The organism is Pseudomonas marginalis (assembly GCF_008692035.1).
GTDB lineage: Bacteria > Pseudomonadota > Gammaproteobacteria > Pseudomonadales > Pseudomonadaceae > Aquipseudomonas > Aquipseudomonas marginalis.
Genome location: NZ_VTFG01000003.1, coordinates 1 through 115,343 on the forward strand (window position 1 = coordinate 1; position 115,343 = coordinate 115,343).

Here is a 115,343-nt window from a genome sequence, read left to right on the forward strand (position 1 = left end):
AGCGCGGGGCAAGCCCGCTCACCACAGGTATGGTGTTCGCTCTTAACTACCCCTGGGGAATCTATTGCGTCCTGCGTTAATAGACCTGCGGCACGATGATTTCCACCGGCGTCGGATTGCGCGAGTAGTCCTCCTGCCTGACCCGCTGCGGCAGCTCGATCACCGGCAGTTCCACTTCCTCATAAGGCATCTGCCCGAGCAGGTGGTGGATGCAGTTGAGGCGGGCTTTCTTTTTGTCGTCGGCCTGCACCACCCACCATGGCGCTTCGGCGATGTGGGTGCGCTCGAGCATGACTTCCTTGGCCTTGGTGTACGCCTCCCAGCGCCGGCGCGACTCCAGGTCCATGGGGCTGAGTTTCCACTGTTTGAGCGGATCGTGAATGCGGCTGAGAAAGCGCAGGTGCTGTTCCTGGTCGGAAATGGAGAACCAGTATTTGATCAACTGGATGCCGGAGCGGGCGAGCATGCGTTCGAACTCCGGCACGGTGCGGAAGAACTCTTCGTACTGGTCTTCGTTGCAAAAGCCCATGACTTGTTCGACGCCGGCGCGGTTGTACCAGCTGCGGTCGAACAGCACGATTTCACCGGCGGCCGGCAGGTGCGAGACATACCGCTGGAAGTACCACTGCGTCTGTTCGCGGTCGTTGGGCGCGGGCAGGGCGGCGACGCGGCAGACCCGCGGGTTGAGGCGCTGGGTAATGCGCTTGATCACACCGCCTTTGCCGGCGGCATCGCGCCCCTCGAACAGGATCACCACCTTGGCGCCGGTCTTGACCACCCAGCTTTGCAGCTTCACCAGTTCACCTTGCAGGCGGAACAGTTCGCTGAAGTAAATCCTGCGCGCGGCCTTCTCGGGGCTTTCCTCGACGTGCTCGTCGAACAGTGCGTTGAGATCGTGCCCGTCTTCGGATAATTCCAGTTCCAGCTCTTCGTCACTGTGATCCAGCAGCTCTCGGTGGATGCGCTGGATCAAGGCGTCGTCTACTGCAGGCATGGGAGGCACTCGCGTCGTGGGGGAGATGGCAAAGTCTTAGTCGCATTTTGTTACCAACCAATTACATCGAAATACGTGGCTGTGGCGGAAAGACCGGACGAAATAGCGGTTTGCCACCCAATTTTCATAAAAGCGTAACAAAGCTGCTGCAAAGTTCCGGGAGCCCGTAATCACAAGGATTTCCCTGAATGAAACGTCTGATGAAGTCAGCTGCACTCGCCGTTGCGGTTTCTCTAAGTGCCACCTCGGTATTTGCTGCCGAGAACGTCCGTCTGACAGGTTCTGGCGCCAGTTTCCCAGCGCCGATCTACCTCACCTGGTTCAAGGATTTCAGCAAGAAGACCGAAGGCGTCACGGTTGACTACCAGTCCAAAGGCAGTGGCGCGGGTGTACAGGACTTCCTGAACAAAACCGTGGACTTCGCCGCCAGTGACTCGGCCATGAAGGACGAAGACATCGCCAAGGTCGCCGAAGGCGTGCAGTTGCTGCCGATGACCGCAGGCGAAATCGTCCTGGCGTTCAACCTGCCGGGCAATCCTAAAGAACTTAAGTTGCCACGGGATGTGTACTCCAACATCTTCCTGGGCAAGATCACCAAGTGGAACGATCCGCAGATCGTCGCCGCCAACCCTGGCCTGAAACTGCCGGACATGCCGATCACCGTGGTCGTGCGTGCAGACTCCAGCGGCACCACTGCCGTATTCACCAAGCACTTGGCGGCCATCAACCCGCAGTTCCAGAAGGACTTGGGTGAAGGCAACACCGTCAACTGGCCAGCCAGCGACAAATTCATCAAGTCGCCTAAGAACGATGGTGTGACCGCCACCGTACGCCAGACCCCAGGCGCGATTGGCTACATCGAATACGGTTTCGCCAAGCTGGCCAAGGTTGACTTTGCCCAGCTGCAGAACAAGGCCGGCAAGTACGTGGTACCTAACGCCGAAAGCGGTGCCGAAGCCCTGGCAGCGGTGAAAATGCCGGAAAGCCTGGTGGCCTGGCTGCCGGACCCGGACGGCGCCAAGTCCTACCCGATCACGTCCTACACCTGGATGATCTTCCGCAAGGACAACGGCAACCCGGCCAAGGCCAAGGCCATGCGTGAAATGGTCGAGTACAGCCTGACCGAAGGGCAGAAAATCGCCGATTCGATGGGCTATATCCCGCTGCCGAAGTCGGTGGTCGATCAGGTTCGTAAAGCGTCCGCCAACATCCAGTAACGCTTGTGAGGCCTCTCTCGGCGGGCGCTGTCAGCCCGGCCGGGAGGGTTACCCCCCTGTTCCGGAATCAGCCAATGAACACACCGTTTGTCGTACCGGGTAACCCGGATTCTGCCTGCCAGCCACCTTCTGCGAAGGATTTCCTGGTTGACCGCACCTTCCGTGCGCTTGCACGAATAGGCGTGGTTCTGGTGCTGGCGTTGGTGTTTGCCCTGGTGTTCGAAGTCGGGCGCAAGGCCCTTCCAGGCATGGAAAAGCACGGCTTTGACGTGCTGCTGGGCAGCGTCTGGGATGTCAACCAAGGCAAGTACGGCATTCTGCCGGCCATCTGGGGCACGCTCTACAGTGCCTTTATCGCGTTGCTGATCGCAGGTGTTTTCGGCGTCAGCATGGCGATTTTCCTCACCCAGGATTTTTTGCCGGCGAAGCTGGCGGCGGTGTTTCGTACCATCGTCGAACTGCTCGCGGCCATCCCCAGCGTCGTTTACGGCCTGTGGGGCATTTACGTGGTCATCCCGGCAATTCGGCCGTTGACCGCATGGTTGAACACTGAACTTGGCTGGATCCCCTTTTTCGGCACGTCCCTGAGCGGCCCTGGGTTGCTCCCGGCGGCGCTGGTACTGGCCATCATGATTCTGCCGACCATCGCCGCCGTGTCGCAGGATGCGCTCACCGCCGTGCCGATGAAAACCAAGCAAGCCGCCTACGGCATGGGGACCACCCACTGGGAAGCGATTCTCAAGGTGATGGTGCCGTCCGCCGCCACCGGCATCTTCGGTTCCCTGGTGCTGGGCCTGGGCCGCGCACTCGGTGAAACCATGGCCCTGGCCATGCTGGTGGGCAACGCCAACAACATCTCGCTGTCGTTGTTCGCCCCGGCCAACACCCTGGCGGCCTTGCTGGCGCTGAACTTCCCCGAAGCCGGGCCGAACGAGATCGAAGTATTGATGTACGCCGCACTGGTGCTGATGTTGATCACGCTGATCGTCAACATCTTCGGCTCCATGATCATGATGTACGCCCAACGGGGTAATAAGTGATGACTGACCTCACTGCTGCAACTGACCTGACGTCCCCCGCAGGCGCAATGCCCAGCCTCCAGCGCCGGTTCGAAGGCCGTGCCCTGCGCAGCCTGGTGTTGACCACCCTGGTCTGGGCGGGCGCGCTGCTGGCCAGCGTACCGCTGATTTCCGTGCTCTACATGCTCATCACCCGCGGCGGTGCGCGCCTGAGCCTTGAAGTGTTCACCGAGCTGCCGCCCACCGGTTTCGAGACCGGCGGCGGTTTCGGCAACGCGATGGCCGGTACCTTCGTGATGGTCGGCATTGCCGCTGCCATCGCCGTGCCGGTCGGCATCATGGCGGCAATCTTCCTCGCCGAACTGGGCCCGGACAGCAAGCTGGCGAACGCCGCGCGTTTTGCCGCGAAGATGCTCACCGGCCTGCCTTCCATCCTGGCCGGTGTATTCGCCTACGCCCTGGTGGTGATGACCACCGGCACCTACTCGGCCCCGGCCGGTGGCGTGGCACTGGCGGTGCTGATGCTGCCGATCGTGGTGCTGACGGCTGAAGAGTCGATGCGCATGGTGCCCAAGATCATGAAGGACGCCGCCTACGGCATGGGTTGCACCCGCTCCCAGGTGATCTGGAAAATCGTCCTGCCCACCGGCCTGCCGGCAATCCTCACCGGCGTGATGCTCGCCGTGGCCCGCGCCGCCGGCGAAACCGCGCCGCTGTTGTTTACCGCGCTGTTCAGCAACTACTGGATCTACCACGACGGCAGCCTGGCGGTGATGAACCCGACGGCCTCCCTGGCCGTGCTGATCTACAACTTCTCCGGCATGCCCTTCGACAACCAGCTTGAACTCGCATGGGCGGCGTCGCTGGTACTGGTAATGATCGTGCTGGTCGTGAATATCGTGAGCCGTATCTTCGGCAAGCCAAAGTATTGAAAACGGGAGCATCTGAATCTTGAACGTATCAACTGCGCAAATAGCCGCTCCGTTTGTCACCCAGGCGCCTGTGGTCATGGACTGCAAGCTGGACAAGATCTTCTACGGCAACTTCATGGCCGTGCGTGACAGCCATGTGCCGATCGAAAAGAACAAGATCACCGGCTTCATCGGCCCTTCCGGCTGCGGTAAAAGTACCGTGCTGCGTAGCCTCAACCGCATGAACGACCTGGTCAAGGGCTTCCGTTTCGAGGGCCATGTGCACTTCCTCGGCCAGGACGTCTACGGCAAGGGCGTGGACCCGGTGGTCGTGCGCCGCTACATCGGCATGGTATTCCAGCAGCCGAACCCGTTCTCGATGAGCATCTTCGACAACGTCGCCTTCGGCCTGCGCCTGAACCGCTACAAAGGCGACCTGGGCGACCGCGTCAAGCACGCCCTGCAAGGCGCCGCGCTGTGGGATGAGGTCAAGGACAAGCTCAAGGTCAGCGGCCTGTCGCTGTCCGGTGGCCAGCAGCAACGCCTGTGCATCGCCCGTGCCATCGCCACCGAACCGGAAGTGCTGTTGCTCGATGAGCCGTGCTCGGCGCTTGACCCGATCGCCACCCGCCGGGTCGAGGAGCTGATGGTCGAGCTGAAGAAGGACTACACCATCGCCCTGGTGACCCACAACATGCAGCAGGCCATCCGCGTGGCCGACACCACGGCGTTTTTCTCGGTGGATATTTCCCAGGGCACGCGCACCGGCTACCTGGTGGAGATGGGCCCGACGGCGCAGATCTTCGAGAACCCGCGTGAACAAATGACCGGGGACTACATCAGCGGCAAGTTCAGCTGATGCCCCTGCGGGAGCTGGGATGCTCCCGTATTTTCAACTGCTTATGGGAATGCCGATGCCTGCAACACGACGCCTTGATTTGCCCGCGATTGAACGCGCACTGCGTGAGGTGCAACAGCGCTTTGCCGAGCTCAGCCGGGACTTTACCGAGCCGCGCGACCCGTTGACCGACGAAGTGCTGCACAACGTGCTTGAAGGCTACGCGCTGATTGACGACTATGTCGCGCGGGGCGTCGACCTGTTCGACCTGCAGCAGCTGGACCTGATGCTGGAGATCAACGCCACCGTGCTCTGTGGCAGCGACCCGGCACGGCGCCTGGAATACGCCCACCACCTGGCGGCGACCGAAGAACACTTCTTCAACAATGTCGAAGGTGGCATCAAGGACTTGTACAACTGGTACTGCGCGTATCGCAGTGAATCAGTCTGGAAGCGCGCCGCCGGGGTGTATGTACGCATCCTCAGCAAGCCGCAGCTGTTCATTGAAGGCAACAACCGCAGCGGTTCGCTGATCGTCAGCTATTTGCTGATGCGTGCAGGCCTGCCGCCGTTCGTGCTGACGCTGGAGAACGCCGAGGGCTACTTCAACCCTTCGTCGGTGATCCGCAACTCAGCCAAACATGGAGTCAAGGCGTTGTACGAATTGCCCAAGATCAAGAAAAAATACGCCGCCTTCCTGGAAGAACAGGCGCCGGATCCGCACAAGTTTTTTCTCAAGGACCCGCGCCCGCCCGTTTTTCAAGGAGGCCATTGATGAGTGGTTCTCCCCTATTCGCCAGGGCAGGGCGGGTCCTCCAGCGCATCCTGCCGATGCAGCAGCGCCCGCGTATCCGTATTTCCTTCGATATCGACGACACCCTGGCCTGCCAGCTGCACCACTGCGACGTCGAGCCGAGCCGGCTGCCGGCCTGCGTGCACCGTTGGCTGGGTGAGCCCTTGCGGATCGGCACGCGTTCCCTGACCCGTGAGCTACGTCGCCAGGGCTGCAGCATCTGGGTCTACACCTCGTCCGGTCGCACGCCGTCGTATATCCGCCGCTGGCTGATGCTCTACGGCATCCGCGTCGACGGCGTGGTCAACAGCGTGCTGCACAACCATGCCCTGACGGCACGCGGGCTGTCGAACGCACCCTCGAAATTCCCCCCGGCCTTCGACATCGACCTGCATGTGGATGACTCCGAAGGCGTGCGCAGTGAAGGCCATGACCACGGTTTTCGCGTGGTAGTGGTGGACCCTCAGGACGAAAACTGGGCGCAGCGGGTGTTGGAGGCCGTAGCGCAGGTCCAGGCTCAGTTGGCCTGGCAGCAGCCGCTCCGGTACAAAAAGACAACACGGCAGCGCGCGGAGGTTTTTTCTTCCTGAGGCGCTGTGAAAACCCAGAAAAGCCACTCGGACGAGTGGTTTTTTTGTCTTGCCGCAGCGCCCCGAGCGGCCTCAGTCGGAGCGCGCAGACTCCATGCCGCGCCGAATCCGCATCAGGTCCTGATACGCCTCGGTGCGCTTGGCATCCGCCACCTGTTTCGCCTCGGTAAAGCGCAGCCAGTCACCGGCATCGGCCAGGCTGCTGCCTATGATGGCGTAGGCCTGTGTTTCCAGGCGGTCGGCCTCGTAGAACAGTTCGGTGTTTGTGGCCAGCTCTGCTTCCCAGCCGGTTTGTTTCGACGCTTCACGCCTATTCGCTGCCATGGCCTTCACCCCAAGGTCGTCATGTGCGAGCGAAGAGTGCAGGGGCCTGGTCGAGGCCGCCGGGTTCGTAGCTCGCGTAGGAGCGACACAAGCCGTTCTCGTGTCTGATAGGTCCTTCAATGTTGATGGATAAACGTGGGGGTTCGTTCAAATTAGTTCGGGGGCGGGCCGCACGCTCGGCTCGATCTATGTGATACCGGCAGCAGGTCTGGTGCTGGTACTGGGCGTCTACCGGTTTAGCTCCGAAGGCGGTGCACTGATCAATGTGATCGGCAACGGCGTGGCCACCCTGTTCATTGCCCGCTGGGATGGGGCGCTGGACCGTTAGCCACTCAAGCGGGAGTTGGGGTAGGTCGCAGAAAGCCTTGGTCAATCGGCCGGTTTGGCTGTGCCCAGCACGCGATTCAACTCGCCAGCGACAGCGATGAGTTGTTGTTCCAGTGCTTCAACTTCAGAGAGGCTAATGCCATTGTTGATAACTTGCAGGGTTTTAGCCCGCTTCTTTGGGGCGGGCGCCAGATTGTGTGCTTGTTGCGAAATCAACGCCTGACGCAACAGATTGTTGATCACGGTTTGATAGCCCGTACCGGCGCTTTCTGCGCGTTCACGGGCGGCATCGATAACCGCATCGTCAAGCATGATGGTGATGCGGGTCTTGCCCTTGTTGCTGGCGACAGCACCGCGTTTGCTGTGGGTGAAATCGTATTCGTCTTTCATTGTTCAAGCCTCCAGATAACGGCGCCGTTCATTTTTTGATGCGAGCCTGGCGCTGATAACGCGTACGAAATTCGGATCGCGGTAAGTGTATGTCACTACCAAAATTCGTCCCCTCGCGTCAGTGCCCATGGTCACCCAGCGCTCTTCATCGTGATCGTGGTCTTGTATCGTCAGGGCGATCTCATCGTTGAACACCGGCTCTGCCTCCGCCAGGCTTATGCCCTTGTGCTTCTGCTGATTGGCGATGTTTTTTGCCTCATCGTATTGAATCCTGAACGTCTTCATTATGCATACTTTATATGTATGAAAAAGCGGTTGAAGGAACCGTCAGTCAGGAAGATGGCCCGCCATAAATAGCGGTAGTGTGAATTTGCCATGTTCCGCTCGGTCAGTTGGGTCTCGATCTTGCTGAGGTTGCCAACATATTTCCGTGCGTAATGGTTAATCCGTTACGTAGAAGGATTCTGTTTTGATTGTCGGAAGAGGCGAGCTTGAACAGGTGAGTAATCGGACAGATCAACGTTCGCGGGGCCGGATCAATACTAAGTTTGTTCACATCAACCCTTATTCCCCGGCATGCTCATTTCACTGACCACGCCGGGGAAAAGATCAGGACAGCGACTTTTAACGCATATGCAAAATAATCGGACTGCTGCTGGCCGGGTCGGTATGCCCGCGCAGCTTGGCGACTGCCTTGGCGTCGATCGCCTCCCCGTGGTTGCCCCAGGTGCTGCGCACGTAGGTCAGTACCTGGGCGATTTCCGCATCGGACAGTTGCTCACGAAACGCCGGCATGCGGTAGGCGTCCGGTACGCCGGCGGCGACTACCCGCTGTGAGCCGTTGAGGGTGATGTTGATCGCCGAGGCGCTTTCCCTGGCCAATGCCGAGGTGGCGCCGGCCAGGGGGGGCATCCATTCGGGCTGGCCCTTGCCGTCAAGGCCATGGCAGGAGGCGCAGCGGGTCGCGTAGGTGTGGGCACCGGGGACGTCCTGGCGTGTATCGGCGGCTACGTACTGCCAGGGCGTGCCGTCACGCTGTGGGTCGCCGGGCAGTGACTTGAGGTAACGGGCGATGGCGGCCAGGTCGGCGTCTTCCATGAACTGCGTGGAGTTGTTGAAGGCTTCGGTCATCGAGCCGTAGACCACCGCATGGGCGTTGCGCCCGGTCTTGAGGAATTGCACGATCTGCGCCTCGCTCCAGCGCCCCAGGCCGGTGTTGGGGTCCTGGCGCAGGCTCGGTGCGTACCAGCCGTCGAGCAGGGCGCCGGCGAGGAACGGCTTGCCGGACTCGTCCAGGGCTTTTTCGTTGAAGGCCAGGCCGCGCGGCGTGTGGCAGCTGCCGCAGTGGCCAGGGCCCTGGACGATGTAGGCGCCACGGTTCCATCGCGCGTCCTGGTTGGGTTTGGCCGCGTAAGTGGCGGTCGGCGCGAAGAGGCCGTTCCACAGGGCAATGGGCCAGCGCAGATTGAGCGGCCAGGGAATATCGCTGGGGATGTTGGGCTCGCTGGCCGGCTGTACGCCTTGCATGAAGAACGCATACATCGCGCGGATATCGTCGTCGCTGAGCTTGGCGTAAGACGGGTAGGGCATCGCCGGGTAGAGCCGCCGCCCGCCCGGTGCTACGCCGTGGCGCACTGCACGGTCGAAGTCGGCGAGGCTGTAGGTGCCGATGCCGTGGGTGCGGTCCGGGGTGATGTTGGTGGCGTGAATGGCGCCCAGCGGCGTGGCCATTTCCAGGCCCCCGGCGAAGGGCGCCTTGCCCGGCAGGCTGTGGCAGGCGACGCAGTCACTGAGGCGGGCGACATATTCGCCGCGACTGACCTGTGCGGGGTCGACGCTGGCGGCCTGTTCCTGCGCGAACGGGGTGGCGGGCTGGCGGGTGACATACCAGGCCAGCAGGCCGGCGGCGACCAGGCAGGGCAGCACCAGCCAGCCTGCGGTTCTTGCGAATCGACGGTTGTTCATGGGCGGTCTCGCTCGGTTAGCTGAAGGTGTGTCGGCTTAATGGCAGGCTGCGAACACGCTGGCCGGTCAACTGCGCTACCGCATTGACCACGGCTGGCGCCACAGCGGGGAGCGGAGGCTCACCGATGCCACCCATCTTCTCGCCACTCTCGACAATCTTCACGTGTACCTGCGCCATCCGTGAGGGCGGCAGGATCGGGTAAAGGTCGTAATTGCGTGCCCGTGGCTTACCGTCCACGTACACCGCTTCCTCCAGCAATGTCTGCGATAAGCCCAAGGCCACCGCGCCATTGACCTGGGCTTGCACAATCGCCGGGTTGACGATGCTGCCGGGGTCGATGGCTTCCCAGATGTGGTGCACCTTGACCTGGCCGTTTTCAAGCGACACTTCGGCGATCACCGCCGCGTGGGAGCCGAACGGCGAGGCCATGGCCACGCCGCGTGCGCGCCGGGTGCCGTCTTCGGCGGTGTAGGGGCCACGCTTCCAGCCACCGGACAACTCGCCCACGGCCTTGAGCAGGGTGGTCAGCCGTGGGTTGTCGCGCAGCAGGTGCAGGCGCAGCTCATAGGGATCGCGGCCGCCTTTGTCCGCCAGCTCATCAAGGAACGCTTCGTAGAAGAAGTCATTCAGCGAATTGCCCACCGAACGCCAGTAGCCGAGCATGGCCGGGCCCTTGACGTAGATCTGCGCGATGCGTTTGTTGGGGATGGCGTAGCTCTTGCCCGACAACCCTTCAAGGGCGGTGGGGTCGAGTTTTTCGCCCTGCTTGCCGGCGATGGCCTCGGTAGGGCCTTCGGTGGCGCTCACCGCTTCGATCGCCACCGGCAGGCCGTCGGCGTCCAGCGCGGCGCGGAACTTGACCACCGCCACCGGGCGCAACACGTCGCGCAGGAACTCTTCCTCACGGCTCCAGATCAGCTTGACCGGACGACCCACCGCCTTGGCCAATGCAATCGCCTGGGGGTAGGGGCTGGCCGAGTCATACAGGAAGTGCCGGCCGAAAAAACCGCCCAGCAGCGGCGAGTGCAGGGTCACCTGCGCGGGGTCGAGCCCGGCGCGCTTGGCGATGTCGGCGCGGAAAAGATCGGGTGCCTGGTTGGGCAGCCAGATCTCCAACGAACCGTCGGGGTTGAAGCGCGCCAGGGCTGACGGTGGCTCCAGTTGCCCATGGTTGAGGTATTGGTTGTGGTAGGTGGCCTCGACCTGGGTCTTGGCGTTTTTCAACGCGCCGGCCACATCGCCTTCGTTCTCGTCGTCACGGGCCGGGCCTTGCTGGGCCGCGAGGAAATCGCGAAAGCCGTCGCTGGAAAAATCAGCGGGCATGCCGCGCACTTTTGAGTCGGCCGTCGGTTCCTGCCAGTCGACCTGGATCGCCTCCACCGCACGCTTGGCGTGCCACCAGCGTTCGGCCACCACGGCCACCGCGCCGGGCAGCACGTGCACGGAGTGCACGCCTTTCATGGCTTCGACCTGGGATTGATTGCGCAGGCTGCCCACGGTCATGCCCAGGCGCGGCGCGTGCTGCACGGCGGCGTGGAGCATGCCGTCGACCTTGATGTCGATGCTGTACTGCGCCTTGCCGGTGGATTTGTCATAGGCATCCAGGCGCTTGACCGGTTTGCCGATCCAGCGGAACTGGCTCGGGTCGCGCAGGGTGATGCCGGCCGGGTCGGGCACCGGCATGTCCAGGGCGCGGCCGGCCAACTCGCCGTACCCCAGGGAACGGCCGGAGGCGGCGTGCACCACGCGGCCGGGTTGGGTGGTCAGTTGGGCCACCGGCACACCAAGCTGCTCGGCGCCGGCCTGCAACAGCATGGCGCGGGCGAGGGCGCCCAGGCGGCGCATGACCGGGTAGCTCATGCGCACCGACATGCTGCCGCCGGTGATGCGCATGCCGTTCTCCATCACCACATAGGCCTCACCGGGTGGCGCGGCTTCGACGATAAAGGTGGCGGGGTCGGCATCCAGCTCTTCGCCGACGATCTGCGCCATGGCGGTGTGGGTACCTTGGCCGCCTTCCATAAAGGGGCTGAGCAGGCGCACCGTACCGTCCGGGCGAATCTCCAGGAACGCCGGTACCTGGGTGCCGCGTTCTGCGGCGGCAGCGGCCTGCACCCGGGCCGAACCCAGTGGCAGGCCAAAACCGATGACCAGTGCACCCACCGCCGTGCTGGCGAGGAAGCGTCGACGCGACAGGTTGATCGGCTCGCCCAGGGTGAGGCCGGGGATGACGGATGGCGTGTTCATCAGGCGCTCTCCTTCCCGGCGGCCAGGTCATGCATGGCGGCATGGATGGCGTTGTAGGTGCCGCAGCGGCACAGGTTGACCATGGCCGCGTCGATTTGCGCAGTGGTCGGCGCGGGGCTGTGCTTGAGCAGCGCGGTGGCTGCCACCACCTGCCCGGACTGGCAGTAACCGCATTGCGCCACCTGATGCTCGACCCAGGCACTGACCACCCGCTTGCCCACTTCATCAGCTTCGATGGCCTCGATGGTGGTGATCTCACGCCCGACCACCCCGGCCACCGGCGTGACGCACGAACGCACGACATTGCCGTCCACCAGCACCGAGCAGGCGCCGCATTGGGCCAGGCCACAGCCGTACTTGGTGCCGGTCAGCCCGAGGTCATCGCGGATCACCCACAGCAGCGGCGTGTCGGCGTCGGCGTCGACCTGATAGGTCTTTTGATTGATGCGTAATTCCATGGCTGGCTCACCTGCTGATCATCGGTCGGGATAGCGTGTTTCTTATAAGAAAGGCGATGGGCGCCCATTGTCGAACTCTAGATCAGGGCACAAGGGCCATCTATGAAAAAACCGAACATTCGGAGGATCAGGCAAGTATTCGAGAGGATTGAGTCAGTCAGGCAGGTGCTCGATCAACACAGGGGCCGGCAGCCGATTGGTTTGTGAGGGTTTATTGATCTGGGTCAGTACAACCCCCTATTGGCTCCAGATGACCGTCCGAGAGCGGTAGCGCCGTTTTCATGGGTGATATTATGGCGCCACTATCTTGGCGTGACAGGCGCCAGTCTGATCCATGGACATGAGGCTTTAGGGAAATGCTTAAGAACGCTCCGCTGCGTCTGAAACTGTTGTTGATTCTGCTGCTGCCCATGCTCGGGTTCCTGACCCTGGCCGGCGTGTTTGTGGTGGACAATTACAAAACGCTGCGCGACATGAACACCACGGTGATGGCCAGCGCCACCGCCCAGAAGTTGAGCCAGTTGATTACCACCTTGCAGCGTGAGCGTGGTGCCAGTGGCGTGTTCCTCGGCAGTGGCGGCAAGTCCATGGGCGAGCGGATGGTGCAGATGCGCAGGGATTCCAGCGCGGCCGTCGAGGTGGTGCGCGGTTTGTCCACCTCCGGCGGTGCGAACCTGGACAACGTCCTGCGGGCCCTGGACCAGTTGCCGGCGATGCGTGGGCAGGTCGACAAGCTGAGTATCAACAGCACCGAATCCGGCGCGCGGTATACCGAGATCATTCAAGTGCTGACCGGTTACACCCATTCCCTGGAAGCGAGCGTCAACAACGCGACCATCGTCTACGCCCTGGGGGCCCTGAATCAATTTATCGAAATGAAAGAGCGGGCCGGGCGCGAGCGCGTGGTGCTGGGCCTGGTCTTCAGCCAGGGGCATTTCGATGAGGCGCTGTTGTCGCGCTTCAGCCGCAACCTGGGCGAGTTCGGCGCCTATTACGATGCGTTCCGGCGCAAGGCGCCCGCGGCCTCGCTGGCGCAGTTCGATACGCAAATGCAACAACCTGCCGCCGTCGAAGTCGGCAAGTTGCAGCGCCTGGCGTTTGAGGTGCCGATGGGGCAGGCGCTGGGGATCAAACCCGAAGCCTGGTTTGAAACCTCTACCCAACGCATTGACCTGATGAGCCAAGTGGAGGAAGCCCTGGGCCAAAGTGTCAGCAGCCTGGCGATGCACGAGCGGGATGACGCCCGCCGCGCCCTGTGGCTGACCGTTGGCGCGGTGATCGTGTCCCTGCTGGCGGTGGCGGTGTTGTCCTGGCTGATCATCCGCATGATCGATTCGGCGGTGCGCGACCTCAACCGCGTGCTCAATGACCTGGCAGAGCGCGATCTCAGCGCGCGGGCGACTTATGAAAGCAAGGATGAATTCGGTCAGATCTCGCGCAACCTCAACCGCATGGCGCAAGAGATCAGTGGCGTGGTGCAGGAAATCGGCAACGCCACCGCGCAGGTTGCAACGGCGGCGGAGGAGTCTTCCACGGTGACGATGCAGACCAGCCAGAGCGTCGAGCAACAGCGTCAAAGCACCGAACTGGTGGCCACGGCGATCAACCAGATGAGCGCCACCGTGCGCGAGGTGGCGCACAGCACCAACGATGCGGCGCAGCTGTCGCAGCGGGTCAATACCAGCACCACCCAAGGACGCACCGAGATCGAAGGCACCATCACCCTGATCCGCCAGCTCTCGGGGCAGGCCGAGGACACCGCGCTGATCATTGGCGAACTCAAGCAGGAAAGCGATGGGATTTCCTCCGTGCTCGACGTCATTCGCGGCATTGCCGAGCAAACCAACCTGCTGGCCTTGAACGCGGCCATCGAAGCGGCGCGGGCGGGGGATCATGGGCGCGGATTTGCCGTGGTGGCGTCCGAGGTGCGGGTACTTGCGCAGAAGACCCAGGAGTCCACCGGGAACATTCAGCAGATGATCAGCAACCTGCAAAGTGGTTCGGATCGGGCGAGCTCGTCCATGCAGGAGACGTTGGGCAAGGCCCAGGACGGCGCGCGCAAGGTCGAACGTGCAGGTGAATTGTTGTTGGAGATCGCCGAAGGCGTGGCCAGTATCAGTGATCGCAACCTGCAGATTGCTTCGGCGGCCGAAGAGCAGAGTGCGGTTTCAGAAGACATCAACCGTAACGTCAACGAGATCAACGACCTGGTCATCCAGGTCAGTGCCGGCGCCGAGCAAACCGCAATCACCAGCCAGGAACTGGCGCGTTTGGCCGAGCACCAGCAGCGGCTGGTCAATCGGTTCAAGGTGGCGTGAGGCGAGGGCGGCCTGCTCCGATGGCGGAGGGTCAGTCGACCTCTACAGTGACTGACACTCCGCTATCGGGAGCAAGCCCCCTGCCACAGTTGTTTGGTGGCGATGGGTGGATGGCAGCAAGGCCTTGATGTCGTCCAAGCCTGCTCCTGCAGTCAGTCCGCCCAGCCGTCACGCACCGCACTGCGAATCCCCTCCAGCAACATCGCGAACGCCGGGTTGTCATTGTTCTCGCGCCAGATCAGGTGCAGTTCACTTTGCGCGCCTTCGCCCAGGTCGATATCGCGAAACACCACGTTCTTGAACACCACGCTGCTGGCGCAACGCGGTACCAGCGCCAAGCCCATGCCGGCGTTGACCAGGGCCAGGATGGTCAGGGACGAGCCCAGCCACTGCACATATTCGGGGGCGACCCGGGCCGAGCGCAGCAGGCCGGTGAGCAGTTCGTTGAACGGCGGGTAGGCCGCATGGGCATACATCAGGAACGGCTGGGCGTCGAGGTCGTGGACGCTGACGCTGTCGGCACTGGCCAGTCGATGGCTGCTCGGCACCGCCAGCACGAAGGGCTCGCGCACCAGGCATTCGGTGGCATAACCGGGTTCCAGCAGGGGCGCGCGGACGATGCCCAGGTCGATGCGCCGCGCACGCAGGGCTTCGTATTGCTGGTAGGTGTTCATCTCCGAGAGGTCGATCCTGACCTGGGGCTGCTTGAGCCGTGCCTCGGCAATGACCCTGGGCAAAAACTCATACACCGCGCTGCCGACGAAGCTGATATTCACCGTGCCGATATCGCCCTCGGCAAACCGCCGGGCGGTCACGGCTGCCTGCTGGGCGCGCTCCAGCAGGTTCTGGGCCTCGATGAAAAATGCGCGCCCGGCGGCGGTGAGGGCGACGCTGCGGGTGGTGCGGGTAAACAGCTCTACGCCCAGATGATGTTCGAGCAATTGGATCTGCCGGCTGAGGGGCGGCTGGGTCATGTTCAGGCGTTCGGCGGCGCGGCGAAAATTCAGCTCGGTGGCCACGGTGGTGAAGCAGCGCAGTTGTGTCAGTTCGAACATTGATCTAATCCAGGTATCAATCGAATGCCAAGTTAGATTAGACGGGAACAATCTCCGGCGTCCATCATCGGTGCGTCCCTAAAAAAACAATGAGTGGGAGTTGCCCTTGGATACCGTCCAGAATCCGCCCGACCCGAGCGTGCTCGCCCGCGCAGCCGCCAAGGTCAAGCGCCATGTGCTGCCGTTGTTCGTGGTGATGTTCATCGTCAATTACATCGACCGGGTCAATATCGGCTTTGTGCGCAGCCATATGGAGACCGACCTGGGCATTGGCGCCGCCGCCTATGGCCTGGGTGCCGGGTTGTTTTTCATCGGTTACGCGATCTTCGAAGTGCCGTCCAACCTGCTGCTGCAGCGCTACGGCGCACGGGCCTGGTTGACGCGCATCATGTTCACCTGGGGCGCGGCCGCGATGGCCATGGCCTTTGTCAAAGGCGAAACCAGTTTCTATATCCTGCGCTTCGTGCTCGGCGCGGCCGAAGCCGGTTTTTTCCCCGGCATCATCTACTACTTCACCCAATGGCTGCCGGCCGCCGAGCGCGGCAAGGCGATGGCGATTTTCCTCAGCGGTTCGGCCATCGCCTCGGTGATTTCCGGGCCGGTGTCGGGGGCGTTGCTCAACGTCAGCGGCTTGAGCCTGCATGGCTGGCAGTGGATGTTCCTGATCGAGGGCTTTGCCTCCATCCTGTTGTGCGGGTTTGTGTGGTTCTGGTTGCAGTCTCATCCCCATCAGGCCAAGTGGCTCAGCGCCGAAGAAAAGCAAGCACTGGTGACGGCCATCGCGCTTGAGCAAACGGCCCGCGAAGCCAACCGGAGCGTGCGGCCGTCGATGTTCAAGCTGCTGGCCGACAAACAGATCGCGCTGTTCTGCTTTATCTACTTTTCCATCGCCCTGACCATCTACGGCGCCACGTTCTGGCTGCCGAGCATGATCAAGAAAATGGGCAACCTGGGCGACTTCCAGGTGGGGTTGTTCAACTCGATCCCGTGGTTGATTTCCATCGTCGCCATGTATGGGTTCGCCGCCCTGGCGAGCAAGTGGAAACACCAGCAGGCGTGGGTGGCGCTGATGCTGGTGATCGCCGCCGTCGGCATGCTCATGTCCACCACCGGCGGGCCGGTGTTTGCGTTTGTCGCCATCTGTTTTGCCGCGATTGGCTTCAAGGCCGCCTCGGCGCTGTTCTGGCCGATCCCCCAGGGTTACCTGGATGCGCGCATCGCCGCGGCGGTGATCGCCTTGATCAATTCGGTCGGCAACCTCGGCGGTTTTGTTGCACCCACCACCTTCGGCCTGCTGGAGCAGACCACCGGTTCGATTGAAGGCGGACTGTATGGCCTGGCCGCGACCTCGCTGGTGGCCGCGGTGGTGGTGTTCTTTGCGCGCACCGCACCACGGCCCGGTGTGCCGCCCACCCCCAAACCGACTACTCATCATCACGCCTTGCGTCCAGGCCCACAGGGAGCCGCCTCTTGAAAATCGTCCGCGTCACCGTCACCCCCATCGCGTTTCGCGACCCGCCGCTGCTCAACGCCAGCGGTATTCACGAAGCCTTCGCGCTGCGCTCGATCATCGAAATCGAGAGCGACACCGGCTACATCGGCCTTGGCGAGAGCTACGGCGATGCCCCGGCGCTGGCGATCCAGCAACAGGTCAAGGACCAACTGATCGGCCTCGATCCGTTCAACCTCAACCAACTGCGCGTCATCGTGCAGGCCACCGTGGCGGCGCACAAACCCGCGAGCATTGCCGGCGCCGAACTGGCCCCCGGTTCCCATGCGAGCAAGGCAGTGAGCAATGCCTATTCGGCGTTTGAGGTGGCGTTTCTCGACCTGCAGGCGCACTCATTGAATGTGCCGCTGGTGGACCTGCTGGGCGGCGCGATCCGCGACCGGATCCCGTTCAGCGCCTACCTGTTCTTCAAGTATGCCGAGCACATCGACTCGCCCTATAAACCCGACAGTTGGGGCGAAGCCCTCAACGAAGTACAGATCGTCGCCCAGGCGCGGCGGATGATCGACACCTATGGCTTCAAAAGCATCAAGCTCAAGGCCGGTGCGCTGGACCCTGAGCATGAAGTGGCGTGCATCAAGGCCTTGAAAAAGGCCTTCCCCGGTGTGCCGCTGCGCATCGATCCGAATGGCAATTGGTCCCTGGAAACCTCGATCCGCATGGCCGAACTGCTCGGCGATGACCTGCAGTATTACGAAGACCCGACCCCCGGCCTGGAAGGCATGGCCGAGCTGCACACACGCACCGGCTTGCCCCTGGCGACCAACATGGTGGTCACCGATTTTGACGAGTTCCGCCGCAGCGTGGCCCTGGACAGCGTGCAGATCGTGCTCGCCGACCATCATTACTGGGGCGGCCTGCGCGACACCCAGGTATTGGCGAAGATGTGCCAGACCTTTGGCCTGGGCGTGTCGATGCACTCCAACTCACACCTGGGCATCAGCCTGATGGCCATGGCCCACGTGGCCGCGTCGGTGCCCAACCTCGACTACGCCTGTGACACCCACTACCCCTGGCAAGAACCGGACGAAGAAGTGATCAAGGGCGGCAAACTGCCGATTGTCGACGGCTGCGTGAAGATCACCCGCGCACCGGGGCTGGGCCTGGAACTGGACCCTGACCAACTGGGCAAGCTGCATGACCAATACCTCAGCTGCGGCATTCGCCAGCGCGACGACGTGAAGCAGATGCAGCGCTATCAACCGGATTGGAAGACCGTCAAACCGCGTTTCTGAAGCTGGTCGCTTCGTTTTGCCCGGTGGAGCCTTTAGCGGCCGCCGGGCTTTTTTTCAGCTGAAATCTTCCTCGAAGTGTTCCTGTTCACCCCGTGTATCACTCTGGCGTCGCACCACCTCCATCTGTCGCAACTCCACCCGGCGGATTTTGCCGGAAATGGTCTTGGGCAATTCGCTGACAAACTCGATCCGCCGCACCCGCTTGTAGGGCGCCAGATGCTCGCGGGCGAACTCAAGGATGTGGCGTGCCAGCTCGGCACTGCCCGGGGCGTCATGGGCCAGGATCAGGAACGCCTTGGGCACCGCCAGGCGCAACGGATCGGGGCTGGGCACCACGGCCACTTCCATCACCGCCGGGTGTTCGATCAGCGCGCTTTCCAGCTCGAAGGGGCTGATGCGGTAGTCGGAGGCCTTGAACACGTCGTCGGCGCGCCCCACGAAGGTGATGTAGCCGTCGGCGTCGATCTGCGCGGTGTCGCCGGTGCGGTAGTAACCGTCGCGCATCACCTCGGCGGTTTTCTCCGGGCTGTCTTCGTAGCCGAGCATCAGGCCCAGTGGGCGTATATCCAGGGGCAGGGCGACTTCACCCTCGGTGCCCGGCACGCCGTCGGCGTCCAGCAGGGCCACCTGGTAGCCCGGCAACGGGCGGCCCATGGAGCCTGGCTTGAGCAACTGGCCCGGGGTGTTGCCGACCAGGGCGGTGGTTTCCGATTGGCCGAAGCCGTCGCGCAGCGGCAGGCCCCAGGCCTGTTGGATCTGCTCGATGATCTCCGGGTTCAGCGGTTCACCGGCGCCCACCAGTTCGCGCAGGTTCAGGCGCGATTTGTAGCTGGCCAGGTCTTCCTGGATCAGCATGCGCCACACCGTGGGCGGGGCGCACAGGCTGGTCACCCTGTACTTTTCCAGCGCGCCGAGCAATGCCTGGGCACTGAACCGCGCGACGTTATGGATAAAGATGCAGGCGCCGGCATTCCACGGTGCGAACAGGCAGCTCCAGGCATGCTTGGCCCAGCCCGGCGAGGAGATGTTCAGGTGCAGGTCGCCGGGTTGCAGGCCGATCCAGTACATGGTCGACAGATGGCCGACCGGATAGCTCTGGTGGCTGTGCAGCACCATCTTCGGTTTTGAGGTGGTGCCGGAGGTGAAATACAGCAGCATCGGGTCCGTGGCCAAGGTACGGCCCTCGACCTCGAACCGCTCGGGGTATTCGAAGGCGGCGCTGTGCGCGACCCAGCCAGTCGGCGCCGCTCCCACGCAGACGCGGCTGCAACCTTCGCCCAGGCCCTCGAACTTGCCGACATGCGCCGCACCGACCACCAGGTGGCGGACCTGGCCCCGCTCGATGCGGTCGTGCAGGTCGACGGGGTTGAGCAGGGCGGTGGCGGGGATCACCACGGCGCCGAGCTTGAAGGCCGCCAGCATGGTTTCCCACAGCGCCACATCGTTGCCGAGCATCAGCAGCACGCGCTCGCCACGCTTCACGCCGAGGGCGCGCAGGTGGTTGGCCACCTGGTTGGAACGCGCGGCCAGTTGCTGGAAGCTGTAGCGCTGCTCGCTGCCGTCCTCTTCGACGATCCACAGCGCGTCGGCGGCATTGCCCTCGGCGATGGCATCGAAGTAGTCCAGGGCCCAATTGAATTCGCTCAGCTGTGGCCAACGAAAATCCCGGGCGGCGGTGGCGTAGTCGGTGCGGTGCGCGAGCAGGAAATCCCGGGCAGCCAGGAAGGACTGGGTCATGGTCGGTGTCCTTAATTATTGTTGTGGGGACTGGCCCTTCGGGTGCACCGAGAGGCTGGACCGAGTATAGGCACGCATAAATAAGAGCAAAACGCTCAAAAACACCGGAGCGTTGTGCAAAAAAGTCATGGGCGATAAGGGCTGGCGAGGAGTGATTGACGGGTGATACGTAAAAGTCCAGTATGGAATTATAAGTACAAAATACCCGCTCCAGCTTTTTCTTCACGCTTGCCAAAACCAATAACAACTCGCGAGACACGACCATGAAGAAACTCTCCCTCATCACCGCCATGGCCTTGGGCCTGATCGCCTCCAGCCAGCTGCTGGCCGCCGAGAAAACCCTGCGTATCGGCATCGAAGCGGCTTACCCGCCGTTTGCGTCCAAGACCGAAGAGGGCAAGATCGTCGGCTTCGACTACGACATCGGCAATGCGCTGTGCGCGCAGATGAAGGTCAAGTGTGTGTGGGTCGAAGGTGAATTCGACGGCCTGATTCCTTCCCTCAAGGTGAAGAAAATCGACATGGCGTTGTCGTCCATGACCATCAATGACGATCGCAAGAAGTCGGTGGATTTCTCCCACAAGTACTACTTCACCTCGTCGCGCCTGGTGATGAAGGACGGTGCCGTGGTGGACGACCAGTACGCCAGCCTCAAGGGCAAGACCGTGGGTGTGCAGCGCGCCACCACCACCGACCGTTACGCCACCGAGGTGTTCGAACCCAAGGGCATCAACGTCAAGCGCTACAGCAATAACGAAGAGATCTACATGGACCTGGCGGCAGGCCGGCTGGATGCGATCTTTGCCGACACCATTCCCTTGAATGACTTTTTGCAGATGCCTCGGGGCAAGGGCTACGGGTTTGTCGGCCCGGAACTCAAGGACCCGAAATACGTGGGCGAGGGCGCCGGGATCGCGGTGCGCAAGGGCAATACCGCACTGGTCAGCGAACTGAACAGCGCCATCGACGGCATTCGCGCCAGTGGGGAATACCAGAAGATTTCACAGCAGTACTTCAAGGCCGATATCTACGGCGATTGAGCGTCCTGCGCGGGCAAAATGTGGTGGGAGAGGGCAAGCCCCCTCCCACATTTGATCAGCCCTTGAGTTCCTTCAAGTGCTTGTAGACCGTGGCCCGCCCCATGCCCAGCACATTGGCCACATAGTTCGAGGCGCTCTTGCCCTTGAACGCGCCTTCGGCATGCAGCGCCAGTACCAACTCGCGCTTGTGGTCACGGGTGAGCAGGTTCAGGCTCAGTTGGCGCTCGCGCATCCAGGCATGCAGGAACGTGTTGATGCGCTCCTGCCAGTCATCGCGAAACAGCGAGTCCGGTTGCGGGATCAGCTTGCTCGGCGACAGGAACAGGTCCAGCGCGGCCTTGGCGTTTTCGAACAGTGAGATATTCAGGTTGATGCACAGCACTGCCAGCCGGCGACCTGTGTGGTCATGCAGCACGGTGCTCAGGCTGCGGATTTTCTGGCCATCCCAATTGAGCTTTTCGTAGGGGCCGATATTCACGTCGCTGACGTCGGCGCTGAGCATGTCCTCCAGCGCCGAGTCGTCGCCAATGCCCCGTTTGGACAGGTTATTGGCGATGTAATCGACTTTTTGCGTGCGCAGGTCATGCAGCACCACTTCGGCGTGGGGGAAGAACAGCGTGGCGATTGCATCGGCAATCGCACGGAAATTCTGCAGGACTTTTTCGTGTTCGGCGCTGTTCATCAATGGGGCTCCAGGCGGGCGAGGGAGAGCATACCAGCGTCGAGGGCGAACCGTGTCAGTGCCTCCGGCAACGCTTCACCGCGCACCAGCGCTGCACTGGCCTGGCCCATGGCGGGCGATGTCTGGATCCCATAACCGCCTTGCGCCGCCACCCAGAACAGGCCGGGTACCAGCGGGTCGAAGCCGCTGAGCAAATCACCATCGTGCACAAAGCTGCGCAGGCCGGCCCAGGTGCGCGTCGGGCGGCGGATGCTCAGGGTGGTGGCTTCTTCGATCTGGTAGATGCCCATGGCGATGTCCAGCTCTTCGGGCTGTACATCCTGGGGCTCCACCGGGTCGGCATTCGCCGGCGAGCCGAGGAACATGCCGGCGTCGGGCTTCATGTAGAAGGCTTCGTCGAGGGCCACCAGCATCGGCCAGGCATGGCTGTCCACGCCTTCGGGGCCGGCGAAGATAAATGCCGAGCGCCGCTTGGGTTGCAGGCCGATGGACGCGGCGCCCGCCAGCCCGCCGATATGATCGGCCCAGGCGCCGGCGGCGTTGATGATGATCGGCGCGGTGTAGGTCCCGTCCTGGGTGCTTACGTGCCAGAGGCCCGCGCTGTCACGGCTCAAGCCCAGCACGTGGCTGTCGGTGCGCACTTCGCCCTGATTGCGTCGGATACCGCGCAGATAGCCCTGGTGCAGGGCGTCGGTGTCGATGTCGCTGGCGGTCGGGTCATACAGCGCGCCATGGACTTTTTCCCGGCGCAGGATCGGCAGGCGCGCGCAGGCTTCATCCGCCGTGAGCCGTTCGACCTGGGGCACCGTGGCCTTGGCGCTCAGGTACTGGGCCTGCAATTCGGCAGCGTCGCCGTTGAAGTCCACGGTCATTTCGCCGCGCGGCGTCAGCAGCGGGTGCTCGCAGAAACCCGGCGGCGGGTTATCGAAAAACGCGCGGCTGGCCTGGGTCAACGCCCGCACCTGCGGGGTGCCATACGCCGCCGTGTAGAGCGCCGCCGAGCGTCCGGTGGAGTGATAGGCCGGGTGGGATTCACGCTCCAGCACCAGCACCTTGGCATGCTGCGACAACCAGAAACCCGTGGACGCGCCGGCAATGCCGCCGCCGATGATGATGAAGTCGGCGTGGCTCATAACAGTCTCCATAGGGCATTGGCCAGGGCGATGTCTTCCAGGCCCAGGCCGATGGAACGGAAAAATACGTGGCGGTCATAGGGCGGGCGCTGTACCTGCTCACTGAGCAGTTCGGGCAGGTCGCCGACGATCGCGTTTTTGTCCCAGCCGTGCTGTTCAGCGGCGATCAGCATCTCGCCGGCCGAGCCGGGGGTGGTCTGGCGATAGTCGCAGAACACCTGCATGGCGTTGAGGCTCTGGGGCGGCACTTCATGGGCACGCGGGGCGTTGGTGCTGATCGAGGTGATCAGCGCCGGCTTGCTCAAGCGCGACGGGTCGATCACCGGGCCGGCCGATGAGGTGCACAGCAGGATCACATCGGCGTCGGCCACCGCCGCATCGCAGCTGTCGGCGACGCTCAAGCGTGGATCCAGGCGTTTGATGGCGTCGGTATTGGCAGTGGCCAGGCTGGGCGAAAACACACTGATGCTCTGCCAGTCCCGCAGGTTTTTCACGTAGTGCAGATGCGCCTGGGCCACCTTGCCGTTGCCGATGATCGCCAGGCGCCGTGCTGCCTGCGGGGCCAACGCCTCCACCGCCAGCGCAGTGGTCGCGGCGGTGCGCGCGGTGGTCAACTCGGCGGCATCGCACAGCAACAGGGGCTCGCCGGTTTGCATCGACATCAACAGCGTCCAGGCCGTTACCAGCGGCCCTTGCTCGCGCACGATATACGGCGAGGTCTTGACCCCGTACACCCCCTCTGCAGCCAGCACGCCCAGGTAATTGATGAAGTCGCCCGCGCCGTGGGGGAACGCCACTAACTGCTGCGCCGGTTGCACCGCATGCCCGGCGGCCAGGGCGCGGAACAGCGTGAGCAGGATCTGCGGTACATCGACTTGGGCGAGCAATTCGCGGGCCTGGGCTTGGTTGATGACAAAAGGGGGGCTGGACATGGAGAACTTCCAAATTAAACTAATTTGTCCATTATGGACTTTTAGTTTTATTGGGCAACCACTGGGCGCAAAAAATCTGCAGACCTTCTCCCCTCCGTTAGAAGCAACGGTGGTCAGTTTGTCACTGAGCTCACCTTGGCGACCACGGCCCCGCGAGTTTCGACCCATCCTCCTCCAAGCACTTTGTAGAAGGTCACCAGGTTTGTCAGGCGCGACAACTGCGTGCCGATCAGGTCCTGTTGCGCGGTGTAGAGCGAACGTTGCGAGTCCAATACCGTGAGGTAACTGTCGATCCCCTGACTGAAGCGTGCCTGTGACAGCCGATAGCTTCTGGCGGTCGCATCTACCAGCGCTTGCTGTGCATCAAGCTGGCGCCCCAGTGTGCCGCGTTGCGCGAGCGCATCGCTGACTTCGCGAAACGCCGTTTGAATCGCCTTCTCGTAGTCCGCTACATAGATGTCTCGATCCGCTGTGGCGCTGGCCAGGTTGGCTTGGTTGGTACCGCCATCGAAGATCGGCAGCGAGAGTTGCGGCGCGAAACTCCAGGTTCCCGAACCGCCTTTGAACATGTTCGACAAACTCGCGCTTGAAGTCCCCGCCGAAGCCGTGAGGGTAATGCTTGGGTAAAACGCCGCACGGGCGGCGCCGATGTAGGCATTGGCGGCCTTCAGGTCGCGCTCGGCCTTGAGTATGTCGGGGCGGCGTTGCAGAAGGTCCGAGGTCAAGCCGGGCGGGATGTTGGCCAAAGGGCTCGCTTCGGCTGTCGAGCGTTCGGGCAGGGTCTTGGGCAGCAGCACGGCTGGCAGATCGGCACCGACTACCAGGCGCAATGCGTTCAGGTCCTCGGCGACTTGAGCGGTATATTTTTCCACATCGACGCGTGCCGTTTCGACGCTGGTCTGTGCCTGGCTCAGGGTGAGGGCGGAAGATGAACCCAGGTCGAACATGCGCTGGTCGAGTGCGTAGCTGTCTTGCTGGCTGGTGAGCGTATCGTGCGCCAGCTTGAGTCGGTCCTGGTCGGACGCCAGTGTGAGGTAGTCCGTGGCGACTTCCGCGATCAGGCTGATTTGAGTGCTTCGGCGATTCTCAGCCGTGGAGAAGTATTGCTCGAGTGCCTGCGCGCTGAGGCTGCGCAAGCGACCAAACAGGTCCAGCTCGTAGGCACTGAAGCCCAGCGTCGCGCTGTAGCTGTGCGTGACCATGGCCTGGCCCGTCTGGGATTGATCGGCCGGTGTGCGGCTGGCGCTGGAGCTGCCGCTGGCATCGACGCTGGGAAATAACGCCGCGTCTTGAACGCGGTAGGTGGCGCGAGCCTTTTCGATATTGAGCACCGCCACCCTCAGATCGCGGTTGTTGGCCAGGGCCAGCTCGATGACCTTTTGCAGGGACGGGTCGGTGAACACATCGCGCCAGCCCAGGTCAGCGACCGGCACGGTGGGCACTACGCCCTGGTCTTCGGGAAACGTCGCCGGGACGGGCGAGGGTGGAGGCTGGTAGGCCGGCATCAGGCTGCAACCGCTCAACAGAGCCCCCACTACCAGTACAGAACGTGTAAACCGTTGCATATCAGAGACCTTGTGCAGGGGCTGGTTGGGCAGGGGATTGCGTGGATGTCGGCGCAACGGTTTTTGGGTTGAACAGGCGCATCACCAGTACAAAAAACAGTGGAACAAAGACAATCGCCAGGAGCGTGCCGGAGAGCATGCCGCCGATCACTGCGCTGCCCAACGCGTGCTGTGCACCAGCACCCGCGCCGCTGCCCAATACCATCGGTAACACGCCAAGAATGAATGCCAGGGACGTCATGAGTACCGGACGCAAGCGCATGCGCGCGGCTTCGAGTGCTGAATCCACCAGGCTCTGACCGCCGGCGTAGAGGTCTTTGGCGAACTCCACGATCAGGATGGCGTTTTTCGAGGCGAGGCCAATGGTGGTCAATATCCCGACCTGGAAGTACACGTCGTTCATTTTCCACGTCAGGATTGCGCCGACCAGGGCCCCCAGCACCCCCAGCGGTACTACCAGCACCACTGACAATGGAATCGCCCAGCTCTCATACAGTGCGGCCAGGCACAGGAACACGAACAGGATCGACAGGCTGTACAGCAAGCCGGTCTGGCCGGTCGAGGCTTTTTCCTGGCGCGACAGGCCAGTCCATTCGTAGCCGATGCCGGTCGGCAACTTGGCAACGGCGTCTTGCACGATCGCCAGTGCTTCGCCGCTGGACGCGGCTCCAGGCATGGCCATGCCCAATATCTCTACGGACGGGACGCCGTTATAGCGTTCAAGCCGTGGCGACCCCGAGGCCCACACCGCCTTTGAAAAGGCAGAGAAGGGCACCATGCCGCTGTCACTGTTGCGGATGTACCAGCGATTGATGTCATCGGGGAGCATGCGGTAGGTGGCATCCGCCTGCAGCATGACCTTTTTGACCCGGCCCTTGTCGATGAAGTCATTGACGTAACTGCTGCCCCAGGCAGCCGAGAAGTTGTCATTGATATCGGCGATCGACACACCCAGTGCCTGGGCCTTGTCCGGGTCAATCTCGAGCTGCAGTTCAGGCGCGTCTTCCTGGCCGTTGGGCCGCACCGCCACCAGGCGCTTGTCTTTTGCGAGCTCGGCGAGCAGTTGGTTACGCGCACTCATCAAGGCTGCGTGGCCAAGGTTGGCGCGGTCTTGCAGCATCAGGTCGAAGCCGGTGGCATTGCCCAACTCCGCCACGGCCGGCGGGGCGAACGCAAATACCCGTGCGTCCCTGAGCGTCGAAAAGTAAGCCATGGCTTTGCTGGACACACCAGACACACTGAGCGCGTCACCCTTGCGCTCATCCCAGGGCCTGAGTTTGACGAACGCCAGGCCGGTGTTCTGGCCACTGCCGGCAAAGCTGAAGCCGGACACTGTGAACACGCCGGAGACCGCATCTTTCTGATCGACCAGGAAGTGTTGCTCGACCTGATGAATGACTTCATCGGTACGCGCGCCTGTCGCACCGGGTGGCAATTGCACCAGTACGAACAGGGTGCCCTGGTCTTCATCGGGCAGGAAGCCGACCGGCAACTTCATGAAGCCGAAGACCACCGCGCCCAGCACCACGGCGTACACCAGCATGTACCGCCAACCCTTGCCCACTATGTGGCGCACGATGCCTTGGTAGCCAAGGTTGCCTCGGTCAAACGAACGGTTGAACCAGCCGAAGAAACCGGTGGTAGCAGCGCCATGGCCTTGCTCAATGGGTTTGAGTAACGTTGCGCACAGGGCGGGTGTGAGCACCAGCGCTACCAGTACCGACAGCGTCATGGCCGAGACGATGGTGATGGAAAACTGTCGGTAGATCACGCCGCTGGAACCACTGAAAAACGCCATCGGCACAAATACGGCGGCCAGCACCAGGGCGACGCCCACCAAGGCTCCGGTGATCTGGCCCATTGACTTGCGAGTGGCCTCCTTCGGCGATAGCCCTTCCTGGGCCATGATCCGTTCGACGTTTTCCACCACGACAATGGCATCGTCCACCAGCAAACCGATGGCCAGTACCATGGCAAACATGGTCAGCGTATTGATCGTGAAACCGAACGTCGCGAGCACGCCGAAGGTGCCGAGCAGCACCACAGGTACAGCTATCGTCGGAATCAGCGTGGCCCTGAAGTTTTGCAGGAACAGGTACATCACCAGGAAAACCAGTGCCACGGCTTCAACCAGGGTACGTACGACCTCCTCGATCGAAATACGCACGAAGGGCGTGGTGTCATAGGGCTTTTGCACGGCCATGCCGGGCGGGAAGAATTGCTCAAGCTCTGCTACCCGGGCGTCTATCGCCTTGACGGTGTCCAGGGCGTTGGCACCCGCGGCGAGCTTGATAGCCAGGCCCGCAGCGGGTTTGGCGTTGTAACGTCCGGCACTGGTGTAGCTTTCACTGCCCAGTTCTATGCGCGCAACGTCACGCAGGCGCACCTGAGAGCCATCAGTCTGGGTGCGCAGCAGGATGTCCTCGAATTCTTTCGCCGTTCTCAGGCGGGTCTGCGAGGTGATCGTCGCGTTGATCTGCTGGTTGCTGGTAGCGGGGAGGGCGCCCAACTGCCCGGCGGAGACCTGGACGTTCTGCGCCTGGATCGCGGTTTTCACATCGGTTGGCGTAAGGCTGAAGTTGGCCAACTGGTCGGGGTTGAGCCAGATGCGCATGGCGTACTGTGAGCCAAACAGCGTGGTGTCGCCCACCCCTTCAACCCGACTGATCGCATCCTGCACGTTGGCGGCCACGTAGTCCGAGAGGTCGGAGCCGCTCATGCTGCCGTCCTCGGAAGTAAACGCCAGGACATTGAGGAAGTTCGTCGCTGACTTTGTCACCGTCAGGCCCTGGTTCTGCACCTCTTGCGGCAACAGCGGTGTTGCCAGCGCGAGCTTGTTCTGAACCTGCACCTGCGCGGTATCGGGGTTGGTGCCGTTCTCGAACGTGAGTGTGATGGTGGCCGAACCGGAGGACTCACTGGTGGATGACATGTAGCTCAACCGGTCCAGCCCCTTCATCTTCTGCTCGATGATCTGGGTGACCGTGTCTTCCAGTGTCTTGGCCGACGCGCCGGGATAGGTGGCAGTAATTGCCACGGCGGGAGGCGCGATATCCGGGTACTGCGCGATCGGCAGCGTGAGGATCGAAAGGATGCCGGCCAGCATCACGAGAATAGCCAGCACCCATGCGAACACCGGGCGATCAATAAAAAAACGTGCCATGAGTAGCTCTCTCGCAGGTCAGTTTGACGCGGTGGCCTTGATGGCTGGCGCAGGGGGGGCAACGTGGGAGGCGTCGTCAGTCGGTTTGGTTACCCACGGTGTGACATTCACCTCCAGGCCCGGCGCGGCGTTTTGCTGGCCGTCGACTACAAGCTGGTCCCCCGGCTCAAGTCCGGCCTGCACCAACCACTGATCGCCTACTGCCCGCTCGGTCTGTAGTGGTCGACGCTGCAGTTTTTTCTCGCTGTCGACGACATAGGCGAACGGCTTGCCCGCACCATCCCTGGAGACCGCTTGCTGGGGCACCAACAGGGCGTTTTCCTTGACGGCCTCCTGCAGTATCGCGCGCACATACATGCCGGGCAGCAGGTCGCCGTCGGGGTTGGGAAATACCGCCCGCAAGGTGATCGTGCCGGTGTTCTGGTCCACGGTGACATCCGAGAATTCCAGGGTGCCCTCGTGCGGATAAGCGCTGCCATCTTCAAGCAGCAATTGCACCTTGGCCGAGTTGGCGCCGCTCTTTTGCAGTTCGCCTCGGGCCATCGCGTGTTTGAGTTGCAGCAGCGCGGTGCTGGATTGGGAGAGGTCGACGTACAGGGGATCCAGCTGTTGGACCGTCGCCAGTTCCGTGGTCTGGCTGGCGGTAACCAGTGTGCCGGGGGTGACGCTCGACTTGCCGATGCGCCCGGAGATCGGTGAATCCACGCGGGCGTAAGACAGATTGATACGGCTGCTTTCAACGTCAGCCTTGGCTGATGCTACCTGGGCTTCGTCCTCGCCGAGGGAGGCGCTTGCGTCATCGTAGTCCTGTTGGCTGACCGCCTGGATGGCCAGCAATTGCTTATAGCGTTCGGCCTTGAGCCGCGCAGTCTTGAGGGTTGCTTGCGCTTTGGCGAGCGCTGCTAGATTGCTGTCGTGGGTGGCCTTGTAGGTGGCCGGGTCGATTTGATACAGCGCCTGGCCTGCAGTGACATCGCTGCCTTCCTTGAACAGGCGAGTCTTGATGATCCCGGCAACTTGCGGGCGTACCTGCGCGACCAGGTACGCTGAGGTGCGGCCGGGGAGTTGTGTCGTCAGCGCCAGATGCCGGGGTTGCACGGTGATCACCCCCACGGTCGGTTTGCCCTGTGCGGGCGGAGGACCACCCGGCGGCTTGCCGCAGGCGGTGAGAAAGCAAGCAGCAGTACAGGCTGCGAAGAAGCTTAAGAAGTAAGTCAGGGGCGGGCGCAAGGCATTCTCCAGGGCGGGAAGGAGGAAGCGGATTAGTTATTTAAATACCGTACCGTACGGTAATGTATTGAGGTAAATTTGCGCCGTCAACCGGGATGAACGCCCCTGGGGTATCATCCGGGCGTTTGTGGAAGCAGTGGAGCAAGGGTTATGCGAGTCAAGACTGAAGCCAAACGCGAGTCCATCGTCGAGGCTGCAGCGCAGGTTTTTCTGGAGTTCGGCTTTGATGGTGCGTCCATGACGCAGATCGCCACGCGAGTGGGCGGATCAAAGGGGACGTTGTACGGGTACTTCAGCAGTAAGGAGGAGTTGTTTGTCGAGGTCATGCATGGCATGGCCAAGCGTTTCCTGGAGCCCATCTTCGAAGCGTTGCAGAAGGACCATGATGACTTGCGGCATGCATTGCAGCAGTTCGGCGAGCGCACCCTGGCCGTGTTGTGCCTGGAAGCTTCCATTCAGGCACGCCGCGCGATCATCGCGCAGTCGGGTCGCAGTGACATCGGCTTGCGGTTCTACGAGCGGGGCCCGAAAAAAGGCATGCGCGAAGTGGCCAGTTTCCTGACGCGCCGGATCGAGGCGGGCCAGCTCAGGCCGTGCGACCCGGAGGTCGCAGCCTGCCACCTGATGGCACTGTTGGATTCGGAGACCGTCACTCCTTGTCTGTTGGGCGTCAACCGCAAGCCTTCGACCGCCCATATACGAGCAGCGGTAAGTCGTGCGCTGGATACCTTTCTGGCGGGCTATGCGCTCGGGCCTCACAGCGTTGTCCCCTAGGGAAACGCGGCCTGGCTCATTGGGCGGCGCTGGCCGTTTCACGGTAGAGCCTGGGCGGCATGCCGAATGCTGCCTTGAAATGGCGACTGAAGTGAGCGCTGCTGCCATAGCCCCAGGCGTAAGCAATGTCGGTGAGCGAGCGATGGCTGAGGTCACGGTTGCGTAGGTCTTGCGCGCAGCGCGCCACGCGGCGTTGCCAGATGTACTCGCTGACACTGCAACCGAATTCGTCCTGGAATGCCCGATGCAGACTGCGCACGGAGCAGTGTTCGGCAAACGCGATGCGCTCGATGCTCAGGTCGCGGTCGGCCAGGTGAAGTTCGATATAGCGCTTGAGGCGGTTCTGCTTGTAGTGACGGAAGTCGTGTTCGAGCTTCTTCTCCTCCTGCTTGTTGCCCAGCGCATTGTTCAAAAGCCCGACGATACTGTCGCCGATCAGCGCCGCCGACTGGCTGTTCAGCAGCGGATATTGGCTGTAGGCGTCAACGATAAGGTGCATCAACATCCGCCCAAGCCCGTTGCGTGCGCTGATATGCAGGTCGTCAGCGTCCAGTGCCTGCCCGGCGCCTTCGTTGAACAACAGGATGAAGTGCTCACAGCCTTGTGGGCTGCTGACGTTGAATGGTTGGGCGCAGTCAACCACCAGCAACTCGTCGGGCGCCAAGGCGTTGCTGTGCTTGCCTTGCTGGAAATGACTGACGCCGGCGGTTTGCAGAATCAACATGCGTGACGTATCGGGTGCCTCGACTGCTTTGCTCAGGTGACGGGAGTAGCGGTGCGCGCTGGCGGTCATGCGGCAAAAACGCAGTTTTCCAAGATCGCCGTATTCCAGGCGGCCCTGGAAATCGGCATCGTGCAAAGGTTCGATGTAGGTGGACTCGAGGCGCTTGATGTACTCCGGCGTGCGGCCGAGGTTGTCACTCATAAACTCCTTCCACTTCATCAGGCGGTCGGAGCGCATCACTTGATCGGTAGAAACGCAGGCTAGATTGCTCATGGTTCGCCTCTTTTTATTGTTATGGGGTGGGCCACACCGGGTGGGCCCACCCTGTTTCCTAGAAGGGGTAGTGGTGGCTCCCGGCTTGCCAGGTCACCCAGTGCGCACGGGTGAATTCATCCAGGGCATAGTGACCGTTGAAGCGTCCCAGCCCGGAGTTCTTTTCGCCGCCGAACGGGGCATTGGGCTGGTCGTCCACAGTGATGTCGTTAATGTGCGTCATCCCAGCCACGATGCCACGGGAAAAATTCAGCGCGCGGGCCATATCTTTACTGAACACGGCGCTGGACAGCCCATATTCGCTGGCGTTGGCCAGGGTCAGGGCATGTGCCTCATTGTCGGCGATCAATATTGGCAGCAAGGGCCCGAAGGTTTCATCGTGCGCCAGTTCGTGGTCGAAAGGGACATCCCCGTATACATGGGGCGGCAGCACCAGCCCGGACGCCGGGCCACCGTGCAGTTTCTTCAGGCTCGCGCTGTCGGCGGCATTGACCTTGCGCAGCAGGCCGTCCAACTGGCTGCGGTTGATCACCGGGCCAATCACTGTATCGGCGAGGTTAGGGTTGCCGGTTTTCAAGTTGCGCACGCGCTCCACCACCAACGCGCTGAAGTCGGCGTAGAGCGAACGGTCCACAATCACCCGATTGACGCTCATGCAGATCTGGCCCTGATGCAGGAAGCGTCCGACCACTGCTGCATGCGCGGCAAGGTCGATATCCGCATCATCGAGCACCACCAGCGGCGCGTTGCCGCCAAGCTCCAGGGCGACCCGCTTGATGTGCTGGCCGCCGGTGGCGATGCGCCCGACATTGCGCCCGACATCGGTAGACCCGGTAAATGAGATCAGGCTGGGAACGGGGTGCCCCACAAAGGCATCGCCGATTTCCGAGCCGGCGCCGACCACTACATTGAGCGTGCCCTCGGGAAAACCCGCTTCTTCGAACAGGTGCGCAATCAGCAGGCCGCCGGTCACGGCCGTGTCGCTGGCCGGTTTAAGGACCACCGTATTGCCCAGTGCCAACGCCGGAACCACCGAACGCATGCTCAAGTACAGGGGGAAGTTCCAGGGGCTGATGACCCCAATCACCCCGAGCGGCTCACGGAACACGAAGCTTTGTTCGCCGGGCTTGTAGCTGCTCAGGATGCGCCCCTCCACCTGCATGGGCAGCGCAATGCATTCACGCACCAGGTTCAGGGTGAATTGCCACTCCATGGTCGCCTTGATACGGGTACTGCCGGACTCGCGAATCAGCCAGTCGATGATCTCTTCGCGGCGTTGCTGGATGACGTGAGCGAGCTTTTCCAGCTGGGCGCCCCGTGTGGTTGGATGCAACTGCGCCCACGGGGTTTGTGCGCGTTGTGCTGCTGCGTAGGCCGCGTCGAGGTCGGCAACGCTGGCCAGGGGCATTTCGAGCAATGTCTCGCCGTTGAAAGGATTGCGATCGTCCAGCCGTGCTGAGGAACGACCGGTGTGCCAGGTGCCGTCGATGAACTGGTCGCCATTGAGGGCGTAAGGGGTTGGGCGTTGGGCAGTCATGGTTTTACCTTTGGGTCAGTGGGGCACGTGGTTTCAGAGCGAGACGGGCTCAGGTTCTGATCCACGCGCGGCCCCAGGAATTGAGGGTGTGTTCTTCTTGCGGCCAAGTGCCAGGAGGGTCGCTCGCTTCGGTGATTTGCAGCTCCGCCGAGAACTCCAGCCGGTTGCGATCGGCATCCACCACCATGAAGAACAGGTTGTCGCCCGGCCCATGACGACCGGGGCCAAAGAAAATGCTGATGCGCTCCTTGGCAAAGCGATCACCCCAGTCTCGAATGTCATTCCATTCATTGGTTTCGTAACAGTGATGATCCCACTCGTTTTTCGAGCCGCGGAAGAACGCCAGCGAATGGTGCTCATCGTCCGAACGCAGGAAGCACACCATCAACAGGCCGCTCTGTTGGTCGACCACGCTGTCGGACACCGTGAAGCCAACGGTGTTGACGTAGAACTCAATCATCGCTTCCAGCTCGGTGGTCTGGAACACCACATGCTGCAGGCGGCCGGGCATGCCGGGTGGGGTGGCATGGGTGTGTGCCTGGGATACGCCAAAAATCGTCTGGCGACCTTGAGGATCGCGTATTGCAAAGGCGCCCGGGGCGAGCAGTGGCGAGCTGATGTCTTCGGTGGTGCAGTTGCGCTCGCGCAGGCGGCGGTACAGCATGGCGAGTTTCTCTGGGCATGCCAGGTCATACGCCGCCGCCAGCAGGCCGCTGTGCTCGGCCGGGGAGAGCAGCATGGCGCGATTAGGTCCCCTGAGTAGCCAGTGGCCGTCGGCTTGAGGCTGGCCCTGCATGTCCATCATGCGTTGATAGAAGTCGATCTGCCGTTGCGGGTCTTTGCTCGCCAGGTGCAAGTAGCACAGGCGAGCCGGGGTGGACGTTTGCAATGTGTTCATACGCACCTCTCGAGCGTAACGGGCGTTGTGATGGACGGTCGGGGCGTGCGATCGCCCGCGGGCACGGCACCCAGCAAGGACTGCAAGGCCTCGGCAGTGATTGTCTCGGTGGCGCTGTGGAAAATCGCGGCGATGTAGCGATCAGGCCGCAGCAGGAAGAAGCTGGCGCTGGCGCCGAGCAATGCCTCGAGCGCCCCGGCGTGATCGTGCAATACCGTGCAGCCCGGCAGGGCAGGCGGCTTGCTGACGGAACCTGGCAGGACCAGAATCCGCTTCACCTCCAAGTGCGCCCAGAGCGGGTGTTGCAATTGATCCAGGCGTTCGCGATGAGGGTCTCCGTATTGGACCAGGGCGAAACCTGCACCGATGTAATCGTCGAGCAGGCGTTCAGTGCCCTGGCTGTCGGTGAGGCTGGGCTGGGGGAACATCTGCCCGCTGCGCACGCCGCCCGCGGCACCGGCGGTGAGCACCAGGCCTTGGCGCAGCCGTGGTTTTGGCTTGAAGCGCATCTGCAGGAAGTAGTCACGCAGCGGCGGTACCCGCCCGATCAGCGAGAATGCACCACTGATCAATCGCGCCCGCAGCACGGTAGCGGGCGCCATCACCACCCCGAGGTTCAGCGCGAGCTTGATCAATGCCCACGCGTGATCGCGGCGCTCGCTTTCGTAGGTGAGCAAAACGGCCGGGGCCATTTTCCCGGTCAGTACGCCGATCAGTTTCCAGGCCAGGTTATGGGCATCGCGCACGCCGCTGTTCATGCCTTGTCCGGCATAGGGCGGCGTGAGGTGTGCCGCGTCACCGGCGAGCAACACACGGTTGACTTGCCAGCGTTCGGCGATGCGGGCGTGAAAGGTGTACACGGTTTTACGCACGATGGAGAGCGGTGCATCGCCCTTGAACGGGCGTAGCAAAGCTTGCAATCGCGCTTGGCTGAGCATCTGCGCGTCGCTTTCGCCGTCCTTGAGCATGAACTCGAAGCGCCGCGTGCGATGCGGGCCGGGGACCTCGACGATCGGGCGGCGCGCATCGCAGTACACGCGGGTTTGCCAGAACGGGTCATCGTCCTGATCGGTGTCCACCACCAGCCAGCGCGAGGCGAAGCTGGAGCCGACCATATTGATCCCAAGCTGTTTACGCACCGGGCTGCGCCCACCATCACAGGCGATCAGGTAGTCGGCCTGCACTTCCAGCAGTTCCTTGTTGGCGTCCACGACCAGCGCGCGCACGCCGTGCTCGTCCTGGGTGAACTCCAGCAGTTCGTGGCTGAAGCGTGCAGTCAGGCAAGCGAAACGCTGCAGGCCGGCCCTCAACGTGCTTTCGAACAGCGGTTGGCGGAACGCATTGCGCTTGGGAAAACCGTATAGCTTGCCGCTGGGTTCGACCTTGCCGAAGCACCGCCCGCCAGGGCGCGTAAAATAATGCACGCCATAGCCGGCCACCACGTCCGCCAGCACCGCCTGGCTCAAGCCCATGGCCTGCATGGTGCGCAACGACTCATCATCGATCGAGACCGCGCGAGGCTCGGTGACGGTGCCCGGTTTGCTGTCGATAATCCAGGCATCCACGCCGGCCTGGCCCAGCAGGTTGGCCAGGGTCAGCCCGGTAGGGCCGGCACCGACGATCAGGACACGGGTATTGATACTGTTCAGGGTTGTCATTGTTGTTCCCCTACGACTGCATCAGTCCAATGGCTTGGAGGATGGGTTGGCGCTGTGGGTCAGCGCGAGCATGTGCCGCGAGAGGGTGTGGGCCAGCGCGACCATCTGCTCACCCTGTTCCTGCTCCAGCGCCTTGTGCCGCTCGGCTGCCGGGCGCACGCAACTGAGGCTGCCCACCACCTTGCCGTCGCCGTCGAATATCGGTGCGGCCAGGCCGTACACGCCGGGGTCGACTTCGCCTGCACTGGCCACATAGCCCTGGCGCCGCAAGCGTTGCAGCGAGCGGCGGAAGTCTTCCCAGGTGGCGCCCAGGTTGCTGGCGCGCACCTCGTCAGGGTGCTCGAGAAACAGCTGGCTGTGCTGGCGGGCGTTCATGTGCGCAAGGATGGCTTTTGAGGTCGCGCCCATGAACAACGGCCGTGGCGAACCACGGGAATAGCTGACGGTGCTGGCCAATTCACCGCACTGGTGAACACACACCACTTGGTCCTTGAACAACCGGCAGATCAGCCAGACTTGTTGCTCACTCCAGCCTGGCAGGTTGGCCTCCAGCTGCTGAGCGGCGCGTACCAGCGGGTCGCTGAGCCGCAGTTGACGGTCCCAGGTAATGATCCTGGCTCCCAGTGCATAGCGCCCGGCCTCGACCTGGAACAACAGATTGGTCTCGGCCAGTTCACGCACGTAGCGGTAGGCGGTGGAGCGGGTAAACCCCAGCGCGCTGACCATGTCGTCGACCGCCCAGATCGGCTGCGCCTCGGTAAACAGATCCAGCACGCGCAGCATGCGCTCCAGGCTGGAACCCTTGGTGTCGCGCTCTGGTGGTTGGGATGATTCATCGATCAGGGTCATGGTTTATTGCTCGTCGACGATGGTGTTACGCAGGGTGCCGATGCGCGAGATCTCCACTTCCACCACATCACCGGGCTGCATCCACACCGGCGGCTCGCGGAAGGCTCCAACCCCGCCGGTTGTGCCGCTGACAATCACGTCACCGGGGGCGAGTTCGGTAAAGGTGGAGCAGTATTCGATCAGTGCGCCGACGTCGAAGATCATGTCGCGCGTGGACGTGTGCTGCATGACCTCGCCGTTGAGCCGGGTGGTCAATTCGAGGTTCTGCGGGTCGCTGATTTCGTCACGGGTGACCAGCCACGGGCCAAACCCGCCGGTGCTCGGGAAGTTCTTGCCGGGGACGAATTGAAGGGTGTGCTTTTGCCAATCGCGCACGCTGCCATCGTTGTAGCAGGCGTAGCCGGCGACGTAATCGAGGGCGTCGGCTTTGCGGATGTGGCGCGCGGTCTTGCCAATGATGATGGCGAGTTCGCCCTCGAAATCCAGCTTGTGCGAGACCGTCGGCCGCACGATGGGTTGCAGGTGAGCGGTCTGGCTGTCGGCAAATCGCGTGAAAATCATTGGGTAAACCGGCATGTCACGCCCGGTTTCGCGCACGTGGGTCGCGTAGTTGATGCCGATGCACAGCACCTTGCCGGGGTTTGGAATGACCGGCAGCAGCGTCACGCCGGCCAGTGCCCGGCGCGGCAGGCTCGACACCTGCTCATCGCTCACCGACCCCAGGCGCCCGAGGGCAAGCGCCTGCTTGAGATCCGCGCCGAGGGTATTTTTCATCGATTCCAGATCAGCCACCTGGTCGCCTTCGACGATGCCATAGGTGGGACGGCCTTCAACGGTGAAGCTTGCAAGTTTCATTCGATAGTCCTTGTTGGCGAGGGAGGCGTGGACAGAATTTCACTCTATTCGCGCTTAAAAATCCTGTAAAGCGGGATTTTTCTTAAATCCCAAATTGCAGGAAAAATGTATATTTTTTGCCTTCGCGCAGCCGCGTGCCTGCCTTCGGGAGCAGGCCATTCGGTGTGCTGGCGGTCGGGTCTAGCCCAGGGTTATCCCTGTGCCCAGCAGCCGTGCAGGGACATGCGCATCCGTAACGGAACCTTGATCCGCGCAATGGGCCCGCTGGCCATGTCTCGCGAATCCAGGATCACCAGTTCGCTGCGCGCCTGGTCCAGCACATTCAGCAGTGCGACCACGTAACCGTCGGCCTCTTCGGCATCCGCGGAACGAGGGATGAATATGGGCTCCTGGAAGCAACTGTTGTCCCCTGGGAACCAGGCGTCGGTGCTGCCCGTCTTGAGGTTCAGATGGGCCAACTGGTTGAAAAACTGAAAGGGCATGGGTCCGTTTGCGGGGTTGTAGGGCAGTGTCGGATCAAAAGCGAGCACAAAGCCGTGTTCGTACGGGCGACCCAGATAGCGCTCATCGCAGCGGGGAAACTCACACATGTAGTCGGTCAACGGTTGCGGCTCGACGTCATCCCGCGCGTCGTTCAGATCAAACGTCCAGCGCATCAGGCTCGAAGGCAGGTCCTCGGGGGCGGGCACCGCACCGTCCGCCTGGGGGAAGAAATAAAACACGTTGCCGCCAGTAACCGGCATGTCCACGTACACTTTGCCGTCTTGATCGAAGGCATTGAGGGTGTGGCCTTGAAAGCTGTCCTTGGGTCCTTTGAACCAGCGGATAGCCTGCGCGTTGCCATTGCGCGGCAGCACGGCAAACAACTGCGGCAGATCAGGTTGCCACTGAAAATGCGGCCCGCCGTTTTTCATGCGTTCTACATCGACGGTCAGCGGAATCAGTGGGAACACGACGTAGTGCTCGGTGACCGCAAAGTCATGCACCATCGCCGCATAAGGTGCCTGGAACCAGATCTCTTTGAGCAGATTGCCGTCGGGTGAGAGTTCGAAATACGCCATATCCGGCGTGCCGTCACCTTTGGCTTCATAACTGAAGGCCAGCAGGTTGCCGGTGACGGGGTCGATCTTGGGGTGGGCGGTAAAGGTCGCCGACTTGATTTGCCCGGCAAAATCCCATTCGCCCAGGGTTTCCAGGGTTTGCAGGTCCATGGCCCAGGGCAGGGCGTCCTCCTTGAGTGCGAGCAGCCTACCGTTGTGAGGGATCACCGACGTATTGGCGGTGGTGTTGTTTTTGGCCGCCAGTGGGTCATTGGTGTACGCGTTTCGATAGACGCCATTGAGGGAGCGGCCTTCACGGCGCTGCGCGAGCAAGCGATCGGTCTTCACGTAGCGTCGCCGCAGGGACACCTTGCCGTCAGCAAAATAGAAACCGCTGACTATCCCGTCACCGTTGAAAAACATATCGCTGCCCAGCATGGGCGGATATTGCGGGTCGGGGGCCACCTGATAGAAGACGCCTAGGATGGACGCGGGAAGGGTGCCTTCGACCTCAAGGTCCAGCACCTCGGCTTCGACACGACTGGGGCTATACAGCGCCCCGGAGAATTCAGGGGTTTGCGGGAATCGGGTACTCATGGCTACGACCTCATGTGCGCAGTATTTATTTATCGAGCAGGCCGGCGGGCAGCGCAGGCGCGTCGGGTGTTGAAGGGCCGGACGCGCGGCGAAAACGGGCAACCATCCAGCAGGATATGACCAGGGCGACGATATACGCCGAGGCCGCCAGCCAGCCGACCGCACGGAAGTGTCCGCCACCGACGACCAGGGCCGCGCCAAACGGGCCGAGGCCCTGGCCCACGAAGATCGCAGCATTGCCCAGGCCTGCGAGTCGGCCGCTCGCGTCCAACTCGGCCGCCATCGAGAGCAGGTAGGGAAGGCTGAAGAACCAGACCATATGGATCAGGCATGCCGTGGTGGCGAACGCCATGGGGCTGTCGCCGTAGACCATGATCAGCGTGGCCATCACCGCCGTGCCGAACCCCAGCAACTGCGGAAACAGCAGCCCCAGGCGTCGCCCGATAAGGCCCGCCAGCGCAGCACCGAGTGCCCCGGCAAGAATACTGCCACCCAGGATGGCGCCGATCTGCTGGGGCTCCAGGCCGATACTTTTGCCGATGCGCTCCTGATACACCCACAGCGCAGAATGGCCAAAAAACAACAGCGCAAACAGCCCGATCAACAAGAGTGACGTCAGGCCGAACGGCTGGGCCAGCCGCGCCGGCGCACCGTCGGCGGGGGTGTACTGCGCAGGCACGCGCCCGCAGCCGAGCAGGGCCAAGGCACTGGCGCCGGCCAGCAGGTAAAACGCGCCGTTGACGCCAAAGGCCATGAGCACCGCTGGCATCGAGGTCACCAGCAACATGCCCCAGAACAGATTGCCGATATTGATCACCGCGAACGTCGCGTCCTTGGCTGTGCGCAGTGCCGCCGAGGCATACACTACCGCCATCACCGCGCCGCCGATGGCGCCAGAGACGATGCGGCACAGCAGCAGCGATGTTTCGCTGTGGAACCGGGTACTCGCCAGATTGGCGCAGACCAGCACCAGCAAGGCGAGCTGCGCCACCCAGCGGCGATTGACGCGGGTCATCAACAGGGCAAACACCCCGCAGGTGAGCGCCATGGCAATCAGTTCGCCTGCGAAAATCCTACCGATGGCATTGAGCGGGATACCGAGCTGATCGATAAAAGCCCCGCCCAGAATCGGTTGAATCTGCAAGGTGCCAAGGGACGTGACCATCATCAGGCAAATAGCCGCCAGGGATGTTTTGCTGTCGATGCCAGCGGATGCATTCATGAATGCAGTACCTCTATAGGGTGAGCGAGCGCTTGTCGGTCAGAAGGTGTGGGCGTAACGAACCTGCACGGCATAGTCCTGCCGGGAGCGGTTCTCGACACCGGTTTCCTTGTAAGTGTTGAGCCAGAAGCCTTGGCCTTCACTGATTTTCCAGAACATGCCGGGGCCTATGCCCAGCACTTTTTCCCGCGAGTCGCTCAGCCGGTCGCCGTTGATCTGGTCGTCGGTGATCTGCCGGAAGTAATAGCCGTTGATCCCCACCGACACGTTGGGGATGACTTCATAGGACGCCGTGAAGTTGGCCCAGGCCGACTGCCCGGCGCGGCTGTCGCTCACCGGTTTGCCCTCGAAGGAATCCTGCGAACTGCTGGCCGGGTCGCGGTTCTTGAAGTTGTACAGGTAATGCAGGCGCCAACTGACTTCCCAGCGCGGTGCCGGCATCCAGGTTGCGGCCCAGTAGGGGTTCAGGGAGTAATAGTTCGACCCTGGGTTGAGGTCTTTGTGTTTGTCGTATTTACCGGTCGGCAGGATCGTGTCAAAGGCCACCCGCTGCACGAACACCGGGCGCCCGTGCGCATCGACGATAGGATCGAATTGGATCTGCGGCCCGACGGTGACATCGCCAAGCCCCGTGGCGTTGTCTTGCAGCGCCGGCCCATTACTGCCAAAGGTGGCATCCAGTGACACGACGGGTACCAGCAAGCTCCAGCCCAGGTGCGCGCCGCCGCCAATGGTGTCGGGCGAGTAGTAGCTGAGCTGGTTGATCAGCGTGATCACGTTGATTTTGGGATTGTCGAAGGCGCCGTTGGCCTTGCCGCTGTTGGTCCTGAGACTGCTGGCGGTGCTGAACTTCAAGTAGGTGAGATGGGACAGGCCGGGCGGCCCGGCAAAACCATCGTAGAAACTGGTGCCGCCGAGGTTGATGCCACTGGGCTCGGTCACCGAGGGCGCTGGCGGCCCATCGGCGGCGAATACAATTGACGAGGCGAAGCTGAGCACCAGGCACGCTGGCAAGTATTTGAGTGGGCTCATTGACGTGGCTCTATTATTGGAATTGTGAGCAGAGGGAACTCCCTCGCACAATCACCCTAAGCCAAACCCCGCCGGCGTACTTGCGCGGTACCGCCAGAGTTGACTGATAGCGCCACGGGGCTCGTTTTAACGCCGGCGCTGTCAACCCTCGTAGCGAAACCCACCCGACAACTTGCCCTTCAAATACCCCACCAACGCACTCACCGACTTCGGCACATGGGGCGAATATGGCCGAATCAGGTAGATCTCATCGGCAAACGCGCCCTTGAGTGTCCAGCCCTTGAGCACCTGTACCAGCTTGCCGCTGGCCAGCGCAGCGTGGGCGCTGAAGTCCGGGAGCAGGGCGATGCCCAAGTGGTTGAGCGCCGAATCACGCAGGGCTTCGCTGTTGTTGGTGGCGAAGCTGCCGGCGATGGGCACGGTGAGGCGTTCGACCTTTTTGCTGCCACGCTCGAAGGTCCAGGCGGGCTGGTCGGTGCCGCGCGGGTAGAACAGGCAGTTGTGCGCCGACAGGTCGCCGGGTTCGCGGGGTTCGCCGTGGCGTTGCAGGTAATCGCGGCTGGCGACCAGCACCGAACCGGTGTCGCACAGCTTCCAGGCCACATGGGTTTCCGGCACCTGGAAGCCGTGGCGCACGGCGAGGTCGTAGCCCTCGGCCGCCAGCGAACTCAGGGCATCCGAGACATCCAGCTGGATACGCACCTGCGGGTACTGCTGCAGGAATTCCGCCAAGTGCGGCACCAGCTGTTGCCGGGCGAATGCCACGGGGGCGGTCAAGCGCACCAGGCCACGAATCTCCCCGGCGGAATCGCGCACCGACGAGAAGCTGCGCGCGATTTGCTCATAGGCACCGCGCACTTCACGGGTCAGCGACAACCCGGCATCGGTCAAGCGCACGCTGCGCGTGGTGCGGGTCACCAGCCGTGTGCCGGTGGCTTTCTCGAGGTCGGAAATGCGCTGGCTGACCGCGGATTTACTCACCCCCAGGCGCGCAGCGGCGGCGGTGTAGGTGCCGTGTTCCTCCAGCACTGAGAGCCAGTGAATGTGGGTCCACAGCCCTTCGATCTCGGATTTTTCCATGGGTTTATTGTTCGCTTGTGAGGACAATCAGTTCTTGATTCTGCTCTGGTTTGGAACAAACCGAAAGCCTATCGTGTGTCCCAACGCAACCCACCTGGATCGACTGCCATGACTACAACCATCGAGCACTACATCAACGACCAGCGCGTCAGCCGCGATGATCGCTATCAGGACGTCTACAACCCGGCCACCGGCGAAGTGACCGGCCGCGTTGCCCTGGCCAGCAGCCAGACCGTGTCAGAAGCCGTCGCCGCTGCCCAGGCCGCTTTTGCCGGTTGGGCCGACACCCCGCCTATCCGTCGCGCCCGCGTGCTGTTCGAATACCTGCACCTGCTGCGTGAGCGCAAGGACGACCTGGCGCGCATCATCGTCGCCGAACACGGCAAGGTCTTCACCGATGCCCAGGGCGAAGTCGACCGTGGCATCGACATTCTCGAATTCGCCTGCGGCATCCCCAACCTGCTCAAGGGCGAGCATTCCGACCAGGTCTCCCGTGGCATGGACAACTGGACGATGCGCCAGCCGCTGGGTGTCGTGGCCGGCGTCACGCCGTTCAACTTCCCGGTGATGGTGCCGATGTGGATGTACCCGATCGCCATTGCGGCGGGCAACACCTTCATCCTCAAGCCAAGCCCGACCGATCCAAGTGCTTCGCTGTTCATGGCTGAACTGCTGCGTGAAGCCGGCCTGCCCAAAGGCGTGTTCAACGTGGTGCAGGGCGACAAGGAATCGGTGGACGCGCTGATCGCGCACCCGGACGTCAAGGCTGTGAGCTTTGTCGGCTCCACGCCGATTGCCCAGTACATCTACGAAACCGGTGCGCGCAACGGCAAGCGTGTGCAAGGCCTGGGCGGCGCGAAGAACCATATGGTGGTGATGCCGGACGCGGATATCGAAAAAACCGTCGACGCCTTGATGGGCGCCGCCTACGGCAGTGCCGGCGAACGCTGCATGGCCATCTCCGTCGCGGTACTGGTCGGCGATGTCGGTGACAAAGTCATCGCCGCCCTGACCGAACGCGCCAGGCACCTGCGCATCACCGACGGCCGCGACCTCAAGGCCGAGATGGGCCCGATTGTGTCCCGCGCCGCACTGGAGCGCATCAGCGGCTACATCGAACAAGGCGTGCAGGCCGGCGCGCAATTGCTGCTCGACGGGCGTGACTATGTACCCACCGAGGCTGGCCTGGAAAACGGTTTCTGGCTCGGCGCGACCCTGTTCGACCACGTGACCCAGGAGATGAGCATCTACCGCGAAGAAATTTTCGGCCCGGTACTGGCCTGCGTGCGCGTGAATGACTTCGCCGAGGCGGTGAAGCTGGTCAACGACCACGAATTCGGCAACGGCGTCAGCTGCTTTACCCGCGACGGCAACATTGCCCGCGAGTTTGCCCGGCGTATCGAAGTGGGCATGGTCGGCATCAACGTGCCGATCCCGGTGCCGATGGCCTGGCACGGGTTTGGTGGCTGGAAGAAGAGCCTGTTCGGCGACATGCATGCCTACGGCACTGAGGGTGTGCGCTTCTACACCAAGCAGAAATCGATCATGCAGCGCTGGTCGGAGAGCATCGAGCAGGGCGCGGAGTTTGCGATGCCGGTGTCCAAATAACGCTTGGCACCGCAGGGCAAAGGTGGGAGGGGGCAGGCTCCCTCCCACTTTTGGTTGTTTTTCACTTGAGGGTTGACGGCCAGGCGAATGACGAATACTGTACATAAACACAGTGTTTAAGCGCTGATCAACCAGGATGGCAACATCAGCCACGCCAAACACTGTGTGCAAGTTAATGGATTAACTTAATGCGCAGGCTCGTTATACCGAGCCGTTTTTATTGATAGAGAGGGAACTCATGTCCTATCCAGAAAGCAAACTCACCGGCTTAACCGGTTTCGCCCTCGCGGCAAAAGTCACCGGTGGCTGGTCCGGCCCTGTGGTCAGCATTACTACCCTGGATCAACTCAAGGCCAATATCGGCGACACCACGCCTCGGGTATTGGTGATCAACAGTAATATCTCGGCGTCGAGCCTGACCAAAGTCAACTTGGGCGCCAACAAGACCCTGATCGGTTCGTTCCAGAACCGCACGTTGGAGAATATTCACCTGCGTGCAACCGCGCAGTCGCAGAACATCATTCTGCAGAATATTATCTTCAAGCATTCGGCGAGCATTAAGGCCAATGACGATATTCAGGTCTACCTGAACTACGGCAGCAAGTACTGGATTGATCATTGCTCCTTTGTCGGTCACAGCTGGTCAACCACTGACGGCAGTGAAGATAAACTGCTGTATATCGGTGAAAAAGCCGATTATGCCACCATCAGCAACTGCTTCTTTGGCAGCCACAAGTACGGGCTGATCTTCGGTCACCCGGCGGATGATAATAAGGCAGAGTTCAACGGTTATCCGCGCCTGACGTTGTGTCATAACCGCTTCGACAATATGGAAGTGCGCGCACCCGGCTTGATGCGCTACGGTTACTTCCATGTGTACAACAACTACATCAATAACTTCCACCTCGGTTTTACCCTGGCGCAGAACGCCAATATCCTGTCTGAAAGTAACTATTTTGGCGAAGGCAGCCAGAATAAAGGCATGTTGGATGACAAAGGCACCGGGACGTTCACTGATATAAACAGTGTGCCGCCGATCACCAACCAGAAGTCGCCCAAAGCACAATGGACGGCCAGTTCCAACTACGCCTATACCTTGAAGACCGCGACGCAAGCCAAGGACTTCACCCAGAAGAATGCCGGTGCCCAGGCTGCGGCGCTGGTATTCGGTAGTTGAGTAGCTAGCTTTCTATTGAGCTGTCATTTATTGCAAGTGCCACTGTATTTATATCAAGGATATAAATACAGTGATGGCCTTTGTAATCTAAATAATTCTTCATGTTGCGATAAGCAAGTGCCCATGTTAAACCTTGGGGCGCACTTGCAGGGCCAACTATCTCTTGCTCTTTCAGTCAGTATTAAGTTGCTGGCTGCCAGGTGCTATTTAATCTTCGCTTGTCACTTAAGCGTCAGCAAAAGGACATCATCATGAAACATGCGAATCACACACCCACTCGCTGGACACGGGCCGATGCGCTGAAAGTTAATGAAAATGACCCGACGACGACACAGCCGTTAGTGAGTCCTGACTTTCCTGTCATGAGTGACACGGTCTTTATCTGGGACACCATGCCCTTGCGTGAACTGGATGGCACGGTGGTATCGGTGGATGGCTGGTCGGTGATCTTCACCCTGACCGCCGATCGTCGCCCCCATGATCCACAATTCATCAATGCCGATGGCCGCTACGACATCAAGCGCGATTGGGAAGACCGTCATGGTCATGCGCGGATCTGCTACTGGTATTCGCGCACCGGCAAGGACTGGATCTTCGGCGGCCGTGTCATGGCCGAAGGGGTTTCGCCGACCACCCGTGAATGGGCGGGCACGCCGATCCTGTTGAATAACAACGGTGACATCGACCTGTACTACACCTGCGTCACGCCGGGTGCCACGATTGCCAAAGTCCGAGGCCAGGTCATTACGTCGGACACCGGTGTCACCCTCCAGGGCTTTGATCAGGTCAAGTCGTTGTTCGACGCCGACGGCACCTATTATCAAACCGAAGCCCAGAATGCGACCTGGAACTTTCGCGATCCCAGCCCCTTTATCGATCCCGTCGATGGCAAGTTGTACATGGTGTTCGAAGGCAATGTCGCCGGTGAGCGCGGCACTCACGAAGTGGGCCCGAACGAGCTGGGCCTGGTGCCGCCGGGGCACGAGGACGTGGGCGGTGCCCGCTACCAGGTGGGCTGCATCGGCATCGCCGTGGCCAAGGACCTCAACGGTGACGAGTGGGAAATCCTGCCGCCACTGGTCACGGCCGTCGGCGTGAACGACCAGACCGAACGGCCGCACTATGTGTTCCAGGACAACAAGTACTACCTGTTCACCATCAGCCACAAGTTCACCTATGCCGATGGCGTGACGGGGCCGGATGGCGTCTATGGGTTCGTCAGCGATCATCTGTTCGGGCCCTATACGCCGATGAACGCGTCCGGGCTGGTCCTCGGCAATCCGCCGTCGCAACCGTTCCAGACGTATTCCCACTGCGTGATGCCCAACGGCCTGGTGACGTCGTTTATCGACAGCGTGCCCACCACCGGCGATGACTATCGCATCGGCGGCACCGAGGCGCCGACGGTCAGGATCGTGTTGAAGGGCGATCGTTCGTTTGTGCAGGAGGCTTATGACTATGGCTATATTCCGGCGATGCGGGATGTGGTGTTGAGCCAGTGACCGCAATGCAAAACCCAGCCTGATTTCATCAGGTAGGTGGGAGGGGGCTTGCCCCCTCCCACTTTTTTTTGACCGCATTTCAGCCTGCCTTCAAGGCTCAAGTCCTCGCCCACCTGGCCGATACAGGCACTAGCAGCACGAGTGATCCCGAACTCGTAGGTGCACGCCTGGTCGTCGCTCAGGTCAACGAATAAAAATCAAAAGGGGTGGCCATGACCATATTGCAGCGTGTGATCGGCGGGTTTGCGGTGTTGGTGCTGTTACTGCTAGTCATGGCGGGGATCAGTTATCAGAACACCCAGTCCATCAGCAGTCGCTTGAACATTATCACCGGCGAGTCGGCACCCTTGAGCCGGGCCGCCAGTGAGCTATACGTGCACATTCTGCGCGCCAACCAGGCGTTGCTGGCCCTTCAGATCAGCACCGACCCCAAGCAGATCGAGGACGGCAAGCGACCGTTCACCGAGAGCATCGCCCAGTTCAATCAATTGCTCGACAGCACCGTTGCCTATACGGGCGAGCATGAGGCGCTGCGGGCGAACCTGGCGCAGCAGCGCCAACAGGTCGCGGCCTACGCCGAACAGGCGCAGGCGCTGATGGCGTCCCACGTGCAACACGTGCAGCAATTGGCGCTGACCCGGCAACTGCAAGGCTACAGCAGTGCACAGGCGATACAGCTGACCAGCTATCTGCGCGATTACATTGCCCATGCACGCAGTGTCGGCGAACCGCAACAGGTGGCCGCAGCGGAAAAGCTGCTGTTGGAAGTCAACAAATCCTACGATGGCTTCGCGGCTCATACCGTCACGCCGGCCATTGATAAATTACAGCGTGTGCTCAATCTCCAGGACGAAGTGATCAGCACCCGGGCCCAGGCCCTGGCGGCGATTGACCCCAGGGTCGGGCGGATTGCCGGCGTCATGGTCAATCGCCTGCTGACTGACCTGACCGCCCCTGACGGCCTGTTCCAGGCTTATCAGGTGGAGGCAAAACTGGCCGCGCAGGTGCAGCAGCAACGCAGTGCGGTTGACGCGGCGCTGAAAGCCACCCTGGACAGGATTGGCGAGTTCGGCAGCCAGTCCCTGGAGGTCGCCAACCAGGCCAGCCAGTCGGCCAATGCCACCATCGGCACCAGCCGCAGCTTGCTGTTGATCGCGTGTGTGCTGGCGGTGCTGGCGGCGGTGGCGATTGGTACCTGGGTCGCCTTCAGCCTGCGGCGTCCACTGGCGGCGTTTCGTGAAGTCCTCAAGACGCTCACGGCGGGAGACATGCGGGTCAGTTTCGATGTCAGCCGTAAAGACGAGTTCGGTGAGTTGGGCGGTTACCTGAACGAACTGACCACGGCCCTGCGTAAAACCTTCCGTGAGTTGATCGGCTCTGCCGATGCGCTGGCCGTTACCGCGGGCAGCAACGCCCTGAACAGCGAGCAGACCACCCGGGTGGTGGATGAACAGAAGGACCGCTTGCAATCGGCGGCTTCGGCCATGACGCAGATGGAAAGCACGGTCGAAGAGGTGGCCCGGCGTGCGCAGGACACCCGCCAGGCCGTGGACGACACGAGTGAGCTCACGCACAAGGTGCAGGCGCGTGTGGCCGAGACCATCGTCAATATCCGCCAGCAGGCCGACCAGGTGAACAAGGCCACGCAGGTGACCGATGAGTTGCAGAAGTACGGACAGAATATCGAGGGCATTGTTGTCGCCATTCGCACCATTGCCGAACAGACCAACCTGCTCGCCCTGAATGCGGCGATCGAAGCGGCCCGTGCCGGCGAGCAGGGACGCGGTTTTGCGGTGGTGGCCGATGAAGTGCGCTCCCTGGCCAGCCGTACCCAGACCTCGACCAGCGAAATCCAGGACATGATCGGGCTCATGCAGGAAAAGATTCACTCGGTGGTGCACGTGATGAACGAAAGCCAGGCGCAGTCCACCCAATGCGTGTCCCTGGCCTCGGGCGCGGGTGACTTGCTGCTGTCGATGAGCGACTCGGTCGACAGTATCCGCGACATGAATATCCAGATCGCCGCCGCCACCGAGGAGCAGAGCGCCACGGTGCAGGAAACCAGTCGGATGGTCATCCAGATCAACGATTCGGCCCAGCAGACGGCAGACGGCGCCGAGCAGTCCGCCATCAGCAGCCACGAGCTGGCGGACATGGCCAAGGTGCAGCGCGAGCTGCTCCATCATTTCAGCGTTTGAGCCGCGGGAGTCAGAACATGAAAGCATGGTTAATCCTCGCCTTGGGGGCGACGCTGTTCATTCCGGGCCCGGCCCAGGCCGCCACGCCCTTGCTGGGTGTGGGCATGGCAAAGTACGACGATAACTTCCAGACCCTGCTGCGCAACGGGGTGCAGCAACAGGCCAGCGTCATGAACGCCGACATCTTTATGGAGAACGGGCAGGACAGCGTCGATCTGCAGATGCGCCAATTCCGCAACCTGGTCAATTCCAAGGTGGATGCGATCATCGTCGCGATGGTCGACGGCAAAAGTGCGGCGCAGATGATGCAGCTGGCCGCGGATGCAAAGATCCCGCTGGTGTTCGTCAACCGCAATCCGAACCCGCAAACGTGGCCGGCGCAGACCGCGTTTGTCGGCTCCAACGAGCTGGAGTCGGGTACGTTGCAGATGGAAGAGCTGGCGCGCCGCGCCGGTTACAAGGGCAACGTGGTGATTCTGGTGGGCGACCCCGCCAACGCGTCCTCCTTGATGCGCACCGAGGACGTGGAGAAAGTCGTCGCCAAATACCCCGGTATGAAAGTCGTACAGAAAAAAGTCGGCAACTGGGAGCGTAGCCAGGCCGCCACGATTGTCATTGACTGGGTCAAGCAGGGCGTCGATTTCTCGATCATTGCGGCCAATAACGATGAAATGGCGATCGGCGCGATCATGGGCCTGGAAAAGGCCGGCAAGCAGGCCAAGGACTATTGGGTCGGCGGCATCGACGGCACACCGGACGGCTTGAAATTGATGGCTGAGGGCAAGATGGCGGTCAGCGTGTTCCAGGATGCCGCCGGCCAGGCCGGCGGCGCAGTGGACACCGCACTGCGCCTGGTACGCGGCGAGGTGCTGGAGTCGGCGGTGGTCTGGGTGCCGTTCAAGTTGATCACGCCTGAGAATCGCCAGGCGTTTGAATAGCACTGAGCACCTCGATCCAACCTTGGAATGCAGTCAAATGTGCTCAGGCAGGGGGGATTGGTGAGCTTGGCATGCTACTGACCGATCATGCGAACCACCCGCCTGGCAATCAGAACACCCACCACGGGCGCCAGTGCAAACACCCCAAACAGCCACGCCGCAGCGCTTGCGGTGCCTTCGACACCGCCGGGTTCAGTGAGGCCGGCGACGTTCGCGACCATCCCCGCCAGTGCCGCGCCAAACGCGGTGGCGAACAGTTGCACGGTAGTAATCGAGGCGCTGGCGAGGTCCTGCTCACCCGCCGGCGCCACCTGGAACACCCGCGTCAGCAAGTGCGGCCAAGCCAGCCCCACGCCCAACCCAATCAGGATAAGCGCCAGGCAGATCGGTGTGAGCGTCTGCCCGCTGCCGTTGCTTTCGACGGGCATCAAGATGGCCAGCGCCACCATGCCCACCACGCCCAGGATCGGCCCGGCCAGGATCGCCCGTCGAATGTTGCTGCCCGTCACACCCGCGCTGGCGATTGACCCCAGCGTCCAGCCGGCCGCCATCAGTGCCGCCAGATAACCGGCCACCAGCGGCGACTGGTGGTGCAGGACTTGAAGAAACAACGGCACGAAGATTTCGCCACTGGTCACGGCCACCGCCAGCAGTGACATCGTGGCGTACAGCGCGCCGAGTGCCGTGGTGATCCGAAACGCGCCGGCGGGCAACAGTCGATGGCGGGCGCGGCTTTCCGTGACGATCAGCAGCGCGGTAAACACCGCCGCCACGGCCAGCCCCAGCAGGTTCAGGGGCAGGGTGGACGAGACACTGCCGGCCGACACCGCCAGTACCGCCGCCGTCAGCAGCACCAGTTGGGCGAGTGGCAACGGGGTCGGCGTAGCGCTCTCGGTGCTGCGCCTGGGCAGGACCGCCGCCGCCAGCACCGCGAATAACCCGGCCACCGGAATCAACGACCAGAACGCCGCGCGCCATATGCCCAGCTCGGCAAACACTCCGCCCACCGCTGGCCCGACCAGCGTCGCCACGCCCCACATCCCCGACACCAACGCCATCGCGCGCGGCCACAGGCTTTCATCGAACACCAAGCGGATCATCGCGTAGGACAGCGCGAACAAGAACCCACCGCCCAGCCCCTGCACCAACCGCCCAACGAGCATTACCGGCATGGACGGCGCAAACGCACAGGCCAAGGCCCCGCCGGCAAACACCAGGCTGGCGGCCAGGTACGCCGCACGCGGCCCGAGGCTGCCGAGCAGGCGCGCCGACAACGCCGAGCCGAGGATCGAGGCGGCGACAAATAACGTGGTATTCCATGCGTAGTAGTCGATGCCGCCGATGTCCTGGACCACCGACGGCAGAATCGTGGTGGCGATGTACACGTTGATCGCATGCAGCACCACGCCGCCGGCCAGTGCGAGCGAACGTACGCCGTTGGTACCGGACAACAGCGCGGCCCAGTTGGAGGGGGAGGGTTGAGGTGTGTCCATGCAGGCTCCGATTCAAAGGGCTGAAGGCTTGCCAAGGCAAGCCGACACCCTTTATAAAACCTCATGTTTAGATGAGGTCAAGAGCTGGATGGAAGCGAAAATCGATGTGCGCATCCCCCTCGGCGTGGGCGAACTGGCCCGCCGCAGCGGCGTGACCGTGGCCACGGTGCATTTCTACGAAGCCAAGGGGTTGATTCACGCACAACGCAGCGCGGGCAATCAGCGTCGTTATCAGCGTGACGTACTGCGCCGGATCGCGGTGATCAAGGTCGCGCAGCGCGCGGGCATTCCCTTGGCGGCCATCAAGGACGCGTTGGACGAACTGCCTTCAGGACGGCCGTTGACGGCCAAGGACTGGACCCAACTCTCCACACACTGGCGCGACCTGTTGAGTGAGCGCATCAACAGCCTCACTCAACTGCGCGACCAACTCGATGGCTGTATCGGCTGTGGATGCCTGTCCCTGGATGATTGCCCGTTGCGCAATCCGGGGGATCAGTTGGGACGGCTGGGGGATGGGGCCGTATTGCTCGGAAAGTGAGGCAGTCAGCGCCGACCCGTGCGCGTACTCACATCCACCCACACCGCCAATACCAGGATGCTGCCCTTCACAATCATCTGCCAGTAACTGTCCACGTCCAGCATCGACATGCCGTTATCCAGGCTGGTAATCACCAATGCCCCGAGCAACGCGCCATACACCGTGCCCGAGCCGCCGCGCATCGACGTCCCCCCAATAAAGCACGCAGCGATGGCATCCAACTCGCCCATATTGCCCGCCGACGGTGATCCCGCCGCCAGGCGCGCGGTATTGACCAGGCCGGCGAGGGCGCACATCACGCCCATGATCCCGAAGATCCACAGTTTCACCGCCTGCACGTTGATGCCCGACAGGCGCGTGGCTTCCATGTTGCTGCCCACCGCGTAGACGCGGCGGCCGAACACGGTCTGGCTGGTGACGTAGCTGAACACGCCGAGCAGCACCAGCAACAGCAGCACCGGTACGGGGATGCCGTCGTAGCTGTTGAGGGTGGTGACAAACCCGGCGAGCACCGCGCCGATCACCCCCACGCGCAGCACATCGCGCATCAGGGCGTGCGGCGCCAAGCCATGCAGCGCGCGGTTGCGCCGTTGTTTCCAGGTCAAAAACAGAGTCAGGGCAAACAGCAAGACCCCAAGGCCAACCCCCACCGAATGCGGCAAATACCCCTGGCCTACATACACCAGCGACGGCGACACCGGCGCGATGGTGGTGCCGCCGGTGATCCCCAGCAGAATCCCGCGAAACGCGAGCATGCCGCCGAGGCCAACGATAAACGACGGAATGCGCAGGTAAGCGGTCATGTAGCCGTTGGCCAAACCGATCATCAGGCCGCACAACGCCACCAGGCTGAGGTTGGCCAGCAGCGGAATGTGATAGACCACATCCAGGATCGCCGCGAGCCCGCCCAACAGTCCCAGCAACGAACCCACCGACAAATCGATCTCGCCGCTGATGATCACCAGCACCATGCCGCACGCCAATATCCCGGTGATCGACATCTGCCGCAGCAGGTTGGACAGGTTGCGCGGGGTGAGGAAGCCGCCCTCGGTCTGCCAGCTGAAAAACAGCCAGATAAACGCCACGGCGATCACCAGGGCGAGCATTTTGTAGCGAGTGAACAGCTGTTTGACCTGATTCATCTACGCGGTTTTCCGATTGTTATTGTTTTGGCTGAGCGCGGCGGCGAGCACCTGTTCCTGGGTGAGCCCCTCGTTGATGAAGTCGCCACGCAACTGGCCGTCGCCGATCACCAGCACGCGGTTGGACACGCCGAGCACTTCGGCCAGCTCCGAGGAAACCATGATGATCGACACGCCTTCGGCCGCCAGTGCACCCATCAGTTTGTAGATCTCATACTTGGCGCCCACATCCACCCCGCGCGTGGGCTCGTCGAGGATCAGCACCTTGGGCTTGGCCATCAGCATTTTCGCCAGCACGGCCTTTTGCTGGTTGCCACCGGACAGGCTGGTGATCGGCAGGAACGGGCTGGCGGTCTTGAGGTGCATGCGCGCGATCTGCTGGTCGATGTTGCCCAGTTCGGCCTCGGCGTCGATGCGGGTCAGGTGGGCATAGGTGTCGAGCACCGCCAGGGTGATGTTCTGGCCCACGCCCAGGTCAGGGATGATGCCCTGGCGCTTGCGGTCCTCGGGCACCATGCACAGTCCGGCGCGGATCGATTTGAGCGGCGTGCGCGTGTCGATCACCTGGCCGTCGAGCCACACCTCGGCGCTGTAGCGGCCGGGGTAGGCGCCGAACAACGCCGACACCAGCTCCGTGCGCCCGGCGCCCACCAGCCCGGCTATGCCGAGGATTTCGCCGCGCTTGAGCACGAAGGAAATATCGTCGACGCGCTTGCGCCTGGGGTTGTCGACGTCATAGCAGGTGACGTTGCGCGCTTCGAAAATCACCTCGCCGATGGCATGGGGCTCGGTGGGGTAGAGGTTGCTCATTTCGCGGCCGACCATCTGCGTGATGATCTGCGGGATGTCCATGTCGGCCATGGCCGTGGTCGCGATGTGCTTGCCATCGCGGATCACCGTGATGGTGTCGCACACGGCCGCCACTTCATCGAGCTTATGGGAGATGTACACGCAGGCCACGCCCTTGGCCTTGAGGCCGCGGATGATGTCCAGCAGCACTTCGATTTCCGAGCGGGTCAGGGCCGAGGAAGGCTCGTCAAGGATCAGCAGGCGCGCCTGTTTGTTCAGGGCCTTGGCGATTTCCACCAGTTGCTGGTAGCCGCCGCCGTACTGCGACACCGGCAGCGCGACGTTCATGTCCGGCACCTTGAGCTCGCGCATCAACGCTTCGGCGCGGTGCAGCATCGCCGGGTAGTTCATACGCCCGGCGGGCAACGTCAGCTCGTGGCCCATGAAGATGTTCTCGGCTACCGACAGGTCAGGCACCAGGGTCAGTTCCTGGTGAATGATGACGATGCCGGCGGCCTCGGTTTCGCTGATGGACTGGGCCCTGAGCGGTTGCCCGTCCCAGAGGATTTCCCCCTCCCAGGTGCCATGGGGGTAGACCGCCGACAGCACCTTCATCAGGGTGGATTTACCGGCGCCGTTCTCGCCGCACAGGCCGACGCACTCCCCCGGCCGCACCTTGATGTCGATGCCGTTCAGCGCGTGGACACCGCCAAAGGTTTTGACGATGCCGTTCATTTGCAGCAGGTAGTCGGCCATGGCGATCACTGCCCGCCGATCTGCTCTTTGGTATAGAACCCGTCCTTCTCCAACAGGTCGATATTGGCCTTGGTCAGCGGGGTCGGGGTGAGCAGGATGGTGTCGACTTTCTTGCTGCCATTGTCGTACTGCGAGCTGTAGGTGGGCTTCTCGTTACGCGCCAGTTGCACCGAGAGCTTGGCGGCTTCGGTGGCGATCAGCTTGAGTGGCTTGTACACGGTCATGGTCTGGGTACCGTCGATCACGCGCTTGACGGCGGCCAGGTCGGCGTCCTGGCCGGAGATCGGCACCTTGCCTGCCAGTTTCTGCGCGGCCAGGGCCTGGATCGCACCGCCGGCGGTGGCGTCGTTGGAGGCGACGATGGCGTCGATCTTGTTGCTGTTGCGGGTCAGGGCGTTCTCGACGATGCTCAGGGCTTCGGTGGGGTTCCATTCCTTGACCCACTGTTGGCCGACAATCTTGATGTCGCCCTTGTCGATGGCCGGTTGCAGCACCTTCATCTGGCCTTCGCGCAGCACCTTGGCGTTGTTGTCGGTGGGTGCGCCGCCGAGCAGGAAGTAATTGCCCTTGGGCGCCGCCTGCAGCACGCCGCTGGCCTGCATCTCGCCGACTTTTTCGTTATCGAAGGAGATGTAGGCATCGATGTCCGCGTTGAGAATCAGGCGGTCATAGGACACCACCTTGATCCCGGCTTTCTTGGCTTCGGCGACCGCGTTGGTCAGCACCGTGGCGTTGAACGGCACGATCACGATCACATCGACACCCCGGGAGATCAGGTTTTCGATCTGCGAAATCTGCTTCTGCTCGTTGGCATCGGCGGACTGCACAAAGACCTTGGCATCGAGTTTTTCCGCAGCGGCGACGAAGTAGTCACGATCCCGGGACCAGCGTTCCAGGCGCAGGTCGTCGATGGAAAAACCGATTTTCGGGTGGGCGGAGTCGGCCATCACCGGCAGTGCGAACAGGGCCAGGGCGGTGGCGAGCAGGGTACGTTTGAATGACTTCATGGTGGTGCGTCCTTTTATTGTTGTTGGAAAGACACTGGGTGAAGACTCTAGGCGAACACTGTAGGTGTGGCTAACCGGCGTGTTGTGGCAAGCCGGGCTTTTGTGGTGAACAGGACTTTTGTGGTGAATGGGCTTGTCTTGGTGAATGGGTTTAGTGTGGTGAGCGGGCTTATTGTGGTGAATGGGTTTGGTGTGGTGAGCAGGCTTGTTGTGGTGAGCGGGCTTGCCCCGCGCTGGGCTGCGAAGCAGCCCCAAACCCAGGCACCTCGGTGTGTCAGCTAAAAACACATCGCCTGCAATGGGGCCGCTTCGCGCCCCAGCGCGGGGCAAGCCCGCTCACCACAACAAGCCCCCTCACCACAATAAGCCCCTCACCACACCAACCCCACTCATCACAACAAACCCGCTCGCCACACGGTCACCGATAAATAAACCGGTTGACCACCCCCTCCAGCATCTCCTGCCGACCACTCACGGCCTGCGGGTTCAGCTCTTGGGTAAACGCGTGTTCGGCCAGTGACTCCAGGCTGAACTCACCCGCCAGCACGGCCTGGCCCAGCGGCTGCTGCCAGCCGGCATAGCGCTGGTCCTTGAACTGCTGCAGCCGGTCGTTCTGCACCATCGCCGCCGCACGTTCCAGCGCCAGGGCGAGTACATCCATGGCGGCGACATGGCCGTGGAACAGGTCGACCTCGTCCAGGCTCTGGCGGCGTACCTTGGAGTCGAAATTGTAGCCGCCATTCTTGAAGCCACCGGCCTTGAGGATTTCATAGGTGGCGAGGGTCATCTCCTCGACGCTGTTGGGGAATTGGTCGGTGTCCCAGCCGTTCTGCGGGTCGCCCCGGTTGGCGTCGATGCTGCCGAAGATGCCCAGGGACACGGCGGTGGCGATCTCGTGATGGAAACTGTGCCCGGCCAGGGTGGCGTGGTTGGCCTCGATATTCACCTTGATTTCATGCTCCAGGCCGTACTCATGCAAAAAGCCGAACACCGTGGCGCTGTCGTAATCGTACTGGTGCTTGGTCGGCTCCTGGGGCTTGGGCTCGATCAGCAGGTCGCCCTTGAAGCCGATCTTGTGCTTGTGCTCCACCACCATGCGCATAAAGCGCCCGAGCTGTTCGCGCTCGCGCTTGAGGTCGGTGTTGAGCAGGGTTTCATAACCTTCACGGCCGCCCCACAGCACATAGTTGGTGCCCTTGAGCCGCAGCGTGGCGTTCATCGCGCTGAACACCTGGGCAGCGGCGTAGGCAAACACCTCCGGGTCCGGGTTACTGGCGGCACCGGCGGCAAAACGCGGGTTGCTGAAGCAGTTGGCGGTGCCCCACAGCAACTTGATGCCGGTCTGTTCCTGATGGCGCTCCAGGTGGTCGACCATCTGCGCAAAGTGGTTGCGGTACTCCTTGAGCGAACTGCCTTCCGGCGCCACATCGGTGTCGTGAAAGCTGTAGTAGTCGATGCCCAGCTTGGAGAAAAACTCGAAGGCCGCCTCTGCCTTGCCGATGGCCACGTCCATGGGCTCGCCGCTGCGTTGCCACGGGCGCTTGAAGGTGCCCATGCCGAACATATCGGCGCCGGGCCACACGAAGGTGTGCCAGTAACACGCGGCCATGCGCAGGTGCTCGCGCATCGGTTTGCCGAGGATCAGCTTGTTGGCGTCGTAATGGCGAAAGGCGAGGGGGGCATCGCTGCTGGGGCCTTCGAAGCGAACCTTCTCGACACCGGGGAAGTACGGCATGGCGTTTTCCTTATTGTTCTTGGCGGTGTCTGGATACTAGCAACGGCACCGGGCCCGCTGATTATGAAAATCACCAAGGGGTGGTGCGATTTTGACCGGCGAGGGCTAGTCTGTTGCCACAGGCCCGAGGACAAAAACAATGAAAACCCTACCGCCCGTGCACCGTATTGCCCTGTTGTTCAACGGCAGCAAAATCTACGACCGCGGCATCATCGCCGGTATCGGCAATTACCTGAGCAGCACCCGTGCGTCCTGGGATTTGTTCCTCGAGGAGGATTTCCTCTGTCGCCTGCGCGGCATCGAGCGCTGGCAGGGCGACGGCATCATTGCCGACTTCGACGACCCGCTGATCGGCGAAGCGTTGGCCGACAGCACGTTGCCGGTGGTGGCGGTGGGTGGCTCCTATGAAGACGCGCGCGCCTATCCCAAGGGCATTCCCTATGTGGCGACCGATAACCACGCATTGATGAAGTTGGCTTACGAACACTTGATCGAAGCTGGCCTGACTCGATTCGCCTGTTTCAGCCTGCCCGAGGCCCAGGCCAATCGCTGGGCCCAGGAGCGTGAAAAAGCCTTTCGCCGCCTGCTGCAACGGGATGGTTTGCACGTCGAGGTGTATCGCGGCCTGGGCACCAGCGCGCCGTTGTGGGACAGCGCGGTGGAACAGCAGATTGCCTGGCTGCACAGCCTGCCCAAGCCCATCGGCATCATCGCCGTCACCGATGCCCGCGCCCGGCAACTGCTGCAAGCCTGCCTGACTGCCGGCATTGCCGTGCCGGAGCAAGTGGCGTTGATCGGCATCGACAACGACCCCCTGACCCGCACCCTCACGCGGGTGCCGCTGAGTTCGGTGATCCAGGGCACGGAAACCATGGGGCGCACGGCCGCCGCCTTGCTGCACCAGATGCTGCACGGCAAACCGTGCCTGGGCACGCAGGTCCTGGTGCCGCCGGAGGCGATCAACGTTCAGGCCTCCAGCCTGCATCAACCCTTGGGTAATCCGTACGTGATGCAGGCGCTGCTGTTTATCCGCCAGTACGCCTGCCAGGGCATCAAGACCGCGCAGGTGGCGGCCTATGTCGGCGTGTCGCGTTCATCCCTGGAAGCGCACTTTCGCAAGGTACGCGGCTGCAGCGTGCATGACGAGATCCTGCGCTTCAAACTCGCCGCCGCCGCCAAGGGCCTGGAAAGCCACGAACTGGCGATTGCCGATATTGCCGCCAAGTGCGGGTTCAAATCGGCGCAGTACCTGCATACGGTGTTTCGGCGAGAGTTTGGCTGCACGCCCCGCGAGTATCAGCAGGGCGCGGGGGGGACGATGCCTGCGTCGCACTCATCCACAACGTTCAACCACAGTGTCATTTAGCTCGCTAGGCTGCTGTCCGTGTGCAAGTGCAACCTGTTCGCTTGCTCTGCGTAGCGGAACTTGGCACGCTCAAACGGTGAGTGAGTACGCCAGGATGATCAATAAGGAAGCATTACATTGAGTTGGGGAAACGTTGGAAAATTTCTGTTGGCCCTAGTGACGGGTCTGGGATCAATTACCGGGATATACGTGGCTTTCAAGGATGACACTAAGCTCGAGGCTGATCTGTCCTACCGGTATGAAAGTGCACCCCGTCAATTCTCTGAGCGTTTAGGCAGTACTGCTGAAAAGCTCAAGTACGCCGATTTGTATGACAGCATCAAGCGCATTGGCGACGGTGCGCTCAGCCATGAACAGATCGATAAAATGGTCAACCTGAGCCAGGCGCCTTACCTCGCGCTACTCGATGCGCCGTTCGAAAAAGGACCGGACAATTACCCCATAAGCCTGTTGATTACGCTGAGGAACAGCGGCAGCAAGGTCATCAAGGATGTACACATCAAGCTGCCTGCAAAGGGACTGGTCCAGATCAGGGATGATTCGCGCTCTGATACGGTGATGCCTGATCCGGTCAGCAGTGTTGTCATTCCTTCGATTGTGCAAAACGGTGTGTACACGCTCTGGATTCATTTTCAGGGTGATTTAAAAACGCTAAAAGAGCAGGACGTGTACATCGGTTACAGTGACGGCGTTGCGCAAGTTCGGGTGTATGAGGATTTCATAGGGTTTGAAGCGAGCATGGCCCGATATGGCATTTTGGTGTTGGGTGCTCTGGTGATGCTTGCGTACTGTTTCCTGGTAGCTGTTTATCTTTTGATAACGACCGATAGAAACAATGATGCGAATACGGTCCAGAGGTGACCGCCTGCACTTGAACGCGAGCATTGCTTGCTCGAAGAGCGATCCAGTCCAGACAGCGCGGTACCGGGGCACCGCGCCAGGAGGGGGTTATGGCAGGGCGTAGGCGATCACGTAGTCGCCACGGTCGGTGGACTGGCGCGCACCGCCGGCGGTGATCACGATGTACTGCTTGCCGGTTTTCGGCGACACGTAGGTCATCGGGCCACCCTGGCTGCCGACGGGCAGGCGGGCCTTCCAGATTTCATCGCCGTTGCCGCTGTTGAAAGCGCGCAGGTAGAAGTCCTGGGTGCCGGCGATAAAGATCAGGCCGCCCTGGGTCGACAGCGTGCCGCCGAGGGTCGGCAGGCCGATCTTGATCGGCAGGTGCATGCGGATGCCCAGGGGGCCGGTGTCTTCAACGGTGCCCACCGGCACTTGCCACGCGACTTTCTGGGTCTTCATGTCGATGGCGGTGAGGGTGCCGAACGGCGGCGCCTGGCACGGAATGCCGGCCACCGACAGGAAGCGGTTTTTGTTCACCGCATACGGCGTGCCCTTGAGCGGGACCGCGCCCATGCCGGTGTTCAGCGCTTCGCCACCGGACGAAGACTGGGCCTTGTTCTGCGACGGCAGCATCTGGATCCACAGGCCCAGGCGCATGTCGTTGACAAAGATAAAGCCATGCACCGGGTCGGTGGAAATGCTGCCCCAGTTCATGCCGCCCAGGGAACCCGGGAAGCTCAGGGATTTATCCGTGCCCGGCGCGGTGTACAGGCCGTCGTAGCGCATGCCCTTGAAGTCGATGCGGCACAGCAACTGGTCGTACGGGGTGGCGCCCCACATGTCCGACTCGCTCAGGGTCTGCGCGCCGATCTGCGGCATGCCCACAGACTTGGGCTGGGTCGGCGAATAAGGCTCGTTTGGAATGTTGGCGGCCTTGACCGGTACTTCCTTGACCTCGGTCAGCGGCGTGCCGGTGGCGCGGTCGAGTACATAGATCTGCCCGGCCTTGGTGCCAATCACCACCGCCGGTACCGCCTTGTCGCTGCCCGGTGGGGTGAAGTCGATCAGGCTCGGCTGCATCGGCAGGTCGAAGTCCCACAGGTCATTGTGGACGGTCTGGTACACCCACTTTTCAGCCCCGGTCGAGGCATCCAGCGCCAGCACGGACGCGCCGTATTTATGGTTGAGCGGGGTGCGTTCCACGCCGTAGATGTCGGTGGACGAGCTGCCCATCGGCAGGAAGACCGTGTTCATCAACGGGTCGTAGGACATCGGCGCCCAGCTGTTTGGGGTGCTGCGCACGTAGGTCTTGTCGCCGGTCGGGGCCTGTTTGTCTTCCGGGTTGCCCGGGTCGAAGGCCCAGCGCATTTGCCCGCTGATCACATCGAAGCCACGGATCACACCGCCGGGCATATCGGTCTGGACGTTATCCGCGACGCGGCCGCCCACCACCACGGTAGTCCCGGCGATCAACGGCGCGGAAGACAGCTGGTAGTAGCTGTCCGGCACATTGCCCAGGCCGGCTTTCAGGTCCACCTGGCCGTGGGTACCGAAGTCTTCGCAGAATTTGCCGGTGTCGGCATCCACGGCGATCAGGCGCGCGTCGATGGTGTTGGTCAGCAAGCGGCGTTGGCACTGCGCACCGGCGGGAACGCTGGCGGCGATGATCGGCGAGCTGTTGGGCTGGGTCGGCTGGGCAATCGGCGCGGTGGCGTCGAAATACGCCATGCCCCGGCAACGCTGCCACACCGCCGACTTGGCGTTGACTTCGTTCTTCCACAGCTCTTTGCCGGTGTCGGCGTCGAGGGCGATCAGGTTGTTGTGGGGCGTGCAGATAAACACCTTGTTGCCGATCTGCAGGGGCGTGAGCTGGTCTTCGGCGCCGTTGCCGTCGCTGAGGGCCACGTCACCGGTGTGATAGGTCCAGGCCACCTTGAGCTTGTCGACAGTGTCGCGGTTGATCTGGTCCAGCGCGGCGAAGCGGCTGCCCCCTTCGGTGTTGCCGTAGTGGGCCCAGTCCTTCTGCGCGTCGGCCGCGGCCACGGGCGTGATGCCTGGGCCTGCACCGGTCGGCGCGACGCTGGGATGGGCGACAAACATATTGCCCGCCGCCACCGCCACGCCCACCGCCAGCACGGCGGCAACGCCATAGGCACCGCGCGCGGGCCGGCCGGCCAGCAGCGGATACACCAGCGCCACCACCAGGCCGATGACCGCGAACATGAACAGCCGCGAGAACAGCGGCCAGAACACCAGGCCTACATCCGCCACCGCCCAGATGGCCGTGCCGATCAGGAACGCCGCGAACAGCCATGCACCTGCGGTTTTTTGCCGGGCAATCAGCAGGCCGGAAACCGCCATGGCCACGCCGCCGACCAGGAAGTACCAGGAACCGCCAAGGCTCACCAATTTGGCGCCGCCAACGGCCAGCGCGAGGCCGAGCAGGGCGATGATTACGCCCAGGCCCAGGAGTAGGAATCTAGAGACGCCAGTGGCGCGCGATGCTCGTTTCATGTCGAAAGGACTCGAGTGAGAGAGGGCAAAGACGCGATTTTAGCAAGATAATTAACTGGTTAGTACATTAGGCTCCTGCAATAGACTATTACAGGTGCTGCGATGATGGGCTGGGGCTAACTGTCGCGCGTGTCGCTGAAGTGTAGGCACGCCTTGGGCAATATGTGGCAGCGCGTAAGCGGGTTGCCACATACGGGGTGGGTTTGGTTTTACGCCTCGGCTGGTTTTTTGCCGCGAGGTTTTTTCTGCGCAGTTTCCCCGTCCTCCAGTGCGTCGCCCCCCAGGCTGCGCGTCAACTCGACGGCGGCCTGCTGGAACAGGGGGTGCAATGTCTGCGCCTGCTCGGCGGTCAGGCGACTGGCCGGGCCGGACAGCACCAGGGCACCGATCAGGTTTTCCCCTGGGCCGAAGATCGGCAATGCCATCGACGCGGCGTGGGGGTCGGTGGCGCCATGGGAAAACAACGGCTTGATCATCTTCGCCGCCAGCGAATACGGCGTGCGTAACGCTTCGGCACCGGCTGCACCGTCCATGGGGCGGGTGTCGCCCGGTTGCAGGTGCAAGCGCAGGTGATGCGGGGAGTTGACCCGGTAGAGGCACATTCGGTAGGCGCCGTGGCGCACATAGAATGAAGCTGTTTCGCCGGTTTCCTGGGTCAGGCGATGCAGCAGCGGGGTGATATGGCGCTCAAGGTCGAGGCCGTCCTGATACACCGTGTTCAAGCGCATGATCTCGGTCGCCAGCTGGTAGCGACCGTCCGCCAGGCGAGTGATCAGGCCGTGGTCTTCCAGTGACACCATCAGGCGCATGATGGTGCTCTTGATCAGCCCGGTGCGCGCGGCCAGCTCGGCCAGTTCCAGGGCCGTGTCCCCCATCTTGAAGGCGGTGAGCACGGTCAGCACCCGATCAGCCGAAGCAACTCCGGTGACGGCGGGGCGTGGGCGTGTTTTTACCATGGGGGGCTCCTTGAAGGGGGGGGCGGGTACGCTGCAAAATACTGGCATTGCCCGCAGGGAGCAATGCCAAGCGATTGACCGTACAGCGATTTCAGCGCGTTACCGGGCGATCAGTTCGCCTGTGCCGCTCAAATCCCGCATCTGCCTGCGCCCCATCAGCAGCACCATCACGGCACCGGCGGCACACAGCGCCGCCAGCGGCAACAGGGCCAGGGCGTAACTGCCGGTGGCGTGGTGAATGGTGCCGTACACATTCACCATGATGCCGCCACCAATCAGATTGGCCATCGCGCCCACGGCGGCCAGACCGGCGGCGGCAGTGGAGGACGAGAGCCAGGTCGAAACCAGTGCCCAGAACGGCCCCTTCATTGAGTACGCCCCGATCAACACCATGGACAGCATGAACACCGTCGCCACCAGCGAGGAGGTGACCAGTGCGAGCAGCAAACCGGCGGTGATCAGCAGCAAGGTCATCGCGGTGTGCCAGCGGCGTTCACCGCTCTTGTCGGAGCTGCGTCCCCACAGAATCATCAGCACCGAAGCCAGTCCGTAGGGAATGGCATTGACCAGGCCGATTTCCAGGTTGTTCAGGTCAAACGTCTTGAGCAATTGCGGCGCCCACACGCTCATGGTGCTGCCGGCCGCCGACGCCCCGGAGTAGATCAGTGCCAGTACCCAAATGTGCTTGTGGCGCAGCAGTTTCCACAGCGAGATATGCCCGATGGCGGTCTTGCGGCTGCGCTCTTCGTCCAGGCGGCCGGTGAGCCAGCTGCGTTGTTCGTTGCTCAGCCACTTGGCCTGTTCGGGGCGGTCGGTGAGTACGAACAGGCAGGCGATGCCCAGCAGTACGGCGGGGATGCCCTCGATGATGAACAGCCAGTGCCAGCCGCGCATGCCGAACCAGCCGTCCAGGCTCAGCAACAGGCCGGACAGCGGCGAACCAATGAAGTTGGCGCCGGGAATGGCGACCATGAAGATAGCGACCATGCGTCCACGGTATGCCGCTGGCAGCCAGTAGGTGAGGTACAGCAGCACACCCGGGAAGAAGCCGGCTTCGGCCGCACCCAGCAAAAAGCGCATCACGTACAGCGAATTGGCTCCGGTCACAAACGCGGTGCCGGCGGAAATCAGTCCCCAGGTGATCATGATCCGCGCAATCCACACCCGTGCGCCGAAACGTTGCAGCGCCAGGTTGCTTGGCACTTCCACCAGGAAATACGACACGAAGAACAGGCTGCTGGCAAAGCCGAAGATCGCCGGTGTAAGGCCCAGGTCCTGGTTCATCTGCAGGGATGCCATGCCGATATTGCCGCGATCAATGATCGCCAGCAGGTAGCAAAGGATCAGGAACGGCAGGAGTCGCCACGCCACCTTGCGCATGGTTGAGCGCTCGATCGCGCTGATGTCGGTAGAACTGATAGGCATGACTCTCTCCCATTTTGTTTTTTTTGGAGAAGCGTAATGAGCTCGACCTTCCTTGGGTGAAGGCCGGGCGATGGGCGTTCAATCAGTGTGCGAACAGGTGGCGGTTGACCACCGAACGCGGCTCCGGTGCGCAGCCGTCCCAGAAGTCGATGATCTGTTGCACGGCCAGCAGGCCCACGCGATCGCGCGCCTCGGCAGTGTTGGCGCCTACGTGGGGGGTGGCGACCAGGGTCGGCAGGCCCCACAGCGCTGAGTCGGTGGGTGGCGGTTCGGGGTTGAAGGTGTCGAGGCCGGCGCCGGCGATCTGGCCGGTGCTCAGCGCCTGCACCAGCGCTTCGGTATCGATCAGCTCGCCGCGTGCGGTGTTGATCAACAGGCTGCCTGGGCGCATGCGCTTGAACTGCGCCGCGCCGAAAAGGTTGCGGTTCTGCTCGGTCAGCGGGCAATGCAGGCTGATGATATCGCAGCTCGTCAGCAAGGCATCGAAGTCCTCGGCGCGCTCGACATTCGGCAGGTCGGGCAGGTTGCTCAAGTAGGGATCAAATACCTTGATGGTCATGCGCAGCGGCGTTACCAGTTCCATCAGGATTCGCCCGATAGCGCCCAGGCCCACCAGGCCCAGGGTCTTGCCGGACAGCTCGATGCCCACGGCGGTCGCTTTGTCCCAATGGCCGTTACGCATGCGCGCATCGAGCAGGGCAGTCTGGCGCGCGACGCTGAACATCAGCGCCAGGGCATGCTCAGCCACCGATTGCGCATTGGCGCCCAGGGCGATGGTGACGGGGATGCCGCGTTCAGCGGCGGCGGCGATGTCGATGGTGTCGTAGCCCACGCCGTGCTTGGCGATGATCTTCAGCGCGGGCGATGCATTGATCATGTCCCGGGTCAGTTTGCCCTGGCGCACGATGATTGCGTCCGGCTGTTCGCGGGCAATGATCGCGGTGAGTTCGTCGGCCGGGGCATACGGGGTGGTAGGGATTACGCGCACGCCATGGGCGGCGGCGTGGGCCATGGCTTCGGCGGTTAATTGCGGGCCGGTCAGCAGGAGGGTTCGGGTCATTTGGCGCACCTTGGTTTTCTTATCTGTGTGCAGTTGGCGGTTCGTGATGTCGCTCAACAGTGCTCGAAACCTAACATAATGAAATGGCGTTGCAATAAATAATTTTTGTTGATTTGCGCGAAACGGTTGAGTGCGCGCGTGCAACCCCGTGTTATTCAACGAATTAAGGGTTTTATTCAGCGTTAAAGCGTTTTTCATGTGCCGAAGCCGCTGTGGGTGAGTCTTGTCAGTTTTAAATTGCAATGTTAATTTCGAAATGCCATTTCATTTTATGAGTTTTCACCCTTAATAAAAACCACAAGAGGAATGCCCCATGTCCATCGGATTCAGAGTGCTCACGCAGCAACGTAAAGTCGCGGCCGAGTGGGTCGAGCGGTACCGGACAATGCCCGTCGCCAATATCAGCGATTCGATGAACCGCATGACCGCCGGTGGCGCCGCCCTGCAACCGATGCACCACAAGGGCGTGCTGGTGGGGCCGGCGCTGACCGTCAAAGCGCGGCCTGGGGACAACCTGATGCTGCATTACGCCCTGGATATCGCCCAGCCTGGCGACGTGATTGTGGTCGACGCCGGCGGCGACTTGAGCAACGCACTGATCGGCGAAATGATGGTGGCGTACGCGATCAAGAAAGGCGTGGCCGGCATTGTGATCAATGGCGCCATTCGCGATGCTGCGAGTATCGGTGCCGGTGACTTCCCGGTGTTTGCCGCCGGCATCACCCATCGCGGCCCGTACAAGGACGGCCCGGGCGAGGTGAACGTACCGATTGCCTTGGCGGGCATGGTGATCGAACCGGGAGATCTGGTGATGGGTGACGAAGATGGCTTGATCTGCGTGCCCTTCGATCAGGTCGGCGAGGTGTATGATCGCGCCTACGCCAAGCATGCCGCTGAACAGAAGCAGCTTGAACAGATCGCGCTGGGCGAGAACGATCGCACCTGGGTCCTGAAATCGCTCACACAAAAGGGCTGCGAGTTTATTTGAATCCTGCTTCCCACTCCCGTTGGCCGGCGCCTGCGCGCGCGCTGCGCCATCGAAATTTCCAGATCTACTTTGTCGGCCAGGGCCTTTCCACCCTGGGCAAGTGGGTGCAACAGGTCGCGCTGTCCTGGCTCGCCTATCACTTGACGGGCTCGGCCGTGCTGCTGGGGGCGATTGCGTTTCTGACGCTGTTGCCTCAGCTGCTGGTGGGACCGCTGGCGGGCGCCTGGTCCGACCGCCATGACAAACGCCGCCTGTTGATGGCGGTGCAGGCCGCCCTGGCCCTGCAATCGTTGGCCCTGGCCGTGCTGACCTGGCAGCAGTGGATGGGCCGTGAAGTGATCATCGCCATGGCGCTTCTGCTGGGTTTGCTCAACGCCCTGGAAACGCCGCTGCGCCAAGCCTTGATCGCGAGCTTTGTCGATGAGCCCAAAGACCTGCCCAACGCCCTTGTGCTCAACGCGATGCTGATCAATGCCGCACGCTTTATCGGCCCGCCGTTGGCCGGCTTGCTGATCAACTGGAGCGGCGAGGCCGGTTGCTTTGTGCTCACTTCCATCGCGTTCGGTATGTTGCTGATCGGCCTGGGCAGGGTGCAAAGCCGAGCGCAGGCCAGGGCCCAAGGGTCTACCGGGGAGATTTTCCGCGAAGGTCTGCGCTACCTGTGGACCACCCTGGCGATTCGGCGGCTGCTGGTCAGTGTGGTGATGGTCAACCTGTTGGCGTCCTGCTACACCGTACTGCTGCCGATCCTGGCCAAGCATGCGTTCAGCGGCGATGCGCAAACCCTCGGCTGGCTGTGGGGCGCAGCCGGTGCCGGTGCGTTTGTGGCCACGATCTTCCTGGCGTTTGCCGGCAGTGCTTCGAACCTGGGCCGCATTATCGTGCTCGGCACGCTGGTCTGTGCGGTGTCGCTGTGCGCGGTGGCGGCCAACCCGCCGCTGTGGTTCACCCTGGCGGCGCTTGCCGGGCTGGGCTTCGGCATCACGGTGAGCAATGTCAGCAGCAATATGACCCTGCAAAGCGCGGCGCCGGAAGCGTTGCGCGGCCGGGTGATTGCGTTCTATATCGCCATGCGTTTCGGCTTTGAAGCCATCGGCGGATTGTTGGCCGGCCTGCTGGCGGCAGCGCTGAGCGTGCAATGGACATTGCTGCTGGCGGGGCTGTTGCTGGGGGTTTATCAGGGTGTCAGTGGGTACATCAGCCGCAGGCGTGGTTGACAGCAACCACGCCTGCGCCGCGTGTCTCTCAACGAAACGCCGGCACCACCTGCTCGATAAACAACGCCAACGACTTCTTCTTCTCGGCATGGGGCAGGCTGTTGTCGCACCAGAAGCTGAACTCATCCACGCCCAGCTCCTGGTAGTAACGGATGCGCGGGATGATTTCTTCGGCGGTGCCGATCATCGCGGTCTTGTGCAGGCTGTCCAGTTCGAACTCCGGGCGGGCGGCGAATTTTTCTTCCGGGCTCGGTGCCAGGAAGCCATTCACCGGTACCTCTTTATTACCGAACCAGGCATCGAAGGTGCGATAGAACTTCGAGATCGCCTTGGCCCCGATTTTCCAGCCGTCCGGATCATCGGCGGCATGCACGTGGGTGTGGCGCAGCACCATCAGTTGCGGGCGCGGTACGCCGGGGTTGTTGTCGAGGGCTGCCTGGAATTTGTTTTTCAGGTCGAGGACTTCCTCGTCGCCCTTCATCAGCGGCGTGACCATCACGTTGCAGCCGTTGGCCACCGCAAAGTTGTGCGAGTCCGGGTCGCGGGCGGCGATCCACATCGGCGGGTTGGGCTGCTGGATCGGCTTGGGCACGCTGGTGGAGGTGGGGAATTTCCAGATGTCGCCGTCGTGGGCGTAGTCGCCTTTCCACAACGCACGCACCACCGGCACCATCTCGCGCAGCGCCTGGCCGCCGCTGGAAGCGGGCATGCCGCCGGCCATGCGGTCGAACTCCACCTGGTAAGCGCCACGGGCCAGGCCGACTTCCATGCGCCCGTTGCTGATCACGTCGAGCAAGGCGCATTCGCCCGCCACCCGCAACGGATGCCAGAACGGCGCGATGATGGTGCCGGCGCCCAGGCGAATGGTGGTGGTCTTGGCCGCGAGGTAAGCCAGCAGCGGCATCGGGCTTGGCGAGATGGTGTATTCCATGGCGTGGTGTTCGCCAATCCATACGGTGCTGAAACCGCCAGCCTCCGCCATCAAGGTCAGTTCAGTCAGGTCTTCGAACAACTGACGGTGGCTGACACTTTCGTCCCAACGTTCCATGTGTACGAACAGGGAAAACTTCATGACGCTTACCTCGGATCTATTGTGATCGGCCTGTCGACTGCGGGCCCTTAAGTGCTCTCGCCAATGTGAAGCCTGCCAGTGATGACGGCGGTTCGGCGGATTGATTGTTGGTATACCATAATACGGAATGTCCGCAAAATTTTTCTCTCAACCGGTTACCGGGCTGACACCCGCAATCAAACTGTGGGAGGGGCTCAGGCCGGCAGCGGCAGGGCGCCCATCTTGCCGTGGCAATACACCAGTGGCCCGGCGTTCTGCCGGGGCACGATCAGGTTCTTCACTGCGCCGACCATGATCGCGTGATCGCCGCCTTCGTATTCGCGCCACAACTCGCACTCGATCACCGCCGTGGCATTCGCCAGGATCGGGTTGCCCAACTCACTGAGGGTCCATTCAATGCCCTGGGCCTTGTCCTTGCCCTTGCGCGCAAAGGCATAGGCTTCTGTTTGCTGCCCACCGGAAAGCACATGAATGGCAAAGCGTTTGTTCTTGATCAACACCGGGTACGAGTCGGAGCTGTAGTTGGGGCAGAACAGCACCAGGGCCGGGTCCATGGACAACGAGCTGAAGGCACTGGCGGTCAACCCGACGATTTGCCCGTCGTCATCGAGCGTGGTGATCACGGTGACCCCGGACGGAAACGAACCCATCACTTGTTTGTAGATAGCGGCATCGATCATGGGGCGGTCCTCTGCGGATAAAGCGGTTTTTATGGTTTGTAGGTCTGATGGTATACCGTAATACAATCGATGCAACCGCTTTTTCAGTCGCCCGATGAACGTCAAGGCTGGGTCTAATAGCCAATAAATACGGGCGCCATGGCAGGAAATAACGGGGTGCCCTGTGGCACACTTGCGGATCAGATGGGCGCTGAAACTACGGATCAGTCTTGTGAAAATGTTGGAATACCATAATATGGTGTTCATCTGAGGGGCGGCCAGAGAGCTCCCCCGGTGTGGCGTCAAACAACTATAAGATCAGACAAACGCGAGTTCATTTCCATGCCCCAGATGTCCCGGCAAGACCCCCTGATCGAGCATCACACGGTCGATTACGTCCCCCTCGCAGAGCGCCATGGAAAGGCCCGCGACCTGTTCACCTTATGGTTCAGCACCAACATCGCACCGCTGCCGATTGTCACCGGTGCCATGGTGGCCCAGGTGTTCCATCTCAATCTGGCGTGGGGGCTGCTGGCGATTGCCCTCGGGCATCTGCTCGGCGGCATCGTGATTGCCCTCGCATCGGCCCAGGGCCCGCGCATGGGCATCCCGCAGATGGTGCAGAGCCGTGGCCAGTTCGGCCGTTACGGCGCGCTGCTGATCGTGTTTTTTGCCGCGCTGATCTACATCGGCTTTTTCATCTCCAATATCGTCCTGGCCGGCAAGTCCATCGTCGGCATCGTGCCGTCGGTGCCGGTGCCGGCGAGCATCCTGATCGGCGCCCTCAGCGCCACCGCGATCGGCGTGATCGGCTACCGCTTTATCCATAGCCTCAACCGCATCGGCACCTGGGTGATGGGCAGCGCGTTGCTGGCCGGTTTTATCTACATCTTCGCCCATGACCTGCCGGCAGATTTCCTGACCCGTGGCGGCTTCAACGCCGCTGGCTGGTTGGCCACCGTGTCGCTGGGGGTGATCTGGCAGATCAGCTTTTCGCCCTACACCAGCGACTACTCGCGCTACCTGCCGGCGGATATTGGCATCACCCGGCCGTTCATTGCGACCTACCTGGGCGCCACCCTCGGCACCATCCTGTCCTTCGCCTTTGGCCTGGTAGCCGCACTGGCCACGCCCGAAGGCACCGAAGCCATGGTCGCGGTCAAGCAAGCCACCGGCTGGCTGGGGCCGATCCTGATGGTGCTGTTCCTGCTCAATATCATCAGCCACAACGCCCTGAATCTGTACGGCGCGGTGCTGTCGATCATCACCTCGGTGCAGACCTTCGCCAGCCACTGGACCCCGAGCATCAAGGTGCGCGTGCTGCTGTCGGGCGTGGTCCTGGCCGGTTGCTGCGTGGTGGCGTTGGGCGCGTCGGCGGACTTCATCTCGCAATTCATCGGCCTGATCCTCGCGCTGTTGCTGGTGCTGGTGCCGTGGGCGTCGATCAACCTGATCGACTTCTACATCATCAAGCGCGGGGTCTATGACATTGCCTCGATTTTCCAGGCGGATGGCGGGGTGTATGGGCGTTTCAACCTGCATGCAATCGTGGCGTACTGCATCGGCATCATCGTGCAACTGCCGTTTGCCAATACGTCGCTGTATGTGGGGCCGTGGGCCAACCTGGTAGAAGGCGCGGACCTGTCGTGGCTGATGGGACTGGTGGTGACGTGCCCGTTGTATTACTGCCTGGCGACACGTCAACACACCCGGAAGATCAGGGCGGTGCGGTTGGGCTACACCGACTGAGCCACTCCGCCGAACTCCTCCAACGCATCCCGCAACGCGCCCTCGAAGTATTCCTTCGAGGCGCGATCCCAGAGGATATGAAACGCCGGCAGCTCCACACTCCCTGTGTGGATGACAATCGCATTGACCCGCGCCACTGACGTCTGCGCCACCATCCCGAGCTTGAACGCCGGGTCGCTCAAGTCAACCCCGCACAGCTTGGCCATCACCTGCGCAATCACGCCCCCGCTGAGTCGCACACAGGCATGGCTGTCCTGGCGCGGCAGCAGGTAGTTGGCGCGGTGGTCCAGTTCCCAACGCGCTTCTTCATCGGCAATCCGTTGCCCCTGATCCTGCGGGCTGCCCAGCACCAGGTATTCGTTCTGCGACAGGCGCGCCACCCAGCTGCCGTCCGCTTGTGCGCTGGCTTGGTTGGGCGCGCCCGGCAACGTGAAGCCGCGCGCCGTGAGGTACTCGGCGCTTTGTGCGCCGCGAAAGCCGACCCGGGGCAGGTCGGTCTGGTCCTGCAGTTGGCAGGGCGGCGTGAACAATTCGTGGGCTTTCAGACTGGTCATGGCTTAACCCTCCTGGCGTTGGTTAGTGGGGTCGAAGAACGGCAGTTGCACCACCTCGGCCTGGACGACGATGCCGCCCTCGACGCGAATCGGAATGCGCTGCCCCGGTGTGCTCTGGTCGATCCCGGCGTAGGCCAGGCCGATGATGCGGCCCAGGCTGGCGGAATATTCACAGGAGGTGACGTTGCCGCTGATGTCCGCGCCGTTGAGCACCAGGTGGCCTTCCAGCGGTTGCACGCTGCCCTTGGGCAGGCTGAAGCCCACCAGTTTGCGTTTCAGCGGCTGGGCTTCGAGGATGTCCACCGAGCGGCGGCCGACGAAGAACGGCTTGTTGCGGCTGACCGCCCAGCCCATGTCGATTTCTGCCGGGTGAGTCATGCCGTCGGTGTCCTGGCTGATGATCACATGGCCTTTTTCCAGGCGCAGCAGGCGTTGGGTTTCGACGCCGAAGGGGCGAATGTCAAAGGCCTTGCCGGCCGTCATCAACGCGTCCCACAACGCCAGGCCGTGGCGTGCCGGTACGTGGATTTCATAGCCCAGTTCGCCGACGAACCCTACCCGCAGCAAGCGGGCCTTGATTCCGGCCACCGTGCCCTGGCGCACGCCCAGGTAGGGGAAGCCTTCGGCACTCAGGTCGAGGTCGCTGCACACCTGCTCCAGCACCTTGCGCGAATCCGGCCCGGCGAGGTTCACCGCACAAATCGCTGCCGTGACGTTGGTCACGTCCACGTCCAGGCGCCACTGTGCGTTCCACTTGAGCATCTGCTGGTAGATGCGGTCGACGCCGCTGGTGGTGGCGGTGACGTAGAAATGCTTGTCGGCCAGCCGTGCGCACACGCCGTCGTCGATCACCACACCGTGTTCGTTGGTCATCAGTGCATAACGCGAACGGCCCACCGGCTGCTTGAGGAACGCGAAGGTGTACATGCGGTTGAGCAATTCGGCGGCGTCCGGGCCGCGCACGTCCAGGCCACCGAGGGTGGACACATCGATCAGCCCGACCTTGTTGCGCACGTGCAGCGCTTCGGCCTGCATGCACGCTTCGCGGTCCTGGGACTTGCCGTAATAGGCCGGGCGCTGCCAGATACCGGCGGGCATCATCTTCGCCCCGGCTTGCACATGGCGCGCGTGCATCGGCGTTTGGCGGTAGGGGTCGAAGGCCCGCCCGGCGACATGGGCGAGTTTCTCCGCCACGAACGGCGGCCGTGCGGTGGTGACCCCGGTTTCGCTGATCGTGCGCTGGGTCGCCCAGGCCACCAGCCGTGCGGTCGGCAGCGCCGAGTGACGTCCCTGGGACGGACCCATGCCGACCGTGGAGTAACGCTTGACCAACTGCACATCGCGGTAGCCGATGCGGGTGGCGTTGACGATATCCGCCACTTGCAGGTCTTCGTCGAAGTCGATGAAATCCTTGCCCTTGGGGTGCGGGAAGATCGGCCAGTGGAAGTTGACCTGGGCTTCGCTGCGCAGCGCTGCAGGCAGGCTGGTGCTGTTCAAACCGAGGGCGCGCAGGCTGTCGGCGGCGGCGTTGGTCCCATCCGCCAGCACATTGTCCAGTTGATGCCGACCGTGTACGGAACCGGCCACGCCCAGGTTGCGCGGCAGGCCACTGAGGCTGAACTCCGCCCGCGAGTCGTCATAGGCCAGCTTGCCACCGGCCTGGCATAGCAGCTGATAGACCGGCATATAACCGGCCGACATGCACAGCAGGTCGCAGTCGATCACTTGCCCGCTGGTGCTGACCTGGCCCTGGCCGGTGATCTGGCGCACATCGACGCCTTTCACATGGCGCAGGCCTTTTTCATGCAGGGCCTCGAACACGGTGCTGTTGCTCAGGCATAGGATCTTGCGCTGGGCCAGGGCACCCGGCAGGGCTTTGTCCGCCGGGGCGTGACGCAGGTCGATCACGGCGGCCACCTCCACGCCCTGGTCATGCAGGTCGAGGGCGGCGAGGTAGCCGTCATCGTTGCCGGTGAGCACTACCGCGCGCTTGCCGGGCTTGACTGCATACAGCTTCATCAGGCGTTGCGCGGCGCTGGTGAGCATCACCCCCGGCAGGTCGTTATTGCGGAAGACCACCGGTTGGTCGAACGAACCGCTGCACACCAGGCACTGCTGCGCGCGCACTTTGTACAGGCGCTTGCCCTGGATCACCGGCAGGTAGTTGTCGGTGAACCAGGCATTGCAGGTGGCGTCGGTGAGCACCTGGATATTCGCGTGTTGCTGCACCGCACCGAGCAATTCGCGGCGCAGGGTGTCGGCGCGGGTGCCGGCGATATCGAAGCGCGCGTAGGTCAGCGACCCGCCGAGGATCGGCTGCTGCTCGATCAGCAGCACCTTGGCGCCGGCATTCGCGGCGGTCAGCGCGGCCTGCAAGCCGGCGGGTCCGGCGCCGATCACGGCGAGGTCGGTGAACAGGTAGGCCTTGTCGTAGTACTCGGGTTGGAAGGTCAGGTCGAGCACGCCCAGGCCGGCTTTTTTGCGGATGATCGGTTCCCAGACTTTCCACATGCCCTTGGGCTTGTAGAACGAACGGTAGTAGAAACCCACCGGCATGAACTTGGAGAACTTGCCCAGGTAGGCGTCCTTGTCGTTATCCAGCGAGCCGTTGACGTTCTGCGCCGTCACCGCCAGGCCGGCGGACAGCGCGTGGGCATCGGCCAATACGTTGGGTTCGCGGGGCAGTTGCACCAGGCTGTTGGCGTCATGGCCGGCCATGGTCAATGGGCCGCGTGGGCGGTGGTACTTGAACGACCGCGACATCAGGAAGCGCCCGTTGGCGAGCAGCGCGCTGGCGATGCTGTCGCCCTGTAAACCCTGGTAGGGCAGGCCGTCGAAACTGAAATCGAGTGGCTGGTCACGCTGGATCAGCAGGCCCATGGGGGCGGGGAGGCGGTTCATCCGGCGATCTCCTTGGCGGTGGTGAAGTCGACGCGGGTAGTGAACACTTCGCGCGGATCGAAGGTGCGCAGGATCTCGTCGGTGACCGTGTGGCGCTCGGCGAGGAACCAGTAACTGGACGGCGTGTGCATCCACCATTCGCGCACCACACCGGCGAGGTTATCGGTGTTGAACACGTAGTCGGCCCATTCGGCATCGCTGCAGGTCACCGGATCGGGCATCGGTTTGAATTCACCGCCGTAGGTGAACTCGCTGATATTGCGCGGCCCGTTGAGCGGGCAAATCATGATTTTCATCGTCTGCTCTCCGTCAGTGGCTGGCCGCTGTGGCGCCCATTTCGTTGACTTGCTGGAAGGTCGAGAAACGTTCGAGGCCGAAGGGCTTGATCAAGTCCGGCACCTTGCCGCCGCTGGCGACCAGCTCGGCCATGGTCTTGCCGCAGATCGGCGTGGCCTTGAAGCCCCAGGTGCCCCAGCCGGCGTCGAGGTAGTAATTCTTCAGCGGCGACAGGCCCATGATCGGGCTGTAGTCGGGGGTCATGTCGGTGATCCCGGCCCATTGGCGCATCAACTTGGCGTTGGCCAGGAAAGGGAACATTTCGATGGCATGGGCCAACAGGCTTTCCTTGAGGTCCAGGGTCGAGCGGGTGTTGAACAGCGGGTACGGGTCGGAGCCGCCACCGAACACCACTTCGCCACGGCTGGTTTGCTGCACGTAGCAGTGCAGGGCCGAGGAACTCACCAACGGGTCGAGGAACGGCTTGAACGGCTGGGTGACCATGGCCTGCAACGGGAAGGTCTGGATCGGCGAACGGATACCGGCCTTGGCCATCAGCAGCGAGCTGTGCCCGGCAATCGCCTGCACCGCGCAGCCGCACCGGATGGTGCCGCGATTGGTCTTCACCGCGGTGATGGCGTCGTTCTCGATCACCAGGTCCTGCACTTCGGTGAGCTGATGGATTTCCACGCCGCGCTTGGCTGCCTGCTTGGCGTAGCCCCAGGCCACAGCATCGTGACGCGCGGTGGCGCCGTCGATATGCCAGAGCCCGGCGATTACCGGCAAGTGGCCGGGGTCGAGGTTGAGGCTGGGCACCAGCTCGCGGATCTGTTGGCGGTCGATCATCTCGGTACGCCCGCCGAAGTGCTTGTTGACCTCGGCGCGCTGGCGGAACGAACGCACGGTGGCGTCGGTGTGGGCCAGGGTCAGTTGGCCGCGCTCGGAGTACATGATGTTGAAATCGAATTCGTTGGACAGCGACTGGAACATCTTCACCGACTCGGCGTAGAAACGAACGCCTTCGCTGGTGAGGTAGTTGGAGCGGATCACCGCTGTATTGCGCGCGGTATTGCCGCCGCCCAGGTAGGCCTTTTCCAGCACCGCGATATTGGTGATGCCGTGGTACTTGGCCAGGTAGTAGGCCGTCGCCAGGCCATGGCCACCGGCGCCGATGATCACCACGTCGTAACTCGACTTGAGTTCCTTGGGCGGTGGCAGGTCCACCTCCACCGGGTACTCCGAACTCAGCCCGTATTTCAATAGATTGAATGGCATACGGCCTCCGATTGGCTGCGTAGGGCGTGGTGTTGCGCCAGGGCGGCGGCCACGGTGTTTTTCATCAGGAAGGCAATGGTCATCGGCCCGACACCGCCGGGCACCGGGGTGATGGCGGCGACATGGGGCAGGGCGCTGTCGAAGTCGACATCACCCACCAGGCGGCTGCGGCCGTCGTCGTCGATGCGGTTGATGCCGACATCGATCACCACCGCGCCGGGCTTCAACCAGCTCGCGTCAATCAAGCGGGCGCGGCCCACGGCGGCGATCACGATATCGGCCTGGCGACACAGGGCCTGGGCGTCGTGGCTGCGCGAATGCAGCACGGTCACCGAGCAATCCGCCTTGAGCAGCAGCGCGGCCATGGGCTTGCCGACGATGTTCGAACGGCCGATCACCACCGCGTGTTTGCCACGCAGGTCGCCGCAGGTTTGCTCCAACAGATACAGGCAACCGCTCGGGGTGCACGGCGTGAGCACTGCGCGGCCCTGGCTGAGGCCGCCGACGTTCTGGCTGTGAAACCCGTCGACGTCCTTGTCCGGCGCGATGGCCTCCAGGGCGCGCAGTTCGTCCATCTGCGCCGGCAACGGCAATTGCAGGAGGATGCCGTGGATCGCCGGGTCGGCGTTCAATTGGCCGATCAGGATCAACAATTGTTCGGTGCTGGTATCGCCGGGCAGGCGATGCTCCACGGAGCGGATGCCCACCTCTTCGGCGCGTAGGATCTTGTTGCGCACATAGACCTGGCTGGCCGGGTCGCTGCCCACCAGGATCACCGCCAGCGCCGGTTGAATAGCCTGCCCATGCAGACGCGCCACGTCCTCGCGCACTTGCAGCAGCACGCGCGCCGCGGCGGCTTTGCCGTCGATCAGTTTATGCGCGCTCACCGGAACACCACCGTTCTGTCCTGATTGAGGAAGACCCGGTGCTCCAGGTGGTACTTGACCGCCTTGGACAAGGCTACGGTTTCGGTGTCGCGGCCGATGGCGACCAGGTCGTCAGGCTTGTACACGTGGTCGACGCGCTGCACTTCCTGCTCGATGATCGGGCCCTCATCCAGGTCGCTGGTCACATAGTGCGCGGTGGCACCGATCAACTTCACACCGCGTTGATACGCCTGGTGATAGGGCTTGGCCCCCTTGAAACCGGGCAGGAACGAATGGTGGATATTGATCGCCCGTCCCGACAGTTGCCGGCACAGGTCGTCGGAGAGGATCTGCATGTAGCGCGCCAACACCACCAGCTCGGTGCGGGTGTCATCGACGATCTTCATCAGCTCGGCTTCCTGCGCGGCCTTGTTGTCCTTGGACACCGGCAGGTAGATAAAGCGAATGCCCTCGCGCTCGGCCATCGGCCGCAGGTCGAGGTGGTTGGAGACGATGGCGGTGATGGTCATGTCCATCTCGCCCTTGTGGTAGCGGTAGAGCAGGTCGGTGAGGCAGTGGTCGAACTTGCTCACCATCAGCATCACGCGCATCGGCTCGCGGGTGTCGTACAGCTCCCACTGCATGTCGAAGGCCTGGGCGACATCGGCGAAACCGTCTCTGATCGCTTGCAGGTCGCCTGTGTGGCCATCGTTGAAACGGAACACCGCACGCATGAAAAAGCGGCCGCTGAAGTCATCGTCGAACTGCGCCATTTCCCCGATGTAGCACGCCTTGTCCGCCAGGTAAGTGGTGACGGCAGCGACGATGCCGGACACGGCGGGGCACGTCACCTTGATGATGAAATGGTTTTTTTCGTGTTGCATGACACGTCCTCGGGATGATGGCGGCAGCTCATCGCATAGCGAAAAAATGTCTGAGGACAGCAGGCTCATTCCTTGAGCGCGTTTTCTTGTGGGGAATAAAATATTCCTGAAGTGGCTTTATAGGGGAATGGGGGCAGGGCGTCTAGAGGGTTTGGGAAAGTTTTTTAACTGAGGGGAATTTTTACACAGGCCCAACGGCATCGAACGCTGTTAAAAATGTGGGAGGGGGCTTGCCCCCGATGAGGGGGGGGCAGTGAAAGATGCATTCACTGACACTCCCTCATCGGGGGCAAGCCCCCTCCCACAATTGGATCTCTGTGCTTCAGGTGTATCGAGTCCGGATTACTCTTTGTCGTTGCCGTAATTCATGATCGACAGCAGGCGAATCGGCACCCGCACCAACTCTTCCGGCCCATGGGGAATCTCGCCCTCAAACGTCAAGCTGTCCCCGGCCTCCATCCGATACAGCTGGTTGCCATGCCGGTAAATCAACTCCCCCTCCAGCAAATGCAGAAACTCCGTCCCCGGATGGGCAAAGGTCGGGAACTCCTCGCTGGCGTCATCCATGCTGACCATGTACGCCTCGAAGCTCTTCTTCGGACCGCGCGTGTGGTTGAGCAGGTGATAGGTATGCCCCTTCTCCGTCCCACGGCGCACCACTTCCATGCCCTGGTCGGCCTTGACCAGCAAGGCGCTGCCATCCTGCTGGTCGTATTCGCTGAATAACTTCGACAGCGGCAGCCCGAGTACATCGCACAGGCGGCTCAAGGTATCGAGGCTGGTGGAGACCTGGGCGTTCTCGATCTTGCTCAACATGCCCTGGCTGATATCGGCAATCTTCGCCACGTCGGACAGCTTCAGGTCCTGGGCCTGGCGCTGGCGTTTGATCTGCAGCCCCAGGTATTGCTCGAGCTTGAGGCGCGGGGCGGTTTCGGTGGACATGATCATCGGCTCCTGCACGGTTTCCGTTCAGTAATATTATTTTCGCACTGGGAAAGTGCAAGGTCTGGCGCTTGAAGGCCACCCCGCTGTGCGTATTCCTGCGGGGAAAAGAATTTTCCCATATATACAGCACAAAAGCGCAGCTCCACCCACTTCGATGTGTCGATCGCGATTCTGGCAAGGGTATTGCATTCCTGTAAGGAAACTAACTTTCTTTTTAGGAATAAAAAGACAGCCTAGGCCCACCCACACGGTTTTGCCTTTCGCGAGGAGTGACACGCAATGTTGCCAGCAGAAACCCAGCGCATCATCGACAAGCACGGGATCAAATACGTGCTTGCGCAGTTTGTGGATATACACGGTGCGGCCAAGACCAAGTCGGTGCCCATCTGCGGGCTCAAGACCGTGGCCGAAGAGGGCGCGGGGTTTGCCGGGTTTGCCATCAGCGGCATGGGCATGGAACCCCATGGCCCGGACTTCATGGCGCGCGGCGATCTGTCGACCTTGACCCCGGTACCCTGGCAGCCGGGTTATGGGCGCGTGGTGTGCGTCGGGCATGTCGACGGCAAGCCCCATCCCTACGACAGCCGCTACGTGCTGCAGCAACAAGTGCAGCGCCTGCAGGACAAGGGCTGGACGCTGAACACCGGCCTGGAGCCCGAGTTCAACCTGATGCGCCGCGACGAGCAGGGCAAGCTGCAACTGGTGGACCCCAGCGACAACCTCGACAAGCCTTGCTACGACTACAAGGGCCTGTCGCGTTCGCGGGTGTTCCTCGAGCGCCTGACCGAAGCCTTGCAGGCGGTGGATTTCGAGGTCTATCAAATCGACCACGAGGACGCCAACGGCCAGTTCGAGATCAATTACACCTACAGCGATGCCTTGACCTCCGCCGACCGCTTCACCTTCTTCCGCATGGCCGCCGGCGAGATCGCCAATGACCTGGGCATGATCTGCTCCTTCATGCCCAAGCCCGACCCGAAACGCGCCGGCAACGGCATGCACTTTCACCTGTCGATCAGCAGCGCCGAGAACAAAAACCTGTTCCATGACGCCAGCGACCCGAGCGGCATGGGCCTGTCGACACTCGCCTATCACTTCGCCGCCGGCTTGCTCGCCCATGGCCCGGCGCTGTGTGCGTTCGCCGCGCCCACGGTCAACTCCTACAAGCGCCTGGTGGTCGGCAACTCGTTGTCCGGCGCCACCTGGGCGCCGGCCTTTATTGCGTTTGGCGCCAACAACCGCTCGGCCATGGTCCGCGTGCCGTATGGCCGCCTGGAGTTCCGCCTGCCGGATGCCGGCTGCAACCCCTACCTGGTCAGCGCTGCGATCATCGCCGCGGGCCTGGACGGTATCGATCGCCAGCTGGAAATCGACCACGTCTGCAACGAAAACCTCTACAGCCTGAGCCTCGAGCAGATCGCCGAGCGCGGCATCAAGACCCTGCCGCAATCCCTCAAGGAAGCCTGCGACGCGCTGGAAGCCGACGCGCTGTTCGCCGAAATGCTCGGCCCGCAGATCGTGGGCGAGTTCATCAAGCTCAAGCGCATGGAGTGGGTGGAGTACAGCCGCCATGTGAGCGACTGGGAAATCCAGCGCTATACCGAATTTTTCTGACACCGTGTGACGGAGACTTGTTATGTGTGGAATCGTAGGCCTGTACCTGAAGAATCCGCAGCTGGAACCCCAGCTCGGCCAGCTGTTTGAACCCATGCTGCAAGCCATGACCGACCGTGGCCCGGACAGCGCCGGTTTCGCCATCTACGGCGATGAAGTCGCCGATGGCTGGGTCAAGCTGACCCTGCAAGCCACCACCGAAGCCTTCGACTGGAAAGGCTTGATGGGCGAGCTGGAAGGGCGCCTCGGCTGTTCCCTGGACTGGTTCCAGAACGCCAGCGCCGCCGTATTGAAGATCCACGCCGACGAAGCCCCGGTGCGCCTGGCCCTGGCCGAACTGGCGCCGAGCGTGCGCATCATGAGCGCCGGGCAGAGCATCGAGATCCTCAAGGGCATGGGCCTGCCCCAGGAAATTTCCCAACGCTTCGGCCTGGCAAACATGCAGGGCAGCCACATCATCGGCCACACGCGCATGGCCACCGAAAGCGCGGTGACCATGGAAGGCAGCCACCCGTTCTCCACCGGCGCCGACCTGTGCCTGGTGCACAACGGCTCGCTGTCCAACCACTTCCGCCTGCGCCAGGAACTCAAGCGCGAAGGCATCCACTTCGAAACCGACAACGACACCGAAGTCGCCGCCGGCTACCTGACCTGGCGCCTGCAACAGGGTGATTCGCTCAAAGAGGCGCTGGACCACTCCCTGGAAGACCTCGACGGCTTCTTCACCTTCGCCATCGGCACGCGCAACGGCTTTGCGGTGATCCGCGACCCGATTGCGTGCAAGCCGGCGATCTTGGCCGAGACCGACGACTACGTCGCCATGGCCTCCGAGTACCAGGCGCTGTCGAGCCTGCCGGGCATCGAAAACGCGCGGATCTGGGAGCCGGCACCGGCCACGTTGTACATCTGGGAACGCCCGTCAGCTTAAGGAGCGCACACATGAAAACCATCGATCTTTCCACCGCCACCGTGCGTGACCTCAACCAGGCGCTGCACGCCCAGGCCATCGACAACGAGTGGCGCGTGACCCATTCCAACGGCAAGCACAACCTTGCGGTAGGGGTGAACCAGGCCGTGTCCATCGATATCGAGGGCCACGCCGGCTACTACTGCGCGGGCATGAACCAGCAGGCCTCGATTACCGTGCACGGCAATGTCGGCGTGGGCTGCGCCGAGAACATGATGTCCGGCTCGGTGCGCGTCAAAGGCAGCGCGTCCCAGGCCGCCGGGGCCACGGCCCATGGCGGTTTGCTGGTGATTGAGGGCGATGCGGGCGCGCGTTGCGGGATTTCCATGAAGGGCATCGACATCGTCGTCGGCGGCAGCATTGGCCATATGAGCTGCTTCATGGGCCAGGCCGGGCGCCTGGTGGTGTGCGGCGACGCCGGCGATGCGCTGGGGGATTCGCTCTACGAAACCCATATCTACGTGAAAGGCACGGTGGAGTCCCTGGGCTCGGACTGCGTTGAAAAAGAGATGCGCAGCGAGCACCTGCAAGAGTTGCAGGAACTGCTCGACCGCGCCGGTTTCGCCCACCAGGCGGCGGATTTCAAGCGCTACGGCTCGGCCCGTCAGCTGTACAACTTCAAAGTCGATAACGCCTCCGCGTACTGATCAGGAGCTCCACCATGACTGAACAAACCCCTCCGGTCCTGCGCGAGTCGGCCACCTTCGACCGCCTGACCATCCAGGAAATCCAGCGTGCCGCCGAAACCGGCATCTACGACATTCGCGGTGGCGGCACCAAGCGCAAGCTGCCGCACTTCGATGACTTGCTGCTGCTCGGCGCCAGCGTGTCGCGCTATCCGCTGGAAGGCTATCGCGAGAAGTGCGGCACCGATGTGATCCTCGGCAACCGCTTCGCCAAGAAGCCGATCCACCTGAAGATCCCGGTGACCATCGCCGGCATGAGTTTCGGTGCGTTGTCGGCCAACGCCAAGGAAGCCCTGGGCCGTGGCGCGACCATCGCCGGCACCAGCACCACCACCGGTGACGGTGGCATGACCCCGGAAGAGCGCGGCCAGTCCCAGCACCTGGTGTATCAGTATCTGCCATCACGCTACGGCATGAACCCGGATGATTTGCGCAAGGCCGACGCCATCGAGATCGTCCTCGGCCAGGGCGCCAAGCCCGGCGGCGGCGGCATGTTGCTCGGCATGAAAGTCACCGAGCGTGTGGCCGGCATGCGCACCTTGCCCATCGGCGTGGACCAGCGCAGCGCCTGCCGCCACCCGGACTGGACCGGCCCTGATGACCTGGCGATCAAGATTGCCGAGCTGCGCGAAATCACCGATTGGGAAAAACCGATCTACGTGAAGATCGGCGCGAGCCGGCCGTATTACGACGTGAAGCTGGCGGTCAAGGCCGGTGCCGATGTGATCGTGCTTGACGGTATGCAAGGCGGTACTGCCGCGACCCAGGAAGTGTTTATCGAGCATGTGGGCATCCCGATTTTGTCGGCCATCCCGCAAGCGGTACAGGCTTTGCAAGAGATGGGCATGCACCGCAAGGTCCAGTTGATCGTGTCGGGCGGGATCCGCAACGGTGCCGATGTGGCCAAGGCCATGGCGATGGGCGCGGATGCGGTCGCCATCGGCACGGCGGCGCTGATTGCCCTGGGCGACAACCACCCACGGCTGGACGCGGAACTGAAAAAGATCGGCTCGGCCGCCGGCTTCTACGACGACTGGCAGAACGGCCGCGACCCGGCCGGCATCACCACCCAGGACCCGGAGCTGTCCAAGCGCCTCGACCCGGTGGAAGGCGGGCGGCGGTTGGCCAACTACCTGCGGGTGATGGTGCTGGAAGCGCAGACCATGGCCCGTGCGTGCGGCAAATCGCACCTGCACAACCTCGACCCCGAGGACCTGGTGGCGCTGACGGTGGAATCGGCCGCCATGGCCCGGGTGCCGCTGGCAGGAACCAGCTGGGTGCCGGGTTCCGGTTACTAGCGGGCCCCTGTAGTGAGCGGGCTTGCCCCGCGCCGGGTGGCGAAGCCACCCCAATAAAGCCGCCGCATTCATTGAGGTAGAAATGCGGCGATTGGTTTACGGGCGGCTTCGCCACCCAGCGCGGGGCAAGCCCGCTCACTACACCCAGGTACTTCCCATTTCTTTTGCAGGAGCTTTGAACATGGTCAATCGTCTTCTCGGCAAATCCCTCTTCGGTTTATTGCTGGCCAGTGCCTTTGCACCCTTGGCCCAGGCCGCCGACGCCCCCACCTTGAACACCGGCAGCACCGCCTGGATGGTCACCGCCGCCGTGCTGGTGCTGTTCATGTGCTTGCCGGGGCTTGCGTTGTTCTACGGTGGCCTGGTCCGTGCGAAAAACATGCTCTCGTTGTTCACCCAGTGCTTCGGCATCGCTGGCCTGGTGGGCGTGCTGTGGGTGATCTACGGCTACAGCATGGTGGTCGACACCACCGGCATGGTCGAAGGGCAGGTGACCTTCAACAGTTTTGTCGGTGGCCTGAGCCGCGCCTTCCTGGCGGGCATGACCCCGGAGAGCCTGGTGGGGGATATTCCGGAAGGGGTGTTCGTGACCTTCCAGATGACCTTCGCCATCATCACCCCGGCCCTGATCGCCGGCGCCTTTGCCGAACGCATGAAGTTCTCGGCGGCGCTGCTGTTCATGGCCATCTGGTTCACCCTGGTCTATGCCCCGGTGGCGCATATGGTCTGGGGCGGTTCGGGGGCCTTGATGCATAACTGGGGCGTGCTCGACTTTGCCGGCGGCACCGCCGTGCACATCAATGCCGGTGTGGCTGCGCTCGCTGCGTGCCTGATCCTCGGCAAGCGCAAGGGCTACCAGAACACGCCGATGCCGGCGCATAACCTCAGCCTGACCATGGCCGGTGCGGCGATGCTCTGGGTCGGCTGGTTCGGCTTCAATATCGGCTCCGGTGGCGGCCTCAGCGGCACCTCGGGCATCGTCATGCTCAACACTCAGTTGGGCGCCTGCGCCGGGATCCTGGGCTGGATGTTCACCGAGTGGTTCAAGGTCGGCAAGCCCAGTGCCCTCGGCCTGGCCAGCGGCGCGTTGGCCGGCCTGGTGGGGATCACCCCGGCGTGTGCCTACGTGGGCGTCGGCGGTGCGTTGGCCATCGGCTTGCTGTGCGGGGTGTTCTGCTACTTGAGCGTGACGGTGTTGAAGCGCCGTTTCGGCTACGACGACAGCCTCGACGTGTTCGGTCTGCACGGCATTGGCGGGATGATCGGCGCGGTGTTGACCGGGGTGTTCTGTGTACCGTCCATGGGGGGCCTGGTGGAAGGTGTGACCATGGGCGGGCAGGTGGTTGCCCAGCTCAAGGGGGTGCTGCTGACTACGGTGTACTGCTTTGTGATCAGTTGGATCATCCTCAAGGGGGTCAATGTCCTGGTTGGCTTGCGTGCCCATGAGTCGGTGGAGGAGATGGGGCTGGACCTGGCCGAGCATAATGAGCGGGCCTACAACCACTGATCATTCCCCCTGAGTAAACGCAGCTCAAAATGTGGGAGGGGCGGTGCGACGATTCGACTTGCCCCGTGGCGGCTCGGGAGCCGACGACTCTCTAACGGGTGCCCCGGGACTGAAATGTGGGAGGGGGCTTGCCCCCGATGGCGGCCTGACAGCCGACCAGGATGTTGGATCGGATCGAGTACATATCCGTTGCTGCGGTAAAGGCGGCTATTGGTTCCGCCCTTACGGCGGCTCACTTTGGAAAAGCCCCAAAGTAAGCAAAGGGCTCTTGCCCCACCACTCGGCACCTCGCCCAGGCTCGGTGTGCCCGTAATCCGACAGTGATGTGGGCGGCTAAACCGGCATCCCTGCCGGTTTACCCCCCACATCACTATCGGATTCCGGCCAGCGTGGTTAACGGGGCGCCTGAGATCAAGATCAAGATCTACAGCAAGAGCAAGAGCAAGAGCGGCTCGCTTCGCATCGTGGTTACCGTTGTGGATACCTATGCGCCGACAGCGGTCTTTCAGTCAGCTGGGTTGTAGCTGAGCCACGGCCATCGGGGGCAAGTCTCCTCCCGCATTTGCCTTGCTGCGTTGCAGCTGGCTCGCCACCAGGGTGTTCTTCAGCAGGTAGGCAATCGTCATCGGCCCCACACCGCCGGGCACCGGCGTGATCGCGCTGGCTACGGTGCGTGCGCTGGCATAGTCCACATCCCCCACCAACCGTGTGCCGGTCTCGGTGGTGATGCGGTTGATCCCCACATCAATGACCACTGCGCCGGGCTTGAGCCAACTGGCATCGATCAACTGCGGCCGGCCTACGGCGGCGACGACGATGTCGGCCAAACGGCACAGCGCCGGTGCATCGACGCTGCGCGAGTGCACCACGCTGACCGAGCAGTTGGCCTGCAGCAGCAGGGTTGCCATGGGTTTGCCGACAATGTTCGAACGCCCGATCACCACCGCGTGCAAGCCGCTCAAGTCGCCGCAGGTTTCGTGCAGCAGGCGCATGCAGCCGCTGGGCGTGCAGGGCGTGAGCACTTCGATGCCTTGCACCAGGCCGCCGACGTTTTCGCGGTGGAAGCCATCCACGTCCTTGATCGGGTCGATCGCGTGGATCACCGCCGCCTCGTCGATATGCGCCGGCAGTGGCAACTGCACCAGGATGCCGTTGACCGTCGCATCGGCATTCAACCGGGCAAGCAGGTCGAGCACCTGCGTCTGGCTGGCATCCTCCGGCAGCCGGTATTCCAGGGAGCGAATCCCGACTTCCTTGGCCCGCAGCAGCTTATTACGCACGTAGACGTGGCTGGCCGGGTCATCGCCCACCAGCAATACCGCCAGGGCCGGGTAGATTTGCTGCGAGGCTAGCAGCAGGACCTCTTCGCGAACCTCGTCGAGCACCTGGGCAGAGATGGCCTTGCCGTCGATATCGCGGGCAGGCGTGGGGAGAGAGCTGGTCAAAAGCGTCACCGTTGTCTGGGGAAATAAGGCGCTGAGGGATAAGAATCCCTCAGCCATAGGCAGGCCGGAAGGCTCAGGCTACCAGTTGATGGCAGGCATACACCACCAGCACACCGGCGACCAGCGTGGCATAGGGCAGCCAGCCGGCGCGGCGCTGGCCGTCATCGGCCTGGATATACAGGTCGGTGAGCATGGCGGCGGGGAAGTGGCCCTTGTCCTGCACATAGTGGCGGTAGCAGAACACCGGCAGGATCAGCAGCGCCAACAGCAGGCCGGTGACCAGCGTGCCTGCGCCCCAGATGTCCGCGCCCAGGCCCATGCAGGCCAGGTTGACGAAGCTCAGCACGCCGCCGGCCGCCAGCAGCACGGTGGGGGCTTTGTACGGACGCACCCAGTCGGGGCGGTCCAGGCGGTGGATCCAGCCGGCATTGAGGTTGAGGAAGTTGAAGATGATATAGCTGACGTTGGACGCCGCAAGTACGAACACGTAGTCCGACATCAGCAACAGCAGCAGGTTGAACGACAGGTCGGTCCACATCGCAGCTGTCGGCGCGCCATGTTCGTTGGTGCGCCCCAGGTACTTGGGCAGCCAGCCATCCACCGAGGCCTGGTACAGGGTGCGCGACGAACCGGACATCGAGGTCATGATCGCCAGCAACGTCGCCAGCACCAGCATGATCAATACGATATTGGCCACCACCTTGCCGCCGCCGATGCTGTCGGCCAACACCTGGCCAACGCCCATGCCGCTGTAGATCGCGGGCGAGAGCAGGCCGCTGTACACCGCGGGCGTCACGATTGCGCCACTGGCGTCGAGCACCGCCGGCGTCACCAGTTGGCCCAGCCCGAGGCTGCCTTGAAATGCCAGCGGCACCAGGGTGAACACCAGGATGCACAGCAGGCCGGCGTAGAAGATTGCCTTGAAGGTGTCACGCTTGGGGTCCTTGAACTCACGGGTGTAGCACACCGCCGTTTCAAAGCCATAGGTGGACCACGCCGCCATGAACAGCCCACCGGCCATCAGTGACCAGCCGGACATATCCCACGGCCCATCGATGACTTGACCGGCCGCGTCATGGGCCAGGGGGTACAGCGGCAGGAAGTTGGCCTGGGTCGCATCCCCAGTGAACAACGGCACCACGCCCACCAGCAGCAGCGGAATCAACGAGGTGACGCCGAGCACCAGGGTCAGGCGCGCCGACCGCAGGATGCCGCCGTGCTGCACGGCAAACACCGTGAGCAAAATCAACAAACCAATGGCGAACGTCGCGTTGATGCGCAACGACAGGCCGCTCTTGACCCAGCCCAGGTCCAGCAGGGTCAGTTGCCAGGTGTTGATCAACGCATCGGCGGGAAACAGCGCCGTGAGGATATACCCCGCCGCCAGCCCCGAACCGATGGACAGCACCGGCGACCAGGCCAGCCAGTTGCACCACACCGACACCGGTGCGATCAGCTTGCTGTAGCGCACCCAGGCCACCGCGCCGTACACCGAGGCGCCGCCGGATTTGTGCGGGAACAGCCCGGCGATCTCGGCATAGGTGAAGGCCTGGATAAACCCGAACAGGATCGACACGATCCACACGATCCATGCCGGTTTGCCCACCGTGGCGGCAATCGCACCGATGGAGAACAACACCAGCGCGGGCACGCCACTGGCGACCCAGAAGGCCCCGCGCCAGTCGATCTTGCGGTGCAGGCTGCCCACCGAGCCGGCAGCCTGCGGTACAGCCTCGAACGTCGTCGCTTCCATCTTCGTATTCCCATGTCTGAATAGCGGTTAGGTTGGGGCAGTCAAAATGGGGTGGCACACACGTTTCGGGACGATCAGCTACGCACCCGGCTTTTGTCCGGGTCGTAGAAAATCGCTGCGCTGACCGTGGCGCTGATGCGCTTCTGCAGGCCATCGACTTTGCCAATCTCAAGTTCAGTGCCGGGCTCGGCGCAGCTCACGTCGACCCGGCACAGTGCGATATTGCTGGCCAGTAGCGGTGACCGGCAGGCACTGGTGATCACCCCGACCTGGGCCCGGCCCTGGTACACCGGGTCGCCATGGTGGGCGGCCTCGTTGCCGCTCAGGTGCAGGCCAACGAGCTTGTGGCTGGGATGGGCACTGCGCCGCAGCAGGGCGTCACGCCCGATAAAGTCGTCGGTCTTGCTCTTGAGCGGCACGCTGAAACCGATACCGGCCTCGAACGGATCGGTCTGATCGCTGAACTCGTAGCCGGCGAAAATCAGCCCGGCTTCGATGCGCAGCAGGTCCAGGGCTTCCAGGCCCAGGGGCACCAGGCCCAAGGGTTGGCCGAGTTGCCAGATGCGGTCCCAGACCCGTTCGGCGTCTTCGGGCTGGCACCACACCTCAAAGCCCAGTTCGCCGGTGTAGCCGGTGCGCGAAATCATCAACGGGCAGCCGTCGAAACCGTCCAGCCGACCCACCAGGAAGCGAAACCAGCCGAGGGTCTCCACGCTTGGTTGCGTGGGCGGGGTCCAGACCATCTGCTTGAGCAGCTCGCGACTCAGCGGCCCCTGCACCGCCAGGTTGTGAATCTGCTCGCTGGCGGACTTGACCCACACCTTCATGCCCAGTTTCTGTGCCTGCTCGCGCAACCACACGCCGGCGTAGTCTTCGCCGCAGATCCAGCGGAAGTTGTCCGGGCCCAGGCGCAGCAGGGTACCGTCGTCGAGCATGCCGCCGTGGGCGTGGCACATCGCCGAATACACCACCTGGCCCACCGCCAGGCGCCGTATGTCGCGGGTCAGGCAGTACTGCAACAGGGCTTCGGCGTCGGGGCCGATGATTTCGAATTTGCGCAGGGCGGTCAGGTCCATCACCGCCACCCGTTCGCGGCAACCGAGGTATTCCTCGGTGACGCCGTAACCGTCGTAGCGCAGCGGCAGCCACCAATTGCGGTAGTCGGTGAAGCTGCCGGTGAGGGCGCGGGTACGTGAATGAAACGCGGACTCACGGGTGAGGATCGGGTCGGCATCCGCCGTGGTTCGAGTGCTCATGGCGATGGAAAAACGCTCCTTCTCGCTGTAGATGCGGACATGGATGTCGGTCGGGTTCCAGCCATTGGCCGGGTCAATGTCATCCGGGCACGAGGTACTGCCACACAGCAGGTCGGTCATGGCCCGCAGCAGCACGTAATCGCCGGGCCGTGACCAGGGTTCATCCAGGGTCATCTGCTGGTGCGCATCGATACCGGTGTTGAAGAAGAAATTGATCGCCGGCCAGCCGTTGCGCGCCTGCACGCCATGGGGGGCGAGGACGCGGCTGAGGTTGTCGCTGCAGTTGTCGTGCCCGAAATAGCCATGGGTTTCGTAGTAGCGCGCCGCGCAGGCCAGGGCGAATGAATCGTGGCGCCCGACGGTGTCTTGCACCACCTCCAGCATCGGTTGCATATGGCGGTCGAAAAACTTCGAGAACAGCCCCGGTGCCGGGTAGGCGCTGCCGTTCAGGGTGCGCGTGACGGTCTGGTCCAGGTCCAGCTCGACGCCGCGATCCAGGGCGCGCCGGTCGAGGGCGACGAAGTCCGAACACTGGCGGCCCGCGACGTCCAGCACCTGGATGTACTGCCCTTTGGCGACGGTGTAGCCGTGGGCGGTGCCCGCGCGCAGGGTGAATTCGTCGAGTACTTCGCCCAACGGCTCGGGCAGAGCCGGCAGCAGCAGCGGCGACGGATTGGCCCGCGTCACTATCAGACGCAGCTCGCTGGGCCGGTATTGTCGGTCGACGGCGGTGGCCTCGGCGGGTGCGGCGACGATCACCAGCAGCGCGTCCTCGGCGACAAACTGTCGGCTGTGGCCGGGCGGGCTGTCGGCGTCCCACAGCGAGGCCGCCAGCGGCAAGGCCTGTGCATCGATGCCGCGCCGCTGGAGCGCCTGGCCGATACGCCCAGGCACGCTGCACGCCGTTGACCCGCTCAGGCCCCAGCTCGCCAGGGCGCTGCGGCCACCGGTGTCGAGGGCCAGCAGTGCGCAGGTTTGCCGGCCTTCGACGTCGATCACTTGCAGGCCGTCGCCGGGCTGCAAGTCGACCAGGGTCACGCCGCCGGCGGCCACGCGGTAGCGTTCCAGGTTCGGCGCGCGGGCAAACAGCCCGGGTTCGCGGGGATGGGAAACACGCGGTGCATTCATCATCAGCCGACCGACTTGATGGGTGTCGCGGGCTCGCCCAGGTACGCCGCCATCGAGTCATCCAGGGCCTGCAACCACGGCGTGTGGTGCGGCGGCGACTGGGTGCCGGTCATCAGCGAGCGATAGGACTTGTCGCGATAGCCCATGATGTTTTCCGCCTTGTCGTGCTTCCAGTGCAGGAAGGTTTCGTTGACGGCGGCGATGTCGAAATTCGGGTAGTCGGTGGCGTCCACCAGTTGCTGGATATAGGCGCCCTGGTACTCGAACATCTGCTGGTTGGTTTCCAGGGCCTGTTCCCGTGCGTGCCACGCTTGGCTGTCGGCGACCATGTCGGCGTGGCCGGGCAACTGAATGCGCCCGAGGATCACGTCGCGGGCATACCAGGCCTGGGCGTCGAACATGTTGAAGGAGTACCACTGGTCCTGCATGCCGAGGTAGACCAGGCGGGGGTTGGGTTCCCAGAACACGCCCTTGTAGAGGTTCATCGGCCACAGGCGGTTGTCGGTCTTGAGGCTCAGTGCATCGGGCAGGAACGGGAAGTGGTGCTTGTAGCCGGTGCACAGGATCACCGCGTCGATGTGCTTGCTGCTGCCATCGACAAAGTACGCGCGGTTGTTTTCCAGGCGCTGGAGCAGCGGTTTTTCTTCCCAGTTATCCGGCCAGGCATAGCCCATGGGCGCGCTGCGGTAGCAACTGGTGATGCTGCGCGCGCCGTATTTGTAGCATTGCGAGCCGATGTCCTCGGCCGAATAGCTGCTGCCGACGATCAGCAGGTCCTTGTCCTTGAACTCCAGCGCCTCGCGGAAATCGTGGGCATGCAGGATGCGCCCGGCGAACTGTTCGAAGCCTTGGAAGTACGGCACCTTGGGCGTGGAGAAGTGGCCGCAGGCGTTGATCACGTAGTCGAATGTTTCGCAGGTCAAGGTGTCGCTGGTGTAGTCGTGGGCGTAGAGGGTGAAGCGCTGGCTCTGTTCGTCGAAGGTGACTTGGCGCACCACATTGTTGAAGCGGATGTAGTCGCGCACGCCGGCCTTTTCCACGCGGCCCTTGATGTAGTCCCACAGCACTTCACGCGGCGGGTAGGAACCGATGGGTCGGCCGAAATGCTCTTCGAAGGTGTAGTCGGCGAACTCCAGGCATTCCTTGGGGCCGTTGGACCACAGGTAGCGGTACATGCTGCCGTGCACCGGCTCGCCGTTCTCGTCGAGGCCGGTGCGCCAGGTGTAGTTCCACATGCCGCCCCAGTCCTGCTGTTTTTCAAAGCACACCAGCTCAGGGATGGCGGCGCCTTTGTCACGGGCCGACTGGAACGCGCGAAGTTGCGCCAGGCCGCATGGGCCGGCGCCGATGATTGCAACACGTAGGGTCATGAGCGTGCCTCCTGAAGGTTTCAGCGAAAGATCACTGTCTTGTCCTGGTTGATGAACACCCGGTGTTCCAGGTGGTATTTCAGGGCTTTGGAAAGGGCCACGGTTTCGGTGTCGCGGCCGATGGCGACCAGCGAGTCGGGCAGGTGGGTATGATCGACGCGCTGGATTTCCTGCTCGATGATCGGGCCCTCATCCAGGTCGCTGGTGACGTAGTGGGCGGTGGCGCCGATCAGCTTGACGCCACGGTCATAGGCCTGGTGGTAGGGCTTGGCGCCCTTGAACCCTGGGAGGAACGAGTGGTGGATATTGATCGCCCGGCCCGAGAGTTGCTGGCACAGGCCGTCGGACAGGATCTGCATGTAGCGCGCGAGCACCACCAGGTCGGTCTGGGTGTCTTCGACGATGCGCATCAGCTCGGCTTCCTGGCCGGCCTTGGTGTCCTGGGTGATCGGCAGGTAGATGAAGCGGATGCCTTCGCGTTCGGCCATCGCCCGCAGGTCCAGGTGGTTGGAGACCACGGCGGTGATGTGCATGTCCATCTCGCCCTTGCGGTGGCGGTAGAGCAGGTCGGTGAGGCAGTGGTCGAACTTGCTGACCATCAGCAGTACGCGGGTCGGTTGGCGCGAGCTGAACAACTGCCAGTGCATGTCGAAGCCACCGGCCAGGTCGCCGAGGCCTTTGCGCAGGGCGCCGACGTCGCCGCTCACGCCGGTGTTGAAACGGAACACCGCGCGCATGAAAAACTGCCCGGTGAACTCATCGTCGAACTGCGCCAGCTCGCTGATGTAGCACTGCTGTTGGGCCAGGCACGCGCTGATCGCGGCGACAATCCCGGACGCCGCCGGGCAGGTGATCTTGAGGATGTAATGTTCGCGGGAGGCGTCCATCGAAAGCTCCTGAGTTCAGTGAAGGAAGGCTCAGCCCTTGGCCGTGCGCTTGGTTTTCTGCGGGTCGTCGAAGGGCAGGGCGTGGGTGCTGGCGCTGGCCTCGAGGCTGCCGCGAACCTGCAAGGCAATACCGGGTTCGGAACAGGCGACGCTCATGCGCGCGATGGCCATCGAGCGTTTGCTCAGGCGCGAATACATGCCGCAGGTGATCACGCCGACTTGCTGGTTGCCCTGCCACACGGTGTCGCCGGCCTCGGCGGCGCGGACGCCCTCAAGCAGCACGCCGGTGATCTTGAAGCGCTCCTGGCCGCGCAGGCGCAGGTGTTCTTCGGCGCCACGGAAGGCGTTCTTGCCAGGTGAAACAGTGAAGTCCAGGCCCATTTCCCAGAGGGTGTCGCCGGCCTTCTGGTCGGCGAAGGGGTACATCTGCGAGTTGTCGTAGGGGAAAAACATCAGCGAGCTTTCCACCCGCAACCAGTCCAGGGCAGTGAAGGCGCAGGGGATGATCCCCTGGCTCGCGCCTTGTTCGAGGATGCTGTCCCACAGGAACGGCGCATCGGCGGCCTTGCAGAAAATCTCATAGCCACGTTCGCCGGTGTAGCCGGTGCGCGAGATCATCACCGGGCGGTCGAACAGGCGGGTTTGCAGGTGGTGGAAGTACGCCAGCTGGCGGATGCCGGGCACGTGTTCGGCGAGGAAATCCACCGCCAGCGGACCTTGCAGCGACAGGTCGTGCAGGTCGTCATCGAACAGCACCGCCACTTGCCGGCCCTGGGCCGAGCGCACGAGCATTTCATGCCCGGTGCCGGCGCCATGCACCACCATGAACGCGTTGGGGCCGGTGCGGTAGACGATGCAGTCATCGACGAACTTGCCGTCCTCATCGAGCATCGAGGCATACACCGATTTGCCGGGGTAGAGCTTGGCGATGTCGCGGGTGGTGGCCCACTGCAACAGGCTCTCGGCGTGGGGCCCCACGTAATGGACTTTTTTCAGGCCGGATACGTCCATCAGGCCGGCGCGGGTGCGGATCGCCTGGTGGTGGTCGGCGAGGTCACTGCTGTAGGTCCAGGCAGTGCCCATGCCGTTCCAGTCTTCGAGGTGGGAGCCGAGGGCGCGGTGCCGGTCGGCCAATGCAGAAATACGCCATGAGTGGGTCATGTGAGGTTCCTTGTCGTAGAAGAAGGGGCGTCAGGCCTGTGGGTCGAACTGGCTCAGCCACTCGACCAGCGTATGGCGGTAGCGGGTCATGCCCTTGTAGTCGGCGATGGGGTCGGGCAGGTCGCGCAGCACGCGGTGCAGGCGACAGCCCCAGCCGGGTTGTGTGACCAGCTCGTCCAGGCTGATCAGGTAGGTGCGGATGCTGAACATCACCGCGTGGCTGCGCGGCAGGCGCGCCATCACTTGCAGCTCGACCCGCAGGTGCACCTGCTGGCCGACGTTCTGCGCGGTGATCCGGCCGCGATCGGCGCCCCATTCATGGAAGGTTTCCGGCGACGAATCCAGGCGCGGGTTGATGGTCAGGGTCCAGTTCAAGCGCCGTACCGGCTGGCCGACCTGCAGGTTGAGCAGGTACTTCAGCGCCCGTTCGAACACGCCCATCTGATGGGCCATGGGCACCGGTGCGTGCCATTGCTTGAAACTCATGCCGGCGTCGAACGCCAGCGACCAGTCGGCCGGGCTGGTGACCAGGCCGGCGTCCATGTACAGGTCGCCGTCGCGCTGGTCGAGCAGGGCGAAATCCCCCTGCACCTGGCGGCCGATGTACTCCAGCGGCGCGCAGGGCAGGCTGCTGGCATCGCCGAAGATGAAGGCCTGGTCGATGTCCAGCAGGTGGTTGCGCCACTGCCAGCGCTCGCCGTTTTGCGTCAGGCTGAACGCCTGCGGGTAGTCGGCGGCCAAGTGTTCCATGATCATCTGCAGCGCATCCCAGGCCGCCACTTGCATGTGGGGCATCACCAGGTAGCGGCGTGGGTCCTTGTCCAGCACCAGGGCGCGCTCGGCCATTTCCGAGCGGTAGTGCTCGTCGATGTCGAAGGCGTGCTCATAGATCGAGCCGGGGTCGCGGGAGATGGCCGGTTCGATGTTCACCGAGTACAGGTAGCTGTCCTCGATAAAGGGAAAGGGGAAACGCCGGATCGCGGCCGGGCTGTTGCGAAAGCTGAAATCGTCGCGATAGCTCAGCACGGGGCTCGTTTGCAGGGGCATGGCACTCACTCCTATAGGTCCAGCGAAACGCAGGGGCCGCTGCCGCGCGAGACGCAGGGCATCAGAAAGTCGGCCTGCTCGGCCGGGCTGAGGAAGCTGTCGCGGTGTTCGATGGCGCCGCCCTGGTGGCGCGTGATGCACTGGCCGCAGACTCCGCCACGGCACAGGTTGGGCACCTGTAGTCCGGCGTGTTCCAGGGCTTCGAGCAGGCTTTGCTCGGCCTCGACCCGCAGGCGTCGGCCGCTGCGCAGCAGCTGCAGGTCGAATGGCTGGCCGGGTTGTGCGCCCTTGAAGGCTTCCGAATGCACGCGCTTGAGCGGCCAGCCGAGGCGTGCAGCGTGTTGCTCAACCGCCTCGAGCAAGGGCTGCGGACCGCAGGTGTAGACGTGGCTGCCCAGCGGCCGGTTGCCGAGGATTGGGTTAAGGTCCGGGCGCCGGTCGTAGGTGTGCAGGCGCGGGCCGAGACGCTGTTGCAGCTCGTCGAGATAGGCGTCGCTGAGGCCTCGGCGGAACAGGTAATGCAGTTCGAAGTCGGCCTGCTGTTGTTCCATCGCGGCGATATAAGTCATGAACGGCGTGATCCCGATCCCGGCGGCGATGAGGATATGCAGGCGCGCGGTGCCATGGGGTGCGAACAGATTGGCCGGTGGTGAAATCTGCAGGGTGTCGCCGACCTGCACCTGCCTGTGCAGGTACCGCGAGCCACCGCGCGAGGCGTCTTGCAGGCGCACGGCGATGCGGTAGTACTGGGGCTGCGCCGGGTCGCTGGTGAGTGAATAGGCGTTGCGCACCGTGCCTTCGGCCAGCGGCAGGTGCACCTGCACATGGCTGCCGGGCGAGAAGCCGGGCAGGCTGCCCGTGGCGGGCGTCAGGGTGAATTCGCGCACCACCGGCGTGAGCATGCGTGCGGCGCTGACCTGGACGTTGAGGGCCGCGCTCATGGCTGGAACCCCGCGTAGGGCTGGTCGGGGTTGATGCACACGCCGAGATACGCCCCCAGGCGCCGGGAAAAATGCGTGCGGACCTCCAGCCCGACGTGGCAGCCGATGCAGTTCAACAGCGGCTCCGGCCCGGCCGCCTGGGTCAGGCCGCAGTGTGCGCAATACACCTGGCGCAGGCCGGGTGTGGTGCAGGTCATGTCGATCTCGTCGTCTTCCAGGCCAGCGGCGCGGGCCTCGCCGTGCACACGCCAGATAAAGGCTTCGTCGCCCAGCAGGTAGAGCCGGCAGCCCACGGTGGCGCTGGCCAGCGCCTGTTGCAGGCGTCGCGCAAACTCGGGGTGTTCGCCGTTCAACAGCACGGGCATGTGCAGTTCGCTGATGAACCCTGCGCTGGCGGCGGCTGATTGCATCACCACGATAGGGCGGCTGCGGGTGTGGGTCATGGGGGCTCTCCACGCTGGGTTTTGTTTCCTGTTGGGAGAGATACTTTCCTATGGGGAAAATCTTCTCAATCTGGAAAAAGGGCTATGCCTTTGGAGATAAGCCTTGCGCGCCGGCCATTCGGGGCATGGAAGTTGCTGGGCCTTTCGACCACGCAGCGCAACCGGACGGGGAGTTATCGAAGAGTGCTGACACGACCAAAAGGCTGGCCGCTCTGGTTGGGGCCTGTGCGCCCCGAACAGGCGCGCAGCGTGCGCAGGTTATTGGCCGGGTTGCCCCTGCACGCTGACGGTGCCTTGTCGGGTTTCCTGGACCGTTTCGACGCACTGCTGCCGCCTGCCAGGCTCAACCTGATCCTCGGCGGCGAAGACCTGGGCCCGACGCGACGAGGGTGGGTCGACGGCTGCCAGGCGGTCGCGCATTGCCCCTGGCGCGACGCCAGCGTGACGGACGCCCCCCAAGCCTGCGGACCCTGCCGGCAACGGGGCGTGCACCGTCTGGTATGCGCCTTGCCCGAGGGTGAAAAGGGCGCATTGCTGCTCGACACTCCCCGGCGCGCCGGTGGCAGTTGGCGCCAGCTACTGGAAGAGGCGGCGCAGGCGGTAGGTGTGAGCGTGCGCCTGCGCAGTCAAACCCGTGAACAGCAGCGCAAACAGGCGACCTCCCGCCACGGTGCCCTGGCCCGTGAACTGCACGATTCGGTGGCGCAGCAGTTGGGTTACCTGTCGTTCCAGGCCCATGGCTTGCAGTCGCAACTGGGCGAGCCGGCACTGCAGGACCTGTGCACCGGCCTGAGCCAACTGCAACGCCAGGTGCGCGAGCTGATCACCAGTGCGCGCCTGACCATGGACGGGCGCTCGCTGCGCCAGGCCCTGGCCGATTCGGTCGCGGAGTTCTCGCGGCGCTGCATCATCGTCTTCGAACTCGACAACCGCCTGGCCGACGACGCCCTGAGCCCGGAAACCGAATTGCAGATCCTGCAGATCATTCGCGAGGCCCTGGCCAATGCGGTGCGGCATTCCCACGCGCGCCACGTGCGCATCGAACTGCGCCAGACCCAGGACGGCGACGCCTCGGTGTCGGTGGAAGACGATGGCATCGGCTTGATCCCGGCCTGCGACGAGCACAACCATTTCGGCCTGGCGATTATCCGCGAGCGCGCCGCCAGCATCGGCGCGCGGCTGAGCATAGAAGCGATCCGCCCGCACGGGGTGCGCGTGCACCTTGGCCTGCGCCGCCACCACGATCTGCCACAGGGGAGTCTCGATGGGCTGCACGACCTTATTACTGATCGATGATCACCCGTTGTTTCGCAAGGGCCTGGCGCAGTTGTTCGATGCCAGCGGCGACTTCGAAGTGGTGGGGCAGGCGGCCAGCGGCCGCGAGGGCATCAACCTGGCCGTGAGCCTGACGCCGCAACAGGTGCTGCTGGATTTGCACATGCCTGGCCTCAGCGGTTTGCAGGTGCTGGATGAACTGCGCCAGTTGCATCTGGATTGCCAGGTGGTGGTGCTCACCGCCTCCATGGACCGCGCCGAGTTGCTCACGGCCTTGCGCCTGGGCGCCAGCGGTTATGTGCTCAAGGAAACCGAGCCGGATGCGTTGCTGGCGTATATGCGCAACTGCCACAAGGGCGCGATCGTACTGGACTCGAGCCTGATTGCCTTGCTCGCCGACCAGGCCGAGCCCACGCAAGCGTGTGAGGCTGCGGGCAGCGAAAACCTTACCGAGCGCGAAGGCCAGACCCTGGCGCTGATCGCCGCCGGCATGAGCAACAAACAGATCGGCAGGGAACTGGGGATCAGCGACGGCACGGTGAAAATCTACGTGCGCAGCCTGTTGCAGAAGCTCGGCCTGCATTCGCGCCTGGAGCTGGCGGCCTGGGTGCACAGCGGTGCCTTGATGAAACACGAGGAGCGCCACTAGATGAGGGACAGCCCCGAAGCGTTTGCGCCCCCGCCGATTGCCCTGATGGATTGCTTTCCCGCCGCCTTATTGCAACTGCGCGACAACGGCCAGATCGCCCACTTCAACCTGGCCTGGGCCGAGTTGATGGGCGCGCCGGGCGCGGAGCGCAACCTGATGGACTACGTGCACCAGGAAGACCGCCCGCTATGGCGCCAGGCCCTGAATGAACTGCGTCGCCGCCCCGACACCTCATTCAACCAGCGCCTGCGCTTTGTGCACCCCAGTGGCGAACTGCGCTGGTTCGAGATCAGCCTCAAGCGCGGCCCCCAAGGCTTCTACCTGGTGGCCGGGGACGTTACTGCCCACAAGCGCCGCGAAATCGCCTGGCAGGCCAGCCAGCGCAGCAGCATGAGCTTGCTCGACAGCATGCCGGGCCTGATCTATCGCGGCCGCAACAACCGCGACTGGACCATGGAATTCGTCAGCGCCGGCTGCCTGGAGTTGACCGGTTACCCCGCTGAGCGACTGGTGGACAACCATGAGTTCACCTACAACAGCCTGATCCTGGCGCAGGACGCCGATTATGTGTGGCGCGAGGTGCAATATGCGTTGTCACGGCAGGAGCCGTTCGAGCTCAATTACCGGATTCGCTGCGCCGACCGCTCGATCAAGCACGTGTGGGAGAAGGGCGTGGGGATTTATGCGGATACCCGTGAGGTGTTGGGGATCGAGGGGGCGATTTTCGAGCGCAAGAGTTGACGGATAAACGCGCTTCAAATGTGGGAGGGGGGCTTGCCCCCGATGAGGGCGTGTCAGTGAATGCATCTTTAACTGACACAACGCTATCGGGGGCAAGCCCCCTCCCACATGGGATTCAATGCGCGCCTGCGGCCTTGTTCAGATCACTCTCCGCCCACTGCGTATACACGCACGCATCCGCCGTCGCCCAGCGCACACGCACCGGGTCGCCGGCCTTGAGGGGCATGCCCGCAGCGGACAGCGCCTTGACCGTCATCGATGTGCCGCCGAGGGTTTTCACTGTGCAGGTCTGGCTCTCGCCGAGGAACAGCACCTCACCCACAATCGCCGACACTTCATTCCAGCCCGCTGCCAACGATTGCTCTGCGGCCTGTTCGACACTCAGCGCCAGGGCTTTTTCCGGGCGTACCATCAGCAGCACCTCCTGCTCGGTGTGCAACCCGCTGGTCAGGCGGATCGACACGGATTGGCCTTCGAACGCCGCCACGGCATTGCCCTGGGCCTTGAGCTTGAGGAAGTTGGAGTTGCCGAGGAACGACGCTACGAACGCGTTCGGCGGGTTCTGGTACAGGTCGAAGCCGCTGCCCAGGCCGACTATCTTGCCGTGGCTGAAAATCGCGATGCGCTGGGACAGGCGCATGGCTTCTTCCTGGTCGTGGGTCACGTAGACGATGGTGATGCCCAGGCGCCGGTGCAGTTGACGTAGTTCGTCCTGCAGGTCTTCGCGCAACTTCTTGTCGAGGGCGCCGAGGGGTTCGTCCATCAGCAGGATGCGTGGTTCGTACACCAGCGCGCGGGCGATGGCGACCCGTTGCTGTTGGCCGCCGGACAATTGCGAAGGGCGGCGATGGGCGAACTGTTCCAACTGCACCAGCTTGAGCATGGCGTCGACGCGCTTGTCGCGTTCGGCGCTGGCCAGTTTGCGAATCGCCAGGGGGAAGGCGATGTTGTCGCGCACCGACAAATGCGGGAACAGTGAGTAACGCTGGAACACCATGCCGATGTCGCGCTTGTGCGGCGGTACGTTGACCAGCGATTGGCCGCTGACCAGGATCTCGCCGCTGCTTGGGGTTTCGAAGCCGGCAAGCATCGACAGCGTGGTGCTTTTGCCCGAGCCGCTGGAGCCGAGGAAGGTGAGGAATTCGCCGTCCCGGATGTCCAGCGAGATGTTGTCCACGGCAGCGAATTCGCCGTAGTGCTTGTTTAGGTTGCGCAGGCTGACCAGGGGTTGGCCATGGCTCTGCGCGACATCGTTGATCACTGCACTCATGTTCTTCTCCTCGGCGCTCAAGCGCGGGTTTCGGTACGCCGGCGAACGGCGGCGGCAATCACCATGACCAGCACCGAGAGGCCGATCAGCAGCGTCGACGCGACGGCGATCACAGGCGTCAGGTCCTGGCGCAGGGTGGTCCACATTTTTACGGGAAGGGTTTGCAGGGTCGGGCTGGCCATCATCACGCTGAGCACCACTTCGTCCCATGAGACCAGGAAGGCGAACAGCGCACCGGCGACCATCCCCGGACGAATCGCCGGAAAGGTCACCTTGAACACTGCCTGCAACCGCGAGGCGCCGCAGATCACCGCCGCGTCTTCGATCGACTGGTCGAACAGTTTCAGCGAGTTGATGATCGAGATGATGGTGAACGGCAGCGCCACGATCACATGGCTGACCACAAAGGCGAACATCGTGCCGGTGTAGCCCAGCTTCAGGAACAGCGCGTACACCGCCACGGCGATGATCACCAGCGGCACGATCATTGGCAGGGTGAACAGGCCGTAGAGCAATTCACGGCCGGGGAAGCGCCCGCGTACCAGGGCAAAGGCGGTGGGCAGGCCGAGGGCGACGGCGAATACGGTGGTCAGCACGGCCACCTTGAGGCTGGCCATGGCCGCGTTCATCCAGTCGGCGTTGGAGAAGAACTGGCCGTACCATTTCAGCGTCCAGCCCGGCGGCGGGAACACCAGCCATTGCGACGAGCCGAACGACAGCAGCACGATAAACACGATCGGCAGCAGCAGGAACAGGCCGATCAACCCGGTGGTGGTGTAGAGGCCCAAGCGCATCCTGCGGCTCATGGCATTGGGAGTCAGGAGCATGACGGCTTACCTCGCGTTGCTGGCGCCAACCGGGGATTCCGGCTGAAGCTTCAGGTAGAAGTAGAACAGCACCAGGGTGATGAAGATCAGCAACGCGGCGCCGGCACTGGCCAGGCCCCAATTGAGGAACGATTGCACCTGCTGGATGATGAACTCGGGCAGCATCATGTTCTGCGCACCGCCGAGCAGCGCCGGGGTGACGTAGTAACCGAGGGACATCACGAACACCATCAGGCCGCCGGAGAACAACCCCGGCCGGCACAGCGGCAGGAACACGCGCAAGAAGTTGGTCCACGGGCTCGCGCCGCAGATCGAGCCGGCCTGCAGGATCATCGGGTCGATGGCCTGCATGGTCGCCTGCAATGGCAGCACGATGAACGGGATCATGATGTAGCTCATGCCGATCACCACGCCGGTGAGGTTATGCACCATCTCCAGGGGCACATCGATGATGCCCATGGCCATCAGCGCCTTGTTGATCACCCCGGAGGCCTGCAGCAAGACCAGCCACGAGTAAGTGCGGGCGAGCAGGCTGGTCCACATCGACAGCAGCACAATATTCAGGATCCAGCGCCCCCAGCCGCGCGGCACCAGGGTGATCGCCCAGGCCAGCGGAAAGCCCAGCAGCAGGCTGAACAGGGTCACCAGGCCCGCCACCGAAAAGGTGTTGAGCAGCACCCGTGCATAGGCCGAGTTGGCGAACAGCTGTTCGTAGTTGCCCAGGCCCGGCGTGGGTTCCAGTACGCCGCGCAGCAACAGGCCGATCAGCGGCGCCAGGAAGAACAGGCCGAGGAACAGCAGGGCCGGGATCAGGTTGCTCGACCCCCGCCAACGCTGCGCCAGGGAGGGCGCCCCGGCCTTGGGCGAAACCGCGCCGGCAGCGCCGAGGGCGCTCCCGGTCGGTGTGGTTGCCGTCATTTTCATTTGACTAGCCATTCATTCCACCGTGTCGCAATGGCCGGACCGTTCTTGGCCCAGTAGGCGAAATCGAGGGTGATCTGGTCCTTGACGTAGGCGGTCGGCAGGTTCGGCGCGAGCACCGAATCCAGGCGCTGCACGCTGTCGATGTTCACCGGTGCATAGGCGGTCAGGTTGGAGAAATCCGCCTGACCCTTGGCGCTGCTGGCGTTGGCCAGGAACTTCATCGCAGCCGCTTTGTTTTTCGAACCTTTAGGCACGACGAGGATGTCAGCCATGACCAGGTTCTGCTTCCAGCTCACGCCCACGGGCGCGCCGTCTTCCTGCAGGGCGTGGATGCGACCGTTCCAGAACTGGCCCATGCTGACTTCGCCGGACGCCAGCAACTGTTGTGACTGCGCACCGCCGCCCCACCAGACGATGTCTTTCTTGATGGTGTCGAGTTTCTTGAAGGCGCGGTCCAGGTCCAGGGGGTAGAGCTTGTCGGCCGGGACGCCGTCGGCCAGCAGCGCCAGTTCGAGCACGCCGGGGCTTGGCCATTTGTAGAGGGCGCGTTTGCCGGGGTAGGTCTTGGTGTCGAACAGCGCGGTCCAGTCCTGGGGCTTGCCGGCGCCGAGCTTGCCTTCGTTGTATCCGAGCACGAAAGAGAAGAAGAACGAGCCCACGCCATGGTCGGAGACGAAGCGCGTGTCGATCTTGTCGCGCTGGATCACCGAGAAGTCGAGGGGTTCGAGCAGGCCTTCGGCGGCGGCGCGCAAGGCGAAGTCGGCCTCGACATCCACCACGTCCCACTGCACGTTGCCGCTTTCGACCATGGCCTTGAGTTTGCCGTAGTCGGTGGGGCCATCCTGGACCACGGTAATGCCGCTGGCCTTGCTGAACGGGTCGGCCCAGGCCTGCTTCTGCGCATCCTGGGTGCTACCGCCCCAGCTCACGAAGTTGACGCTTTCGGCCGCCATGGCCGCGTGAGTGGCCGTGGCCAATAAACCCGCGAACAGCACCGCGGTTGCACGTTTGTTCAACACCATTTTCACGCCCTCATTTGTTTTGTTATTGAGCGGGCTTGGTAATGCCCGCCTATCGGGAGCAGTAGGTCCATCGGGGGCCTCTAATCGAGACCCCGAAAGGCGACCGTGCCAAGGGCTGTTATTGGTGCTCTCCCTGGCGGGCGCACTTGGCGGAAGCGTTCGGTCTATGGAATATCATATTATGGTATTCCAAACTTTGTGCAAGCATTTTGCCTTACCGGTTATCCGTCATTCGGTGAAGGGAATGCTCTCGACCACCTCCAGGTCGTAGCCGGTCAGCCCGGCGTATTTGAGGGGCGGGCCGAGGTGACGCAGCTTGCCGACGCCGAGGTCCTGCAAGATCTGCGCCCCGGTGCCCACTTCGGAATAGATGCGCGACTGCGAGCGGTTGAACTGGCGCGGTGCCTGGGTCAGTTGCGGCACGCGTTCCAGCAGCGCCTGGGACGACTCATGGTTGGCCAGCACCACCACCACGCCGCTGCCTTCAGCGGCGACACGTTGCAAGGCCGCCCACAGCGTCCAGTTGGACGGGCCGCTGTAGTCGGCACCGACCAGGTCGCGCAGCGGGTCGATCACATGCACGCGCACCAGCGCCGGGGTATCGCGGCGCAACTGGCCCATCACCATTGCCATGTGCACGCCGCCGTCGATGCGGTCTTCAAAGGTGATCAGGCGGAACGTGCCGTGCACCGTGGGCAGGTCGCGTTCACCGATGCGCACCACGGTGCGTTCGGTGCTGAGGCGGTAGTGGATCAGGTCGGCGATGGTGCCGATCTTGATGCCGTGCTTGCGCGCGAAGATTTCCAGGTCGGGGCGGCGGGCCATGGTGCCGTCATCGTTCATCACTTCGACGATCACCGATGCGGGGGTGTGCCCGGCCAGGCGCGCCAGGTCGCAGCCGGCTTCGGTGTGGCCGGCGCGGGTCAACACGCCGCCGTCCTTGGCGCGCAACGGGAAGATATGCCCCGGCTGCACGATGTCGGCCGGCCCGGCATTGCTGTCGACGGCCGCTGCCACGGTGCGTGCGCGGTCGGCGGCGGAGATGCCGGTGGTCACGCCGCTGGCGGCTTCGATGGACACGGTAAACGCGGTGCTGAACACGCTGCCGTTGCTCGGCACCATCTGTTCCAGGCCAAGGCGCTGGCAGTGTTCGTCGGTAAGGGTCAGGCAGATCAGGCCACGGGCTTCGCGGGCCATGAAACTGATAGTCTCGGCGGTGCAGCAGGCCGCAGGCAGCAACAGGTCGCCTTCGTTTTCCCGGTCTTCGTCGTCCACCAGGAGCACCATCTTGCCTTGGCGGTAGTCTTCGATGATGTCTGCGATGCTGTTGAAGGACATGGAGAGTGCTCGATTTGTTGGTTGTATGTATTATGGTATACCACAAAACTCAACAAGAGGATGTCACGATGAAGGCCTACTGGATTGCCCATGTGGATGTGTCCGATGCCGAGCAATACACGCAGTACACCCAGCGCGCGCCGGCGGCGTTTGCAAAGTTTGGCGGACGGTTCCTGGCCAGGGGCGGGCGCAGCGAGGCAATGGAAGGCGGGCCGGCACGTCAGCGTAATGTGGTGATTGAGTTTGAGAGCTATGAGCAGGCGGTGGCGTGTTATGAGTCCGCTGAATATCAGGAGGCGAAGGCGCACCGTGAAGGGGTGGGGCTGGCGCAGATCATCATCGTGGAAGGGCTGGCGCCCTAGGTCATCAGGCCGAACATGGGCCAAATGTGGGAGGGGGCTTGCTCCCGATAGAGGTCTGTCAGCTACAAGGATGCTGACTGATACACCGCTATCGGGAGCAAGCCCCCTCCCACATGTTGATCCGTGTTTGGCCGTGCGGTCAGCGGATGAAATGAATCTTGCCGCTGTCATCATTGCCGATGTAAATGCCATACACCCCAGCCTGGCGTTCCTCGATATACCGTTCGAGAATCTGCCGGATCGCCGGGTAGTAGATGCTCTCCCAGGGAATCTCCTCGGGCGCGAAGAACTTGTAGTCGAGGGTTTCCGGGCCGAACTGGCCGGTGATCTCCAGCGCGATGGCGCGGAAGATGATGTACACCTCGCTGATTTTCGGCACGCTGAAGATCGAGTAGGGCGATACGATCTCGGCGCGTACGCCGCTTTCTTCCCAGACTTCACGCAACGCCGCCTGCTCGGTGGTTTCGCCACCTTCCATAAAGCCGGCAGGCAAGGTCCAGGTGCCCGGGCGGGGCGGGATCGCCCGTTGGCACAGCAGGTATTTGCCGTCCTGCTCGATGATGCAGCCGGCGATGATCTTGGGATTGATGTAGTGGATATAGCCGCAGCCCCGGCACATCAGGCGCTCATGGGTATCGCCCGGTGGCAGCTGGTGACCGAGGTCACTGCCGCCGCATGTCGGGCAAAAGCTGGGGCTGGCCAAGGTCAGTGACCTATGCGCGGTTCTTTCAGCGCGATGGGCAGGGTGATTTCCGGAATCTTGCCGGTTTCTTCCTGTTTGCGCTTGAGGTAGTCCAGGGCCACGGCGGCCGCCGCACGCACGTGATCGACGCAGGCCTGGTGGGCCGCCAGCGGGTCGCCGCTCTTGATCGCCTGGACCATGCGTTCCATTTCCTGGTTACTGGTGCCGCGACGGTTTTCCTGGGACACCGAGGTGGCGCGCAGGTAGCTGATGCGCGCTTGCAGCTGGCGCAACTGGGTGGCCGCCACATGGTTGCCCGAACCTTCGAGCAGCACGTCGTAGAAGCCCTGGACCGAGTCGATGACCTGTTGCAGCTCACCGTCCTTGAGGGCCTTGCGGTTTTCTTCCAGGGCTTTTTCCAGGGCCTTGATGTCCTTGGCCTTGGCGCGCAGGGTGAACAATTGCACGATCAAGCCTTCGAGCACGCAGCGCAGTTCATAGATGTCGACGGCGTCGGCCAGGGTGATGATCGCCACCTGCGGGCCCTTGGCATCGGCGAATTCCACCAGGCCTTCGGACTCCAGGTGACGCAAGGCTTCGCGTACCGAGGTGCGGCTGACGCCGAGGCGGTCGCACAGGTCGCGCTCCACCAGGCGGTCACCGGGCAGCAGTTGGAAGTTCATGATGGCGCTGCGCAGTTTTTCCAGCACGATTTCGCGCAGGGTGACCGGGTTGTGATTGACCTTGAAGCTGTCGTCGAGGGGCGCGCGTTTCATGGGGTCTGCTCTGAATTTGGCGGTTAACTGGAGGCCTCGGCCGGCCGGGGCCGATTGAGGGCCGAAAATCGTGCCCAAGTTTATCATGCTGCGTTCCTTAAGCGACAAACCCTCACGGCCCCCGCGCGCCTCAGGCCAGGGCCGGCAGCGGGCCCAGCTTGCCCTTGTGGTAGATCATCGGCGTGACCGGTTCCTTGGGCAGGATCAGGTTCTTCACCGCGCCGACGATGATCGCGTGATCGCCGCCGTCGTATTCGCGCCACAGTTCGCACTCGATGATCGCCGTGGCCTTGGCCAGCAGCGGGTTGCCCAACTCGCTCAGGTGCCACTCGATACCCTTGGCCTTTTCCTTGCCTTTGCTGGCGAAAGCATAGGCCTCGGCGGTCTGGTCGGCGGACAGCAAGTGGATCGCGAAGCGCTTGCTGTCGCGCAGGATCGGGTAGGTGTCCGACCCATAGTTGGGGCAGAACAGCACCAGCGCCGGGTCGATCGACAGCGCGCTGAACGCACTGGCGGTAATGCCGACGATGCCGCCGTCCGGGTCGAGGGTGGTGACCACCGTGACCCCGGAAGGGAATGAGCTCATGACGTCTTTGTAAATGCCGGGTTCGATCATGGTCGGGGTCTCTTAGCGCATCACGAAAGGATCAGGCATGGGCGCCTGGGAGAGGTTGATCCACACCGTCTTCAGCTCGGTGTAGGCGAGCACCGAATCGATGCCGCTTTCACGTCCGTAGCCGCTGTTCTTGAAGCCGCCGATAGGCGCCATGGCCGACACGGCGCGGTAGGTGTTGACCCAGATGATCCCCGAGCGCACGTCCCGCGCCAGGCGGTGGGCGCGGCCGAGATCGCGGGTCCAGATGCCGGCGGCGAGGCCGAACTGCGAGTCGTTGGCGATGGCCAGCGCTTCGGCTTCGTCCTTGAAACGGATGACCGAGGCCACTGGGCCGAACACTTCTTCCTGCATGATCTTCATCGAGTTGCTGTCGCACTCGAACAAGGTCGGCTCATAGAACCAGCCCTCACCGAGGTTCTGCGGGCGTTTGCCGCCGGTGCGCAGGCGCGCGCCTTCGGCGATGGCATCGGCCACCAGGCCCTCGACCACGGCCAGTTGCTGCGCGGTGGCCATGGGGCCCATTTCGCTGGCGTCGTCCTGGGGGTTGCCGATGCGGATGCGCTGGGCGCGAGCCACCAGGCGCTCGACGAATTCGTCGTAGATTTCATCCTGCACCAGCAGGCGCGAGCCGGACACGCAGCTCTGCCCGGACGCCGCATAGATCCCGGCAATCGCACCGTTGATGGCGCTGTCGAGGTCGGCGTCGGCAAAGATGATATTCGGCGACTTGCCGCCCAGCTCCAGGGACAGTTTGGCGAAGTTCTCCGCGCTGCTGCGCACCACATGGCGGGCCGTGGCCGCGCCGCCGGTGAAGGCGATCTTGCGCACCAGTGGGTGGCGGGTGAGGGCGGCGCCGGTGCTGGGGCCGTAGCCGGTGACGACGTTGACCACGCCCGCTGGGATCCCGGCTTCGAGGGCCAGGCGCGCGAGTTCGAGGATGGTCGCCGAGGCGTGTTCCGACGGTTTGATCACGATGGTATTGCCCGCCGCCAGGGCCGGCGCGAGTTTGATCGCGGTCAGGTACAGCGGGCTGTTCCACGGAATGATCGCGGCGACCACGCCCATGGCTTCGTGCACGGTGTAGGCGAACAGGTCCGGCTTGTCCAGCGGCAGGGTGCCGCCTTCGAGCTTGTCGGCCAGGCCGGCGGTGTAGTGGAAAAACTCCGGCAGGTAGCTGACCTGGCCACGGGTTTCGCGGATCAACTTGCCGTTGTCGCGGCTTTCGAGCTGGGCCAGTTGCTCCTTGTTCTCGGCGATCAGGTCACCCAGGCGGCGCAGCAATTTGCCCCGTGCGGTGGCGGTGAGGCCACGCCAGGCCGGGCTGTCGAAGGCGCTTTGGGCGGCCTGCACGGCGCGCTCCACATCGGCTTCATCGGCGTCGGGCAGTTGCGCCCAGGGTTCGGCCAGGGCCGGGTTGAGGCTGTCGAAAGTCTTGCCGGACAGGGCATCGACCCATTCACCGCCGATGCACATCTGGAAGCGTGCGAGTGTCATGCAACGATCCCCTTGATTGGATTGTTTTGGGCGTACACCGTGTCGAGGAAGCCCAGCAGCAGCTGGTTGACCAGGCGTGGCGATTCTACCGGCATCATATGCCGTTGCTCGGCCAGCACCGCAACGGTGGCGCCGGGAATACGATCGGCCAGTTGCCGGGCCATTTCCGGGGTTGAACCGGGGTCGAGTTCGCCGGTGGCTACCAGGGTCGGTACGCGCAAGCCCTTGAGGTCGTCGGCGCGGTACATGTCCTGGGTCGCAAACAGTTCGTAGGTGGTCAGGTAGCCCTGGGGGTCGTTGCCCGCCAGGGTTTCACGCAGGGCGGCGATCTGCGCCGGGTTGGCCGCCTGGTATTCACGGCTGAACCAGCGCGACAGCGCGGCTTCGGCATTCGCATCCGGGCCGTGTTCGGCGGCCTGGGCGGTGCGTGCGATCACGCCGGCACGCTGTTCGGGGCTGCGATTGAACACACTGTTGAGCACTACCAGGGATGTGAGACGCTCGGGGTAGTGCAGGGCAAACGCCCGGGCGACCAGGCCGCCCATGGAAAAACCGATCACCGTGGCCTGGGGCAATTGCAGGTGGTCGAGCAGCTCCAGCAACTGGTCGGCATACCCCAGCAGCGGCGTGCCGGCGGCCGGGCGCGGGCTGGCGCCATGACCGAGCATGTCATAGGTGATCACGCGGTAATTCGTGGCCAGGCCAACGACTTGCCCGCCCCACATTTCTTTATTCAGGCCCACGCCGTGGATCAAAACCACAGGCTGGCCTTGGCCGGTCGCCAGATAACTGGTGCCAGCCGGGGTGCGTTCAGCGGTGAGCCGAATCATGGAGCGCTCCTGCATGCTTTTTGTTTTGGCCGGTCTTGCTTACTGGGCTTTTTCAGCGGCCAGCTCTTCCAGGTCGATATAGCGGTTGCCGATACGAGGGTGCAGGCGGCCGCCATCGGCGCAGCCCAATACCACGACGATTTCATCGGCGCGCGGCGAATCCTCGATGTGCATTTCCAGGGTGATGTAGTGCGAACGCAGGCCTTCGTCGTCCTTGTGCATCATCGGGATCTGGATCGAGGTGCCCGGCCCGCCGCGCTTGTTGGTGAAGCTCAGGTAGCTCTTGGCCTTGACCGCTTCACGGTAGTGATTGCCGAAGCGCAGGGTATGGATGATCGCGCTCGCGTGTTCGATCTCGCCATCGGCCCCGACCACGGCAGCCTTGCCATACGCCTCGATGTTTTCGGCGCCGCCAATGATGCCCACCAGGCGCTCGACCATCAGCGCGCCGAGGTCGGAGCAATTGGCCCGGATCTCGGGCTTCAAGTCTTCGACGAAGCCACGACCCAGCCATGGGTTCTTCAGCACCACGGCGAGGCCGACCATTTTCACCGGGGTGTCCGCGGCCTTGCCGCCTTCGATAAAGGTTTCTTCTACGTAGCTGACGATCTTGCGGATTTCGAAACTCATGAGCGGCTCCATCAGGTGTGGGGGAGTGGATTGCGTATGATGGTATACCATAATACGCAAAGCACAAGGGTCGCAAATGAGTTTGCGTGGGGGACGGCGATAAAGGGGGGGGTGAAACTCTTCTTGGGGTGATGTTAAAAAATGTTAGATTGAAAAAATACTTCACATAATCTGTTCATTGGTGGATGATCGATCCCAATTCCAACGCGGCTCGCCGGTGTGGTGTCAGCCGCCGTTTACCCCTGGAGTACCCCATGAATAATAAGAATGTCGGTGTGATCGGTCTGGGCGCGATGGGGCTGGGCATTGCCCGCTCGCTGTTGCGCGCAGGCTTTAATGTGCATGCCTGTGATGTGCGCGACGCGGTGACCCAGCAGTTCGCCAGCGAAGGCGGGGTGGCGTGCGCGTCACCGGCGCAGATGGCCGAGGCCTGTGATGTGATCATCACCGTGGTGGTCAACGCCGAGCAGACCGAGACCGTGCTGTTCGGTGAGGGCGGTGCCGTGGCGGCGCTGCGTCCCGCCAGCCTGGTGATCGGCTGTGCCACCGTGGCCCCGACCTACGCCGTGGACCTCGGCCGGCGCCTGGGCGAACACGGCCTGCTGTACCTGGATGCGCCGATTTCCGGCGGTGCGGCCAAGGCTGCCGCCGGTGAGATGACCATGATGACCTCCGGCCCGCAGGCCGCCTATGCCAAGGCCGATGCAGTGCTGGCGGGCATGGCCGGCAAGGTGTATCGCCTGGGCGACGTCCATGGCTTGGGCTCCAAGGTCAAGATCATCAACCAGTTGCTCGCCGGCGTGCATATCGCCGCCTCCGCCGAAGCCATGGCCCTGGGCCTGCGCGAAGGGGTGGACGCCGATGCCTTGTACGAGGTGATCACCCACAGCGCCGGCAATTCCTGGATGTTCGAAAACCGCGTGCCGCACATTCTCAAGGCCGACTACACGCCACTGTCGGCGGTGGATATTTTCGTCAAGGACCTCGGCCTGGTGCTGGATACCGCGCGTGCGAGCAAGTTTCCGCTGCCGTTGTCGGCCACTGCGCACCAGATGTTCATGCAGGCTTCCAGCGCCGGTTTTGGCCGCGAGGACGACTCGGCGGTGATCAAGATTTTCCCCGGCATCGACCTGCCGACCGCCAAGCCCGAGCCGGTGTAAGGAACGCTTTATGACTAATCACACCACGCGCCCGTTGCTGGGCTGCATCGCCGACGATTTCACCGGCGCCACCGACCTGGCCAACATGCTGGTGCGCGGCGGTATGCGCACGGTGCAGAGCATTGGCATCCCCAGCCGCGAAGTCGCGGACGGGCTGGATGCGGACGCCATCGTCATCGCCCTCAAGTCGCGTACCACGCCGGTCGCAGAGGCTGTCGAGGAATCCCTGGCCGCGCTGGACTGGCTGCGCGAGCAGGGCTGCGAACAGATTTTTTTCAAGTATTGCTCCACATTCGACTCCACTGCCGCCGGCAATATCGGCCAGGTCAGCGAGGCCTTGCTCAAGGCGCTGGGCAGTGATTTTACCCTGGCCTGCCCGGCGTTCCCGGAAAACGGCCGGACGATTTTCCGTGGCCACCTGTTTGTGCAGGACCAGCTGCTCAATGAGTCGGGCATGCAACATCACCCGCTGACGCCCATGGGCGACGCGAATCTGGTGCGCGTGCTGCAGAGCCAGACGCAACTGCCGGTCGGGCTGCTGCGGTACGACAGCATCGCCGCGGGCGTCGAGGCGACCCGTAAAAAAATCGCCGAACTGCGCGAGCAAGGCGTGGGCATTGCCATCGCCGATGCGCTGTCCGATCAAGACCTCTACACCCTCGGCAGCGCCTGCGCCGACTTGCCTTTGCTCACGGGTGGCTCGGGCCTGGCCTTGGGTTTGCCAGGCAATTTCCGCCGTGCCGGTAAGCTGCGCGACTTCGATGCGGCGACGCTGCCGACTATCAGCGGTGGCGAGGTGGTGCTCGCCGGCAGTGCTTCGGTGGCGACCCTCGGCCAGGTTGCGGCCTGGTTAGAGGCGGGTCGCCCGGCGTTGCGCATTGATCCGTTGGCCCTGGCTGCCGGTGAGCCGGTGGTGGCGCAGGCCCTGGCGTTTGCCCGCGACAGTGCACACACCGTATTGATCTACGCCACCAGCACCCCGGCTGAGGTCAAGGCGGTGCAGCAACAGCTGGGTGTCGAACGCGCTGGCGCCCTGGTGGAGAACGCCTTGGGCGAGATCGCCTCGGGCTTGCGCGAGCAAGGCGTGCGGCGTTTCGTGATCGCCGGCGGCGAAACCTCTGGCGCGGTGGTCAAGGCCCTCGGCGTCAACCTATTGCAGATTGGTGCGCAGATCGACCCTGGTGTGCCGGCCACCGTCAGCAGTTCCGCCGAGCCCCTGGCACTGGCGCTCAAATCCGGCAACTTCGGTGGCCGTGAGTTCTTCGCCAAAGCCCTCGCGCAGTTGGCCGGAGGTGCCCAGTGACTGGCATCGACGAACAGGCCCTGCGCGAAGAAATCTGCGATGTCGGCCACAGCCTGTATCAACGTGGCTACACCGTCGGCAGCGCCGGCAATATCAGTGCGCGCCTCGACGATGGCTGGCTGATCACCCCCACCGATGCCTGCCTCGGGCGCCTCGTGCCAGGTGCTATTGCCAAGGTCAACCTGAAAGGCGAGTGGGTGTCCGGGGACAAACCTTCGAAGACCTTGGCCCTGCATCGCCAGGTGTATGACCGCAACCCCTCGGTGGGCGGTGTGGTGCACACCCACTCCACCCACCTGGTTGCGCTGACCCTGGCAGGCGTGTGGAGTGCGGAGGATATCTTGCCGCCGCTCACGCCTTACCAGGTGATGAAGGTCGGTCACATTCCCTTGATCGGCTATCAGCGTCCGGGTTCGCCCAACGTCGCCGAGCAAGTCGCGCAACTGGCCAACCGCGTGCGTGGGGTGATGCTTGAACGCCTCGGTCCGGTGGTCTGGGAAAGCTCGGTGGCCAAGGCCAGCTACGCGCTGGAAGAGTTGGAAGAAACCGCACGGCTGTGGTTGATGAGCAACCCTCGGCCGGCGCCGCTGGATCAGGCGGCACTGGATGAATTGCGCGAGACCTTCGGCGCGCACTGGTAACCCGCAAGACGACACGGCAAGTGCTGCCCGAGTGCCTGGTTTGACGCTCGACGGACCCGGCTTGCCTGAAAAACAATAACAACAGGACATTCTTGAATGAGCCCACTGATTTTGATGTTGACCGCTGGCGCGGGTATCGCGCTGCTGCTGTTTCTGGTCCTCAGGTACAAATTCCAGCCGTTTGTCGCGTTGATGCTGGTGAGTATCGTGGTGGCGCTGGTGGCCGGGGTGAAACCGGCTGACCTGGTGGCGACGATCGAGGGCGGCATGGGCAAGACCCTTGGCCATATCGCGATCATCATTGCCCTGGGCGCGATGATCGGGCGGATCATCGAGCTGTCCGGCGGTGCCGAGGCCCTGGCCAAGTCGCTGATCGAGCGCTTCGGCAACAGCCGTACGCCGCTGGCGCTGACCATCGCCGGGTTCATCATCGGCGTGCCGGTGTTCTTTGAAGTCGGGGTGATCATCCTGATGCCGTTGGCCTATGGCGTGGCACGCCGGGCGCGCAAGCCGCTGCTGGTGTTCGCCTTGCCGATGTGTGCGGCGCTGCTCACCGTGCATGCCTTCCTGCCGCCCCATCCAGGCGCCGTGGCCGCCGCCAGCCAACTGGGCGCCGACCTGGGCCGGGTGCTGATGTTCGGCCTGCCGATCACCGCGTTGCTGTGCTACATCGGTTACCGCGTGGCGGGGCGCATGACCCGACGCTTCTATCCGATGACCGACGATATCCGTGCCGAAGTCTATGGCCCTCACGTGACCAATGAAGACCTGCGGGCCTGGACCAACGGCAATCACCAGGCGGTGCAACAGAGCGCTGTGGCCGAGTCCCCTATGGGCCTGGAAGAGTCCACCAGCGCCATCGCCGCCAAGCTGCCGGCGGCGCCTGCGCCCGGTTTTGGCCTGATTGTCAGCCTGATCCTGCTGCCGATTGTGCTGATTTTGCTGGGCACCCTGGCCACGTCGCTGCTGCCGGTCGACTCGACCCTGCGTGGGGTGATGACCGTACTCGGCGCGCCGCTGGTGGCGCTGCTGATCGACACCTTGCTGTGTGCCTGGCTGCTCGGCTCGCGCCGTGGCTGGAGCCGCAGCCAGGTCTCTGACGTGATCGGCTCGGCGTTGCCGGGCGTGGCGATGGTGATCCTGATCGCCGGCGCCGGTGGTGTGTTCGGCAAGGTGCTGGTGGACACCGGCATCGGCGCGGTAGTCTCCGACATGCTGCGCACCACCGGCCTGCCGGTACTGGCCCTGGGCTTTTTGTTGACCATGCTGCTGCGCGCGGTGCAGGGTTCGACCACCGTGGCCCTGGTGACCACGGCGGGGATCATCAGCCCGCTGATCGTGACCCTCAACCTTACGCCCAACCACCTGGCGCTGCTGTGCCTGGCCATGGGCGGTGGCGGGCTGGCGATGTCGCATATCAACGACGCCGGCTACTGGATCTTCACCAAGCTCGCCGGGCTCAACGTGGCCGACGGTCTGCGCACGTGGACGGTGATCACCACCTTGCTCGGCACCTTGGGTTTCTTGATTACCCTGCTGATCTGGCCTTTTGTCTGACTCTTGGGAGCTTTTATGCCTCGTTTTGCTGCCAACCTGAGCATGCTGTACCCGCAACATGATTTTCTCGAGCGCTTCGCGGCGGCGAAGGCCGATGGTTTCGACGCGGTGGAATACCTGTTCCCCTACGACTACAGCGCCGAGGCACTCAAGCAACGCCTGAGTGACAACGGCCTGGTCCAGGCCCTGTTCAATGCACCACCGGGCGATTGGGCGGCGGGGGAGCGCGGCATCGCCACGCTGCCGGGGCGTGAGGCGGAGTTTCGCAGTGGCTTCGACCGCGCGTTGGAATACGCCGCCGTGCTCGGCAACGACCGCGTGCACGTCATGGCCGGCCTGCTGCCCTCGGAAAGCCTGCGCCAGCGCCACCAGGCCGTGTACCTGGAAAACCTCGCCTACGCCAGCGCGGCGGCGGCCAAGGTCGGCGTCACCGTGTTGCTGGAACCGATCAACACCCGCGACATGCCGGGGTTTTTCCTCAATCGCCAGGCCCAGGCCCAGGCCATCTGCCGGGAGGTCGGCGCGCGCAACCTCAAGGTGCAGTTCGACTGCTACCACTGCCAGATCGTCGAAGGCGACTTGGCCACCAAACTGCGCCGCGACTTCGATGGCATTGGCCATATCCAGATTGCCGGGGTACCGGACCGTCACGAGCCAGACCTGGGCGAGCTGAACTATGGGTTCCTGTTCGAACTGATGGACCAGTTGGGCTACGACGGCTGGATCGGCTGCGAATACCGGCCAAAGGCCGATACCTCGGCCGGCCTGCAGTGGTTGCGCGACTGGAAAGCGGCTCGGTAGTCGACGAGCCTCTGTGTTGGTTAGGTTCAAATGTGGGAGGGGCGGTGCGACGATTCGACTTGCCCCCGATAGCGGTGTGTCAGCCAACACAACTACCAACCATGCCGCCGCCATCGAAGCCTCGCTAAAGCTCGACATCTCCCACAGGGGACCAGCGGTGACCAACTTCCCACCTGCCAACCTCAATCAAATGTGGGAGGGGGCTTGCCCCCGATAGCTGTGTGTCAGCCAACACATCTGCCAACCCTGCCGCCGCTATCGAAGCCTAGCTAAAGCTCGACATCACCCACAAA

Annotated in this window: 99 protein-coding genes and 2 pseudogenes; 38 read left to right on the forward strand and 63 right to left on the reverse strand. The window is 62.7% G+C overall.

What is annotated here, in order from left to right:
* Nucleotides 1-76 precede the first annotated feature (76 nt).
* On the reverse strand, nucleotides 77-994 hold the full coding sequence (ppk2, locus tag FX984_RS30115; RefSeq protein WP_146477553.1) for a polyphosphate kinase 2: 918 nt from the start codon (nucleotides 992-994) through the stop codon (nucleotides 77-79).
* A 188-nt stretch (nucleotides 995-1,182) separates the two neighbouring features.
* Here ppk2 and pstS point away from each other — a divergent pair, with 188 nt between their 5' ends.
* The 6 genes from pstS to FX984_RS30145 all read left to right on the forward strand — a co-directional run bounded on the left by pstS (nucleotide 1,183) and on the right by FX984_RS30145 (nucleotide 6,362).
* A complete protein-coding gene (gene pstS / locus FX984_RS30120) occupies nucleotides 1,183-2,211 on the forward strand; it encodes a phosphate ABC transporter substrate-binding protein PstS (RefSeq protein WP_027603516.1) in 1,029 nt (342 codons plus the stop codon).
* 74 nt (nucleotides 2,212-2,285) lie between these two features.
* Nucleotides 2,286-3,251 (forward strand): phosphate ABC transporter permease subunit PstC, encoded by a 966-nt coding sequence (gene pstC / locus FX984_RS30125; protein WP_027603517.1) that lies wholly within the window; start codon nucleotides 2,286-2,288, stop codon nucleotides 3,249-3,251.
* A complete protein-coding gene (pstA, locus tag FX984_RS30130) occupies nucleotides 3,251-4,162 on the forward strand; it encodes a phosphate ABC transporter permease PstA (protein WP_027603518.1) in 912 nt (303 codons plus the stop codon). The genes pstC and pstA overlap by 1 nt, the downstream gene beginning before the upstream one ends.
* Before the next feature lie 76 nt (nucleotides 4,163-4,238).
* Complete coding sequence (gene pstB, locus FX984_RS30135; RefSeq protein ID WP_010210300.1) at nucleotides 4,239-5,000, forward strand: phosphate ABC transporter ATP-binding protein PstB; 762 nt, start codon at nucleotides 4,239-4,241, stop codon at nucleotides 4,998-5,000.
* A 55-nt stretch (nucleotides 5,001-5,055) separates the two neighbouring features.
* Complete coding sequence (locus tag FX984_RS30140) at nucleotides 5,056-5,754, forward strand: hypothetical protein (RefSeq protein WP_027603520.1); 699 nt, start codon at nucleotides 5,056-5,058, stop codon at nucleotides 5,752-5,754.
* Nucleotides 5,755-5,810: 56 nt separating this feature from the next.
* On the forward strand, nucleotides 5,811-6,362 hold the full coding sequence (locus FX984_RS30145; protein WP_027603521.1) for a hypothetical protein: 552 nt from the start codon (nucleotides 5,811-5,813) through the stop codon (nucleotides 6,360-6,362).
* A 72-nt stretch (nucleotides 6,363-6,434) separates the two neighbouring features.
* Here FX984_RS30145 and FX984_RS30150 read toward each other — a convergent pair whose 3' ends face one another.
* Nucleotides 6,435-6,686, reverse strand: coding sequence for a hypothetical protein (locus FX984_RS30150; RefSeq protein WP_027603522.1), 252 nt, complete (start codon nucleotides 6,684-6,686; stop codon nucleotides 6,435-6,437).
* 169 nt (nucleotides 6,687-6,855) lie between these two features.
* Between FX984_RS30150 and FX984_RS30155 the strand changes: the two are divergent.
* A pseudogene (locus FX984_RS30155) lies at nucleotides 6,856-7,014 on the forward strand (C4-dicarboxylate transporter DctA); the annotation flags it as partial.
* Nucleotides 7,015-7,055: 41 nt separating this feature from the next.
* On the opposite strand, the gene FX984_RS30160 reads toward FX984_RS30155, so the two are convergent.
* The 5 genes from FX984_RS30160 to FX984_RS30180 form a co-directional block, all read right to left on the reverse strand.
* A complete protein-coding gene (locus FX984_RS30160; protein WP_027603523.1) occupies nucleotides 7,056-7,403 on the reverse strand; it encodes a BrnA antitoxin family protein in 348 nt (115 codons plus the stop codon).
* Nucleotides 7,404-7,406: 3 nt separating this feature from the next.
* Nucleotides 7,407-7,688 carry a BrnT family toxin gene (locus FX984_RS30165; RefSeq protein WP_027603524.1) on the reverse strand — a complete coding sequence of 94 codons (282 nt, stop codon included), beginning with the start codon at nucleotides 7,686-7,688 and terminating at the stop codon, nucleotides 7,407-7,409.
* A 339-nt stretch (nucleotides 7,689-8,027) separates the two neighbouring features.
* Nucleotides 8,028-9,368, reverse strand: coding sequence for a c-type cytochrome (locus FX984_RS30170; RefSeq protein WP_146477555.1), 1,341 nt, complete (start codon nucleotides 9,366-9,368; stop codon nucleotides 8,028-8,030).
* 16 nt (nucleotides 9,369-9,384) lie between these two features.
* Nucleotides 9,385-11,616 carry a xanthine dehydrogenase family protein molybdopterin-binding subunit gene (locus FX984_RS30175; RefSeq protein WP_027603526.1) on the reverse strand — a complete coding sequence of 744 codons (2,232 nt, stop codon included), beginning with the start codon at nucleotides 11,614-11,616 and terminating at the stop codon, nucleotides 9,385-9,387.
* On the reverse strand, nucleotides 11,616-12,074 hold the full coding sequence (locus FX984_RS30180) for a (2Fe-2S)-binding protein (protein WP_027603527.1): 459 nt from the start codon (nucleotides 12,072-12,074) through the stop codon (nucleotides 11,616-11,618). Before FX984_RS30180 ends, FX984_RS30175 begins: the two co-directional genes overlap by 1 nt.
* A 488-nt stretch (nucleotides 12,075-12,562) precedes the next feature.
* On the opposite strand from FX984_RS30180, the gene FX984_RS30185 reads away from it, so the two are divergent.
* Entirely contained in the window at nucleotides 12,563-14,392 is a 1,830-nt protein-coding gene (locus FX984_RS30185; RefSeq protein ID WP_371921658.1) for a methyl-accepting chemotaxis protein, read from the forward strand.
* A 152-nt stretch (nucleotides 14,393-14,544) separates the two neighbouring features.
* Here the strand turns inward: FX984_RS30185 and FX984_RS30190 are convergent, their stop codons facing one another.
* A complete protein-coding gene (locus FX984_RS30190) occupies nucleotides 14,545-15,447 on the reverse strand; it encodes a LysR family transcriptional regulator (RefSeq protein ID WP_027603529.1) in 903 nt (300 codons plus the stop codon).
* Between the two features lie 106 nt (nucleotides 15,448-15,553).
* Between FX984_RS30190 and FX984_RS30195 the strand changes: the two genes are divergently transcribed.
* Nucleotides 15,554-16,921 (forward strand): MFS transporter, encoded by a 1,368-nt coding sequence (locus tag FX984_RS30195; protein WP_146477557.1) that lies wholly within the window; start codon nucleotides 15,554-15,556, stop codon nucleotides 16,919-16,921.
* Nucleotides 16,918-18,192, forward strand: a complete 1,275-nt coding sequence (locus FX984_RS30200; RefSeq protein ID WP_146477559.1) for a glucarate dehydratase family protein — start codon at nucleotides 16,918-16,920, stop codon at nucleotides 18,190-18,192. Before FX984_RS30195 ends, FX984_RS30200 begins: the two co-directional genes overlap by 4 nt.
* A gap of 54 nt (nucleotides 18,193-18,246) precedes the next feature.
* Here FX984_RS30200 and FX984_RS30205 read toward each other — a convergent pair whose 3' ends face one another.
* Nucleotides 18,247-19,929 carry an AMP-binding protein gene (locus FX984_RS30205; protein ID WP_146477561.1) on the reverse strand — a complete coding sequence of 561 codons (1,683 nt, stop codon included), beginning with the start codon at nucleotides 19,927-19,929 and terminating at the stop codon, nucleotides 18,247-18,249.
* 263 nt (nucleotides 19,930-20,192) lie between these two features.
* Here FX984_RS30205 and FX984_RS30210 point away from each other — a divergent pair, with 263 nt between their 5' ends.
* Nucleotides 20,193-20,969, forward strand: coding sequence for an ABC transporter substrate-binding protein (locus FX984_RS30210; protein ID WP_092359156.1), 777 nt, complete (start codon nucleotides 20,193-20,195; stop codon nucleotides 20,967-20,969).
* A gap of 55 nt (nucleotides 20,970-21,024) precedes the next feature.
* Here FX984_RS30210 and FX984_RS30215 read toward each other — a convergent pair whose 3' ends face one another.
* From FX984_RS30215 to FX984_RS30240, 6 genes are all read right to left on the reverse strand, one after another.
* Nucleotides 21,025-21,651 carry a helix-turn-helix transcriptional regulator gene (locus FX984_RS30215; protein ID WP_027603534.1) on the reverse strand — a complete coding sequence of 209 codons (627 nt, stop codon included), beginning with the start codon at nucleotides 21,649-21,651 and terminating at the stop codon, nucleotides 21,025-21,027.
* Entirely contained in the window at nucleotides 21,651-22,784 is a 1,134-nt protein-coding gene (locus FX984_RS30220; protein WP_108574583.1) for an NAD(P)/FAD-dependent oxidoreductase, read from the reverse strand. The genes FX984_RS30215 and FX984_RS30220 overlap by 1 nt, the downstream gene beginning before the upstream one ends.
* Nucleotides 22,781-23,716, reverse strand: coding sequence for an ornithine cyclodeaminase family protein (locus FX984_RS30225; RefSeq protein WP_092359150.1), 936 nt, complete (start codon nucleotides 23,714-23,716; stop codon nucleotides 22,781-22,783). The genes FX984_RS30220 and FX984_RS30225 overlap by 4 nt, the downstream gene beginning before the upstream one ends.
* Before the next feature lie 113 nt (nucleotides 23,717-23,829).
* A complete protein-coding gene (gene adeC / locus FX984_RS30230) occupies nucleotides 23,830-25,281 on the reverse strand; it encodes an AdeC/AdeK/OprM family multidrug efflux complex outer membrane factor (RefSeq protein ID WP_146477563.1) in 1,452 nt (483 codons plus the stop codon).
* Between the two features lies 1 nt (nucleotide 25,282).
* Nucleotides 25,283-28,444 carry an efflux RND transporter permease subunit gene (locus FX984_RS30235; protein ID WP_146477565.1) on the reverse strand — a complete coding sequence of 1,054 codons (3,162 nt, stop codon included), beginning with the start codon at nucleotides 28,442-28,444 and terminating at the stop codon, nucleotides 25,283-25,285.
* Nucleotides 28,445-28,462: 18 nt separating this feature from the next.
* On the reverse strand, nucleotides 28,463-29,674 hold the full coding sequence (locus FX984_RS30240) for an efflux RND transporter periplasmic adaptor subunit (RefSeq protein ID WP_092359146.1): 1,212 nt from the start codon (nucleotides 29,672-29,674) through the stop codon (nucleotides 28,463-28,465).
* A gap of 150 nt (nucleotides 29,675-29,824) precedes the next feature.
* Here FX984_RS30240 and FX984_RS30245 point away from each other — a divergent pair, with 150 nt between their 5' ends.
* On the forward strand, nucleotides 29,825-30,448 hold the full coding sequence (locus tag FX984_RS30245; RefSeq protein ID WP_027603540.1) for a TetR/AcrR family transcriptional regulator: 624 nt from the start codon (nucleotides 29,825-29,827) through the stop codon (nucleotides 30,446-30,448).
* A gap of 16 nt (nucleotides 30,449-30,464) precedes the next feature.
* Here FX984_RS30245 and FX984_RS30250 read toward each other — a convergent pair whose 3' ends face one another.
* The 10 genes from FX984_RS30250 to FX984_RS30295 form a co-directional block, all read right to left on the reverse strand.
* On the reverse strand, nucleotides 30,465-31,445 hold the full coding sequence (locus FX984_RS30250) for a helix-turn-helix domain-containing protein (RefSeq protein WP_027603541.1): 981 nt from the start codon (nucleotides 31,443-31,445) through the stop codon (nucleotides 30,465-30,467).
* 58 nt (nucleotides 31,446-31,503) lie between these two features.
* Nucleotides 31,504-32,982, reverse strand: a complete 1,479-nt coding sequence (locus FX984_RS30255; protein WP_027603542.1) for an aldehyde dehydrogenase family protein — start codon at nucleotides 32,980-32,982, stop codon at nucleotides 31,504-31,506.
* 49 nt (nucleotides 32,983-33,031) lie between these two features.
* Entirely contained in the window at nucleotides 33,032-33,880 is an 849-nt protein-coding gene (locus tag FX984_RS30260) for a VOC family protein (protein WP_027603543.1), read from the reverse strand.
* Nucleotides 33,877-35,538 carry a bifunctional 3-(3-hydroxy-phenyl)propionate/3-hydroxycinnamic acid hydroxylase gene (locus FX984_RS30265; protein WP_092359144.1) on the reverse strand — a complete coding sequence of 554 codons (1,662 nt, stop codon included), beginning with the start codon at nucleotides 35,536-35,538 and terminating at the stop codon, nucleotides 33,877-33,879. The genes FX984_RS30260 and FX984_RS30265 overlap by 4 nt, the downstream gene beginning before the upstream one ends.
* Before the next feature lie 21 nt (nucleotides 35,539-35,559).
* Nucleotides 35,560-36,387, reverse strand: a complete 828-nt coding sequence (locus tag FX984_RS30270; RefSeq protein WP_027603545.1) for an IclR family transcriptional regulator — start codon at nucleotides 36,385-36,387, stop codon at nucleotides 35,560-35,562.
* 3 nt (nucleotides 36,388-36,390) lie between these two features.
* Entirely contained in the window at nucleotides 36,391-37,242 is an 852-nt protein-coding gene (locus FX984_RS30275) for a fumarylacetoacetate hydrolase family protein (RefSeq protein WP_027603546.1), read from the reverse strand.
* A 191-nt stretch (nucleotides 37,243-37,433) separates the two neighbouring features.
* Nucleotides 37,434-38,879, reverse strand: a complete 1,446-nt coding sequence (locus FX984_RS30280) for a carotenoid oxygenase family protein (protein ID WP_146477567.1) — start codon at nucleotides 38,877-38,879, stop codon at nucleotides 37,434-37,436.
* Nucleotides 38,880-38,904: 25 nt separating this feature from the next.
* Nucleotides 38,905-40,101: an MFS transporter gene (locus FX984_RS30285; protein WP_146477569.1), complete on the reverse strand. Its 1,197-nt coding sequence runs from the start codon at nucleotides 40,099-40,101 to the stop codon at nucleotides 38,905-38,907.
* Nucleotides 40,102-40,140: 39 nt separating this feature from the next.
* Nucleotides 40,141-41,133 carry a SphA family protein gene (locus FX984_RS30290; protein ID WP_092359137.1) on the reverse strand — a complete coding sequence of 331 codons (993 nt, stop codon included), beginning with the start codon at nucleotides 41,131-41,133 and terminating at the stop codon, nucleotides 40,141-40,143.
* Nucleotides 41,134-41,274: 141 nt separating this feature from the next.
* Nucleotides 41,275-42,213, reverse strand: a complete 939-nt coding sequence (locus tag FX984_RS30295) for a LysR family transcriptional regulator (protein ID WP_027603550.1) — start codon at nucleotides 42,211-42,213, stop codon at nucleotides 41,275-41,277.
* 108 nt (nucleotides 42,214-42,321) lie between these two features.
* Here FX984_RS30295 and FX984_RS30300 point away from each other — a divergent pair, with 108 nt between their 5' ends.
* The 6 genes and pseudogenes from FX984_RS30300 to FX984_RS30320 all read left to right on the forward strand — a co-directional run bounded on the left by FX984_RS30300 (nucleotide 42,322) and on the right by FX984_RS30320 (nucleotide 49,636).
* Complete coding sequence (locus FX984_RS30300) at nucleotides 42,322-43,821, forward strand: CoA-acylating methylmalonate-semialdehyde dehydrogenase (protein ID WP_092359136.1); 1,500 nt, start codon at nucleotides 42,322-42,324, stop codon at nucleotides 43,819-43,821.
* Nucleotides 43,822-44,059: 238 nt separating this feature from the next.
* Nucleotides 44,060-44,998: a pectate lyase family protein gene (locus FX984_RS30305; protein WP_027603552.1), complete on the forward strand. Its 939-nt coding sequence runs from the start codon at nucleotides 44,060-44,062 to the stop codon at nucleotides 44,996-44,998.
* A gap of 251 nt (nucleotides 44,999-45,249) precedes the next feature.
* Nucleotides 45,250-46,500 (forward strand): glycoside hydrolase family 68 protein, encoded by a 1,251-nt coding sequence (locus FX984_RS30310; protein ID WP_065947964.1) that lies wholly within the window; start codon nucleotides 45,250-45,252, stop codon nucleotides 46,498-46,500.
* 920 nt (nucleotides 46,501-47,420) lie between these two features.
* Nucleotides 47,421-47,840, forward strand: a pseudogene (locus tag FX984_RS33325) (HAMP domain-containing protein); the annotation flags it as partial.
* 102 nt (nucleotides 47,841-47,942) lie between these two features.
* A complete protein-coding gene (locus FX984_RS33330; protein ID WP_371263347.1) occupies nucleotides 47,943-48,698 on the forward strand; it encodes a methyl-accepting chemotaxis protein in 756 nt (251 codons plus the stop codon).
* 17 nt (nucleotides 48,699-48,715) lie between these two features.
* Complete coding sequence (locus tag FX984_RS30320; RefSeq protein ID WP_092359129.1) at nucleotides 48,716-49,636, forward strand: substrate-binding domain-containing protein; 921 nt, start codon at nucleotides 48,716-48,718, stop codon at nucleotides 49,634-49,636.
* A 74-nt stretch (nucleotides 49,637-49,710) separates the two neighbouring features.
* On the opposite strand, the gene FX984_RS30325 is transcribed toward FX984_RS30320, so the two are convergent.
* Nucleotides 49,711-51,129 (reverse strand): MFS transporter, encoded by a 1,419-nt coding sequence (locus FX984_RS30325; RefSeq protein WP_146477571.1) that lies wholly within the window; start codon nucleotides 51,127-51,129, stop codon nucleotides 49,711-49,713.
* Nucleotides 51,130-51,217: 88 nt separating this feature from the next.
* On the opposite strand from FX984_RS30325, the gene soxR reads away from it, so the two are divergent.
* A complete protein-coding gene (gene soxR / locus FX984_RS30330; protein WP_092359124.1) occupies nucleotides 51,218-51,670 on the forward strand; it encodes a redox-sensitive transcriptional activator SoxR in 453 nt (150 codons plus the stop codon).
* A gap of 5 nt (nucleotides 51,671-51,675) precedes the next feature.
* Here soxR and FX984_RS30335 read toward each other — a convergent pair whose 3' ends face one another.
* From FX984_RS30335 to xylA, 4 genes are all read right to left on the reverse strand, one after another.
* Nucleotides 51,676-52,812, reverse strand: coding sequence for a sugar ABC transporter permease (locus tag FX984_RS30335; RefSeq protein ID WP_065939703.1), 1,137 nt, complete (start codon nucleotides 52,810-52,812; stop codon nucleotides 51,676-51,678).
* Nucleotides 52,813-54,357, reverse strand: coding sequence for a D-xylose ABC transporter ATP-binding protein (gene xylG / locus FX984_RS30340; RefSeq protein WP_146477573.1), 1,545 nt, complete (start codon nucleotides 54,355-54,357; stop codon nucleotides 52,813-52,815).
* 5 nt (nucleotides 54,358-54,362) lie between these two features.
* Nucleotides 54,363-55,364 (reverse strand): D-xylose ABC transporter substrate-binding protein, encoded by a 1,002-nt coding sequence (gene xylF / locus FX984_RS30345; RefSeq protein ID WP_027603560.1) that lies wholly within the window; start codon nucleotides 55,362-55,364, stop codon nucleotides 54,363-54,365.
* Nucleotides 55,365-55,782: 418 nt separating this feature from the next.
* A complete protein-coding gene (xylA, locus tag FX984_RS30350; protein ID WP_146477575.1) occupies nucleotides 55,783-57,099 on the reverse strand; it encodes a xylose isomerase in 1,317 nt (438 codons plus the stop codon).
* A gap of 139 nt (nucleotides 57,100-57,238) precedes the next feature.
* On the opposite strand from xylA, the gene FX984_RS30355 reads away from it, so the two are divergent.
* Both FX984_RS30355 and FX984_RS30360 read left to right on the forward strand, forming a co-directional pair.
* Entirely contained in the window at nucleotides 57,239-58,465 is a 1,227-nt protein-coding gene (locus FX984_RS30355) for a XylR family transcriptional regulator (protein ID WP_108574587.1), read from the forward strand.
* Between the two features lie 189 nt (nucleotides 58,466-58,654).
* Nucleotides 58,655-59,326 carry a hypothetical protein gene (locus FX984_RS30360; protein ID WP_133822149.1) on the forward strand — a complete coding sequence of 224 codons (672 nt, stop codon included), beginning with the start codon at nucleotides 58,655-58,657 and terminating at the stop codon, nucleotides 59,324-59,326.
* Nucleotides 59,327-59,413: 87 nt separating this feature from the next.
* On the opposite strand, the gene FX984_RS30365 is transcribed toward FX984_RS30360, so the two are convergent.
* From FX984_RS30365 to FX984_RS30380, 4 genes are all read right to left on the reverse strand, one after another.
* On the reverse strand, nucleotides 59,414-61,822 hold the full coding sequence (locus FX984_RS30365) for a glucose/quinate/shikimate family membrane-bound PQQ-dependent dehydrogenase (protein ID WP_108574588.1): 2,409 nt from the start codon (nucleotides 61,820-61,822) through the stop codon (nucleotides 59,414-59,416).
* A 209-nt stretch (nucleotides 61,823-62,031) separates the two neighbouring features.
* Nucleotides 62,032-62,778 carry an IclR family transcriptional regulator gene (locus tag FX984_RS30370; RefSeq protein WP_027603563.1) on the reverse strand — a complete coding sequence of 249 codons (747 nt, stop codon included), beginning with the start codon at nucleotides 62,776-62,778 and terminating at the stop codon, nucleotides 62,032-62,034.
* Nucleotides 62,779-62,877: 99 nt separating this feature from the next.
* Nucleotides 62,878-64,203, reverse strand: coding sequence for an MFS transporter (locus tag FX984_RS30375; protein WP_027603564.1), 1,326 nt, complete (start codon nucleotides 64,201-64,203; stop codon nucleotides 62,878-62,880).
* 82 nt (nucleotides 64,204-64,285) lie between these two features.
* Entirely contained in the window at nucleotides 64,286-65,263 is a 978-nt protein-coding gene (locus tag FX984_RS30380; protein ID WP_146477577.1) for a hydroxyacid dehydrogenase, read from the reverse strand.
* A gap of 313 nt (nucleotides 65,264-65,576) precedes the next feature.
* On the opposite strand from FX984_RS30380, the gene FX984_RS30385 reads away from it, so the two are divergent.
* Entirely contained in the window at nucleotides 65,577-66,251 is a 675-nt protein-coding gene (locus FX984_RS30385; RefSeq protein ID WP_146477579.1) for an RraA family protein, read from the forward strand.
* Nucleotides 66,248-67,468 carry an MFS transporter gene (locus FX984_RS30390; RefSeq protein WP_146477581.1) on the forward strand — a complete coding sequence of 407 codons (1,221 nt, stop codon included), beginning with the start codon at nucleotides 66,248-66,250 and terminating at the stop codon, nucleotides 67,466-67,468. The genes FX984_RS30385 and FX984_RS30390 overlap by 4 nt, the downstream gene beginning before the upstream one ends.
* 28 nt (nucleotides 67,469-67,496) lie before the next feature.
* Here the strand turns inward: FX984_RS30390 and FX984_RS30395 are convergent, their stop codons facing one another.
* Nucleotides 67,497-68,540, reverse strand: a complete 1,044-nt coding sequence (locus FX984_RS30395; RefSeq protein ID WP_146477583.1) for an LLM class flavin-dependent oxidoreductase — start codon at nucleotides 68,538-68,540, stop codon at nucleotides 67,497-67,499.
* A 194-nt stretch (nucleotides 68,541-68,734) separates the two neighbouring features.
* Nucleotides 68,735-69,220 carry a flavin reductase family protein gene (locus FX984_RS30400; RefSeq protein ID WP_092359108.1) on the reverse strand — a complete coding sequence of 162 codons (486 nt, stop codon included), beginning with the start codon at nucleotides 69,218-69,220 and terminating at the stop codon, nucleotides 68,735-68,737.
* A gap of 321 nt (nucleotides 69,221-69,541) precedes the next feature.
* On the opposite strand from FX984_RS30400, the gene FX984_RS30405 reads away from it, so the two are divergent.
* Complete coding sequence (locus FX984_RS30405) at nucleotides 69,542-70,948, forward strand: purine-cytosine permease family protein (RefSeq protein WP_027603570.1); 1,407 nt, start codon at nucleotides 69,542-69,544, stop codon at nucleotides 70,946-70,948.
* On the opposite strand, the gene FX984_RS30410 is transcribed toward FX984_RS30405, so the two are convergent.
* The 7 genes from FX984_RS30410 to FX984_RS30440 form a co-directional block, all read right to left on the reverse strand.
* Nucleotides 70,936-71,502 (reverse strand): sarcosine oxidase subunit gamma, encoded by a 567-nt coding sequence (locus FX984_RS30410; RefSeq protein WP_146477585.1) that lies wholly within the window; start codon nucleotides 71,500-71,502, stop codon nucleotides 70,936-70,938. The two genes, FX984_RS30405 and FX984_RS30410, sit on opposite strands and share 13 nt — an antisense overlap.
* A gap of 3 nt (nucleotides 71,503-71,505) precedes the next feature.
* Nucleotides 71,506-74,403, reverse strand: a complete 2,898-nt coding sequence (locus tag FX984_RS30415) for a 2Fe-2S iron-sulfur cluster-binding protein (protein WP_146477587.1) — start codon at nucleotides 74,401-74,403, stop codon at nucleotides 71,506-71,508.
* Complete coding sequence (locus FX984_RS30420) at nucleotides 74,400-74,699, reverse strand: sarcosine oxidase subunit delta (protein WP_027603573.1); 300 nt, start codon at nucleotides 74,697-74,699, stop codon at nucleotides 74,400-74,402. Before FX984_RS30420 ends, FX984_RS30415 begins: the two co-directional genes overlap by 4 nt.
* 13 nt (nucleotides 74,700-74,712) lie before the next feature.
* A complete protein-coding gene (locus FX984_RS30425) occupies nucleotides 74,713-75,954 on the reverse strand; it encodes an FAD-dependent oxidoreductase (protein ID WP_146477589.1) in 1,242 nt (413 codons plus the stop codon).
* The gene (gene folD, locus FX984_RS30430; RefSeq protein WP_146477591.1) at nucleotides 75,936-76,841 is read right to left on the reverse strand and encodes a bifunctional methylenetetrahydrofolate dehydrogenase/methenyltetrahydrofolate cyclohydrolase FolD; all 906 of its coding nucleotides are present in this window, start codon (nucleotides 76,839-76,841) and stop codon (nucleotides 75,936-75,938) included. The genes FX984_RS30425 and folD (FX984_RS30430) overlap by 19 nt, the downstream gene beginning before the upstream one ends.
* Nucleotides 76,838-77,704, reverse strand: coding sequence for a formyltetrahydrofolate deformylase (gene purU / locus FX984_RS30435; protein ID WP_115489014.1), 867 nt, complete (start codon nucleotides 77,702-77,704; stop codon nucleotides 76,838-76,840). The genes folD (FX984_RS30430) and purU (FX984_RS30435) overlap by 4 nt, the downstream gene beginning before the upstream one ends.
* Nucleotides 77,705-78,046: 342 nt before the next feature.
* A complete protein-coding gene (locus FX984_RS30440; RefSeq protein ID WP_027603577.1) occupies nucleotides 78,047-78,646 on the reverse strand; it encodes a helix-turn-helix domain-containing protein in 600 nt (199 codons plus the stop codon).
* 282 nt (nucleotides 78,647-78,928) lie between these two features.
* Here FX984_RS30440 and glnT point away from each other — a divergent pair, with 282 nt between their 5' ends.
* The 5 genes from glnT (at nucleotide 78,929) to FX984_RS30465 (ending at nucleotide 84,721) form a co-directional block, all read left to right on the forward strand.
* Nucleotides 78,929-80,263, forward strand: a complete 1,335-nt coding sequence (gene glnT, locus FX984_RS30445; RefSeq protein WP_027603578.1) for a type III glutamate--ammonia ligase — start codon at nucleotides 78,929-78,931, stop codon at nucleotides 80,261-80,263.
* Nucleotides 80,264-80,285: 22 nt separating this feature from the next.
* On the forward strand, nucleotides 80,286-81,191 hold the full coding sequence (locus FX984_RS30450; protein WP_027603579.1) for a class II glutamine amidotransferase: 906 nt from the start codon (nucleotides 80,286-80,288) through the stop codon (nucleotides 81,189-81,191).
* Between the two features lie 11 nt (nucleotides 81,192-81,202).
* Nucleotides 81,203-81,877 carry a GltB/FmdC/FwdC-like GXGXG domain-containing protein gene (locus FX984_RS30455; protein WP_027603580.1) on the forward strand — a complete coding sequence of 225 codons (675 nt, stop codon included), beginning with the start codon at nucleotides 81,203-81,205 and terminating at the stop codon, nucleotides 81,875-81,877.
* A 14-nt stretch (nucleotides 81,878-81,891) separates the two neighbouring features.
* A complete protein-coding gene (locus tag FX984_RS30460; protein WP_027603581.1) occupies nucleotides 81,892-83,214 on the forward strand; it encodes an FMN-binding glutamate synthase family protein in 1,323 nt (440 codons plus the stop codon).
* A gap of 181 nt (nucleotides 83,215-83,395) precedes the next feature.
* On the forward strand, nucleotides 83,396-84,721 hold the full coding sequence (locus tag FX984_RS30465) for an ammonium transporter (RefSeq protein ID WP_098479813.1): 1,326 nt from the start codon (nucleotides 83,396-83,398) through the stop codon (nucleotides 84,719-84,721).
* 509 nt (nucleotides 84,722-85,230) lie between these two features.
* Here FX984_RS30465 and folD (FX984_RS30470) read toward each other — a convergent pair.
* From folD (FX984_RS30470) to FX984_RS30510, 9 genes are all read right to left on the reverse strand, one after another.
* On the reverse strand, nucleotides 85,231-86,166 hold the full coding sequence (gene folD / locus FX984_RS30470; RefSeq protein WP_043293248.1) for a bifunctional methylenetetrahydrofolate dehydrogenase/methenyltetrahydrofolate cyclohydrolase FolD: 936 nt from the start codon (nucleotides 86,164-86,166) through the stop codon (nucleotides 85,231-85,233).
* Nucleotides 86,167-86,239: 73 nt separating this feature from the next.
* On the reverse strand, nucleotides 86,240-87,919 hold the full coding sequence (locus tag FX984_RS30475; RefSeq protein WP_146477593.1) for an APC family permease: 1,680 nt from the start codon (nucleotides 87,917-87,919) through the stop codon (nucleotides 86,240-86,242).
* 74 nt (nucleotides 87,920-87,993) lie between these two features.
* Nucleotides 87,994-90,303, reverse strand: coding sequence for a trimethylamine N-oxide demethylase (locus tag FX984_RS30480; protein ID WP_092359170.1), 2,310 nt, complete (start codon nucleotides 90,301-90,303; stop codon nucleotides 87,994-87,996).
* 2 nt (nucleotides 90,304-90,305) lie between these two features.
* Complete coding sequence (locus FX984_RS30485; protein WP_108574600.1) at nucleotides 90,306-91,673, reverse strand: trimethylamine monooxygenase; 1,368 nt, start codon at nucleotides 91,671-91,673, stop codon at nucleotides 90,306-90,308.
* 20 nt (nucleotides 91,674-91,693) lie between these two features.
* Nucleotides 91,694-92,560, reverse strand: coding sequence for a formyltetrahydrofolate deformylase (purU, locus tag FX984_RS30490; protein WP_027603587.1), 867 nt, complete (start codon nucleotides 92,558-92,560; stop codon nucleotides 91,694-91,696).
* A gap of 30 nt (nucleotides 92,561-92,590) precedes the next feature.
* Nucleotides 92,591-93,721: an aminomethyl transferase family protein gene (locus FX984_RS30495; RefSeq protein WP_146477595.1), complete on the reverse strand. Its 1,131-nt coding sequence runs from the start codon at nucleotides 93,719-93,721 to the stop codon at nucleotides 92,591-92,593.
* 30 nt (nucleotides 93,722-93,751) lie between these two features.
* Complete coding sequence (locus FX984_RS30500) at nucleotides 93,752-94,768, reverse strand: heme-dependent oxidative N-demethylase family protein (protein WP_065939725.1); 1,017 nt, start codon at nucleotides 94,766-94,768, stop codon at nucleotides 93,752-93,754.
* Nucleotides 94,769-94,779: 11 nt separating this feature from the next.
* The gene (locus FX984_RS30505; RefSeq protein ID WP_146477597.1) at nucleotides 94,780-95,709 is read right to left on the reverse strand and encodes a PDR/VanB family oxidoreductase; all 930 of its coding nucleotides are present in this window, start codon (nucleotides 95,707-95,709) and stop codon (nucleotides 94,780-94,782) included.
* Nucleotides 95,706-96,152 carry a dimethylamine monooxygenase subunit DmmA family protein gene (locus FX984_RS30510; RefSeq protein WP_146477599.1) on the reverse strand — a complete coding sequence of 149 codons (447 nt, stop codon included), beginning with the start codon at nucleotides 96,150-96,152 and terminating at the stop codon, nucleotides 95,706-95,708. Before FX984_RS30510 ends, FX984_RS30505 begins: the two co-directional genes overlap by 4 nt.
* Nucleotides 96,153-96,401: 249 nt before the next feature.
* Between FX984_RS30510 and FX984_RS30515 the strand changes: the two genes are divergently transcribed.
* The 3 genes from FX984_RS30515 to FX984_RS30525 are packed head-to-tail and all read left to right on the forward strand — an operon-like array spanning nucleotide 96,402 to nucleotide 98,817.
* A complete protein-coding gene (locus FX984_RS30515) occupies nucleotides 96,402-97,448 on the forward strand; it encodes an ATP-binding protein (RefSeq protein WP_146477629.1) in 1,047 nt (348 codons plus the stop codon).
* The gene (locus tag FX984_RS30520) at nucleotides 97,417-98,076 is read left to right on the forward strand and encodes a response regulator (RefSeq protein ID WP_053139518.1); all 660 of its coding nucleotides are present in this window, start codon (nucleotides 97,417-97,419) and stop codon (nucleotides 98,074-98,076) included. Before FX984_RS30515 ends, FX984_RS30520 begins: the two co-directional genes overlap by 32 nt.
* On the forward strand, nucleotides 98,077-98,817 hold the full coding sequence (locus tag FX984_RS30525; RefSeq protein WP_146477601.1) for a PAS domain-containing protein: 741 nt from the start codon (nucleotides 98,077-98,079) through the stop codon (nucleotides 98,815-98,817). It abuts the gene before it with no gap.
* Between the two features lie 115 nt (nucleotides 98,818-98,932).
* On the opposite strand, the gene FX984_RS30530 is transcribed toward FX984_RS30525, so the two are convergent.
* The 5 genes from FX984_RS30530 to ribBA all read right to left on the reverse strand — a co-directional run bounded on the left by FX984_RS30530 (nucleotide 98,933) and on the right by ribBA (nucleotide 104,198).
* The gene (locus FX984_RS30530; RefSeq protein ID WP_027603594.1) at nucleotides 98,933-100,087 is read right to left on the reverse strand and encodes an ABC transporter ATP-binding protein; all 1,155 of its coding nucleotides are present in this window, start codon (nucleotides 100,085-100,087) and stop codon (nucleotides 98,933-98,935) included.
* A gap of 17 nt (nucleotides 100,088-100,104) precedes the next feature.
* Nucleotides 100,105-100,914: an ABC transporter permease gene (locus FX984_RS30535; RefSeq protein ID WP_010567348.1), complete on the reverse strand. Its 810-nt coding sequence runs from the start codon at nucleotides 100,912-100,914 to the stop codon at nucleotides 100,105-100,107.
* Nucleotides 100,915-100,920: 6 nt separating this feature from the next.
* Nucleotides 100,921-101,838, reverse strand: coding sequence for an ABC transporter permease (locus FX984_RS30540; RefSeq protein WP_146477603.1), 918 nt, complete (start codon nucleotides 101,836-101,838; stop codon nucleotides 100,921-100,923).
* Nucleotides 101,835-102,860 (reverse strand): ABC transporter substrate-binding protein, encoded by a 1,026-nt coding sequence (locus FX984_RS30545; protein WP_146477605.1) that lies wholly within the window; start codon nucleotides 102,858-102,860, stop codon nucleotides 101,835-101,837. The genes FX984_RS30540 and FX984_RS30545 overlap by 4 nt, the downstream gene beginning before the upstream one ends.
* 228 nt (nucleotides 102,861-103,088) lie before the next feature.
* Nucleotides 103,089-104,198 (reverse strand): bifunctional 3,4-dihydroxy-2-butanone-4-phosphate synthase/GTP cyclohydrolase II, encoded by a 1,110-nt coding sequence (ribBA, locus tag FX984_RS30550; RefSeq protein ID WP_027603597.1) that lies wholly within the window; start codon nucleotides 104,196-104,198, stop codon nucleotides 103,089-103,091.
* Between the two features lie 68 nt (nucleotides 104,199-104,266).
* Here ribBA and FX984_RS30555 point away from each other — a divergent pair, with 68 nt between their 5' ends.
* Nucleotides 104,267-104,560 carry a DUF1330 domain-containing protein gene (locus tag FX984_RS30555; RefSeq protein WP_027603598.1) on the forward strand — a complete coding sequence of 98 codons (294 nt, stop codon included), beginning with the start codon at nucleotides 104,267-104,269 and terminating at the stop codon, nucleotides 104,558-104,560.
* Between the two features lie 139 nt (nucleotides 104,561-104,699).
* On the opposite strand, the gene FX984_RS30560 is transcribed toward FX984_RS30555, so the two are convergent.
* The 6 genes from FX984_RS30560 to FX984_RS30585 form a co-directional block, all read right to left on the reverse strand.
* Nucleotides 104,700-105,263, reverse strand: coding sequence for an NUDIX hydrolase (locus tag FX984_RS30560; protein WP_108574605.1), 564 nt, complete (start codon nucleotides 105,261-105,263; stop codon nucleotides 104,700-104,702).
* A gap of 2 nt (nucleotides 105,264-105,265) precedes the next feature.
* Nucleotides 105,266-106,018 carry a GntR family transcriptional regulator gene (locus tag FX984_RS30565; RefSeq protein WP_027603600.1) on the reverse strand — a complete coding sequence of 251 codons (753 nt, stop codon included), beginning with the start codon at nucleotides 106,016-106,018 and terminating at the stop codon, nucleotides 105,266-105,268.
* Between the two features lie 130 nt (nucleotides 106,019-106,148).
* Entirely contained in the window at nucleotides 106,149-106,634 is a 486-nt protein-coding gene (locus FX984_RS30570; RefSeq protein ID WP_027603601.1) for a flavin reductase family protein, read from the reverse strand.
* 12 nt (nucleotides 106,635-106,646) lie between these two features.
* Nucleotides 106,647-108,128, reverse strand: a complete 1,482-nt coding sequence (locus FX984_RS30575) for an aldehyde dehydrogenase (protein ID WP_146477607.1) — start codon at nucleotides 108,126-108,128, stop codon at nucleotides 106,647-106,649.
* On the reverse strand, nucleotides 108,125-108,958 hold the full coding sequence (locus tag FX984_RS30580; protein WP_027603603.1) for an alpha/beta fold hydrolase: 834 nt from the start codon (nucleotides 108,956-108,958) through the stop codon (nucleotides 108,125-108,127). Before FX984_RS30580 ends, FX984_RS30575 begins: the two co-directional genes overlap by 4 nt.
* Nucleotides 108,959-108,997: 39 nt before the next feature.
* Nucleotides 108,998-109,588, reverse strand: coding sequence for an amino acid synthesis family protein (locus tag FX984_RS30585; RefSeq protein ID WP_065939735.1), 591 nt, complete (start codon nucleotides 109,586-109,588; stop codon nucleotides 108,998-109,000).
* 185 nt (nucleotides 109,589-109,773) lie between these two features.
* On the opposite strand from FX984_RS30585, the gene ltnD reads away from it, so the two are divergent.
* From ltnD to otnI, 5 genes are all read left to right on the forward strand, one after another.
* The gene (ltnD, locus tag FX984_RS30590; RefSeq protein WP_338137025.1) at nucleotides 109,774-110,748 is read left to right on the forward strand and encodes an L-threonate dehydrogenase; all 975 of its coding nucleotides are present in this window, start codon (nucleotides 109,774-109,776) and stop codon (nucleotides 110,746-110,748) included.
* A gap of 10 nt (nucleotides 110,749-110,758) precedes the next feature.
* Complete coding sequence (gene otnK, locus FX984_RS30595) at nucleotides 110,759-112,051, forward strand: 3-oxo-tetronate kinase (protein WP_092359092.1); 1,293 nt, start codon at nucleotides 110,759-110,761, stop codon at nucleotides 112,049-112,051.
* Nucleotides 112,048-112,692, forward strand: a complete 645-nt coding sequence (gene otnC, locus FX984_RS30600; protein WP_092359090.1) for a 3-oxo-tetronate 4-phosphate decarboxylase — start codon at nucleotides 112,048-112,050, stop codon at nucleotides 112,690-112,692. The genes otnK and otnC overlap by 4 nt, the downstream gene beginning before the upstream one ends.
* Before the next feature lie 96 nt (nucleotides 112,693-112,788).
* Nucleotides 112,789-114,249, forward strand: a complete 1,461-nt coding sequence (locus tag FX984_RS30605; protein ID WP_092359088.1) for a GntT/GntP/DsdX family permease — start codon at nucleotides 112,789-112,791, stop codon at nucleotides 114,247-114,249.
* 15 nt (nucleotides 114,250-114,264) lie between these two features.
* Complete coding sequence (gene otnI, locus FX984_RS30610) at nucleotides 114,265-115,050, forward strand: 2-oxo-tetronate isomerase (RefSeq protein ID WP_092359086.1); 786 nt, start codon at nucleotides 114,265-114,267, stop codon at nucleotides 115,048-115,050.
* The last annotated feature ends 293 nt before the right edge of the window (nucleotides 115,051-115,343 follow it).

Coding starts and splice junctions, on each gene's coding strand:
- ppk2 (WP_146477553.1), bottom strand. CDS start 994: ATGCCTGCAGTAGACGACGCCTTGATCCAGCGCATCCACCGAGAGCTG.
- pstS (WP_027603516.1), top strand. CDS start 1,183: ATGAAACGTCTGATGAAGTCAGCTGCACTCGCCGTTGCGGTTTCTCTA.
- pstC (WP_027603517.1), top strand. CDS start 2,286: ATGAACACACCGTTTGTCGTACCGGGTAACCCGGATTCTGCCTGCCAG.
- pstA (WP_027603518.1), top strand. CDS start 3,251: ATGACTGACCTCACTGCTGCAACTGACCTGACGTCCCCCGCAGGCGCA.
- pstB (WP_010210300.1), top strand. CDS start 4,239: ATGGACTGCAAGCTGGACAAGATCTTCTACGGCAACTTCATGGCCGTG.
- FX984_RS30140 (WP_027603520.1), top strand. CDS start 5,056: ATGCCTGCAACACGACGCCTTGATTTGCCCGCGATTGAACGCGCACTG.
- FX984_RS30145 (WP_027603521.1), top strand. CDS start 5,811: ATGCAGCAGCGCCCGCGTATCCGTATTTCCTTCGATATCGACGACACC.
- FX984_RS30150 (WP_027603522.1), bottom strand. CDS start 6,686: ATGGCAGCGAATAGGCGTGAAGCGTCGAAACAAACCGGCTGGGAAGCA.
- FX984_RS30160 (WP_027603523.1), bottom strand. CDS start 7,403: ATGAAAGACGAATACGATTTCACCCACAGCAAACGCGGTGCTGTCGCC.
- FX984_RS30165 (WP_027603524.1), bottom strand. CDS start 7,688: ATGAAGACGTTCAGGATTCAATACGATGAGGCAAAAAACATCGCCAAT.
- FX984_RS30170 (WP_146477555.1), bottom strand. CDS start 9,368: ATGAACAACCGTCGATTCGCAAGAACCGCAGGCTGGCTGGTGCTGCCC.
- FX984_RS30175 (WP_027603526.1), bottom strand. CDS start 11,616: ATGAACACGCCATCCGTCATCCCCGGCCTCACCCTGGGCGAGCCGATC.
- FX984_RS30180 (WP_027603527.1), bottom strand. CDS start 12,074: ATGGAATTACGCATCAATCAAAAGACCTATCAGGTCGACGCCGACGCC.
- FX984_RS30185 (WP_371921658.1), top strand. CDS start 12,563: ATGGCCAGCGCCACCGCCCAGAAGTTGAGCCAGTTGATTACCACCTTG.
- FX984_RS30190 (WP_027603529.1), bottom strand. CDS start 15,447: ATGTTCGAACTGACACAACTGCGCTGCTTCACCACCGTGGCCACCGAG.
- FX984_RS30205 (WP_146477561.1), bottom strand. CDS start 19,929: ATGACCCAGTCCTTCCTGGCTGCCCGGGATTTCCTGCTCGCGCACCGC.
- FX984_RS30210 (WP_092359156.1), top strand. CDS start 20,193: ATGAAGAAACTCTCCCTCATCACCGCCATGGCCTTGGGCCTGATCGCC.
- FX984_RS30215 (WP_027603534.1), bottom strand. CDS start 21,651: ATGAACAGCGCCGAACACGAAAAAGTCCTGCAGAATTTCCGTGCGATT.
- FX984_RS30220 (WP_108574583.1), bottom strand. CDS start 22,784: ATGAGCCACGCCGACTTCATCATCATCGGCGGCGGCATTGCCGGCGCG.
- FX984_RS30225 (WP_092359150.1), bottom strand. CDS start 23,716: ATGTCCAGCCCCCCTTTTGTCATCAACCAAGCCCAGGCCCGCGAATTG.
- adeC (WP_146477563.1), bottom strand. CDS start 25,281: ATGCAACGGTTTACACGTTCTGTACTGGTAGTGGGGGCTCTGTTGAGC.
- FX984_RS30235 (WP_146477565.1), bottom strand. CDS start 28,444: ATGGCACGTTTTTTTATTGATCGCCCGGTGTTCGCATGGGTGCTGGCT.
- FX984_RS30245 (WP_027603540.1), top strand. CDS start 29,825: ATGCGAGTCAAGACTGAAGCCAAACGCGAGTCCATCGTCGAGGCTGCA.
- FX984_RS30250 (WP_027603541.1), bottom strand. CDS start 31,445: ATGAGCAATCTAGCCTGCGTTTCTACCGATCAAGTGATGCGCTCCGAC.
- FX984_RS30255 (WP_027603542.1), bottom strand. CDS start 32,982: ATGACTGCCCAACGCCCAACCCCTTACGCCCTCAATGGCGACCAGTTC.
- FX984_RS30260 (WP_027603543.1), bottom strand. CDS start 33,880: ATGAACACATTGCAAACGTCCACCCCGGCTCGCCTGTGCTACTTGCAC.
- FX984_RS30265 (WP_092359144.1), bottom strand. CDS start 35,538: ATGACAACCCTGAACAGTATCAATACCCGTGTCCTGATCGTCGGTGCC.
- FX984_RS30270 (WP_027603545.1), bottom strand. CDS start 36,387: ATGACCCTGATCGATGAATCATCCCAACCACCAGAGCGCGACACCAAG.
- FX984_RS30275 (WP_027603546.1), bottom strand. CDS start 37,242: ATGAAACTTGCAAGCTTCACCGTTGAAGGCCGTCCCACCTATGGCATC.
- FX984_RS30280 (WP_146477567.1), bottom strand. CDS start 38,879: ATGAGTACCCGATTCCCGCAAACCCCTGAATTCTCCGGGGCGCTGTAT.
- FX984_RS30285 (WP_146477569.1), bottom strand. CDS start 40,101: ATGAATGCATCCGCTGGCATCGACAGCAAAACATCCCTGGCGGCTATT.
- FX984_RS30290 (WP_092359137.1), bottom strand. CDS start 41,133: ATGAGCCCACTCAAATACTTGCCAGCGTGCCTGGTGCTCAGCTTCGCC.
- FX984_RS30295 (WP_027603550.1), bottom strand. CDS start 42,213: ATGGAAAAATCCGAGATCGAAGGGCTGTGGACCCACATTCACTGGCTC.
- FX984_RS30300 (WP_092359136.1), top strand. CDS start 42,322: ATGACTACAACCATCGAGCACTACATCAACGACCAGCGCGTCAGCCGC.
- FX984_RS30305 (WP_027603552.1), top strand. CDS start 44,060: ATGTCCTATCCAGAAAGCAAACTCACCGGCTTAACCGGTTTCGCCCTC.
- FX984_RS30310 (WP_065947964.1), top strand. CDS start 45,250: ATGAAACATGCGAATCACACACCCACTCGCTGGACACGGGCCGATGCG.
- FX984_RS30320 (WP_092359129.1), top strand. CDS start 48,716: ATGAAAGCATGGTTAATCCTCGCCTTGGGGGCGACGCTGTTCATTCCG.
- FX984_RS30325 (WP_146477571.1), bottom strand. CDS start 51,129: ATGGACACACCTCAACCCTCCCCCTCCAACTGGGCCGCGCTGTTGTCC.
- soxR (WP_092359124.1), top strand. CDS start 51,218: ATGGAAGCGAAAATCGATGTGCGCATCCCCCTCGGCGTGGGCGAACTG.
- FX984_RS30335 (WP_065939703.1), bottom strand. CDS start 52,812: ATGAATCAGGTCAAACAGCTGTTCACTCGCTACAAAATGCTCGCCCTG.
- xylG (WP_146477573.1), bottom strand. CDS start 54,357: ATGGCCGACTACCTGCTGCAAATGAACGGCATCGTCAAAACCTTTGGC.
- xylF (WP_027603560.1), bottom strand. CDS start 55,364: ATGAAGTCATTCAAACGTACCCTGCTCGCCACCGCCCTGGCCCTGTTC.
- xylA (WP_146477575.1), bottom strand. CDS start 57,099: ATGCCGTACTTCCCCGGTGTCGAGAAGGTTCGCTTCGAAGGCCCCAGC.
- FX984_RS30355 (WP_108574587.1), top strand. CDS start 57,239: ATGAAAACCCTACCGCCCGTGCACCGTATTGCCCTGTTGTTCAACGGC.
- FX984_RS30365 (WP_108574588.1), bottom strand. CDS start 61,822: ATGAAACGAGCATCGCGCGCCACTGGCGTCTCTAGATTCCTACTCCTG.
- FX984_RS30370 (WP_027603563.1), bottom strand. CDS start 62,778: ATGGTAAAAACACGCCCACGCCCCGCCGTCACCGGAGTTGCTTCGGCT.
- FX984_RS30375 (WP_027603564.1), bottom strand. CDS start 64,203: ATGCCTATCAGTTCTACCGACATCAGCGCGATCGAGCGCTCAACCATG.
- FX984_RS30380 (WP_146477577.1), bottom strand. CDS start 65,263: ATGACCCGAACCCTCCTGCTGACCGGCCCGCAATTAACCGCCGAAGCC.
- FX984_RS30385 (WP_146477579.1), top strand. CDS start 65,577: ATGTCCATCGGATTCAGAGTGCTCACGCAGCAACGTAAAGTCGCGGCC.
- FX984_RS30395 (WP_146477583.1), bottom strand. CDS start 68,540: ATGAAGTTTTCCCTGTTCGTACACATGGAACGTTGGGACGAAAGTGTC.
- FX984_RS30400 (WP_092359108.1), bottom strand. CDS start 69,220: ATGATCGATGCCGCTATCTACAAACAAGTGATGGGTTCGTTTCCGTCC.
- FX984_RS30405 (WP_027603570.1), top strand. CDS start 69,542: ATGCCCCAGATGTCCCGGCAAGACCCCCTGATCGAGCATCACACGGTC.
- FX984_RS30410 (WP_146477585.1), bottom strand. CDS start 71,502: ATGACCAGTCTGAAAGCCCACGAATTGTTCACGCCGCCCTGCCAACTG.
- FX984_RS30415 (WP_146477587.1), bottom strand. CDS start 74,403: ATGAACCGCCTCCCCGCCCCCATGGGCCTGCTGATCCAGCGTGACCAG.
- FX984_RS30420 (WP_027603573.1), bottom strand. CDS start 74,699: ATGAAAATCATGATTTGCCCGCTCAACGGGCCGCGCAATATCAGCGAG.
- FX984_RS30425 (WP_146477589.1), bottom strand. CDS start 75,954: ATGCCATTCAATCTATTGAAATACGGGCTGAGTTCGGAGTACCCGGTG.
- purU (WP_115489014.1), bottom strand. CDS start 77,704: ATGCAACACGAAAAAAACCATTTCATCATCAAGGTGACGTGCCCCGCC.
- FX984_RS30440 (WP_027603577.1), bottom strand. CDS start 78,646: ATGTCCACCGAAACCGCCCCGCGCCTCAAGCTCGAGCAATACCTGGGG.
- glnT (WP_027603578.1), top strand. CDS start 78,929: ATGTTGCCAGCAGAAACCCAGCGCATCATCGACAAGCACGGGATCAAA.
- FX984_RS30450 (WP_027603579.1), top strand. CDS start 80,286: ATGTGTGGAATCGTAGGCCTGTACCTGAAGAATCCGCAGCTGGAACCC.
- FX984_RS30455 (WP_027603580.1), top strand. CDS start 81,203: ATGAAAACCATCGATCTTTCCACCGCCACCGTGCGTGACCTCAACCAG.
- FX984_RS30460 (WP_027603581.1), top strand. CDS start 81,892: ATGACTGAACAAACCCCTCCGGTCCTGCGCGAGTCGGCCACCTTCGAC.
- FX984_RS30465 (WP_098479813.1), top strand. CDS start 83,396: ATGGTCAATCGTCTTCTCGGCAAATCCCTCTTCGGTTTATTGCTGGCC.
- FX984_RS30475 (WP_146477593.1), bottom strand. CDS start 87,919: ATGGAAGCGACGACGTTCGAGGCTGTACCGCAGGCTGCCGGCTCGGTG.
- FX984_RS30480 (WP_092359170.1), bottom strand. CDS start 90,303: ATGAATGCACCGCGTGTTTCCCATCCCCGCGAACCCGGGCTGTTTGCC.
- FX984_RS30485 (WP_108574600.1), bottom strand. CDS start 91,673: ATGACCCTACGTGTTGCAATCATCGGCGCCGGCCCATGCGGCCTGGCG.
- purU (WP_027603587.1), bottom strand. CDS start 92,560: ATGGACGCCTCCCGCGAACATTACATCCTCAAGATCACCTGCCCGGCG.
- FX984_RS30495 (WP_146477595.1), bottom strand. CDS start 93,721: ATGACCCACTCATGGCGTATTTCTGCATTGGCCGACCGGCACCGCGCC.
- FX984_RS30500 (WP_065939725.1), bottom strand. CDS start 94,768: ATGCCCCTGCAAACGAGCCCCGTGCTGAGCTATCGCGACGATTTCAGC.
- FX984_RS30505 (WP_146477597.1), bottom strand. CDS start 95,709: ATGAGCGCGGCCCTCAACGTCCAGGTCAGCGCCGCACGCATGCTCACG.
- FX984_RS30510 (WP_146477599.1), bottom strand. CDS start 96,152: ATGACCCACACCCGCAGCCGCCCTATCGTGGTGATGCAATCAGCCGCC.
- FX984_RS30520 (WP_053139518.1), top strand. CDS start 97,417: ATGGGCTGCACGACCTTATTACTGATCGATGATCACCCGTTGTTTCGC.
- FX984_RS30525 (WP_146477601.1), top strand. CDS start 98,077: ATGAGGGACAGCCCCGAAGCGTTTGCGCCCCCGCCGATTGCCCTGATG.
- FX984_RS30530 (WP_027603594.1), bottom strand. CDS start 100,087: ATGAGTGCAGTGATCAACGATGTCGCGCAGAGCCATGGCCAACCCCTG.
- FX984_RS30535 (WP_010567348.1), bottom strand. CDS start 100,914: ATGCTCCTGACTCCCAATGCCATGAGCCGCAGGATGCGCTTGGGCCTC.
- FX984_RS30540 (WP_146477603.1), bottom strand. CDS start 101,838: ATGAAAATGACGGCAACCACACCGACCGGGAGCGCCCTCGGCGCTGCC.
- FX984_RS30545 (WP_146477605.1), bottom strand. CDS start 102,860: ATGGTGTTGAACAAACGTGCAACCGCGGTGCTGTTCGCGGGTTTATTG.
- ribBA (WP_027603597.1), bottom strand. CDS start 104,198: ATGTCCTTCAACAGCATCGCAGACATCATCGAAGACTACCGCCAAGGC.
- FX984_RS30555 (WP_027603598.1), top strand. CDS start 104,267: ATGAAGGCCTACTGGATTGCCCATGTGGATGTGTCCGATGCCGAGCAA.
- FX984_RS30565 (WP_027603600.1), bottom strand. CDS start 106,018: ATGAAACGCGCGCCCCTCGACGACAGCTTCAAGGTCAATCACAACCCG.
- FX984_RS30570 (WP_027603601.1), bottom strand. CDS start 106,634: ATGATCGAACCCGGCATTTACAAAGACGTCATGAGCTCATTCCCTTCC.
- FX984_RS30575 (WP_146477607.1), bottom strand. CDS start 108,128: ATGACACTCGCACGCTTCCAGATGTGCATCGGCGGTGAATGGGTCGAT.
- FX984_RS30580 (WP_027603603.1), bottom strand. CDS start 108,958: ATGATTCGGCTCACCGCTGAACGCACCCCGGCTGGCACCAGTTATCTG.
- FX984_RS30585 (WP_065939735.1), bottom strand. CDS start 109,588: ATGAGTTTCGAAATCCGCAAGATCGTCAGCTACGTAGAAGAAACCTTT.
- ltnD (WP_338137025.1), top strand. CDS start 109,774: ATGATCGATCCCAATTCCAACGCGGCTCGCCGGTGTGGTGTCAGCCGC.
- otnK (WP_092359092.1), top strand. CDS start 110,759: ATGACTAATCACACCACGCGCCCGTTGCTGGGCTGCATCGCCGACGAT.
- FX984_RS30605 (WP_092359088.1), top strand. CDS start 112,789: ATGAGCCCACTGATTTTGATGTTGACCGCTGGCGCGGGTATCGCGCTG.
- otnI (WP_092359086.1), top strand. CDS start 114,265: ATGCCTCGTTTTGCTGCCAACCTGAGCATGCTGTACCCGCAACATGAT.